This is a genomic window from Haladaptatus rarus, from assembly GCF_054177585.1.
Genome location: NZ_JBPEHG010000008.1, coordinates 57,040 through 170,930 on the forward strand (window position 1 = coordinate 57,040; position 113,891 = coordinate 170,930).

The 113,891-nt window shown below is 54.6% G+C and carries 111 protein-coding genes and 10 pseudogenes; 54 read left to right on the forward strand and 67 right to left on the reverse strand.

Going from position 1 to position 113,891, the window contains the following annotated elements; translation table 11 throughout:
- The first annotated feature begins 241 nt into the window (after positions 1-241).
- Complete coding sequence (locus tag ACR3FE_RS17175; protein WP_458208608.1) at positions 242-1,300, forward strand: class I SAM-dependent methyltransferase; 1,059 nt, start codon at positions 242-244, stop codon at positions 1,298-1,300.
- A gap of 224 nt (positions 1,301-1,524) precedes the next feature.
- On the opposite strand, the gene ACR3FE_RS17180 is transcribed toward ACR3FE_RS17175, so the two are convergent.
- Complete coding sequence (locus tag ACR3FE_RS17180; RefSeq protein ID WP_458208610.1) at positions 1,525-2,652, reverse strand: phosphotransferase family protein; 1,128 nt, start codon at positions 2,650-2,652, stop codon at positions 1,525-1,527.
- A 288-nt stretch (positions 2,653-2,940) separates the two neighbouring features.
- Entirely contained in the window at positions 2,941-3,645 is a 705-nt protein-coding gene (locus tag ACR3FE_RS17185) for a tyrosine-type recombinase/integrase (RefSeq protein ID WP_458208611.1), read from the reverse strand.
- 190 nt (positions 3,646-3,835) lie between these two features.
- Here ACR3FE_RS17185 and ACR3FE_RS17190 point away from each other — a divergent pair, with 190 nt between their 5' ends.
- A complete protein-coding gene (locus tag ACR3FE_RS17190) occupies positions 3,836-4,219 on the forward strand; it encodes a hypothetical protein (RefSeq protein WP_458208612.1) in 384 nt (127 codons plus the stop codon).
- A 112-nt stretch (positions 4,220-4,331) separates the two neighbouring features.
- Here ACR3FE_RS17190 and ACR3FE_RS17195 read toward each other — a convergent pair whose 3' ends face one another.
- Positions 4,332-5,192 (reverse strand): IS5 family transposase, encoded by an 861-nt coding sequence (locus ACR3FE_RS17195; RefSeq protein ID WP_458208613.1) that lies wholly within the window; start codon positions 5,190-5,192, stop codon positions 4,332-4,334.
- A 267-nt stretch (positions 5,193-5,459) separates the two neighbouring features.
- Here ACR3FE_RS17195 and ACR3FE_RS17200 point away from each other — a divergent pair, with 267 nt between their 5' ends.
- Positions 5,460-5,780: a hypothetical protein gene (locus tag ACR3FE_RS17200; RefSeq protein WP_458208614.1), complete on the forward strand. Its 321-nt coding sequence runs from the start codon at positions 5,460-5,462 to the stop codon at positions 5,778-5,780.
- 207 nt (positions 5,781-5,987) lie between these two features.
- Here ACR3FE_RS17200 and ACR3FE_RS17205 read toward each other — a convergent pair whose 3' ends face one another.
- Positions 5,988-6,179, reverse strand: coding sequence for a hypothetical protein (locus ACR3FE_RS17205; RefSeq protein WP_458208615.1), 192 nt, complete (start codon positions 6,177-6,179; stop codon positions 5,988-5,990).
- A gap of 250 nt (positions 6,180-6,429) precedes the next feature.
- A complete protein-coding gene (locus ACR3FE_RS17210; protein WP_458208616.1) occupies positions 6,430-6,891 on the reverse strand; it encodes an SHOCT domain-containing protein in 462 nt (153 codons plus the stop codon).
- A gap of 237 nt (positions 6,892-7,128) precedes the next feature.
- Here ACR3FE_RS17210 and ACR3FE_RS17215 point away from each other — a divergent pair, with 237 nt between their 5' ends.
- The 4 genes from ACR3FE_RS17215 to ACR3FE_RS17230 all read left to right on the forward strand — a co-directional run bounded on the left by ACR3FE_RS17215 (position 7,129) and on the right by ACR3FE_RS17230 (position 9,489).
- Positions 7,129-7,437, forward strand: coding sequence for a thioredoxin family protein (locus ACR3FE_RS17215; RefSeq protein WP_458208618.1), 309 nt, complete (start codon positions 7,129-7,131; stop codon positions 7,435-7,437).
- A gap of 22 nt (positions 7,438-7,459) precedes the next feature.
- Positions 7,460-8,203, forward strand: a complete 744-nt coding sequence (locus ACR3FE_RS17220) for a plastocyanin/azurin family copper-binding protein (protein WP_458208620.1) — start codon at positions 7,460-7,462, stop codon at positions 8,201-8,203.
- A 234-nt stretch (positions 8,204-8,437) separates the two neighbouring features.
- Entirely contained in the window at positions 8,438-8,917 is a 480-nt protein-coding gene (locus ACR3FE_RS17225; RefSeq protein ID WP_458208621.1) for a DsrE family protein, read from the forward strand.
- A 50-nt stretch (positions 8,918-8,967) separates the two neighbouring features.
- Positions 8,968-9,489, forward strand: a complete 522-nt coding sequence (locus ACR3FE_RS17230; protein ID WP_458208622.1) for a DUF411 domain-containing protein — start codon at positions 8,968-8,970, stop codon at positions 9,487-9,489.
- Positions 9,490-9,760: 271 nt separating this feature from the next.
- Here the strand turns inward: ACR3FE_RS17230 and ACR3FE_RS17235 are convergent, their stop codons facing one another.
- Both ACR3FE_RS17235 and ACR3FE_RS17240 read right to left on the reverse strand, forming a co-directional pair.
- On the reverse strand, positions 9,761-10,159 hold the full coding sequence (locus ACR3FE_RS17235; protein ID WP_458208624.1) for a DUF302 domain-containing protein: 399 nt from the start codon (positions 10,157-10,159) through the stop codon (positions 9,761-9,763).
- Between the two features lie 1,040 nt (positions 10,160-11,199).
- The gene (locus tag ACR3FE_RS17240) at positions 11,200-11,553 is read right to left on the reverse strand and encodes an SHOCT domain-containing protein (protein WP_458208625.1); all 354 of its coding nucleotides are present in this window, start codon (positions 11,551-11,553) and stop codon (positions 11,200-11,202) included.
- Between the two features lie 236 nt (positions 11,554-11,789).
- On the opposite strand from ACR3FE_RS17240, the gene ACR3FE_RS17245 reads away from it, so the two are divergent.
- Entirely contained in the window at positions 11,790-12,350 is a 561-nt protein-coding gene (locus ACR3FE_RS17245) for a DoxX family protein (protein WP_458208626.1), read from the forward strand.
- 89 nt (positions 12,351-12,439) lie between these two features.
- Here ACR3FE_RS17245 and ACR3FE_RS17250 read toward each other — a convergent pair whose 3' ends face one another.
- Together ACR3FE_RS17250 and ACR3FE_RS17255 are read right to left on the reverse strand one after the other, a co-directional pair.
- Entirely contained in the window at positions 12,440-13,327 is an 888-nt protein-coding gene (locus ACR3FE_RS17250; RefSeq protein WP_458208627.1) for a complex I NDUFA9 subunit family protein, read from the reverse strand.
- 142 nt (positions 13,328-13,469) lie between these two features.
- The gene (locus ACR3FE_RS17255; protein WP_458208628.1) at positions 13,470-14,834 is read right to left on the reverse strand and encodes a vitamin K epoxide reductase family protein; all 1,365 of its coding nucleotides are present in this window, start codon (positions 14,832-14,834) and stop codon (positions 13,470-13,472) included.
- 252 nt (positions 14,835-15,086) lie between these two features.
- On the opposite strand from ACR3FE_RS17255, the gene ACR3FE_RS17260 reads away from it, so the two are divergent.
- Complete coding sequence (locus ACR3FE_RS17260; protein WP_458208630.1) at positions 15,087-15,581, forward strand: CBS domain-containing protein; 495 nt, start codon at positions 15,087-15,089, stop codon at positions 15,579-15,581.
- Positions 15,582-15,639: 58 nt separating this feature from the next.
- On the opposite strand, the gene ACR3FE_RS17265 is transcribed toward ACR3FE_RS17260, so the two are convergent.
- Positions 15,640-15,846 (reverse strand): heavy-metal-associated domain-containing protein, encoded by a 207-nt coding sequence (locus ACR3FE_RS17265; protein WP_458208631.1) that lies wholly within the window; start codon positions 15,844-15,846, stop codon positions 15,640-15,642.
- A 131-nt stretch (positions 15,847-15,977) separates the two neighbouring features.
- Here ACR3FE_RS17265 and ACR3FE_RS17270 point away from each other — a divergent pair, with 131 nt between their 5' ends.
- Entirely contained in the window at positions 15,978-16,577 is a 600-nt protein-coding gene (locus ACR3FE_RS17270) for an AsnC family transcriptional regulator (RefSeq protein ID WP_458208632.1), read from the forward strand.
- 107 nt (positions 16,578-16,684) lie between these two features.
- Entirely contained in the window at positions 16,685-19,279 is a 2,595-nt protein-coding gene (locus ACR3FE_RS17275; RefSeq protein WP_458208786.1) for a heavy metal translocating P-type ATPase, read from the forward strand.
- An 86-nt stretch (positions 19,280-19,365) separates the two neighbouring features.
- Here the strand turns inward: ACR3FE_RS17275 and ACR3FE_RS17280 are convergent, their stop codons facing one another.
- The 4 genes from ACR3FE_RS17280 to ACR3FE_RS17295 all read right to left on the reverse strand — a co-directional run bounded on the left by ACR3FE_RS17280 (position 19,366) and on the right by ACR3FE_RS17295 (position 21,133).
- Positions 19,366-20,133 (reverse strand): hypothetical protein, encoded by a 768-nt coding sequence (locus tag ACR3FE_RS17280; RefSeq protein ID WP_458208634.1) that lies wholly within the window; start codon positions 20,131-20,133, stop codon positions 19,366-19,368.
- Between the two features lie 165 nt (positions 20,134-20,298).
- Complete coding sequence (locus tag ACR3FE_RS17285) at positions 20,299-20,628, reverse strand: hypothetical protein (RefSeq protein ID WP_458208635.1); 330 nt, start codon at positions 20,626-20,628, stop codon at positions 20,299-20,301.
- Positions 20,577-20,861, reverse strand: coding sequence for a hypothetical protein (locus tag ACR3FE_RS17290; RefSeq protein ID WP_458208636.1), 285 nt, complete (start codon positions 20,859-20,861; stop codon positions 20,577-20,579). Before ACR3FE_RS17290 ends, ACR3FE_RS17285 begins: the two co-directional genes overlap by 52 nt.
- Positions 20,834-21,133, reverse strand: a complete 300-nt coding sequence (locus ACR3FE_RS17295) for a hypothetical protein (protein ID WP_458208637.1) — start codon at positions 21,131-21,133, stop codon at positions 20,834-20,836. Before ACR3FE_RS17295 ends, ACR3FE_RS17290 begins: the two co-directional genes overlap by 28 nt.
- A 329-nt stretch (positions 21,134-21,462) precedes the next feature.
- On the opposite strand from ACR3FE_RS17295, the gene ACR3FE_RS17300 reads away from it, so the two are divergent.
- From ACR3FE_RS17300 to ACR3FE_RS17315, 4 genes are all read left to right on the forward strand, one after another.
- Positions 21,463-22,866, forward strand: a complete 1,404-nt coding sequence (locus tag ACR3FE_RS17300) for a permease (RefSeq protein ID WP_458208638.1) — start codon at positions 21,463-21,465, stop codon at positions 22,864-22,866.
- A gap of 131 nt (positions 22,867-22,997) precedes the next feature.
- Positions 22,998-23,600: a helix-turn-helix transcriptional regulator gene (locus tag ACR3FE_RS17305; RefSeq protein WP_458208639.1), complete on the forward strand. Its 603-nt coding sequence runs from the start codon at positions 22,998-23,000 to the stop codon at positions 23,598-23,600.
- 48 nt (positions 23,601-23,648) lie between these two features.
- Positions 23,649-23,807 carry a hypothetical protein gene (locus ACR3FE_RS17310; RefSeq protein ID WP_458208640.1) on the forward strand — a complete coding sequence of 53 codons (159 nt, stop codon included), beginning with the start codon at positions 23,649-23,651 and terminating at the stop codon, positions 23,805-23,807.
- 123 nt (positions 23,808-23,930) lie between these two features.
- On the forward strand, positions 23,931-24,587 hold the full coding sequence (locus ACR3FE_RS17315; RefSeq protein ID WP_458208641.1) for a hypothetical protein: 657 nt from the start codon (positions 23,931-23,933) through the stop codon (positions 24,585-24,587).
- 75 nt (positions 24,588-24,662) lie between these two features.
- On the opposite strand, the pseudogene ACR3FE_RS17320 reads toward ACR3FE_RS17315, so the two are convergent.
- The 3 genes and pseudogenes from ACR3FE_RS17320 to ACR3FE_RS17330 form a co-directional block, all read right to left on the reverse strand.
- Positions 24,663-25,679 (reverse strand): annotated as a pseudogene (locus ACR3FE_RS17320) (permease); the annotation flags it as partial.
- 8 nt (positions 25,680-25,687) lie between these two features.
- Complete coding sequence (locus ACR3FE_RS17325; RefSeq protein WP_458208642.1) at positions 25,688-26,425, reverse strand: DUF4396 domain-containing protein; 738 nt, start codon at positions 26,423-26,425, stop codon at positions 25,688-25,690.
- Positions 26,426-26,632: 207 nt separating this feature from the next.
- Positions 26,633-27,112 (reverse strand): annotated as a pseudogene (locus tag ACR3FE_RS17330) (RNA-guided endonuclease InsQ/TnpB family protein); the annotation flags it as partial.
- A 150-nt stretch (positions 27,113-27,262) separates the two neighbouring features.
- Here ACR3FE_RS17330 and ACR3FE_RS17335 point away from each other — a divergent pair.
- From ACR3FE_RS17335 to ACR3FE_RS17345, 3 genes are all read left to right on the forward strand, one after another.
- Complete coding sequence (locus ACR3FE_RS17335) at positions 27,263-27,562, forward strand: hypothetical protein (protein ID WP_458208643.1); 300 nt, start codon at positions 27,263-27,265, stop codon at positions 27,560-27,562.
- Between the two features lie 62 nt (positions 27,563-27,624).
- Positions 27,625-27,975, forward strand: coding sequence for an SHOCT domain-containing protein (locus tag ACR3FE_RS17340; RefSeq protein WP_458208644.1), 351 nt, complete (start codon positions 27,625-27,627; stop codon positions 27,973-27,975).
- Positions 27,976-28,163: 188 nt separating this feature from the next.
- Positions 28,164-29,054: a DUF7282 domain-containing protein gene (locus tag ACR3FE_RS17345; RefSeq protein WP_458208645.1), complete on the forward strand. Its 891-nt coding sequence runs from the start codon at positions 28,164-28,166 to the stop codon at positions 29,052-29,054.
- A gap of 124 nt (positions 29,055-29,178) precedes the next feature.
- Here the strand turns inward: ACR3FE_RS17345 and ACR3FE_RS17350 are convergent, their stop codons facing one another.
- A complete protein-coding gene (locus tag ACR3FE_RS17350; protein WP_458208647.1) occupies positions 29,179-30,603 on the reverse strand; it encodes an ABC1 kinase family protein in 1,425 nt (474 codons plus the stop codon).
- A 312-nt stretch (positions 30,604-30,915) separates the two neighbouring features.
- On the opposite strand from ACR3FE_RS17350, the gene ACR3FE_RS17355 reads away from it, so the two are divergent.
- The 3 genes from ACR3FE_RS17355 to ACR3FE_RS17365 all read left to right on the forward strand — a co-directional run bounded on the left by ACR3FE_RS17355 (position 30,916) and on the right by ACR3FE_RS17365 (position 34,652).
- Positions 30,916-31,068 carry a YHS domain-containing protein gene (locus ACR3FE_RS17355; protein WP_458186557.1) on the forward strand — a complete coding sequence of 51 codons (153 nt, stop codon included), beginning with the start codon at positions 30,916-30,918 and terminating at the stop codon, positions 31,066-31,068.
- Positions 31,069-31,393: 325 nt separating this feature from the next.
- Complete coding sequence (locus tag ACR3FE_RS17360; protein WP_458208648.1) at positions 31,394-32,791, forward strand: SRPBCC family protein; 1,398 nt, start codon at positions 31,394-31,396, stop codon at positions 32,789-32,791.
- Complete coding sequence (locus ACR3FE_RS17365) at positions 32,781-34,652, forward strand: ABC1 kinase family protein (RefSeq protein ID WP_458208649.1); 1,872 nt, start codon at positions 32,781-32,783, stop codon at positions 34,650-34,652. Before ACR3FE_RS17360 ends, ACR3FE_RS17365 begins: the two co-directional genes overlap by 11 nt.
- Before the next feature lie 108 nt (positions 34,653-34,760).
- Here the strand turns inward: ACR3FE_RS17365 and ACR3FE_RS17370 are convergent, their stop codons facing one another.
- Together ACR3FE_RS17370 and ACR3FE_RS17375 are read right to left on the reverse strand one after the other, a co-directional pair.
- Positions 34,761-35,060: a hypothetical protein gene (locus ACR3FE_RS17370; protein WP_458208650.1), complete on the reverse strand. Its 300-nt coding sequence runs from the start codon at positions 35,058-35,060 to the stop codon at positions 34,761-34,763.
- A gap of 1 nt (position 35,061) precedes the next feature.
- Positions 35,062-35,541, reverse strand: a complete 480-nt coding sequence (locus ACR3FE_RS17375) for a hypothetical protein (RefSeq protein ID WP_458208652.1) — start codon at positions 35,539-35,541, stop codon at positions 35,062-35,064.
- A 160-nt stretch (positions 35,542-35,701) separates the two neighbouring features.
- On the opposite strand from ACR3FE_RS17375, the gene ACR3FE_RS17380 reads away from it, so the two are divergent.
- The 3 genes from ACR3FE_RS17380 to ACR3FE_RS17390 all read left to right on the forward strand — a co-directional run bounded on the left by ACR3FE_RS17380 (position 35,702) and on the right by ACR3FE_RS17390 (position 38,790).
- Complete coding sequence (locus ACR3FE_RS17380; protein WP_458208653.1) at positions 35,702-36,901, forward strand: NAD(P)/FAD-dependent oxidoreductase; 1,200 nt, start codon at positions 35,702-35,704, stop codon at positions 36,899-36,901.
- A 390-nt stretch (positions 36,902-37,291) separates the two neighbouring features.
- On the forward strand, positions 37,292-37,651 hold the full coding sequence (locus ACR3FE_RS17385; RefSeq protein ID WP_458208655.1) for an SHOCT domain-containing protein: 360 nt from the start codon (positions 37,292-37,294) through the stop codon (positions 37,649-37,651).
- Between the two features lie 137 nt (positions 37,652-37,788).
- Positions 37,789-38,790: a sulfite exporter TauE/SafE family protein gene (locus ACR3FE_RS17390; protein ID WP_458208657.1), complete on the forward strand. Its 1,002-nt coding sequence runs from the start codon at positions 37,789-37,791 to the stop codon at positions 38,788-38,790.
- A gap of 120 nt (positions 38,791-38,910) precedes the next feature.
- Here ACR3FE_RS17390 and ACR3FE_RS17395 read toward each other — a convergent pair whose 3' ends face one another.
- The 5 genes from ACR3FE_RS17395 to ACR3FE_RS17415 all read right to left on the reverse strand — a co-directional run bounded on the left by ACR3FE_RS17395 (position 38,911) and on the right by ACR3FE_RS17415 (position 43,161).
- On the reverse strand, positions 38,911-39,183 hold the full coding sequence (locus tag ACR3FE_RS17395) for a DUF7521 family protein (protein WP_458208659.1): 273 nt from the start codon (positions 39,181-39,183) through the stop codon (positions 38,911-38,913).
- Positions 39,183-39,545 (reverse strand): helix-turn-helix domain-containing protein, encoded by a 363-nt coding sequence (locus ACR3FE_RS17400; RefSeq protein ID WP_458208660.1) that lies wholly within the window; start codon positions 39,543-39,545, stop codon positions 39,183-39,185. Before ACR3FE_RS17400 ends, ACR3FE_RS17395 begins: the two co-directional genes overlap by 1 nt.
- 185 nt (positions 39,546-39,730) lie before the next feature.
- Entirely contained in the window at positions 39,731-40,396 is a 666-nt protein-coding gene (locus ACR3FE_RS17405; RefSeq protein ID WP_458208661.1) for a hypothetical protein, read from the reverse strand.
- Positions 40,397-40,666: 270 nt separating this feature from the next.
- Positions 40,667-42,145 carry a multicopper oxidase family protein gene (locus ACR3FE_RS17410; RefSeq protein WP_458208662.1) on the reverse strand — a complete coding sequence of 493 codons (1,479 nt, stop codon included), beginning with the start codon at positions 42,143-42,145 and terminating at the stop codon, positions 40,667-40,669.
- A 227-nt stretch (positions 42,146-42,372) separates the two neighbouring features.
- The gene (locus ACR3FE_RS17415; protein ID WP_458208787.1) at positions 42,373-43,161 is read right to left on the reverse strand and encodes an AAA family ATPase; all 789 of its coding nucleotides are present in this window, start codon (positions 43,159-43,161) and stop codon (positions 42,373-42,375) included.
- Positions 43,162-43,661: 500 nt separating this feature from the next.
- Between ACR3FE_RS17415 and ACR3FE_RS17420 the strand changes: the two genes are divergently transcribed.
- Positions 43,662-45,047, forward strand: coding sequence for an ATP-binding protein (locus ACR3FE_RS17420; RefSeq protein WP_458208664.1), 1,386 nt, complete (start codon positions 43,662-43,664; stop codon positions 45,045-45,047).
- A gap of 59 nt (positions 45,048-45,106) precedes the next feature.
- Here the strand turns inward: ACR3FE_RS17420 and ACR3FE_RS17425 are convergent, their stop codons facing one another.
- Complete coding sequence (locus ACR3FE_RS17425; protein WP_458208665.1) at positions 45,107-46,345, reverse strand: orc1/cdc6 family replication initiation protein; 1,239 nt, start codon at positions 46,343-46,345, stop codon at positions 45,107-45,109.
- A gap of 939 nt (positions 46,346-47,284) precedes the next feature.
- On the reverse strand, positions 47,285-47,704 hold the full coding sequence (locus ACR3FE_RS17430) for a hypothetical protein (protein ID WP_458208666.1): 420 nt from the start codon (positions 47,702-47,704) through the stop codon (positions 47,285-47,287).
- A gap of 324 nt (positions 47,705-48,028) precedes the next feature.
- Here ACR3FE_RS17430 and ACR3FE_RS17435 point away from each other — a divergent pair, with 324 nt between their 5' ends.
- Positions 48,029-48,265, forward strand: coding sequence for a hypothetical protein (locus ACR3FE_RS17435; RefSeq protein ID WP_458208667.1), 237 nt, complete (start codon positions 48,029-48,031; stop codon positions 48,263-48,265).
- Between the two features lie 65 nt (positions 48,266-48,330).
- On the opposite strand, the gene ACR3FE_RS17440 is transcribed toward ACR3FE_RS17435, so the two are convergent.
- On the reverse strand, positions 48,331-48,726 hold the full coding sequence (locus ACR3FE_RS17440) for a HalOD1 output domain-containing protein (protein WP_458208668.1): 396 nt from the start codon (positions 48,724-48,726) through the stop codon (positions 48,331-48,333).
- Positions 48,727-49,532: 806 nt separating this feature from the next.
- On the opposite strand from ACR3FE_RS17440, the gene ACR3FE_RS17445 reads away from it, so the two are divergent.
- The 4 genes and pseudogenes from ACR3FE_RS17445 to ACR3FE_RS17455 all read left to right on the forward strand — a co-directional run bounded on the left by ACR3FE_RS17445 (position 49,533) and on the right by ACR3FE_RS17455 (position 58,334).
- Entirely contained in the window at positions 49,533-50,207 is a 675-nt protein-coding gene (locus tag ACR3FE_RS17445) for a hypothetical protein (protein WP_458208669.1), read from the forward strand.
- Positions 50,194-50,355, forward strand: a pseudogene (locus tag ACR3FE_RS27785) (DUF8156 family protein); the annotation flags it as partial. The gene ACR3FE_RS17445 and the pseudogene ACR3FE_RS27785, both read left to right, overlap by 14 nt.
- Positions 50,356-50,824: 469 nt before the next feature.
- Positions 50,825-52,378, forward strand: a complete 1,554-nt coding sequence (locus tag ACR3FE_RS17450; RefSeq protein ID WP_458208670.1) for a hypothetical protein — start codon at positions 50,825-50,827, stop codon at positions 52,376-52,378.
- A gap of 157 nt (positions 52,379-52,535) precedes the next feature.
- Positions 52,536-58,334: an RHS repeat domain-containing protein gene (locus ACR3FE_RS17455; RefSeq protein ID WP_458208671.1), complete on the forward strand. Its 5,799-nt coding sequence runs from the start codon at positions 52,536-52,538 to the stop codon at positions 58,332-58,334.
- Between the two features lie 55 nt (positions 58,335-58,389).
- Here the strand turns inward: ACR3FE_RS17455 and ACR3FE_RS17460 are convergent.
- Positions 58,390-59,262 (reverse strand): annotated as a pseudogene (locus tag ACR3FE_RS17460) (ArsR/SmtB family transcription factor).
- A 99-nt stretch (positions 59,263-59,361) separates the two neighbouring features.
- On the opposite strand from ACR3FE_RS17460, the gene ACR3FE_RS17465 reads away from it, so the two are divergent.
- The 3 genes from ACR3FE_RS17465 to ACR3FE_RS17475 all read left to right on the forward strand — a co-directional run bounded on the left by ACR3FE_RS17465 (position 59,362) and on the right by ACR3FE_RS17475 (position 61,516).
- Positions 59,362-60,069, forward strand: a complete 708-nt coding sequence (locus tag ACR3FE_RS17465) for a hypothetical protein (RefSeq protein ID WP_458208673.1) — start codon at positions 59,362-59,364, stop codon at positions 60,067-60,069.
- Positions 60,015-60,617 (forward strand): glycoside hydrolase family 2 TIM barrel-domain containing protein, encoded by a 603-nt coding sequence (locus ACR3FE_RS17470; RefSeq protein ID WP_458208674.1) that lies wholly within the window; start codon positions 60,015-60,017, stop codon positions 60,615-60,617. Before ACR3FE_RS17465 ends, ACR3FE_RS17470 begins: the two co-directional genes overlap by 55 nt.
- Before the next feature lie 332 nt (positions 60,618-60,949).
- Complete coding sequence (locus tag ACR3FE_RS17475) at positions 60,950-61,516, forward strand: twin-arginine translocation signal domain-containing protein (protein WP_458208675.1); 567 nt, start codon at positions 60,950-60,952, stop codon at positions 61,514-61,516.
- A 107-nt stretch (positions 61,517-61,623) separates the two neighbouring features.
- Here ACR3FE_RS17475 and ACR3FE_RS17480 read toward each other — a convergent pair.
- The 5 genes and pseudogenes from ACR3FE_RS17480 to ACR3FE_RS17500 form a co-directional block, all read right to left on the reverse strand.
- Positions 61,624-61,881: pseudogene (locus tag ACR3FE_RS17480) on the reverse strand (RNA-guided endonuclease TnpB family protein); the annotation flags it as partial.
- Between the two features lie 220 nt (positions 61,882-62,101).
- Positions 62,102-63,091 (reverse strand): aldo/keto reductase, encoded by a 990-nt coding sequence (locus ACR3FE_RS17485; protein WP_458208676.1) that lies wholly within the window; start codon positions 63,089-63,091, stop codon positions 62,102-62,104.
- A gap of 936 nt (positions 63,092-64,027) precedes the next feature.
- Positions 64,028-64,480, reverse strand: coding sequence for an alpha/beta fold hydrolase (locus ACR3FE_RS17490; protein WP_458208677.1), 453 nt, complete (start codon positions 64,478-64,480; stop codon positions 64,028-64,030).
- Positions 64,481-64,972: 492 nt separating this feature from the next.
- The gene (locus ACR3FE_RS17495; RefSeq protein ID WP_458208679.1) at positions 64,973-65,425 is read right to left on the reverse strand and encodes a type II toxin-antitoxin system VapC family toxin; all 453 of its coding nucleotides are present in this window, start codon (positions 65,423-65,425) and stop codon (positions 64,973-64,975) included.
- 6 nt (positions 65,426-65,431) lie between these two features.
- Positions 65,432-65,635, reverse strand: coding sequence for a hypothetical protein (locus ACR3FE_RS17500; RefSeq protein WP_458208680.1), 204 nt, complete (start codon positions 65,633-65,635; stop codon positions 65,432-65,434).
- Between the two features lie 281 nt (positions 65,636-65,916).
- Here ACR3FE_RS17500 and ACR3FE_RS17505 point away from each other — a divergent pair, with 281 nt between their 5' ends.
- The 3 genes from ACR3FE_RS17505 (at position 65,917) to ACR3FE_RS17515 (ending at position 69,016) form a co-directional block, all read left to right on the forward strand.
- Positions 65,917-66,144 carry a hypothetical protein gene (locus ACR3FE_RS17505; protein WP_069452470.1) on the forward strand — a complete coding sequence of 76 codons (228 nt, stop codon included), beginning with the start codon at positions 65,917-65,919 and terminating at the stop codon, positions 66,142-66,144.
- 519 nt (positions 66,145-66,663) lie between these two features.
- Positions 66,664-66,912, forward strand: a complete 249-nt coding sequence (locus ACR3FE_RS17510; RefSeq protein WP_458208681.1) for a DUF8156 family protein — start codon at positions 66,664-66,666, stop codon at positions 66,910-66,912.
- Between the two features lie 4 nt (positions 66,913-66,916).
- Positions 66,917-69,016, forward strand: coding sequence for a type B DNA-directed DNA polymerase (locus ACR3FE_RS17515; RefSeq protein WP_458208682.1), 2,100 nt, complete (start codon positions 66,917-66,919; stop codon positions 69,014-69,016).
- A gap of 109 nt (positions 69,017-69,125) precedes the next feature.
- Here ACR3FE_RS17515 and ACR3FE_RS17520 read toward each other — a convergent pair whose 3' ends face one another.
- Together ACR3FE_RS17520 and ACR3FE_RS17525 are read right to left on the reverse strand one after the other, a co-directional pair.
- Positions 69,126-69,509, reverse strand: coding sequence for a hypothetical protein (locus ACR3FE_RS17520; protein ID WP_458208683.1), 384 nt, complete (start codon positions 69,507-69,509; stop codon positions 69,126-69,128).
- Positions 69,510-69,626: 117 nt separating this feature from the next.
- Complete coding sequence (locus tag ACR3FE_RS17525; RefSeq protein WP_458208685.1) at positions 69,627-70,244, reverse strand: DUF998 domain-containing protein; 618 nt, start codon at positions 70,242-70,244, stop codon at positions 69,627-69,629.
- 208 nt (positions 70,245-70,452) lie between these two features.
- Between ACR3FE_RS17525 and ACR3FE_RS17530 the strand changes: the two genes are divergently transcribed.
- On the forward strand, positions 70,453-70,665 hold the full coding sequence (locus ACR3FE_RS17530; protein ID WP_458207318.1) for a hypothetical protein: 213 nt from the start codon (positions 70,453-70,455) through the stop codon (positions 70,663-70,665).
- Positions 70,666-70,956: 291 nt separating this feature from the next.
- Positions 70,957-71,358, forward strand: coding sequence for a hypothetical protein (locus ACR3FE_RS17535; protein WP_458208687.1), 402 nt, complete (start codon positions 70,957-70,959; stop codon positions 71,356-71,358).
- Positions 71,359-71,434: 76 nt separating this feature from the next.
- On the opposite strand, the gene ACR3FE_RS17540 is transcribed toward ACR3FE_RS17535, so the two are convergent.
- Together ACR3FE_RS17540 and ACR3FE_RS17545 are read right to left on the reverse strand one after the other, a co-directional pair.
- Positions 71,435-72,475, reverse strand: a complete 1,041-nt coding sequence (locus tag ACR3FE_RS17540; protein ID WP_458208688.1) for a hypothetical protein — start codon at positions 72,473-72,475, stop codon at positions 71,435-71,437.
- A 366-nt stretch (positions 72,476-72,841) separates the two neighbouring features.
- Positions 72,842-73,399: a hypothetical protein gene (locus ACR3FE_RS17545; RefSeq protein ID WP_458208689.1), complete on the reverse strand. Its 558-nt coding sequence runs from the start codon at positions 73,397-73,399 to the stop codon at positions 72,842-72,844.
- Between the two features lie 823 nt (positions 73,400-74,222).
- Here ACR3FE_RS17545 and ACR3FE_RS17550 point away from each other — a divergent pair.
- The 3 genes from ACR3FE_RS17550 to ACR3FE_RS17560 all read left to right on the forward strand — a co-directional run bounded on the left by ACR3FE_RS17550 (position 74,223) and on the right by ACR3FE_RS17560 (position 77,848).
- Positions 74,223-75,632: an ATP-binding protein gene (locus ACR3FE_RS17550; RefSeq protein WP_458208690.1), complete on the forward strand. Its 1,410-nt coding sequence runs from the start codon at positions 74,223-74,225 to the stop codon at positions 75,630-75,632.
- A 33-nt stretch (positions 75,633-75,665) separates the two neighbouring features.
- Positions 75,666-76,307: a DNA polymerase domain-containing protein gene (locus tag ACR3FE_RS17555; RefSeq protein WP_458208691.1), complete on the forward strand. Its 642-nt coding sequence runs from the start codon at positions 75,666-75,668 to the stop codon at positions 76,305-76,307.
- Between the two features lie 341 nt (positions 76,308-76,648).
- Positions 76,649-77,848, forward strand: coding sequence for a hypothetical protein (locus ACR3FE_RS17560; protein WP_458208693.1), 1,200 nt, complete (start codon positions 76,649-76,651; stop codon positions 77,846-77,848).
- A gap of 403 nt (positions 77,849-78,251) precedes the next feature.
- On the opposite strand, the gene ACR3FE_RS17565 is transcribed toward ACR3FE_RS17560, so the two are convergent.
- A complete protein-coding gene (locus ACR3FE_RS17565) occupies positions 78,252-78,503 on the reverse strand; it encodes a hypothetical protein (protein ID WP_458208694.1) in 252 nt (83 codons plus the stop codon).
- A gap of 170 nt (positions 78,504-78,673) precedes the next feature.
- Here ACR3FE_RS17565 and ACR3FE_RS17570 point away from each other — a divergent pair, with 170 nt between their 5' ends.
- From ACR3FE_RS17570 to ACR3FE_RS17595, 6 genes are all read left to right on the forward strand, one after another.
- The gene (locus ACR3FE_RS17570; protein WP_245800213.1) at positions 78,674-78,961 is read left to right on the forward strand and encodes an AbrB/MazE/SpoVT family DNA-binding domain-containing protein; all 288 of its coding nucleotides are present in this window, start codon (positions 78,674-78,676) and stop codon (positions 78,959-78,961) included.
- Between the two features lie 3 nt (positions 78,962-78,964).
- Positions 78,965-79,369, forward strand: coding sequence for a PIN domain-containing protein (locus ACR3FE_RS17575; protein ID WP_083252497.1), 405 nt, complete (start codon positions 78,965-78,967; stop codon positions 79,367-79,369).
- A gap of 60 nt (positions 79,370-79,429) precedes the next feature.
- Entirely contained in the window at positions 79,430-80,179 is a 750-nt protein-coding gene (locus ACR3FE_RS17580) for a hypothetical protein (protein WP_458208695.1), read from the forward strand.
- Positions 80,180-80,567: 388 nt separating this feature from the next.
- Positions 80,568-81,731, forward strand: a complete 1,164-nt coding sequence (locus ACR3FE_RS17585; RefSeq protein ID WP_458208696.1) for an HAD family hydrolase — start codon at positions 80,568-80,570, stop codon at positions 81,729-81,731.
- Entirely contained in the window at positions 81,724-82,872 is a 1,149-nt protein-coding gene (locus ACR3FE_RS17590) for a DUF1214 domain-containing protein (protein ID WP_458208698.1), read from the forward strand. Before ACR3FE_RS17585 ends, ACR3FE_RS17590 begins: the two co-directional genes overlap by 8 nt.
- 406 nt (positions 82,873-83,278) lie before the next feature.
- Positions 83,279-84,421 carry a DUF1214 domain-containing protein gene (locus tag ACR3FE_RS17595; RefSeq protein ID WP_458208700.1) on the forward strand — a complete coding sequence of 381 codons (1,143 nt, stop codon included), beginning with the start codon at positions 83,279-83,281 and terminating at the stop codon, positions 84,419-84,421.
- 428 nt (positions 84,422-84,849) lie between these two features.
- Here the strand turns inward: ACR3FE_RS17595 and ACR3FE_RS17600 are convergent, their stop codons facing one another.
- The 6 genes from ACR3FE_RS17600 to ACR3FE_RS17625 form a co-directional block, all read right to left on the reverse strand.
- The gene (locus ACR3FE_RS17600; protein WP_458208701.1) at positions 84,850-85,650 is read right to left on the reverse strand and encodes a hypothetical protein; all 801 of its coding nucleotides are present in this window, start codon (positions 85,648-85,650) and stop codon (positions 84,850-84,852) included.
- Positions 85,643-86,035 carry a hypothetical protein gene (locus tag ACR3FE_RS17605; RefSeq protein ID WP_458208703.1) on the reverse strand — a complete coding sequence of 131 codons (393 nt, stop codon included), beginning with the start codon at positions 86,033-86,035 and terminating at the stop codon, positions 85,643-85,645. The genes ACR3FE_RS17600 and ACR3FE_RS17605 overlap by 8 nt, the downstream gene beginning before the upstream one ends.
- Positions 86,032-86,364 carry a hypothetical protein gene (locus ACR3FE_RS17610; protein ID WP_458208704.1) on the reverse strand — a complete coding sequence of 111 codons (333 nt, stop codon included), beginning with the start codon at positions 86,362-86,364 and terminating at the stop codon, positions 86,032-86,034. The genes ACR3FE_RS17605 and ACR3FE_RS17610 overlap by 4 nt, the downstream gene beginning before the upstream one ends.
- 164 nt (positions 86,365-86,528) lie before the next feature.
- Entirely contained in the window at positions 86,529-86,795 is a 267-nt protein-coding gene (locus tag ACR3FE_RS17615; RefSeq protein WP_458208706.1) for a hypothetical protein, read from the reverse strand.
- A 1,008-nt stretch (positions 86,796-87,803) separates the two neighbouring features.
- The gene (locus ACR3FE_RS17620) at positions 87,804-88,391 is read right to left on the reverse strand and encodes a hypothetical protein (RefSeq protein WP_458208707.1); all 588 of its coding nucleotides are present in this window, start codon (positions 88,389-88,391) and stop codon (positions 87,804-87,806) included.
- 146 nt (positions 88,392-88,537) lie between these two features.
- Positions 88,538-89,284, reverse strand: a complete 747-nt coding sequence (locus tag ACR3FE_RS17625; protein WP_458208709.1) for a hypothetical protein — start codon at positions 89,282-89,284, stop codon at positions 88,538-88,540.
- Between the two features lie 404 nt (positions 89,285-89,688).
- Between ACR3FE_RS17625 and ACR3FE_RS17630 the strand changes: the two genes are divergently transcribed.
- Positions 89,689-89,856 (forward strand): DUF1931 domain-containing protein, encoded by a 168-nt coding sequence (locus ACR3FE_RS17630; RefSeq protein ID WP_458208710.1) that lies wholly within the window; start codon positions 89,689-89,691, stop codon positions 89,854-89,856.
- Between the two features lie 541 nt (positions 89,857-90,397).
- On the opposite strand, the gene ACR3FE_RS17635 is transcribed toward ACR3FE_RS17630, so the two are convergent.
- Entirely contained in the window at positions 90,398-91,957 is a 1,560-nt protein-coding gene (locus ACR3FE_RS17635; RefSeq protein WP_458208711.1) for an outer membrane protein assembly factor BamB family protein, read from the reverse strand.
- Positions 91,958-92,739: 782 nt separating this feature from the next.
- Here ACR3FE_RS17635 and ACR3FE_RS17640 point away from each other — a divergent pair.
- On the forward strand, positions 92,740-92,976 hold the full coding sequence (locus tag ACR3FE_RS17640) for a hypothetical protein (protein WP_458208712.1): 237 nt from the start codon (positions 92,740-92,742) through the stop codon (positions 92,974-92,976).
- Positions 92,977-93,033: 57 nt separating this feature from the next.
- On the opposite strand, the pseudogene ACR3FE_RS17645 reads toward ACR3FE_RS17640, so the two are convergent.
- Positions 93,034-93,968 (reverse strand): annotated as a pseudogene (locus ACR3FE_RS17645) (ArdC-like ssDNA-binding domain-containing protein).
- Between the two features lie 267 nt (positions 93,969-94,235).
- Between ACR3FE_RS17645 and ACR3FE_RS17650 the strand changes: the two are divergent.
- Positions 94,236-94,883: a hypothetical protein gene (locus tag ACR3FE_RS17650; RefSeq protein WP_458208714.1), complete on the forward strand. Its 648-nt coding sequence runs from the start codon at positions 94,236-94,238 to the stop codon at positions 94,881-94,883.
- A gap of 364 nt (positions 94,884-95,247) precedes the next feature.
- Here the strand turns inward: ACR3FE_RS17650 and ACR3FE_RS17655 are convergent, their stop codons facing one another.
- Positions 95,248-95,739, reverse strand: coding sequence for a DUF7995 family protein (locus ACR3FE_RS17655; RefSeq protein ID WP_458208716.1), 492 nt, complete (start codon positions 95,737-95,739; stop codon positions 95,248-95,250).
- Between the two features lie 129 nt (positions 95,740-95,868).
- A complete protein-coding gene (locus tag ACR3FE_RS17660; protein ID WP_458208718.1) occupies positions 95,869-96,369 on the reverse strand; it encodes an SWIM zinc finger family protein in 501 nt (166 codons plus the stop codon).
- 84 nt (positions 96,370-96,453) lie between these two features.
- On the opposite strand from ACR3FE_RS17660, the gene ACR3FE_RS17665 reads away from it, so the two are divergent.
- Together ACR3FE_RS17665 and ACR3FE_RS17670 are read left to right on the forward strand one after the other, a co-directional pair.
- On the forward strand, positions 96,454-97,146 hold the full coding sequence (locus tag ACR3FE_RS17665; protein WP_458208719.1) for a nucleotidyltransferase domain-containing protein: 693 nt from the start codon (positions 96,454-96,456) through the stop codon (positions 97,144-97,146).
- Positions 97,136-97,624 (forward strand): DUF8154 family protein, encoded by a 489-nt coding sequence (locus ACR3FE_RS17670; RefSeq protein WP_458208721.1) that lies wholly within the window; start codon positions 97,136-97,138, stop codon positions 97,622-97,624. Before ACR3FE_RS17665 ends, ACR3FE_RS17670 begins: the two co-directional genes overlap by 11 nt.
- Positions 97,625-97,861: 237 nt before the next feature.
- Here ACR3FE_RS17670 and ACR3FE_RS17675 read toward each other — a convergent pair whose 3' ends face one another.
- The 13 genes and pseudogenes from ACR3FE_RS17675 to ACR3FE_RS17735 all read right to left on the reverse strand — a co-directional run.
- Positions 97,862-98,023, reverse strand: a complete 162-nt coding sequence (locus ACR3FE_RS17675; RefSeq protein ID WP_458208722.1) for a hypothetical protein — start codon at positions 98,021-98,023, stop codon at positions 97,862-97,864.
- Between the two features lie 33 nt (positions 98,024-98,056).
- Positions 98,057-98,353, reverse strand: a pseudogene (locus tag ACR3FE_RS17680) (CPBP family intramembrane glutamic endopeptidase); the annotation flags it as partial.
- A gap of 69 nt (positions 98,354-98,422) precedes the next feature.
- Positions 98,423-98,572 (reverse strand): hypothetical protein, encoded by a 150-nt coding sequence (locus tag ACR3FE_RS17685; RefSeq protein ID WP_458208723.1) that lies wholly within the window; start codon positions 98,570-98,572, stop codon positions 98,423-98,425.
- Positions 98,573-98,892: 320 nt separating this feature from the next.
- On the reverse strand, positions 98,893-99,582 hold the full coding sequence (locus ACR3FE_RS17690) for a YqjF family protein (RefSeq protein ID WP_458208725.1): 690 nt from the start codon (positions 99,580-99,582) through the stop codon (positions 98,893-98,895).
- Between the two features lie 52 nt (positions 99,583-99,634).
- Entirely contained in the window at positions 99,635-100,507 is an 873-nt protein-coding gene (locus tag ACR3FE_RS17695) for a DUF8173 domain-containing protein (RefSeq protein WP_458208726.1), read from the reverse strand.
- Complete coding sequence (locus ACR3FE_RS17700) at positions 100,504-101,811, reverse strand: MFS transporter (RefSeq protein WP_458208727.1); 1,308 nt, start codon at positions 101,809-101,811, stop codon at positions 100,504-100,506. Before ACR3FE_RS17700 ends, ACR3FE_RS17695 begins: the two co-directional genes overlap by 4 nt.
- A gap of 418 nt (positions 101,812-102,229) precedes the next feature.
- On the reverse strand, positions 102,230-103,096 hold the full coding sequence (locus ACR3FE_RS17705; protein ID WP_458208728.1) for a hypothetical protein: 867 nt from the start codon (positions 103,094-103,096) through the stop codon (positions 102,230-102,232).
- A pseudogene (locus ACR3FE_RS17710) lies at positions 103,093-103,674 on the reverse strand (flavodoxin domain-containing protein). Before ACR3FE_RS17710 ends, ACR3FE_RS17705 begins: the two are co-directional and overlap by 4 nt.
- Before the next feature lie 791 nt (positions 103,675-104,465).
- Positions 104,466-104,759 (reverse strand): annotated as a pseudogene (locus tag ACR3FE_RS17715) (DUF7995 family protein); the annotation flags it as partial.
- Positions 104,760-104,999: 240 nt separating this feature from the next.
- Positions 105,000-105,452, reverse strand: a complete 453-nt coding sequence (locus tag ACR3FE_RS17720) for a toxin-antitoxin system TumE family protein (protein ID WP_458208730.1) — start codon at positions 105,450-105,452, stop codon at positions 105,000-105,002.
- Positions 105,445-106,011, reverse strand: coding sequence for a DUF7342 family protein (locus ACR3FE_RS17725; RefSeq protein ID WP_458208731.1), 567 nt, complete (start codon positions 106,009-106,011; stop codon positions 105,445-105,447). The genes ACR3FE_RS17720 and ACR3FE_RS17725 overlap by 8 nt, the downstream gene beginning before the upstream one ends.
- A gap of 293 nt (positions 106,012-106,304) precedes the next feature.
- On the reverse strand, positions 106,305-106,742 hold the full coding sequence (locus ACR3FE_RS17730; RefSeq protein ID WP_458208732.1) for an SWIM zinc finger family protein: 438 nt from the start codon (positions 106,740-106,742) through the stop codon (positions 106,305-106,307).
- A 267-nt stretch (positions 106,743-107,009) separates the two neighbouring features.
- Positions 107,010-107,179: pseudogene (locus ACR3FE_RS17735) on the reverse strand (transcription initiation factor IIB family protein); the annotation flags it as partial.
- Between the two features lie 278 nt (positions 107,180-107,457).
- Here ACR3FE_RS17735 and ACR3FE_RS17740 point away from each other — a divergent pair.
- Positions 107,458-108,738 (forward strand): PD-(D/E)XK nuclease family protein, encoded by a 1,281-nt coding sequence (locus ACR3FE_RS17740; protein ID WP_458208733.1) that lies wholly within the window; start codon positions 107,458-107,460, stop codon positions 108,736-108,738.
- Between the two features lie 444 nt (positions 108,739-109,182).
- On the opposite strand, the gene ACR3FE_RS17745 is transcribed toward ACR3FE_RS17740, so the two are convergent.
- The 4 genes from ACR3FE_RS17745 to ACR3FE_RS17760 form a co-directional block, all read right to left on the reverse strand.
- Positions 109,183-109,614, reverse strand: coding sequence for a Zn-ribbon domain-containing OB-fold protein (locus ACR3FE_RS17745; protein ID WP_458208734.1), 432 nt, complete (start codon positions 109,612-109,614; stop codon positions 109,183-109,185).
- The gene (locus ACR3FE_RS17750; protein WP_458208736.1) at positions 109,611-110,780 is read right to left on the reverse strand and encodes a thiolase C-terminal domain-containing protein; all 1,170 of its coding nucleotides are present in this window, start codon (positions 110,778-110,780) and stop codon (positions 109,611-109,613) included. The genes ACR3FE_RS17745 and ACR3FE_RS17750 overlap by 4 nt, the downstream gene beginning before the upstream one ends.
- A 262-nt stretch (positions 110,781-111,042) precedes the next feature.
- On the reverse strand, positions 111,043-111,501 hold the full coding sequence (locus ACR3FE_RS17755) for an SRPBCC family protein (protein ID WP_458208737.1): 459 nt from the start codon (positions 111,499-111,501) through the stop codon (positions 111,043-111,045).
- Between the two features lie 323 nt (positions 111,502-111,824).
- Positions 111,825-112,391, reverse strand: a complete 567-nt coding sequence (locus ACR3FE_RS17760; protein ID WP_458208738.1) for a DUF8048 family protein — start codon at positions 112,389-112,391, stop codon at positions 111,825-111,827.
- A gap of 299 nt (positions 112,392-112,690) precedes the next feature.
- Between ACR3FE_RS17760 and ACR3FE_RS17765 the strand changes: the two genes are divergently transcribed.
- Positions 112,691-113,236: a ferritin gene (locus ACR3FE_RS17765; RefSeq protein WP_458208740.1), complete on the forward strand. Its 546-nt coding sequence runs from the start codon at positions 112,691-112,693 to the stop codon at positions 113,234-113,236.
- Between the two features lie 273 nt (positions 113,237-113,509).
- Here ACR3FE_RS17765 and ACR3FE_RS17770 read toward each other — a convergent pair whose 3' ends face one another.
- Positions 113,510-113,761: a hypothetical protein gene (locus ACR3FE_RS17770; protein WP_458208741.1), complete on the reverse strand. Its 252-nt coding sequence runs from the start codon at positions 113,759-113,761 to the stop codon at positions 113,510-113,512.
- Positions 113,762-113,891: the final 130 nt, after the last annotated feature.

The following is a 113,891-nucleotide window of genomic DNA, read 5'->3' on the forward strand; positions in this document are numbered from 1 at the left end:
ACAGAATCGTCTACCAACCAAGTGACTGCCGTCTACGCTGGTACGCCCGGCCGACGAACCCACCGAGTGGCGCGAGTGTCACACCGGTGAGCAGACTCCAGTAGACGACACTACCCAGTGCAAACTGGGTAAAGCAGCGGTAGATACAGTTATCACCGATTGAATCGTACTAGGACTGATACTTACGCCTCCTTCAAGGGACGTGGGCTGATGCCAGTGAGTGTCTCAAAGGAGAGATCAAATGTCCATAGACGAAGCGAAACTACACGAACTGCTCGGGACGGCCGTAACTGATTTCGGCGCGACATTCCACGCCGCACTGGTCGTCATCGGCGACCGACTCGGCCTGTACAGAGCGCTCGCGGACGGGGGACCGCTCACATCAACCGAACTAGCCGAGCGAACAGAAACGGCCGAGCGGTACGTACGCGAGTGGCTACGTTCACAAGCCGCAGGGGGATACGTCACCTACGACCCCGAGACGGACCGATACGATCTTACCCCCGAACAGGCCGCAGCGCTGGCCGACGAGAGCAGCCCCGCGTTCGTCGCAGGTGGATTCGAGTCGGCCGTTGCGACCCTTCGATCGACGGAGGCAATCGAGGAGGCGTTCCGGACGGGAGACGGCGTCGGCTGGCACGAACACGACACCGGCCTGTTCAAAGGCACGGAGCGGTTTTTCAAGCCCAGCTACGCGACGCATCTAATCGACGAGTGGATTCCAGCGCTCGACGGCGTCGACGAGAAACTCGAAGCAGGTGCTCGCGTGGCCGACGTTGGCTGCGGTCACGGTGCATCGACGATTCTGATGGCCCAGGCGTATCCCGAGTCGACCTTCGTTGGTGTCGATTATCACGATGGGTCGATCGAGACCGCGCGCGAACGAGCGAAGGAGGCTAACCTTTCCGATCGAGTACGCTTCGAGGTCGCAGAAGCGAAGACGTACAACGGTACTACGTACGACTTCGTGGCTATGTTCGACTGTCTCCACGACATGGGCGACCCAGTTGGCGTCGCAGCCCACGTTGCGGAAACACTCGATGAGGACGGAACCTGGATGATCGTCGAACCATACGCGAGCGATGACGTCGAGGAGAATCTGAATCCACTCGGACGGGCGTTTTACTCGGCCTCCACGATGCTCTGTACGCCGAACGCGATTAGCCAGGAAGGTGAACATACACTTGGTGCTCAGGCTGGTGAAGCACGTATCCGGGAGGTGGTCACTGCAGGAGGACTCTCCCGGTTCCGTCGAGCGACAGAGACACCGTTCAATCTGGTCTTCGAAGCGCGGCCCTGACGGACAACGTGAGGGTGCTGGATACACCCTCTATATTCAGCACGATGCTTGTGACAGCGACTGGGGAGGTCATCGCACTCGTGCTGAATACAAAGCGCAAATTCAGCACGAGTTCCAGCTGACCACGCATCCGACCATCGGGATGATACCGACTGTGCGAATTCTGGTCGATCCCGCGAATCCAGCGGATGAATAATACTCGCGTTATTTACGCTACCCCGCAGTCACAGCGCTAACTCACCATCGACCACCTGCCAGAACCGGTTCCCCATCGCGGGCACGAGCACTTCTGCCCCCGCGTTCCATCGCGGGTTCGCCTCATCGGAGAGATGTGCCCGATAGAACGATTCGACGATAGCGGCAACCCGATGGACGGCCTGCGCGTAGTAGAATCGTTCGTTCGAGAACCGGCGTCCAGTCGCCGACTCGTATCGGTCCACCAGCTCCCGGCGGGTCGCGCAGTCGGGGTGTCGTGCATACGCGACGGGCCCGGTCTGCTCACCGTAAAATTCCTGTGCGTTTTGCAGGTGCTCGTGATCGCGGTACCGGGCGACGAGTTCGTCGTCAAAAGGGGTCGGGTCGTCCGCTTCGGGCCACCAGCTACAGAGGAAGCCGAGATCCGTGAGTGGATTCGAGATAGCACTCTGCTCCCAGTCGAAGACGCCCTGAATCTCCGGTGGTTCGCTAGCCTTAAACACCATATTGCGAGGGGAGTAGTCACCGTGGACAAGCGTCCGCGTCTCAGTCTCCGGCGCGTTCGACTCCAGCCACTCACCGGCTGCTCGCAGTCGAGGAAGGTCCCGGACCTCCCCCGTCCGTTCCAGTGCCCATTCAAGCAACTCTACCGATCGCTGGACGTCGGAGGCGTTTGTGAGCGTCGGCAGGTCGACCGTCTGTAGACGATCCGTATCGACTCCGTGAATCCCGACGAGAACGTCCACAACTTCGAGTCCTACCTGCCGCCGGTACTCGGGAGTCTGGAACCGTTTCGGGAGCTTTTCCACACAGAGGTCTCCATCCAACCGTTCTTGCAGGTAGAACGGGCTCCCTATGACCGTCTCATCCTCGCAGGCGAACATCACCCGCGGCGCAGGTACATTGGTATCCGCGAGTGCGTCGAGTAGGTCGTATTCACGGCGGAGATTTCCCAGAACGCCAGGTGCAATGTCGTACGTGGAGGTCCGGCGGAGGATGTACTCCCGGTCGTTCCACGTAACCCCAAAGGTTTCGTTGACTGCACCCCCCTCCATACGTTCCACGTTCTGGAGAGTGCCCGCTCCCAGGTTGATCGCGAGACATCGCTCGAGAGCTGCCTCGTCGATGGATTCCGTGCTATCGGGTTCACCACTCATGATTCCACCCCCCGTCTGGAGTCACCGATGATAACGTAGTCGTATGGGTCCAGCTCCAGACCGGGGTCGGTCTTGAGGCCGATAATTCGAAGTCGGGATTGAACAAGACCGAACTCATCATGCTGATTACACACTCACAGGAGATATACGTATGTCGCTTGAATGACCTTCAGACCTCTGCGAGGTGTTCCAGAGACCTATCCAGACTCAATCACGGTATGGGATACCGTTTTGTTGAGTAAATACTCTGTATCGGTCACGCCGTTACTGAGGGGCGATTGAAGAGTCCTACCGGTGATGGACTCGACGCAATGCATCCGCAGTCGCTGTTCCTGAGATACGGATGTATTTTTGTGCAGTCGCCAAATCGCTCCATCCCATCAGGGCTTGAAGTGGCACCGGGGCAACGCCTTTGTACGCGTGGTAGCTGGCGGCGGTCGCTCGCAGACAGTGCGGATAGACATGACCCGAGAGACCGCCCTCACTGGCGGCAGCCTGCACTCGTCTGTTGACCGTTGACCGCGACCGGGGAAACTCATCGTATCGGTTTGCAAAACGTTCGACACACAGCTCCAACCGAAGCGAGAGATCAAACGGAATGAGCCGAGCAGAAGCCACAGTCTTCGGGTGCCAACGGGTCGCGACAGCATCCTCGACAGAGAGGTGGTCGTTGTGGGTGGCTTCCTGTCGGGCCTGTCGTTTGCAGTATCCGCACTGGCACGGTTCGTGTTGTGGGATACGAATGGTGCGTCGGTTCCAGTTCACCCACGCGGTCTGAAAGTGCGCAATCTCGCCAGCTCGAAGGCCGAGTCGGCCTGCTATGAGACAAATGAATCGTGCTTCAAAGTCGTATGGTGCCGAAAGGCTTGAACACGCTTCCAGCAGGAGTTCGAACTCGCGGTCAGTGAGGACATCCTCGTGGGTGTGCCGAGTCGTGAGCGCCCGCCGATGACGATCAGCCCATTCTGTTCCGGATTGGTTGTGATGAGACACCCGTAGCCATCTTCATCCTGGCCGATTGGGAGTATCGTCGAGTTGTGCTGCATAGAGGGCGCAAATCGGTCACGAGGGTAGCACTCGTATAATGGAGAGAATTGGCGGTATCGATTAGTACAGACAAAGTACTCACCCGCTGGTTCAATGGAACCGTAGTTTCATCTTAGAGGGAATATAACATATCCGCATGCTTCGCAAGGTGCTCACTACGATCTGTACCGTTGAGGTGCTTGCTCCAGCGGCCTTGATTGAGTCTGCCGAACGAGTTGCCCTCAAAAATTCCGAGGAGTGTGACTGGCGGTCGTGGGTGGTACCGGGCGCTCGACTTGAGGGAGTGGCCATTCTCTGGCTGGTGTGGCGAAGTGACGAATCGTATTCTGCATTCAAGAAATTCCTTGGTCTCATCGGCTTGCTTGCCCTCTTCTTCCCACGAGCCTACGTAGACTATGGATCCGACGTAGCGTACACTGAGACATCCTCGCCAGAGTGGAAGCCGTGGGTATACATGGGGACACGCCTTGTTGGCCTACTCTATGTCATTATCGCTCTCAACGAGTTCCGGGATGATTGAGAACCGGAAACTTTCGTATACCTACTCAGCGGCTGTTTCGTCACCGAAGGTGTGACACAAATGCCGACTGTTTGCTGAATACACGCTCTCGGCCTTGTTTAGACGCTTGAATTCATCGGCTTGAGTCCTCAATGGCGCGTTCGATGTTTCGGACCGCGGATTTCATGACAAGTTCGCGGAATTGACCGAACCACGTCCTCGACCACAGCGTCTCGCCGTATCGACGGCGCAATCCGAAAAACACCGATTCAGCGTTCGAACGAAGGTGATACGCCCGATCGTAGATGAGCAAATTTCTCGCCCATCCCCGCATCCCGGGATCTCGCTGCGGGATCAACGGTGTGATACCTTCCGCACGCAACTTCGTGCGAAGATTCTCCCAGTCGTAGTATTTATCCGCAGTGACAGTCGTCAATTCGTCGAGATTCCGCACTAATACCTGCCAGCCCACCTGCGTATCGTGCGGTTGTTTCATCGAACAGTGTATATCGAGAATCGCACTCGTTTCGCAATCGACGAGCAGCGTCGTCTTCACCGCCTCGAACGTGTAATCGGTGCGTTTGGCGTAGTGCTGGCTAGCTTGAACGCGATCCACACCGGTTGCGTCGATTGCTTGGACATCTCCGAGGTCGTACAATTCAACTGAAGCGTCAAGGATTACTCGCCACCGTTTCATCGGAATCTCTTGTTTCCTGGTACACACGGTCGAGAAGTGTGGCAATGTTGCAGCGGTCAAACCTAGCGATTTCGCCACTCTCGGCATCTCTCGAAGAACATCCATCAGCTTCCTGTAGTCGTGATTGAGATACTCTTTGAGCCCCTGAATGGCGAGAATTACCCAGTCAGCATACCCGTCTTTTCCAGGCCGGTATGCCGGAGCTGGCTCGCCAGCGACGGCTTTTTGAGCGAGCGAAACAACCGTCTCCGTGAAGCGGGCGGTCTTGGTTTGCACACCCAACTCGTCCCGCTTCACTTCCTAGTAAATTCGACAAGTAACAGCTTTTGCTAGGCCACTAGACTTTACTAGTGACAACCTCACCCGGGTAATCGTGAGCGTCTAAACAAGGCCTACGCTCTCTATTCAGCACGCCGTTTGTGACAGACGCTCGGTAGTTCGTTGAATCACCGCAATGATACAGCGCGCGTATCGGTCACAGGCTGAAATAGAATTGTTTGATTGAGGGCAAGGGCTTATCAGCAGTCTCGTTCGATTCTGTGACTAATGACTGACTGAAAGCGAGTGAGAAGGGAACTCCGGGAAGCGGGCTATTCTGGATTCGAGTTTGAGAGTGGGAAGACCGCTGTGCCGGGGTTGTCCGGGGAGTGGTTGGCTGATGATATTGCACGCGAAGGAAGGCTACAACGTGAGAACCAACCACTATTGATACGTATCCTTGATGCCTTACCGGGTGAAGGTGGTGCCGGAACAACTGACCCGGAATGTGCCCCGGAAAGCATACAGAAAATCGCTCATCAACACGGGCTAGAAGTCGTGATAATTAGTGTTAGCAAGGATGAGGCGCGTATTGCGCTTTGTGATTCCTCGGAACTGGCCGACTGATAAACACATCCTCTCTATTCCGCACGCGATTCCTATCACTTGTTGAGAATTTCAACAGAACCGCAACCGCTATCGCTCCGCTCCCCCATTCCGTGTCCTGTCGATCACATCACTAATCTCGCCCGCCTCGATGTGCGAATAGCTCTTATTCGCAATCGCAATCGACGAGTGACGCAGCGCAGCCTGTGCATCGGTCGGATTCGCCCGTTACAGCTCATCCCCAAGCCCGCGACGAACACCGTGTGGTTTGAGATACTCACCGTCGACGTCCAAATCAGCCTCCTTACACAGCCGCTTCATCACTGACCGTGCCCCTTCCGTCGAAATCGCAGGCAAGACGACCTCGTACTCTCGAATCACACTGTCGATATCCACGTCCTCGACATCTACATTCGGCACTTGCGACCGAACCGCCCGGTACTTCGAGGGCGCGTGTTCCGTGGGAAATACTGGAAACGCCGGGGTTGCTGGATCAAGTTCTGCCTGCCATCGGCGGAGTGGCTTCTGTGCGACCTCGGGGAGCGGTGCGTACTCGTACTCTTGGCTTTTGCCGAGGACGCGAAGGAACCTATGTGCTGAAGGCTGGCAACCTGTTTGCTGCTGAAAATTGGAACGGTAGACGGGGCAATTGTCCCGGCTGAAAGCCTACTCAGTGTCGTCCGTGCTGGTGCTTCCCACGACGATGACACTTTTGACCGTGGTGGGGGATCTGTTTCGAGGTTCCCTGCTCAACCCGTTGGGTCTCGTTCGTCGCTTCAGAATCGAGGTCGAGTCGGGTTTCGACGTCGGCGATCGACTCGTTTTCCAGTAACGTCTCTAATCGACGCTCGAACTCCGTGTCGTCGATTTCGCCGACGGCGTACTGCTGTTTGAGCGTGTCCAGGGCCGCTTCCCGATCAACTGTCGTATCCGGACGCAATTTGTAACTCCCAGTCCGACTTTCTAATTCGTGGCTGATGAGGGCCCACGACAGCCCACCCACGATGAGGAGTGCCAGGGGAAGCCAGTACCAGGCGATGTTCGGGGATGTGAGGAGGAGGCCACCACCGAAAACAACCAACCCAACGATCCAGGGTCGACCTATTCCAGCACTCGATATTGTATTATTCATACAATACAGTTGTGGCCCCACCACCAAAAGAGACACGGTGCGCGTAGGCGCTCGTTGCGATCGAACCTGTCGTTTCGAAACCGGGGCAGACGTTCTCCCCGAGCCCGGAGTAACCGACTCGAACACCCACTCCGGGGAAACTTCCCCTCGGCTCCCTTCGAATCCAAAATCTGCGGCCCCTTCAGCTTTGGGATGTTAATAGAAATGTGGAAAAAGAGCAAGACCATACTAGCCACTATGACCGAGGTAATCCTCTTCACCCAGGAGACGTGCGGGGCGTGTGCAACACAGCGAGAGAAAAACGAGGGCATCGAGGACGCGTATCCGGACGTCGAATTTCGGGAAGTCGACATCCAGAACGATCTGGAGACGGCCGAGGAGTACGGCGTCCGAAAGACGCCCACGACACTCGTGTACACAAACGGGGAACGGACTGACGAGTTTATCGGGATCGTCGATCGAGACGAGCTGGAGACGGCTATCGAACGCGCAGACCACCAACCAACCGGACTCGCGCAACGGCTTGCCAGCATCGTACGCGGATAACGGAAACCAACAAATTCAAACCATGAACTACAGTAGACGCCAGTTTCTGGGAGCGCTCGGAGCCGGCACAGTCGCGACTGCGGGACTCACCCAGCCAGTCGTCGCACAGGAGAACCCCGTCGTCAGAATGGGGAACAACTATTTCGACCCGATCGGGCTCTACGTCGAACCCGGCACGACCGTTCGCTTCGAGATAGCGGCCGGAGCACACTCGGCGACCACCTACGAGAACCGGATTCCATCCGATGCCAGCGCATTCGATAGTGGGGTTATCTCGTCGGGCGGGTTTGAGCACACGTTCGAGGAACCGGGGACGTACGACTACTACTGCATCCCACACAAATCGGTCGGGATGGTCGGTCGAATCGTCGTCGGCAGCCCCGGCGGCCCGGCTGAAGAGAGCCCCATTCCGGACGGTGATGTGCCCGACAGCGAAGCCATCATCGAGCAAGGCGCTGTAGCGTACGGGTCAAGCACGGGCGGTGGCGGGGACTCCGGTGGTGGAATGATGGGGCCCGGAATGGGGTCTGGCCCTGGAATGATGAACGGCGGCTGGTTCGGCGGGTTGCCGTTCGTTGGCGGGGCACTCGGAATGCTCGGGCTAGTCGGCGGATTCCTCTACTGGGCACTAGGTCGTGGTGACACACCCCCCGCGAGTGACGATTCCGCGATGGAAACCCTCCAACGCCGATACGCACGAGGCGAAATTGACGAAGAGGAGTTTCAGCGACGCCGTGAGCGATTGGTGAACAACCAAGAGAACTGAAGCCTATCAAATGCGGTGTGTGCGGAGATTCCCACGCTCGTCCCTCGATGCATCTCTCTGCAAGAACTTCGGGCGAACATATCGTTGAGATTCTAGTCAAAAAGAATCCTGCCTTTCGACAGAATGAGGTTTCTCATCCGCTACTTAAATGGAATACAAATACGTTTTGTCGCTTCTCAGTTCTCGCAGTTAGTATGGTGGATTTATCCCAATTTCGTACAACGATATTAATGGATGCAACGACGTAACTTCGTCTCAGTAACTGGCACGCTCGGTGCGTTACTCCTCGGGAGCGAATCGGTAAGTGCGAAGAACACAGAACGTCCCACACAGCGCGACACGTGTGCACGACCCGCACCGAAGACCAAAACTGTTCTTCATCTTTCGAGCGGTGACTCAATGGCCCACAAACATGCCTTGATGAACGCAAAGAACCTTCTGGATGATGAGAGTGTTCCTGTCAAGAATCTCGTCGTGTTAGCGAACGGTAAAGGGGTCCGACTGTACACACCACCGACCGATGACAACGAGTTCGAAAGCCAGATTGTGTCGCTCCAGGATCGTGGTGTTACATTCCGTGCCTGCGGGAATGCGATGGAGATGCTGGGTCTCACGAAGGACGATCTCCTCCCTGGAGTCGAACGAGTTCCGTCTGGTGTCGGCGAACTCGCCCGCTTGCAAGCACTCGATTTCGGATACATTAAGGTTTCCTAGCACAATACCACGATGCCGAATCAATAGTCAAATACATGGATGGGATACCTATGACAAACCTCAATCGCCGTGCCTTCCTTGGTACGCTAACCACAGCAGGACTCGGAGCAATTGCTGGCTGTACGAGTGGCGATCAGACCAACAAGAACTTTGAGACGGGTGGGAACGAAAAGCAACTCCGTCAAGCAGCGACGACGTATTTGACGAAAGCCACCCTCTACAAAGCACCCAACTGCATGTGTTGTGAAGGTCACAAGAAGTACCTCGAATCAACAACAGATGTGAATATAACAGTGAAGAACGTGGATGACCTAATGAAAGTGAAATCACGATTCGACGTTCCAAAAAACCTTGCGAGTTGTCACACGCTGGACACCAGTGAATACATCGTGGAAGGTCATGTCCCTCAAGAAGCAATCGGGAAACTTGCACTTGAAAAACCGGACATTCTCGGCATTGCACTCCCAAAAATGCCGGCAGGGTCACCCGGAATGGGAGGCGAAAAAACCGAGGAATTCGTTATTTACGCAGTGAAAAAGGACGGCTCCTATCGAAAATTCATGACGATCTGACACCATAGCTCCGATGCTCGAGGAGTTTGTCCACTACACGTGAACGGATTAGTATCCTCTCGATGAGTAGAATACCTAAACACGAACGAGGCGACGTCGAGGCCGCCACTGCAGACAACGAGGCTGACCGATCAGGGTCGAGGGAACTGCCGATGTCGACACCATCCCACAAACTATTGAGGACGTAGGCTACACCGTCTTGGTTCTCTCCTGTTTGGAGTACCACTGCCTAGTCTTTATAATCCAGTCACTCACTGGCAAGAATAACTCATCAGTACTCGGCGGCGACATCGTCTAACACGCGGTCGAATCGTTCGCGAACGTCCTCGGCGATATCGTCGAGGGCAGGGTTCTCGACGACGCTCAGCAGGGTATTGGGGTCAACGGCGCTCACGACCACGTCGCTGTCATCCTTATAGACGACGACGTTACAGGGAAGTAGCGCACCGAGATCGCGTTCAGCGTCCAATCCCTGTTCGGCTAGCGGTGGGTTGCACGCGCCGAGGATGCGGTACTCCGGATATCCCTCGAGGTCGAGTTTCTCTTCGAGTTTCGCTTGTAGGTTGATGTCGCTCAGGACGCCGAACTCCTCGGCTTCTAGCGCGTCGGCGGTCGAGTCGACGACATCTTGAAACGGGCCATCGACGCGGCGGGTCATCGTGTAACTCATAGCTACCTCACGGGTCGTCCGCCACCAGTATAGTGTTTAAGGCACAATCGTAATGGCAGCTGATACATCTAAATCATCAAAAGATGTAGCGAAGTCCTCGTCAGATACAGTCAGAACCCCCGCTTCACGGATGACTTCAAGATCTGGCGGTGGCGTAGACCGTTGTGCAGGCTCGATAAATGCCGTATGAAGGGTATTCAGGTAGCTCTGGATACTTGCACGGGCATTGGTGAGAATCACATCACCAGGTTGATGTTGTTCGGGAACACCAAATCGCAGTACCGTCAAGGCCTCATCGTGGACTGAAATACCGATGACAGACGCCTGTTCGGGTGTCTGCTATATATCCGGTGGAACCACGAGATCGTACCCTGGTTAAGCGTGTCAATGAGAGCGCCCTCGGCAGTGGCGAAAATCAGTGGCAACCCACTTCAGAGCAGGAGGATCCACGTTGTCGGGCCAGCAAGGAACACGAAGGGGGCTGTGAGGCTCAGTACCATTGAATTTTGATTACTAATTCTTTGTAGGGACTGTCATGCCCACGCTATCAATCGAGAGGTGAGTGGCCCGGCACCGCCTTCGACCCAGACTGTCGTTCATAGTAGATCGACGACGACAGCAGTAAGCAGAACCACACCAAGGAGGAAGTATACGAGATTCATACTGTTCCTTCCTCTGGGATGTGGAGTGACTGACGGGTAAAATGAACTTGTTCGGCCGCTAAGCGGCACCACGGCCGCCTTCATTCTTCGTCTCAAAATTTGTCATTTAAATGGTAGTAATGCTCGATGGTGGATAGTCACTTTCACATCACTCGACGTTAGTGTTCGTGACAGGAGAAGGGAGTGGGTGCAACAACTGCGTTTCCCTTCTGACAACCTCCCGTCGATATGATAAACAATAGCATAGGTCTTAACGGTTACTGCCGCTAATACAGTTCGATAGCGCACATCTCCGTCTTTAGGCGGAGTCGAGCGAGAGGCATCGTGTGAGAATCCATAAAGAAAAACGAAGGTCAAGACAGTCCCAAATCTCCTGACTCACTCTGATCGGCGAAGCGTGTCCCGACGTTGCGCGTACTCGTCATCCGTCAATTCGCCGCGAGCATATGCGACACGGAGTTCTTCAAGCGCCCGATCCTGTTGACTGAGGGACCCATCTGCGATCGATCGAAAGAACAGATATCCCAAGCCGACCAAGACAAGGAGAAACAGGAGCATCATCCCGATTCCCCATAGTGGTGAGATACCGACCTGCGGCCCGACGTCACCCCACCAACCCACCATTCCCATCATCGGACCTGCAAACACCATCATCAGCATCGGGAAGAGGAGGAGGACAGCAATGACGATAAGCACGGTTCGAAGTACTGAATCGGTTTCTGTTGTGGCCATGATGTGATTTCCTCATTCGATATGGGTTGCTAACCAATAAAGTGTAGTGGGTGTACAGGAGATCCTCTGGTAGTAATCTCCTCGCACGCCTGAAGACGCGGAAATACACTGAAATCTTCTATCAATTTGTACTCATCCTTGGCGTATACCGTCGCTCGTTAACCACATCGGTGAACGGCAACACAGACGTCACCTATACACGCCTGGCGGCCTACTCTAAATTAGTGGTGATGTCAATGGCTGACACGCAATCCCACTACAACGAGTTCCGATCCACAATTGGGGGAGTTACTGTCGATGGTCGTGCCCATTCGCTGAGTGCCTGGTTCGTGCTTGCACTCCGCCTCGTCATCGGGTTTGCATTCTTCTATACTGGCGTCGAGAAGCTCTTAGGTGGCTTCGATGCACAGGGGTATCTTTCAAACGTGGCCGCAACGAATGGGAATCCCCTGGAAGGGATGTTCCTCTGGATGAGCCAAACGTCGTGGTTCATCGACTTCCTCAATGTCGCTGTCCCGTGGGGTGAAGCGGCGATTGGCCTCGGTCTCATGGTCGGGTTCCTGACCCGCCTTGCCGCGTTCTTCGGTGCGTTCTTGATGCTGATGTTCTATTTCGGTAACTGGGACATGGTTCACGGCTTCATCAACGCCGACTTCATGTACATGCTCGTGTTCCTCTCGGTCGCTGCATTTGGAGCGGGACGCATTCTTGGCCTCGACGCGTATGTTGAGCAATACGAAATCGATGGCCAGCCTCTCCTTGAAAAATATCCCTTGCTCGAATACATCCTAGGGTAGACATAGCACACTTGGCCCGCGTCGTATCCCTGTTTGGATGTTAGTGTCCCGAGTTGTGGGTAATTCGGTGCAGCAATCACCAATCCATCTTACCGTCCGCTCAGGTACATCGCAACTCGCATCAGATCAGTTTCTTCGAGACCAAAGGCTGTGATATCATTATGATCTGTGATGTTCGTCATCTCGAGGGCTCTTGCCTGATCGATGCCGAGAGGAATGATCTGCAACGGTTCGGCGGCGGACAGAGCAATCTCCACTAACTGCATCGGGACAGGAATGATACGAACCGACTTACCTTCGGCAAGATAGAGCATGCGCGTGACCTCTCCGAACGTGAGCACCTCTGGACCACCGAGATCATATACCTCCCCCACATGACGGTCATCCTCGATCGCGTCTGCGACGATTCGCGCGACATCCTCCACCCAAATCGGTTGGAAGCTTGGTTGCTTCCCACCGGCCGGGAGAACTGTCACATACGGTGTCGTGTACTGTTTGATGAACTCGAATGTTTCGCTCCCCTCGCCAAAAATGAACGAGGGGCGGAGGATCACCCAGTCTAAATTCGAATATTGAGCTACCAAGTCACCAAGTCCTTGTGTCCGCCAATAGGCGATTGTGCTGTCCGGATTCGCACCGAGCGAACTCATCTCGATATATCGAGAAACCCCGTGTTCCTGAGCAGCGTGTACCGCATTCATTACGCCGCCAATGCAAACGGTGTCGTGAAACGTTCCAGGCCGGGGTTGATGAAGCGGCGGAAGCGCTGTGAGATTTACTGCGGCGTCCTTCGCTTCGAACGCCTCCTTGATGGAGTCGTAGTTCGTGATGTCGCCCGACACCAACTCAACGGCATCTGGAAGAACTTCGGCTTCAGGTGAACGAGAGAGTGACGTGACTGCGTGACCCCGGTCGACGAGCTCAGCACAGACGTTTCGGCCGACAAACCCGTCACCCCCCGCAACGAGAATATTCATATTCAATATCACATTAGGGACGACCGTAAAGTTTCAGTCCCGTATTTGGTTTCTTGACAAGTCAATAATTCGACCTCACGGGTCGGGGGATCTCGCCCTGTTCACCCTACAGAGCGGGGACAGTGGTCTTTCCGAATCAGCGTTATCGTATATACTGGTTCCAGATGCCGTAATGGTCGCGAATACTCCCACGAGGGATACTGACAAGAACGATGAGAATACCGACGGCGGCGCTATTCCACGTAGTAATCGTCGGAGCGCCTATGAGAATCCAAGGAGCAACGATGACCCAGATGCCGAGGGGGACGTTCAGGAAGCGGACGGCGCGCGCTGGTTCTCCCATGGCGATGACGGAGAACGTGACGATGAGTGCGCCGACGAGGTGGCTACTGTCTGCGGCCGAACCTGTCGTACTGAAGAGTGCGGGCGACAGCATCAACCAGAGCCCCAACCCAGTTGCACCGAGGAGATGCCACGGCATGGACACTCCCCAGAACATCGACCAAAACGAGTCTGCGTTCGAGCGTGTCTCGCCGTCTACACCAGCGTCCATAACGGGGAACGTTCCCCCCATCCAAAAGGCGTACCAGAGTGATTCGCCCTCTCGCGTCCGCCGGTACAGAAACTGCCCCATCGCGGCGACCTCGTCGACCGTTAGCGCGATCATGAACAGCATCGCTAGCGCGGAGAGAAGACAGAGCGTACACCATGACCCCACAGCCAGCGGTTGGAGGGTAATGAGAACGATGCTGACGAACCCAAGCGGGATGACTACAATGCCGAAGAACGTCACCATCCAGGGCATCGTTCGCCACCGACGCTTGTCGCCCATGAATCCCATGAGAACTTCAATCGCATACGCAATGGCACCGAGACCGGCGTCTGAAATTGGAAACATTTTCGAGACATCAGAGGTGAGCACGTTCACCGTTCCACGGCCGAAAAACGGTTCGGAGACGAAGTCGGTGTAGCCGAGCTGGAACGTGGCCATATGGGTCGAGAAGAAGAATCCGATGAGCCCAGCGATGATAATCGGTGCTCGTTGTGCCGCCGTTGACGGGTTGTACGTCCAGCCATGTGGGACATCTGGCCCCGGCATCTCCAACCGCATTACAACGAGCACAGCAAACGTGATGACGAAGACTCCGACGAGTGTGTCGTTCAGGTAGGCGGCACTCGTCGGTGCCCAAAAGAACAACGGTGCGAGGAGCAGCCAGACGCCCACAAAACCATTTGCGTAACTCGCGAAGCCACTCTGGAAGAAAACCACGGCTCCTGCGAGCCCAATCAGGAGTGCACCGCTGACGATGTCGCTGACGGTCATCGCAATGCTCTCGTACCCGAAGGTGAACGGACTCGCGATGAGCCAGAGTCCAAGGATGACAATGGGATACTGCGGCCAGATCTCCATCGTCGGGTGCTCAAGCATCATGGTGCCCGGCTCTTGCGACTCCTCATGTTGGTGGTCGGCTATCTCATCGGACGAAAGGCCGTGGTGCCCGCTCATTGTTTCCTCAACCGATAGTTTGCTTCGGTGGCATCGACCAAAGGGGCACCGGTGGACAACGACTCATAGTGACGTTAATCTGATTACTGCAACGAACCAATCCTCCCCGTGGTGACCCCCCGTGAATCAACAACACAATCAGATAGTGGTAATCCTCTTCTTCTGCGTTGTCAACACCATATATAAGAAACATATCTCAAAATTGGTTCATCGGGCACTACACTTTTCGCTCACTTCACCGTATGGGAGTCGATGGCAACCGAACGTTCCGATACCAACCTTCGAGTGGGGAGAGTCGCACAAAAAGACGCGGTGAGCGTCTCCCGCGACGCGACAATCGATGAAGTCGCACAAACGATGGCTGACGAAAACGTGGGAGATGTTTTGGTCACCAAGGACGGAAATCTCGTCGGGATTATCACCGATCGTGATCTCGTACTCCACCTCCTGACGGACGAGCACGGGACAAACCTCCTGAACGATGAGTCGGGAGCCGACCTCACCGCGGCAGACATCATGACCGAGGATCCACTCACGATCGACTCTCAGGCTCGTATTCCACGGTTACTCCACCATATGAACCAGGTGAACGCGCGACGAGTCCCTGTCGAGGAAGATGGAGATGTTGTAGGGATTATTACGTTCGACGATCTCGTCGTCCATCTGGCGGGTGAGAGTGAGCATGTGGCCGCGCAGCTCGAAAGCCTCGCCGATATCGTCCACGTGGAATCACCACAGCGTGGTTGATTCGCAACCAACTGTCCGAAAAAGAGGCTAATCGGAGGGTCGGGCGACGTAGTCGCTCTCAGTTCTTCTTAGGCGTCGCCGTGTACCCTGCACCTTCGACGGCCTGGACGAGCTCCGTGATATCGGCATCACCTTCGATGCTCGCCTGTTCGGCCTCATGGTTAGCAGTGGCATCGGTAGTACCGCTTACACCACGGAGGGCTTCCTCGACGGTCTGCTCACAATGCTCGCACGACATTCCTTCAACAGTGATGGTCGTTGTCATACACCTCGAGATACGTCTGCCTATCTTTTGTGGATTCTCCTTTTGATTCGTAGACTGATCTGCACCTACTACATTAGAAACGAAGGCAAATTCCCCGTGTGACTTTTGGCTCTCGGTGCCGTAGTGCTACTATGCGCGACCTGGACGAAACCGACCTCGAAATCCTGCAGCTCCTGATGTCGAACGCCCGTCGCCCCTACAGCGACGTTGCAGACGCCGTTGGCCTCTCTCCACCAGCTGTGTCAGATCGGGTTGCACGACTGCAAGAACGGGGAGTCATCCGTGGATTCACGCTCGATATCGACCGCTCCCAGCTTCGTAAAGGAATACCGGTTCTCGTGACAGTTGAAGTCGCAACCGAGGAGCTAGCTGTCTCGACAATCAAGGAGAGACTCCTCGATACCGGTGCCGTCGAGTACGTGTTCACTACCGCAGAGGCTGACCTTGTGGTTTATGCACGAGCTCCGGACAACGACATTGCCGACTGGCTCGCAGACACTATTGACGAGGAATCGATCGACGACTTCAAGGTGACACTCCTATCGGGTGCAGATTGGTCTCCAGACTTAGGCGGAATGGAGTTCGCATTGTCCTGCGCAGAGTGTGGAAACACAGTCGACAGCGAAGGCACGTCGGCTCGCATCGACGGGGATCTCTATCAGTTCTGTTGTCCCTCGTGTGAAACTCGCTTCGAGGAGAAGTACGAACAGCTCCAACAGGGCGCAGATTAAGCCAGACCGACGCCGACGGTGCCTTTGATTCGAAGCTTTTGGAGTTCAGCTTCTGAACAATCGAAAGGACAAATCGATTGAATGGGGGAGACGTATACAGTAGTATGATGAACCCCCGTCGAATCCACATCGATATCCAAGGGATGAGCTGCGCGAATTGCTCGCAGACCATCGCCGACTCCGTCGACTCCCTCGACGGGGTATCTGAAGTATCCATCAACTTCGCCACCGACGAAGGTACTATCGAGTACGATCCGGATGCAGTGTCACTGACAGAGATCTACGACGCCATCGAGAACGCCGGGTATACACCGGTCACGGAGGCAACGACGATTGGCATCACGGACATGTCGTGTGCGAACTGCTCGGAGACTGTGCAGGACGCCCTCGAGCGAACGCCGGGCGTCATCGAGGCCGACGTCAACTTTGCCACCGACGAGGCACAAGTGAGGTACAATCCCGCTGAAGCGACCATTGCGAATCTCTACGACGCGATCGAAGACGCTGGCTATGCACCCGTCCGAGAGGATGACGATGCCGGTGACTCCGCCGAGGATCGTCGCGATGCCGCTCGGCAGGCCGAAATCCGCAAGCAGCTTCGGCTCACGCTGTTCGGCGCCGTCCTGTCCGCACCCCTTATCTTCTTCCTCGGTGAGAAATTCATTCTGGGTGGCGGAATCCTTCCAGAGACCATTTTCGGAATCGAGTTCGGCTGGGTCGAGTTCCTGCTTGCGACGCCTGTCCAGGCCATCCTCGGTTGGGAGTTTTACAAGAACTCCTACAAGGCGCTCGTGAAGAATAAGCGCGCCAACATGGACGTGCTCATCGCGCTGGGGTCGTCCACAGCATACTTCTACAGCGTCGTTGTGCTGCTCGGACTGATCGCGGGTGGGCTCTACTTCGACACGGCCGCACTCATCCTCGTGTTCATCACACTCGGCAACTACCTCGAAGCGCGCTCGAAAGGCCAAGCGAGCGATGCGCTCCGCAAGCTGTTGGAGATGGAGGCTGACACTGCAACCGTTGTCGACGAAAACGGCACCGAGCGTGAAGTGGCCATCGAAGACGTGACAGTCGGCGATCGGATGAAGATTCGGCCTGGCGAGAAAGTCCCTACTGATGGTGTCGTCGTGGACGGCCAGAGTGCAGTCGACGAATCGATGGTCACCGGCGAATCAGTTCCTGTGGAAAAAGGAGAGGGTGACGAAGTCGTCGGATCGACCATCAACGAGAATGGCGTGCTCATCGTTGAGGCGACAAAGGTCGGCGAGGACACTGCGCTCCAGCAAATCGTCCAGACAGTCAAGGAGGCACAATCGCGTCAACCCGACATCCAGAACCTCGCCGATCGAATCTCTGCGTACTTCGTTCCCGCAGTTATCGTGAACGCCCTGTTCTGGGGGACGGTTTGGTACCTCTTCCCCGGAGCACTCGCTGGCTTCGTGGACGTGCTCCCACTGTGGGGATTGGTTGGCGGCGGCCCAGCAGCCCTGTCGACGTTTGAGTTCGCAATCATCGTGTTTGCGAGTGCAGTTCTCATCGCGTGCCCCTGCGCGCTCGGGCTGGCAACGCCAGCGGCAACGATGGTAGGAACTACCCTTGGTGCGCAGAATGGCGTCCTCTTCAAGGGCGGTGACGTCCTCGAACGAGCAAAAGACGTCGACACCGTCGTGTTCGATAAGACCGGCACCCTGACGAAGGGGGAGATGGAGCTGACGGATGTCGTTGCATTTGATGCCGATGGCCAGCCGCTCACCGATGGTGGGGACACGGCAGCCGACGGTGGCCACCTGACCGCTCGCGAACGCCTCAGCGAGGACGACGTACTCAGCTTGGCTGCCAGTGCGGAGAGTGGAAGCGAGCACCCGCTTGCACAGGCCATTGTCGAGGGAGCCAAAGAGCGCGGCCTCAACGTCATGGAACCCGACGCGTTCGAGAACGTTCCAGGGCATGGCATCCAAGCGACGCTCGGTGAGACTGAAATCCTCGTCGGGAATCGCAAGCTCCTGCGCGATAACGACATTGATCCAGCACCTGCTGAAGAGACGATGGAGCGCCTCGAAAATGAGGGGAAGACGGCGATGCTGGTTGCCTACGAGAGCGACCTCGTCGGCGTGGTCGCCGACGCAGACACGATCAAAGAGAGTGCGAAAGATGCCGTAAGTCAACTACAGGAGCGCGGCGTCGACGTGATGATGATTACCGGCGACAACGAGCGCACCGCCCGCGCCGTCGCCGAGCAGGTTGGTATCGCCCCCGAGAACGTCCGCGCCGAGGTGCTCCCCGAGGACAAGTCCGACGCCGTGGAGTCCATTCAAGACGAAGGGCGGAAAGCGATGATGGTCGGCGATGGTGTTAACGACGCGCCAGCGCTCGCCGTCGCGTACGTCGGCACTGCCATCGGGTCGGGCACGGACGTTGCCATCGAGGCCGCAGACGTGACGCTGATGCGCAACGACCCGCTCGACGTGGTGAAGGCCATCCGCATCTCGGACGCGACACTCGCGAAGATTAAACAGAACCTCGTGTGGGCGCTGGGCTACAACACCGCAATGATCCCGTTGGCATCGCTGGGGCTCCTGCAGCCAGTGCTGGCCGCGGGCGCGATGGCGTTCTCCAGCGTGTCGGTGCTCACCAACAGTCTGCTGTTCCGCAAGTACACGCCCGACCACGATTACGAACTCTTTGGCCGACTACGCTAACTGTCTGCCTCACACCACTCGTGGTGAATATATTAGCATCATCGTTGAATGGATGGCTGATAGATCAGACGGTCTCTTCCGAAGAGTTAGTTCTCGATTCGAATATCATGGGAGGTGGTGATGAGGGTTCCTTCCGGCTTCGATTGGAGGAACAGGCGATATCTTCCAGGCGTCGGAAACTGCACGCTGAACTTGACACGCCCGCTTTCAGGACTCGTCTCTTCGGGATGAATGTGCAGATACGCGAGATCCCCTTCACGGAGGGCGACAAGATGGCCGAGTGCACCTAAATACGGTTCTAGCTGTGAAACAGGGGCGCTATCACGCCGTATTTCGAATGCTATCTCGGTAGGCTCGCCGGCCATAATCTCGCCAGTCAAGAGTTCTGCATCGTATTCATCAGTCGTCGAATGTTGAGCTGTATCAGGACGCGGGGCAACTTCCAGTGACCCAGCGGCGAAAATATCGAACCCAAGCGTCAATGGTCGACCGTTGACCACCAAGTCGATGAATGCTCGGTAGTCACCGGGGTCAGGAAGCGCAAACGCCTCGACACGCCACGTCCCATCGTTGTCGAGTGTCGGATGTAGATGCTGGAAGCGAGTTAAGTCCCGTCGGACGACAATCAAATGGCCTCGCTGTCCATGTGCTTCGTCAAAGGCAGTCACTACCTCCTCATCCAAACTAACGATGTGGAACTCCCAGGTCGAAGGTTCGCCTGGAGTGAAGCGCGTGTTCGTCGGCACGAAGCGGAGGCCGCCTGCGTCCACTGATAGCCCGCCCACCGTAGCGTGGTCTCCCAATCCGTATCCTTGTGGAGGATCACGATTCCCGTGATCGGTGTGGTTGCCCATGGCATGCACTTCGTCTGCAATCGATATACCGGTTTCTTCGAGGAGAGAATCCCGCTGTTTACGGGGGGAGGGTGTCACCGTGAATCGTAACAGCAAGAAGATTCATCACTTCTTCACCGTCGAATTCCGGTAGTCATTGAGAGGGTGTGCGATCCTTCTTGATATTCACGAAGTCGGTGGGGCTTCCCTAGATTCCAGTCGCTCTTTGAAGAAATCGAGTTCTTTGTTGGTGTGGTCGTAGAGCTTCGCCTTCCCGTCAAGAACGGACGTGAACAGCCACTTTAGCGCCCATCCTCGGCGATTGGTCGGAAAATCCATCCAGACGGCATGCGACATCCTGGTTCCATCGTCTGTCTCTTCGAGGCGAATCGTCCCACCTTCGGGAATTCGAACTGTGACGAGGCCGCGAAGAAATGGATAATACGCCGTTCCAGTCCAGACCGCTACATTCGGATAGTCGATGAAGGGGAACCGACCATACAGGTCGGCGTACATTCCGGCGACCTCCTCGCGCTGGTGGAATGTGGCACCCTCACGCGGCCGTTGTCGGGCATGTCGTATTCGAGTCCGTAGTGTTCGTCAGGATTTGACGCCGTCCAGTGAACCGGGTCAGTCACGTACTCCCAGATCTCTTCCGGAGTCGCGTCGATGACGATCTCCGCTTTGTCGGTGACGTACACGGGATTGTCCGTTATTTGTCCTACCGAGCGACCGCGTTGTACACCCATGCAAAGGCGTACGCGAGGATGAACCCGATGACAGCTGCTTCGATCATGCCCGCCACCGTCCCGACGATGGTTGGTTCGAAGAACAGGTGCCACTGCTCCATCATCTCGACTGCGCCCTCGTAGACGCCGACCGCCCCGAATACTCCGAGGAGAAGCATGACGACGGCAGAGACGACTGCCGCGGCGGCACCGAGTGCCGGCGCATCAAGCGCCATCGATTCGTGGGACATCTCCATGTCATACTCTTCGCGATTGGTGGTTGTGGTGCTCATATGTTATAGTACGTCAGGAACATTCAATCTGATTTCTCCTTAGAATCGAAGCACTCATCGAGTGGTTATTCGGCGTGGAACCACGTCGAAGCAAAACGAGGAGCCAACTCGCGAATCAAGAAACATTTCAAAGTTTGTATTTTCTTTATGAATAGGATTGAGAAGGCCATCGAAACGGTTCCGGTCACTCCTGGAGGACAGTTGCGAAACTTTCTCGCGGTTTTCGATGGTCTCACCGAGGATTACCTTTCAAACTATGGATTTGGGTGGTCTCGTTCTTCATTTTCGTAAGAGCAACTGGCAAGACTGATGCCAATGAATATTCATGTATGGAGACCACTCTCGTCGGCGGGATTCTCGAATCGCTACGGATTGGAATCGGTTTCCTCTGGACGGCAGCATGGGCGATCACCATGGGCCTGATGATCACGAGCCTCGTGCAGGTCTACGTTTCGAAAGAACGGATGGCACGGCTTCTCGGCGACGACGATCTCTCCGGACTCGCGAAGGCGACTGTGTTCGGTGCCGCCAGTAGCGGCTGTAGCTTCGGCGCCGTCGCGATCGCGAAGGGACTTTTCAAGAAGGGGGCACACGCGGTCAATGTCCTCGCATTCATGTTCGCCTCGACGAATCTCATCGTCGAACTCGGCCTGATGATCTTGATCCTCTTAGGCTGGGAGTTTCTCGTTGCAGAACTCCTCGGCGGCATCATTCTTATCGCAGTGATGGCGCTCATCGTCCACGTGACGCTCCCAGAGAACCTCTTCGATCAGGTACGGGACGAACTCAACCAGCGAGACCACGACCACGGTATCACCGAAGACCCAACGTGTGGGATGGAGGGCAGAGATGAGCACGCACTCGTGACCGACGGGGGTGAGACGCTGAAGTTCTGCTCGGCAGGCTGCCTAGAGACTTACCGACAAGAGATTGCCAGTAGTGGCGACTGGCGCGACGAGCTGCTGACGTGGGGCGGCTGGTACAAGCTGGGGAATCAGTACCGCAAAGAGTGGTCGATGATCTGGAAAGATGTCGTCGCTGGATTTCTCATCTCCGGCTTCGTGATTGTCTTCGTCCCACAGTGGGTCTGGAACAGCCTCTTCCTTCAGGGAGACAGCCTACTTGTCAGTGCCGAGAACGCGGTCATGGGTGTGACGATCGCCGTCATTAGCTTCGTCGGCAGCATTGGGAATGTCCCGTTCGCCGTCGCTCTCTGGAGCGGTGGCATCAGCTTCGCAGGTGTCATCGCATTCGTGTACGCCGACCTCATCACGATTCCGGTGCTGAATGTCTACCGCAAATACTACGGCTGGAAGGTGATGCTGTATATCCTTGGCGTGTTCTTCGTCACGATGGCCTTCACCGGTTTTCTCATGGAAGAGTTGTTCACCGCCCTCGGCATCGTCCCGAACCTCGCTGGCGGGGAGACGGCAACTGAACAGACGTATTTCGAATTCAATTACACGTTCTACCTCAATATCATCGCGTTCGCCCTCTCAGGGTTCCTCTTCTACGTCTACCGACGAGGACTCGGTGCGCCCGGGCAGTACCGCGACCCTGTCTGTGGGATGCGGACTGACGACAGCGGCCCAAGCGTTACCCACGACGGCGAGACGTATTACTTCTGTTCGGATCGGTGCAAGCGCTCGTTCGAGGAGGAACCCGCCGAGTTCGCCCACCACCACCCAGAGGTTGCCGGGGCGGGATCATCACAGAGCCATGAGCATCACTGAGCACCGCATCTCGGTATCGAGTCTCGTGTACCGGATTCTGGCTTCTTGCGGAGCCCAATCACAACTGATACAGCGCTGTCTGGCCAATTCACCTGCATGAACGAGTATCACAGCAAATCGAGGTGGGGTGAATGAACCGATCGCGAGCCGATACCGTCGTCGGGCTCCTAATCGCGGCTGTCGTCGTCATCGGTGGCACGCTCACTTGGCAAGCGTACCAGCGGCAGCAGGCATTCGATCAGATGGGGTCGATGATGGGAACCTCGATGGGAGCAGTTCACGGCACGAATCCGCTCTGGTACGTCCTCGGGACCATCCTCGTCGCGGGCGTCATCGGCGGAGGGTATCTGCTGATTCGCGACGACTTCACCACCACAGAGGCAATCAATCAGCAACGGAGTAATACATCCGACCAAATCGACCGGGGAAGCCCTGAACCCGAATCCGAACCGTCGACCGACACCGCCCAATCGAACGGTGCCATCAATCCAGAAACCCAGCCTCGGGCCCGCGTGCTAGACCTCTTACCCGACGACGAACGGCGTATCCTTGAACCGGTTCTCTCCTCGCCAGGCATCACGCAGATCGACCTCAGAGACCGGTCGGACTTTTCGAAGAGCAAGGTGAGCCAGACGGTCAGTGCTCTCGAGAAGCGCGGCCTGTTGTACCGTGAGCGGCAGGGACGGACGTACCGGATCTATCCAAGTGACGACCTGAAACAGACGCAAAGCTAAGCTAGCACCTGTCGAACAGTTTTGTAGCTGGACGTCGTATTTACTCTCATGTGCAATCGCCACGTCGCTCACATGATTGCGGACTACGAAGCGGCGAGGCTCGAAGCAGACGAGAAGGAAGGGGAATCAGAGTCCAGCGATGGGGAACAGACAGCGAGAGAGCAGCTCGGAGTGCTGGCGGCTCTCAGAAGCCGCCTCGTTCGATAACCCCGACTAGGCTAATCTCATTCACGGTCTTGAATGCTGGATTAGGGAAGCTACCCGTTCGAAGCCGACGACTTCTGATTTGAAAGAGCAACTGTAATCAATCATTCCAGCGTAACTTATGATATGGGAGCGGATGCCCTCCATCCCGATTCAGTCGACGACAGTGGCGGTGATGATTCACGCGACCAGCCGTTACCCACCTCGATCGCATCCATGACGACGATAGGTGCGTACGCACTCATCGCCGGCGTCCTCCTTATGGCACTGTCCTTTCTCACGAATCCAGTTCCAGACCCATCCTTCCCGTGGGCGACGCTCCCCGAGTCGCTCAGAGTCGCCTTCGCCCAGCCGCGGATCGAACACTGGCCGGTCACCTACAGCGTCGGCCTGTGGCTCGTCGTCTTCACGCTCCCACTCGTGCTGTTGCACGCGTACCACCGGTACGGGGCACCACTCTCGGTTCGGCCGAGTACGTGGCTCACTGCATTGCCCGTGACTATGATGCTCGCCTTTACCACCTACTGCCGGTTCTTCTGGCCCAAACTCCAGCCACCGACGTGGAACGCCCCGTCCTATACGCTCGTCTGCTGGGGGTACTGCTCGACGTACGACCCGCTCTGGAGCAACCTTGCATACGCGGTGGCAGTCGTCGGCGTGGGTGCGACGTACCTCGCCTATCGAGAGTCGTCGTACGCGAAACACGCACTAGTGACGTTCGGAGTACTCGCGTTCCCACTTGGTGTACCCGCCCTCGTGGATGCCTATCGTCGGCACATCTGACTGACGTGTCTCAGAGAATTCGAACACCCAATTCCGAGGTCGGTGAGCCACTGGACAAGAAAGGTACTGAGGGTATCAGTCAGCGGTGTGTGCGTGCTCGCCGTGCTCTTCATCTCCAATCGAGTCCGAACGGTGCAGCCAGTAGAGGAACAGGAAGAACACCGTTGCGAGGACGTTCAGTACCATCTTGTAGTTCATCTCGATCTTTACCTCGGCGATCTGAACACTAGACGGGTCCGGGATGACCCCTGCCGCGAGGAAGACGAAGTGAATGACAACGCCAGTGAGCACGGCCGAGGCGAAGATCATTCCCGAGAGGATGGCAGCAAACTTCGCTCCGTAGTACTCACGATACGCGTCCATGATCGGCGGGACGATCAGGTCCGCGAAGATGTACGAGAGCACGGATCCGAACGGCAGGCCGTTGGAGTAGAGAACAGCACCGAATGGGACGTTTCCGACCGAACAGACGAACGTCGCGACGCCGATGACTGCACCGAGGACTGCCGTCCAGAAGATGTACACTGGCAGCCCGAACGTCGGCCCCGAGAAGACACTCGTCCAGACGTTCTCGGGGATGAATCCCGCGATGAGGCCGGCGAAGATGAAGCCGATGGCGATCTCGTCCCAGAGCATCCCCCACTCCGACCACTGCTTGTCCGCGAGTGCCTTCCAGCCCGAGAGGGAGGTCGCCTGCTCGCGGATGGTGGTGTTCGCCTCCTCGGGGTCGAAGCTGTCCTGGCAGGACTGTGAACAGAAGTAGTACGTCTGTCCGTCGTGTTCGGTCGAGTAGTCGGCTTCCTCGGGGTTGACTTCCATCCCACAGACCGGATTCTGTACGGTTGGAGCACCCTCATCGAGGACGTTCTGGCGGGCCTGTTCGATGACGTTGTCGGGCGTGAGATAGACGAAGCCGAACGCCATCAGCCCGATGAGCAGGAACCCGCCGAGGAGGTCGGCGACGAGGAACTGCCAGCCCAACAGGATGTAGATCACGATGCCGATCTCGATGACGAGGTTCGTCGAGGCGAACATGAACGCCCCGATGGTCGCGGCGGCGGAGCCGCCCTTCTTGAAGAGGTTCATTCTTGTGAAATGCGCTAGTCGGCGGCCTGCGCCTGTCGGCCGCTCTGTCCCATCTCGGCCGGATTCTTCATACCTTCCTTGACACCGAAGTGGACCAAAACGGCGTTGACCGGGAACGCGAAACCGAACCCAACGGATAGCGAGAACGCGAGCGCGCCCCAGAACAGCAGATCGGAGATGTGTGCTTGGCTGGCGATCAACAGATCAGTCCCGATCGCAGCGATCTCCATGATTGTGATGCTCGGCGTCTCGCTGTAGAGGGCGTCGAGCATCGCCTCGCCGACGCCGACGCCTTCCTGCATCAGCGGGCCGACCGTCAGGGCGTACCCGAACAGATACGCGAGCGCGAACGTCCCAGCGGTGACGACGAGCGTACTCTGGAGTGCGAGCAGGCCCGCGAGGAGCGCGAACCCGAGGACCTCGCCAGCACCACACCCAGAGTAGCAGTGGGCGGTCGATCGGAACCCGCGCCGCCACACGGAGTCGTTGCTGATCTGAGTCCGACCGGAGTACCAGTAGACTGCGAGGCCGAATGGACCAGAGTAGAGGACGACGAGTGTCCAGACGCCTTTCATCAACGACGGCAGCGTCTGATTCCGCTCACGGATGTCCCACCAGAGAGTGCCGACGGACGCGACAACGAACAGCGCCCAGACACCCATCACAAGCGGGTCCGAGAGGATCGGTTTCATCACGTGTCGAACCGGTGCGAGTGCGTGCTCGATCTGTGTGAGGAGTTCTTGTAGTGGCATAGTCAACGTAATATCTGAAGCAATTCGAAGCTGTGCGCTACCATCTGCCGCTCGATGAGTCGTTACACAGTCTAGTAAGAGAGGGGAACTTTCTGCAGTTGTGGTTAACATTCCAAAGCGAGTCCTGTGACCATCGCTGGTATTCTAACCGTTCCATGGTCAACTGCCTCGGGGTCAAGCCCCGAGGCTTGTCAGTAGACTCCCGCTCTAACTGCGTAATGCAGTAGGTCGAAACCGACCATTCGCGTTCAACGTCCCTGACTTCAGAGCCAGTTGACTGGTGGCTCGTTCAGCACCAGACGTGAGCCAGTGCTGAACAAGACGCCACCCGACGTTCCGAGCGGCGTTGTAATCGCTATGCAACTCCTTCCCGCACTTCAGACACTCAAACTCATCACCATCGCGATTGTCCTCGTGCGTGAAGCCGCACTCCCCGTGACTACACCGTTGACTCGTGTACGCTGGATTCACGTCATCCACATCGATACCGTACTCCTCGGCTTTGTATTTGACGTGGCGTTGGAGTTCGCGGAACGCCCACTGCTGGAACTTACTGGCGTTCGAGATACGCTTGCGGATGTGCTTCAGGTTCTCGACCGCAATCGCCGTACAGTCGTTCTCGACGGCCTCACGGACGAGGGATTTCGACACACGGTGCAGGTAGTCGGCGCTCCACCGGGCGAACCTGACCCTCGGCGAATTCGGCAGCGATGAACGATTCTATTCCTGAAAAACGTTTAGATCGGTCTATACACGTTCTCGAACGGTCTCCTACGTGGGTTCACACCCATGGGGATAACTCCCGAGCGGTCCTACGAGTAACTGAGGCGAAGGACAATGACTAACTTCACAATCGGACGCTGGCTGCTCGTGGCGCTCGCACTCGTCGGACTCGCGCTCGCCGCTCCTGCCGTCAGCGCCCACGACAACGAAACGACTGCAGACGACGCACCCCCGTACGATGGGAACGCAGCTGGCTGGGCGGCCTGGATGGAAGCACAGATGACCGACCACATGGGCCCCGGTAGCGTCGAGTGGATGGAAACCCACATGGGTATGACCATCGACGAGATGGCTCAGGACATGGCTGACGGCGGCCACAACAACGGCGGGATGTACGGGCAGGGCCACTGCTGACGACCCCTGACCGTACCGAACGCATTGAACGAACACGGAAACTCACCCCACAACTCACGATCATGACGCAATTCACCACTCACTTCGGACGCACAGCTCGTCAACTCACGTTACTCGCTGTCCCGCTGCTCGTCGCGTCGACCGGTACGGCTGCCGCCATGGGCGGCAGCTACGGCGGCGGTATGATGGGCGGTGGATGGGGACTCTTTGGTGGCGCGATGGGCCTCTGGGGACTCCTTTGGATGGGTCTCCTGCTCGGTATTCCGCTCTACCTCGTCTTCGCGCTCGCGAGGCGTGGCGGAGACGGAACCGACGAACGGCCACTGTCAATTCTCCGCGAGCGCTACGCGCGTGGCGAACTCTCGGACGACGAGTTCGAACGGCGGCGTGAACAACTGGAACGTGCCGGATGATCCGTCCGGTGTCAGTTCCATCACCAGTGACTCATTTCAGAGCGACCACTTCGAAACCCCACTATTAAGGCCTCGAATAAAGCGAGTGTACAGCCTTCGAAAGGAAGCGACTCTGACTAACATCATTAAGTGAATGACCCTCGTTGTTCTCCGATGCTCCGTAGCGGGGTGATCGAATGAGAAAATTAATGGCACCTAAATCCCGGCAATTTGCCGCGGTAGCAACGGCGTGTCTACTCGTTGTTAGCACAGGCGTTGCTATCGCCGGAACGATCACGAGCGCCACAGGAATAGAACAAGGCCAAAACGCACAACCACAGGTCGTGTTCGAGGATCAGACCGTGAATGGAACGACCGTGACCGTCGCGTCCGCGACACTGCCGAATGGCGGGTTCATCCTCATCCATAATGAGAGCGGTGCGGTCATTGGACAATCGAACTATCTCGAAGCAGGAACGCACGAGAATGTCGAGATCGAACTGGCTCCACGTGCAGTGTCGCGATATTCACAGATGCAGGAGATGATGCAGTTGCTGAACCACACTCAATCGCAGGGGATGATGATGACGATGCGGGCCCAGCAGATGCCACACCAGGATATGCAACGTATCATGAACGAATCCGGTGACCAGCACATGGGTGGTATGATGAATCAGACGCAGATGAACCAGATGATGGCGCTCATGATGCACCAGATGCAGGATCGCCAACGCATGCAAATGTTGATGCAGGCGATGATGGCCGATGGCCAACACCGAGCCCAGATGCAAGAAATGGCGCAATTGATGAACCAAACGAGCATGCGTGAACGACGGATGCTGATGCACGCAGCCGACGAGTCGATGGATCGGGGCCAGATGCGCCAGATGATGCGCCAGCAGACGAAAGACTACGCACGCATGCGCCAGTTGATGCAGCAGATGCAAGGCCAAGCACAACAGCAACGATCACCACAGCCGTTGACTGCGATGGTGCACACTGACACCAACAACAATCGCCAGCTCGAGTTCCCCGGTGCTGATGAGCCATACACGCAGAATGGACAGCCCGTGGCTGCCACTGCGCGAGTAAGGACCTAACGGTCAATCAACAATGATCTTTTACCTGGCGTAAGGGCTTTACCACGGTGAGAATCGTAGCGTATGGATCAAACAACACTCCAGCGGTGCTAGAATTCACGCGTAGTCGTCCATAGAGAGAGTGTTACGTCGATTTTGCACGCATCGATCGATAGAACAGGATGAGCAGAAGTCCTGCGACGATGAACGCTCCAGTACTATACCACAAATCAACCAAGGAAAGGATCGATGCACCAAGTATCGTAAAACCAGCTAAAAGGGCGTACGCGAGTGGTTTGGCGACCGCTTGCAATTGCACTTGATCTGGGGTGGGTCGGTGGGATTGGCCCTCGTTTTGGATGATGGTGTCGAGGGCGCGTTCTAGTTTCGGTGGAATGTGAACCAGTGCCTTTGCTGATGCTTCGACATCGGTTCGCATTTCATCGAACATCATGCGTGCCCCTCGCTCCATAAATCCGTGCTGTCGAAGAAATTCTCGAGCAGCCTGAACGAAATTGAACTCCGGATCGAGCTCTCGGAGAACCCCTTCACTGACCGTCCCAACGCGGATGACGAGCATGATATCTGGCGGAAGACGGAACGGGAACTGCCGGAGTTCGGTGAGGACGTCGGTCAGGATATCACGCCAGTCGACATCCCCCTTCCCCTCGAATTCGTCGATCATGAGACGCAGCATCGCAGCCATTTTGACCCGATCGACGGTTGGCTCCAGGGCGTCGATTTCGATGAGGATATCCGTAATAGTATCAACATCACGGTTAACGACGGCAAGATAGAGTTGAATGACGTTCTCCTGCATCGCTGGTGTAAACCGGCCAGACATGCCGAAATCGTAGAACACGATCCGACCGTCGTCGTCGACAGCGAGATTCCCTGGGTGCGGGTCGCCATGAAAGACACCGTGGACGAGTCCCATCGTAAAGTACGCATTCGCCACCTTGTGTGCGATCGTCTTCGGATCGAAGCCAGCCACTTCCAACTGGTCAACGTCAGTGATCTTGATCCCGGCAATGTATTCCATCGTGAGGACGCGTTTGGACGAGACGTCTGGGTACACCTGGGGAATGCGGGTCGTTGAATCGTCACCGAAGTTGTCTCGAATTTCGTCCATCATCCGTGCTTCACGCTCGAAATCAAGCTCTTCCTGAATGATCCGCTCGAAGTCATCGGCCATATTGCTGAGCGAGAAGCGGTACCGTTCTGGAGCAACGAAGGTAACGACGGGAAGTAGCCGCCGAATGACGCGGAGATCGATGTCAATGCGGTCTTTGATCCCAGGTCGCCGAACCTTAACAGCGACACGGGTTCCGTCGTACACGGCTTCGTACACCTGTGCAAGCGACCCGCCTGCGATCGGATCAGGATCGAACTCGTCGTACGAGTGGTATCCCACATCTGTGGCGAGTGACGGAATCATTTCACTATATGGGCTCGGTGGAACAGCATCTTGGAGCGTGGCGAATTCCTCGGCATACACCTCCGGCACGACGTCGGGCCGAGTGGAGAGAACCTGCCCGATTTTAATGAATGTCGGGCCGAGTGTGAGCATGACATCACGCAGTTGACGTGCTCGTTCGCGATGTTGTTCCTGGGAAACCGTGCGTGACTTACCAAAGAACAGAAATCGTCGTCGGTCGCGGAGAAACGTCACGACAAATGGGAAAAACTGACCAACAATACGAATCAACCTGACAGAAAACCACGTCATCTCAGTCCTGTATATACTCACAGCATCTATTCGGATAAAGATATTCAATAGAAAGAGGCAACTGAGAGGTTCCAACATATCGAGGAGAAAACGCACCCGCCGAGAGTTCTGTGACCGGAAAGCCGTTTATACTTTAGACTGAATACATGAATAATGGGCGAAAACGATGTCGTTGATCCGGTTTGTGGGATGAGCATCGAAAAAAGCACGGCAGCAACAAAGACAGAGTATGAAGGGCAAACATACTACTTCTGCAGCGAGGATTGTAAGCAAAAATTCGATTCGAAACCAGAATCATATAATTAAGTTTCGAGAGTGTAGTTCGTTCTGCTCTACTTCTGAGAGCGCATTTCTTGCGTGAACTACCCTCTCATACTTGCTCGTCAAACTCCTTCTCCACACAACATTATGGAAGTCCAAGATGAAGTATGAACCATGTCTCCGACAACTCGTCATCGTCGATTCAGCAGGTCTCCGGTACACATGATGAATCGCCAGCAGAAATTATTCGCGATGATATCAGGTGCAGCGTGTTCGAAGTCTCTCGAGAGGGTAGCTTCCAGTGGCCAGAACTGCGCTGGTACGCAGCCCAAATCCACCGTCGGTATCCTGAACTCAATGGAGAAACATCATGACACACCGTAAACTCACCATTGACCATTCCATCGGTGATAACCAGATGACGACCGAATTCGACGTGATTGGCGAGAGTCCAGTCGATTCTTCGTTCCTCCGGATTAAACACGCTCAAGCGACCGTCACAACCCAGGCAGAAGCAGAAGCATTCTTCGACACATTCACCCGGTTCGCACAATACGACCGATGGGCACCCAATATTCAGGGGTCGGCCCATTGGCTAACCGTTCGCGAGGGAGGTCCGGGGTCGCAGTTTATCGCCTACGACAAACCTGGAACCACCCATCTCGCCCATTACGGCAAAGTCATCGACCTCGAACGACCGAAACTCTTCGAGTGGCGGGCCCCGTTCAGCGAGTGGCAGAGAGCGTCCGTCGGCACGACACTCGAGTGTGAACAGACGGACCAGGGATCGACGACCGTCGCGGAGACGCTTTATTTCGACGTCAAAGACGAACATCTCCCGGTGCTGGCCGGATTTACGGAAACGGCGAGTCTCCAGCAGAAACGCATCGAAACGTTTCTCGAAACCCGACTACAGGGACTCGATTCACTCCTACAGGAAGATGCAATCCCCGATGATAAACGGTCGTTTCTCTTCATCGAAGACCGTGACGTGGCTGCTGATTGGGCTGGACGAATCTCGGAAGATGAGTGGGTTCGCGTCCTCTATGCTGACGGTGAACTCGACTTCGATGCACCGACAGATGAGGTGTTCAACGCATTCACGCGCTTCGCTCGCTATGCGGACTGGACGCGTGACATCCACGTCGGGTGTGAGTGGCTCGACGTCAAGGAGGGTGGCGTCGGCTCACGATTCCTCATCTGGGAGAAACCGGGGGATCGACACGTCATGCACTACGGCGTTGTGACCGACTGTGAACGGAATCGACGGTTCACGTGGCGGGCTCCGTTCGCAGAGTGGGGTAAAGTCTTCATCGGAACGTCACTTCAGCTCACGCAACGCACAGATGGCGGCACAACTGCATACCACGTCCTCTACGTCGATTTGCCCGCTGAGTACCTTCCTGTGTTCGGTGGATTCGGAACCCTTCCCGGCTTCGACATCGAGTTCGAGACGTTCCATATCTATGAAGAAGCCGATGGGTTCCAGCGGCTCATGGATAGCGGCGAGTTTACCGAGGAGGACATCTCCTACCTGTTCGATGCGAACCGGCGTATCGCGCACGACTGGCCTTTACAGGAAGGACGGCCGTGGCCCGAGCAAGCGTTGACACTCGAACCAGACCGAGTCATCTCGTACGAGGAACTTCTCGTCGAACTGTCTGAGACGTTCGCCGAGACTCTTCCCTCCCCACAGTTCAACCGCGAATTCCGCGATCTCAAACGGCTCTGGAACCATGCGAAGGGGGCAGATGACAATGGGAAATAAGTTTGGAGAAGCGCTGCGGACACTCGATCGATTCATCGAGATACTGGGGCTGACGGTTCACGAGACGATTCGGTACTACCTCGATCGAGAACCGCTGCCGGAACACGTTCACAGACTCGTCGTTCGACTCGGCCCGACGTTCATCAAGCTCGGACAGATTGCGTCGACGCGACCGGATCTCGTGTCGCCAGAGATCTCCGAGCGGTTGGAAGACCTCCAAGAGAACGTCCCTTCATTCTCGTCAACGGAGGCCCGGGCTGTGATCGTAGATGAACTCGGGGCGCCTCCCGAGGACGTGTTCGCAGAGTTTCCTTCCGAGCCGATCGCCTCTGCATCACTCAGTCAGGTCTATTTCGCAATGCTTGATGATGGAAGTGAGGTTGCAGTCAAAGTACAGCGGCCGGGTATCCAGAATCGCGTCGAACGAGATCTCCGAATTCTCCGCTCGGTCGCCTGGATCGTGAGTACCCTTCGTCTCACACCCCGTCCCCTCCCACTCACCCGTATCGTCGACGAATTCGCCTCTTGGACGCTCAAAGAGTTGGAATTCGATGTCGAGGGACACAACCTCGAGGAGTTTCGTCGGAACTTCGAGGACTGGGACGACGTGACGTTCCCCGCCGTGTACTGGGAGTTGACGACGGAACGCGTACTGACGATGGGGAAGGTATCCGGGATGCGACTCCACGATGTTGCAGACGTTGTGTCCGAGCAGCGCCGTCACATACTCGCCCAGCGCCTCTCGGAACTGCTCATCAAGATGTTCGTCGCTGACGGATTTTTCCACGCAGATCTCCACCCGGGCAACATTTTCTTCCAGCAGAATGGGAGGATCGCACTACTCGATGTTGGAATGGTCGGCCGAATGCGACCCGATCAGCGAGATCGCTTCCTCGCGTACTGGATTGCGATAACGCGTCGCCAGCGCGACCGGGCGTTTCACCACCTCATCGAGATGGCCGAATCAACTGAACGAGCAGACACAGACTCCTATCGGGACGCGTACGACGTTCTCCTCGACCGCTTCTATGACAAGGATCTCTCAGAGCGGAGTCTCGCACAGACATACCTTGAAATCGTCTATGCTGGAGCGGAACACGGTGTCGTGTTCCCCTCTGAAATGGTTCTTCAGGCAAAAGCCGTCGTCACAGCAGAGTCACTCACGCTCGTACTCGCGCCTGAGTACCGCTTTAGTGAGGAAATCCGACCGATCGTCGCCGAGGAGCTCGCAAAACAGGCGACACCGCGGGCCACACTGAATCGGGCGTGGGGTGAACTGGTCGACTGGATACTTCTCGGACAGGGCGGTATTGGCGGTGAGGCCCCCTCCTCGTCGGCCCCTGAAGAAGCAGCGTTCCGGCGGGAGGTGATTCGTACTCTGGTCAATGTTTGGACTGACGATATCGACCAATTGCTTCAGGATATTCAAGCAGACGTTCCCGAGTACACATCAGCGGCGTATTGGCAGGAACATCCGGAGCACCACGTTCTCCTTGAGACGGCCCTTGGATTACTTCGGATGTTCGCCACGGAACTCCAACGCCTCGAAGAACGTAGTGCTGACGAGACAGAGCCTGAGTCCACACCATTGTTTGCTGTTGATGGGACAGCTAACGTGAAGGATGAGGTATTGACTAACGAACTCTCTCAGATAACCGACATCCTGCAAGATGACACCAGTCGATACACGTCTACAGAATTCTGGGATCAAAATCACGAGTCTCGGGCTGCGCTCGTGTCAGGGGTGACGGCACTCCGACTGCTTCTCTCTCGACTCAACCAGAGCGTCAACATGAAGTACACTTCGTCGCCACGCAGTGAGACCACGAGCGGCGCTGAGACTGAGGAGACAGAGAATTAAGACCACCCACATCATTTCAGGACAGGGTATGATGGTATCATATTCGTTCGTTGGCAATGCATTCGAGTTACGGCCGAAAACCGATTATCATAGTGTTGTCTTAGCTAATCACGTCGTGAAGTAGTGAAAGACGAAATAACCAAGAATGACGAGCCCGCCAACAATGACACTTCCAAGTACGTAGTTCGCCCACCGCCGTTCGTCGAAGTTCCGTTCAGGGGTGACGAGAACGACGAGACCGAAGACGATTAGCGTCAAAACGCTCTTGCCAAGCCAGTGGTGGAGAAACACTCCCTCAATCAAATCTTTGAGAGCAGGAATAAGTTCCGTCGCAAGCGTGATCCCAGTGACAAACCAGATAGAACCGACCGCCGCGACATAGTACCGATACAAAGAGGCATTCGCCATGTTAGATACTCCCTCCGAAAAGCGTCGTCGGGCCCGTTGCCGCACGGAAGCCACTCGATATCAGGTACCCCATCCCGGCTACTGCAAAAGCAGTGAGGATAAGAAGAGCTGTAATAACGAGTAGTGCGTACCGTGCGTCGCCAGTAAATTCGTCGCGTGTCCGCAATGCCCCTGCCTGAAGAAGCGCTAAGGCAGGAAGAAAGAGGAAAATATGTTCCTTTGCTTCCATGAAAATTTCGTGACTCCATGGTTGGGGGCCACTGACGATGACGTCTTTTATCTGCTGATAGCCGGTTAAGTAGTAGTTGCCACCAACGATCCATGCCACCGCCAACGAACCCAGTGCCACCAGCGAAATCCGCCGTACACGCACCACGTTTGCCCGGTCGACGCCTCGATAGAGTTCGACAAGCGTCCAGAGAAATAACACCGCCGATAACTCCCCGAAAATAGCGTGTACCCCAATCCCCGGATGTGGCATGAAAAGAGTGTTCAACGGTCTCTAAGATAAACTTCAGCCGTTTGATTCACCAGAACTGAATGCCAACGATTGCCGTCTGCTGTAGCCTGCTTTCCACAGTTCTTGGCCGGGATCTGGAGAGGCGGGAAAACATAGCACGACGAGGAACGTAAATAGTGAAATGGCACGACGTGATGACGTGCAGGCATCGGTGAATCATCCAACGGTTGCAGTGCTCGGAGGGGCTGGCGCAGGACTCGCAGCCGCCGAGCGTTTTCGGGAGTTCGCGGACGTAACCCTATTCGAGCGCCAGTCATACGACGATAAGCGAGTCAACTGTGGTGAAGCAATCAACGAGGCTTCGCTTGTTCCCCTCGAAAAAATCTCAAAAAACGGATTCGTGAACCGCGTCAAGCAGTTCGATATCGAGATCTATGGCTCTACGAATCACGAAAACAAACCACCACTTGCCAGATCAAGTATTGACCCAAAATGCGGTTACATCACGGATAGAAATCTCGTGGAGCGCCGTTGGGCCACTCGACTTGCCACCGGTGAGGATGGCCCGGCGGTGGATGTCCGTGAGGACACAAGCGTCTCACTTGGCCAGTATTGGGAACTCGTCGAAGGTTACGACTACGTGATTGACGCGACGAGCCACCCATCACTCACGACCAAAGCAGCAGGTGAAACGAATCAGTATACCGGCGATATGATTGCGCTTAACGCTGACGTCGAAGGTGAGTTTGCTGAGTATCTTCATCTGCCACGAATCGTCTTTGAGGGATACGTCGGATACTGGTGGTGCTTTCCGAAAACTAAGACCCGAGCAAACATTGGAATCGGGTGGGCCGGGACCGATCGCCCCACCAACTACATAGAAGCGCTTTGGAGCGCCTGTGATCGGATGGACATTCCACAACCTAATCGTGAGGATGTTAACGCTGCCACGATTCCCCAAGGGCCGAGCCTCAATCCAGAACGTCTTCATCCCGAACAGGGTGTGTTTCTCGTTGGTGATGCGGCTGGGATCGCCAACCGCTATCAGGGTGAAGGGATCTGTCAGGCAATTCGTTCATCGAATCTTCTCGCACGACTGGTTCGAAAGAATAACGAATCCGACTATCCACGACACCTCTATAAGCAGATGAAGTCGGAATATCGGCTTGCAACACTGATGCGGGGCGTGTTGGAAGATACCAATGACGTGCAGCTCGTTGCCCAGATTGCAACGGCTATTGATGGCCTGACCGTTAACGATGTGACCCGATGTCCGTGGCGGGTGTATACACGTATTGTTCAACGACCGAGATTGCTTGCTCGTCTTGCTCGAACTTCGGCGATTCGCCGGCGACTGGTTAGAGCATATACCGATCGCTAGGAGTACAACAGTGCCACATCGCACTGAGAGCGAACCTTTATATTTGAGATGCCTTAGCAACTGAAATGGTGTCTATGAGGATCTGAATAGGAATATCTGGTTTTCTTTCCACACATGATAGAAATCAAATTGGAATAGCTTAACTAACTATCGAATTGATGCCCAGAATCCCGATTAAACCATTGTCCATTACATCTATAGCTTTGTAATGCGAGCGGGAATGTATTTAAAGGTGAGTGGGGATGAGAAGTGAGGAGATAGTCAAGTTTTGTCTGTAACTACCTCTTTAGCAAACACTATATAAATCCATGTATTGATCGGTGGCAGAATTAACAACGTATCCTCAACACTCACAAAACGGGTATCAATTTTGAGGTACTACACAATACTATGTCAGCGACAGATTCGAACGATACGCTTGCCCGGAGCACCATTGCACTACTTGCCGTGTTAGTTCTCCTTCCGGTATTAACGATGGTCGTCATGGTTCCGATGATGGGCTGGGGAGGTGGGGGGATGATGGGTGGCAGATATGCTGGAAATTTCTCGCCATGGTGGGGATTGGGGATGACGCTGATATGGCTCATCATTCTACTCGGGATTGGGTACGCGCTCTACCGAACCCTTGTGCGCACTTCGCCGAGCAAAACGGACAGTGCACTTGAGGAGTTACGACTTGCGTATGCTCGGGGCGAACTCTCGGATGACGAATTCGAAACTCGTCGTGAGTTACTCAGTCAAAACCGGTGATGCATTGTTTCGTGCAGTTAGATGCTCCTTTGTGATATAAATCCGTTTTCTGGATTTGTATAAGATCTCTATTGCAGCGGACTATCCAACACGGAAAAGAATCAAGCACGATGGTGACGTCCACAAAGACGAGTATTATGGGAGGTGCAAGCGTCTGGGTGGTTGAGTCAGGAGTGTTGTTCTTCGTCGTGTTTGGCTTGCTCATCGGAATCCTCTTCGGATTCTTCGGTCTCGGCGGGAGCTTTTTCGTCACGCCAGCACTCCTTGTCCTCGGCCATCCAGCGAAGGCAGCAGTTGGATCTGGTCTAGTGTTCGTCTTTGGGACGTCACTCGCTGCCGTCGTTACACATCGTGGGTTAGGTCATATTGACTACAAGCTCGGGGTCTTACTCGTTTTGGGTATGACGATGGGGATCGAAGTGGGGAAACGAATCCTGTTCGCGCTGGCTACCGTCGGCGTCGCAAATTTCGTAATCAGCGTTGTGTACGTGGGATTATTGGCAGCTGTCGGACTCTACACAATGCACGATGTTCAGACGGGTCGCTCTAAAGCTACGTCAGATATCGATTCGTCATTGATTCGCCGAATTAGTACCTTCCAAGCACCACCAATGATGTCGTTCAAAGGCGGTGTTTCTGCTTCAGCGACGGTGATAGTAGTGCTCGCCTTCTTAACGGGTATCCTCGCTGGTGTGCTTGGCGTTGGGGGAGGATTTCTTATCCTGCCTGGATTGATGTACGGATTAGCGCTGCCAGAAGCAGTCGCGGTCGGTACTGATATCTTCCAAATCGCGATTGCAAGCGGATACGGGGCATTGCTATACGCCCGAGCCGATGCCGTTCACCTGTCGGTCGTGATTCCATTACTAAGCGGAAGCATTTTCGGGGCGTATGTTGGCGCACAATTAACGGAGTTCGTCGACACCACGAAGTTCAAGCAATACTTTGCGGCGATGCTACTCGTCGACAGTGTTGCGGTGCTGAGCAAAATCATCAGTCATACCTACGGTATCGGTGCGCTACATGTATTGAGTCTCCTTCTTCTCTTCGGGACAGCACTCGTCATGAGCCTCGTTGTCGTCTTCTTTGGGACTCGAAATTTCCTCCGACACGAACACATACCGTTGAAAGGCAACTGAAGTGAACCGCCTCGGCCTGCTCCGCCTGAAGATTGGGTTGAAAGCTCAAAGATCTATTACTAAAGTGTCACAGTTGTCGACAATGGTAATCCACTTGAAGACACGGGGAAGGGCAACTCTCTATGGTGCTTGATAATATATCGAATACAGAACCAAACATATTCCTATCGCAACAATTATCGACTGAACCATCCCCGCATAGAAGATCGAGAATTTCACGATATCATAGAGCACTCCTTCGATGACCGCACCGATGCTAATGGTGAAAAAGCCAACGGCGAGAAGGAACATCGGGCGACTATCATAGCGTTTGTACGCTCGATAGCTTTGGAAGGCGATGAGAAACCCAAGTATTACGACAACGATTTTCGCGATGACAAGGCCAATGTGCATTACGAATCATCTCCCCGAATATCGTCCCACATTCGTTTGAAACGATCAGACGCATCATCCTGCATTGTGCTCCCGACATTGACCTGGAACTCCCCCTGATCAAGTCGAACATCGATGTGCTCAACTGTCGCTTCGTATTTCTTGAAATGGTTTCCATCAGCGGCGATTTCGTCCTGCGCAGATACGAGATCGTGTTCGACGAGCTGTTCGAGTCGGCGGTAAATCGTTGCCGGTGAAACGTTACACATATCGCTTAGCTCACTTGCGGACATTGGTTGTTCACTTGTGACTGAGAGGATGGTTTGGACGTGGTCGTCGCCCAGGAGAGTAAGGATTTCACGCGGGGGATTATCCTCACACACACGTGTCGATGACTCACGTCCAGAATAAAGCATTGCAGGATTTGTTCTGACGAGAGAACTGGAGCCATGGCGATGGTGAAGTTCCATTGCCCAAAGACCAACAACCGGTAACGCGACTACTAACTTCACTGTCTGCGGTGGCGGTTGTGGAAGTCGGCGATGGGACATTAGTTGCTGGGATGAGACTACTGGTCAGTGCTTGATTTCCGATTGAGAAAGAGAGATCCGAGAAGGATAATCAGAAGCACCTGAACGACCTTATCTAGAAGGCCGAAACTGCCGAGATGCGGCATTCCATCGTTGATCCAGAGTAGTATTTGAGCCGCCGTATAGACGATTCCAAGTAAGTAGAGGTACTGGCGGTGAACACCAACGAAGAATAACCCAATTCCACCGAGGAATCCCAAGCCAGCGAATAACATGATAAGCGAGCCGTGCTCTAAGAAGAGATAAAGATGCACAGCAGCAGTAAAGAGAGCAAGTAGCGCGACACCTAGATGGCTCGCTGAAACAGTGAAATTCTGCCGACGCTTATTCGTATACTGATATACCGGTACCGTAGCTACCGTTCCGAGGATGAACAGTCCACCGATCATTGACAACCATCCACCCGCGAATCCTTCTTGATCCTCACTGTGTCCCTCTCCCTCGTGGCTGTGTCCCTCGTCAGTCTGAGCCGTTGTTCCGTGGTGCTGGCCGTCTTCATTGTGATGGCCCTCTTCTTGATGTGATGTTGTCGCCGAAGTTGTTGTCTCATCACCGTTCACGATTGCAATGCCCGGTGAGACGAACAGGAGGACGATACTGAGGAGGAAGAGGACACGGCCGATTCGTCGCCATTTGCGTTTCATGGGTGGCGATAATTGGGGTGGATATATAGTCCCCCTTGGGTGGTTTCACACAATGAAAACACCCTAGCTGGCAGAAAATATAAATATATGATGTTTGTATAAATGCACTGAGTATTTTGGCTAAGAATTGAGGTCGGGGGAAAACATGGTTCTCGAGGCACACTTTGAACAGACCATCCTCTCGGAAAGTCACTGTTTTATTCATATGTAGTTACTTCCATAGAATATAGTCAAAAGTGTCATCTAGCTCCGTCCTTCAACGGCCCGTCTTCACACGTATTGGACGACGCGAGCCATGCCTGATTCCAAGTGATAGAGATTGTGACAGTGGAAGAGCCAATTACCCGGATTGTCCGCTAGAAAATCGAACGTCACAGTTCCCATGTGCCCCGGCACGATAACCGTGTCCTTCATCGCGTCCCCAACCCGGAAGAAGTGCCCGTGTAAATGCATCGGGTGGAGCACCGGACTACGGTTTGTCATCTTGACACGCACGTGCTCACCTTCCTGAATCTGTAACGAATCAGCATCCGGATATGCTTGCCCATCGATGAGCCAGCCATATGACCTGCCCCTCTTGGGCGATAGGGTCAAGTCAAACGTTCGATCTGGATTTCCGCGGAGTTTCTGCGGAACCTGTTTCGCTCGCAGGTTCCTGTACTGGAGTGTCTGTCCCCATGAGATGAGACGTGTCGGTGACCCCGATTCGTTGCTATACCGGAGTACTGCTTTCGCTGGTTGTTCATCTCCGTCCACCGCTTCCCCCCGAATTTCCCAGGCGCCTGGGTTCGTTGCTTCGACGATAGCATCGTACCGCTCACCGGAACCAAAGACGAACGAATCGACCGTCACGGGATCAACGGGTTGCCCGTCGGCATGCGAGATCGTTAGTTTGTGTCCAGCAATACCGACTCGGAATGCTGTTGCACTGCTCGCATTGATGAAACGCAGACGAACATGCTCGCCCTGTTTCATGTCAAAGGTGGCGGGATCTGCTGGCAGGTGACCGTTCACGAGTAATCCTTCGTACGGCGGGCGTCGATCACTCATCATTCCGCCACCCATACCGCCACCATCCATACCGCCGCCACCTCGTCCACCACCGTCCATGCCGCCACCCATCCCACCCATGTCGCCTCCGCCACTCGATGACTCGCTTAGTGGTTTCGGTGGTTGAGTTAGATAGTCGTCGAACAGGAGCGTGTACTCGCGGTCATATTCGACGTGCGGCGATTTTTCTTCGATCACCAGTGGTGCGTATAGTCCGCGATCGAGTTGGAGACCGACGTGGCTATGGTAGAAGTACGTTCCCGCCGGATCGGCCCGGAACTTGTACGTGAACGTCCCGTCGGGTTGAATCGGTTGTTGGGTTACGTTCGGCACGCCGTCCATCGGGTTCGGTACGGGGACGCCGTGCCAGTGGATCGTCGTCCCTGCCGAAAGGCGGTTTCTGAGATCGACACGGACGATATCTCCCTCAGTGACGCGGAGTTCTTTACCGGGAAACGCGCCATCGTATAGCCAGTTGTCTGTAGATGTAGCTGCTGGCGACACCTGACTGGGAGCGGCTGTCAACGTCTGTTGCGTGTTGGCCTGTTCTGTGACGGTTGATCGGGGTGCAACAGTTTCTTCGTTGTCGTCAAGTGACGGGATGGAATTGGAAGCACAACCAGCGAGACTTCCGAGTCCGACCGTCGTGAATCCGCGAAGGAGGTTTCGTCGCGAGAGTGGGGAATCTCGATCGTGCATTGGAGGAGGTATGCACTGAACACTGATAAAGTTCAGTATTGTGAATACAATGAAATATCATTTGAATCGTGATTTCCGCTTCGGCCAGTAAAATGATGGGAGATAGTAGCATCCCGGCGAAGAAAACCGATTCACGACCTCATAATCGAAAATGTGGGCGGCAACAGTATTGATATTTTTACGCATAACTAAAACCATACTATGGAAGCTCACGTCCAATCAGCGAATCAAGTTGCTTCTTCGCTGAACTCCTCATATCGGTCACGTAACAACGATTCACACGATGGACAGCAGAGGAAGTACTGTTGGTCTCCGAGCGTCACAGATACCGCTTCACCTTCAATCGGTTGGTCACACTCATCACATTCGGTAATCAGGTCACCTTCCCCGAGGGCTGGACGCCAACTCGAGTCAGCTACCTTCCGGACGTCGACATCCATGTGTTTACGCAGCGGGGCAATCTGACGCTCGATGGTGCGTTCCAGTCCAGACATGGCTTCGTTGCCGGGTGCAAGTGGAAGAACGAGATTGGATGTCGCGACGAGTGCGTTGTCAGTCAATCGCGAGCGATAGGCAGGCGAGTCAGTGACGATATAGTCGTAATCCTCACCAAGTAATGGATCGACGACTTCGCGCTGTAACAGTGCAGACGGTTGGAAGACATCGCCCACGACGATTTCTCGCTCAACCTGCTCGAGATTCTCGCTCGAAGGAAGGATATCGAATTCGTGGTCGGTATCGTAGATGACTGACGCAGGTTCCGCATCGTCGAAGAAGACCTCGCCGATGCTCTCATCCGTGTCGTGGTAGTGGTCATCGAACCCAAGACCGACCGAGGCGTGTCCATTCGGGTCAAGATCGATGAGGAGGACATCGTGATCGTGAGCAGCTAGCTGACACGCGAGGTTCACCGCGATAGTTGACTTCCCGACGCCACCCTTCAGCATACAGACTGAGACGGCTCGTGATGTCCCGCTCGTATCGACAGATTCGTACGGGCTATTTGGGCTATTTATTCTATCTGTGCTATTCCCACTATTCGATTCAGCCATGCTATTCTGAAATAGAATCCTCTCGTGACTTATATCTACGGGACGTGAATAGGCAAACTCGTATGAATAGCCTACTTTCTGTTGAATTCATAAATAGCAAAAATATCCCAGATAGTGTGAATAGTATGAATAGCCCCAAACACAGGAGTTACCATCCATCGTGGAAATAGAGTGAATAGTCGCCATATTGTGAGGTACATAAATAACATGAAGAAGAAAAATAGCACGAATAGAAAGAATAGCACTAACCATCAGAGTATTTCAAGTGGTGAGAGCAGGAGGAAGAGAGCATAAAAATAGACGGATTAGTTAAATAGAATACGATTCTAGAATAGAACCCTATTCAGAGATAGCCTTGCGTCCGAATTCAGTTTCGAAGTTAGCAGATTCACAGATGGTGTGACTTCCAAGCCGGTGATGAGAGAAACACCTAAGTCATTATCGCGATAATCATTATCGTAAGAATGTTCTACAACCGCGCCGACGAACTCGAGGCACTCCAGACGGAACACGAACGGAATGACTTCAGTCTCGTCATCATCTATGGCCGTCGTCGAGTCGGCAAAACGGAGCTGATCAAGGCGTTCTGTGAGAACCGCACCCATCTCTATCATCTCGCATCGCAAGACTCGGCGAAAGTCCAACAAGAAAAATTGGTCGAGGAGTTAGCGGCATATCGAGACGAACGAGTTCCACGTATCGAGGACTGGCACGATGCAGTCGATTACCTGGGAGAGACTCTCACAGGAGGCAAGCAAATAGTGGCTATCGACGAGTTCCCGTATCTCGTCGAATCGAGCGATACAGTGCTCTCTGCGTTCCAGAATCTCGTAGATACAGTGAAAGCGACATCGACCTCGACGCTCATTCTGTGTGGATCGAGTATTAGCGTGATGGAATCGGAGGTAATGGGACACGAGAGTCCACTGTACGGGCGGCGAACGGCACAAATCGACCTTCAGCCATTCACGTTTGCCGAGGCAAATGAGATCATCGACTATCCGTTCGAAGAACGCATCCGCTCGTTCGCAGTGTCTGGCGGCATGCCGATGTATCTCACGCTCTTTGACTACGACGAGTCACTCGAAGCGAATCTCCTCCAGAATCACCTCTCGAAGACCTCGATTCTCTATGACGAACCGGAGTTCTTACTCCGGACGGAATTGCGCAATCCATCGCGATACATGAGTATCCTCGAGGCCATTGCGAATGGATACACCACACCGAACGAGATCGCTGGACAGACAGACATCGGTTCTGGACCACTTTCGGGGTATCTCCAACGGCTCCGTCGGTTACGACTCGTGAAACGCGAGGTCCCCGTTACGGCGATCGAAAAGAAGTCAAAACGGTCGATCTACGGAATCAGCGATGAATTTCTTCGGTTCTGGTTTCGCTTTGTCGAGCCGAATCGATCGGGCATCGAACAGGCACCCGAACTCGTCCTCGAAGACCGAATTATGCCAGAATTGGATCGGTTCGTTGCACCAACCTTCGAAGACATCTGCCAAGAGGCACTCTGGCACCTCACCAAAGCTGGCGAATTAAACGGCTCGTATGGAGCGATTGGTCGGTGGTGGTACGGTGAACACGAAATCGATCTCGTTGGGCTCGATGATCGGACACCAGCGGCACTCTTTGGCGAGTGTAAGTGGACGAACGCCCCCGTCGGCATGGCTCTGGTAGAGGATTTGCGCGAGAAAGCGCATGAAGTCCGGTGGAAGACGAGTGAACGTGAGGAAGAATACGTACTCTTCTCGAAGTCTGGCTTCGAAGATGGGCTTCGAGACAGACTCAATGATCGGTGGCGGTTGGTAAATCTTCAACAGCTCGAAAACGTATTCGAGTGAAGAGGCCGTTAAGTCAAGCTCAAACGTGGTCTTGAGAATTTACTGTTAGAGAGGTCTACTCACATTGCTGTGAACTCCTCACCAGAGTCAGGAAGATATTCGATGATGCTCTGGTGCGCACCGAACTCACTGATGATAGTCTGGAGAGCGTCTACGACGGTTGCGATATCACGGTTAATCTCGTGCTCACGATATGTGCCACCGTCTTGACCACGGTGTTCCATGTGGGAGAGAGTGAGATTGAGAATCTCGAAATCGGAGAGGAAACTCCGCATCCGACGAGCCGTACGAGGGTCTCGACCTTGGAACTCACACAGTTTCTTGTAGCGCTGGTAAACGACACGCGAACGAGCGGGAGTTGCGTTCTCAGCGGCAAGCGTCGTCAGGGCGTAGAGCGTGAGTTGCTCGTGTTCCGTGAGGTCACGCATGATGTCCATGCTTTGCTGGGCTTCGAGTTTCTCTTGGGCACGCTCGACGTGGTCGGTCGTGACGGTCTCGGCGTTCTCCGTTCGAGCGAGATCACCGGCTTTTCGGAGGAGTGTAATCGCCCTTCGAGCGTCACCACCATCCTGCCGACCGAGTGCGGCGCAGAGCGGAATCACGCCGTCTTCGAGTGCATTTTCGTGGAACGCGATTTCGGCACGCTGTTCGAGAACCTTCTGGAGTTCTTCCGTGCCGTATGGTGGAAACGAAATTTCGGTTTCACAGAGTGACGACTGAACCTTCGCGTCGAGTTGCTCCCTGAACGTCGAGTCGTTGCTGATACCGATAAGACCGAGCTGGATATTGTCGATGTAGCCGTTGTTATCGGCGCGCGTGATTTGGTAGAGGAACGTATCGTCCGTGATGTGGTCGATCTCGTCGAGGACGATGATGACAGTGCCGGAGAATTTGTTGAGTTCGTTCCAGAGAAGGCGGTAGACCTTCGACTGCGGATGGCCGGTTTCGGCGATGTGGTGCTCGGGTTCTCGGAGGTTGTTGATGAGACTGATTGCAGCCTGATAGCTCGTGCTGAGGCCGTCACAGTTGACGGTGACGAGTGAGATATCGACCTCAAAGTGTTCCGCAGAGTCTTGGAGTTCGTTAAGCAGAAAGTTCGTCACCGCAGTCTTCCCGACGCCAGTTTTACCGTAGATGAAGATGTTGTCGGGATATTCCCCGTTGATAATTGGCTGTAGAGCGGCCTCGTACTCCTCGATTTCGTTGTCCCGACCGACGATGTTGTCCGGTACGTACTCTACTTTGAGCGTATTCCGTCCTTTGTAAAGCGTGTCGTCCGGCTGAAACCGTGGCCCCATGATATGATTGAATGAGTGATTATGCCAGATAATAGTTTCGACCAGTGTTTCCAGTATTTCCAGTATAACCACCCGAGGGTATAGATTCCGATACCCAATGCCGACCCCACCGTTTCCAGTAAAGAGAGTTGTCGATTTCGACATCGAGAAGGCGTAGTGAACGGAGTACCCAACTCGTGTCGATAGCCGTACCCCATCGCTTCCAAAATTGGTTCGAACCCGTGAGGGCGAAGAACCACCCCAAAAGACACCCCACCATTTCCAGTATATCGGCAGTCTCTCGGGTTGTAGTCGAACGTGTGGAATGAACCACTGGGTTCCAGTATTTCCAGTAAACGCGAGTTTATAAGCACGACGCACCCCGTCGTTTCCAGTAAATCACTCACACGAGAAAACCAACAGAAGGCGGTGGGTGGGCATTTCTCGACACCCTCCCCCCACTGTTTCCAGTAAAGATGTAGAAAAGCATGGTGTCATTCTAGAATCGGCCGTATTTGATGCAAACATTTATTGCTGTTCTCCATTTAATGGTCCATAGCATCGAGAAACAGTAGATTATTAGAAGAGATGTTCTAGTGAGAACTCTCTTGGGAATAGCCCCTGACACGTTCTTTCATCGTATTACTGGAAACGATGGGGGGAGAGTGTGGTGCCGTCGCTGGTATCGTGTTTCTTGTCACCTAATTAGTGGAAATAGTGGGGTCTGACACTCGTCCGACGAAGCGAGCGTAGCACTGCAACCAATTTAACCAACTCAACGCTTTGTAGGTTCATCTGTTGGTTAATCTCTCTTTGCTTTCCGTGTTCGATTGGACAGATGTTCACCCTGTTCCGCCGTCTCCAAGAACGAAACGTGGAATGGCGTACCGACGGACGATGACATATGTCTACAATAGAAGTGGTAGTTAGCATATTATACTAACTGATGTCTGTTCGCTCTCAGACCTGCTCTTTTCGAATTGTTTCCATATCCGCGGCCAATCGTTCGGATCCCTCTGCCGCAATCACGAGCAGATTTGGTGCTGGAGTGCAGGGCGCTCGATCACCAACGTGAAATCCTGCATCTGCAGCACCGGGGAGTTGCACTTGATAGCCATTGCCTGCAATTTGCAGTGAGGCGTTTATAACACGGTGGATCGAGACGGTGTCGAGCGCGGCTGAGGTCGCGAGTTCGACGATATTCTCGTCGGTGATGCGGTCGAGGTCGACGACAAGAAGGAGGCCGTCGAAAGCAAATACGCGGATGTCTGCGAGACGAGTGGGTTCGTCATCAGTCTCTTCAACGAGTCCAGCGGCTCGAGCAGGCTTTGTGACTTGGAGTGCGAGTCCATCGCCGGACCGTTTGATTGTGTTGGGCATTGGCAGTTAGTATGAGGTACTAACCCAAGAAGATTCACCCTAGCGGATGTTCCTACGACTCGCGTTATTGGTGAGAAGCGTTGGTGCCGCAAATCCCCTCCGGTGTTTTCAGTTTCACTTCCGCTGTGGTTGGCTGAAGACTTTATTCGTTGGGTACCAAGCGTCGAGTGCAGTTAGCGTAACCCAGCAGACGATGTGGATTCTCGTACTCATCCCAACCCATACACCCACATTGACTGCTTATTCCCCTTCTACACTACGTAGTGGCACGAATAGGCCCTGGCCGAGGGTTTACCTATGAGGTAGATGAATTGGAGAGTACGAATGGTTCCAAATGGGAAATCACCACTCTCCCCACTTGCGCAAGATGCCCTTGACGCGCTCGCGAGAAGTCTCCCAGAAGAGCGAGAACTCACTTACGAGCAAGCCTATTCGATTTTGGACGATGAAGAGGATCTTGGACGACTAGCTGCCGAGGATATCATCGAACGGCTGCACGATAAGGGCCATATTTACGAAGTCGAGGGGAAGATTCGACTCACGGATTACAGCTCTGCATAGCGAAGTCGGTCTCGAGAGAAGAAAGCGCCGTTACTACATCGCGAAGTATGGAACGATTTTCTTGATTAGCTAGCTGGACATGGATTTCCATCCGTATCGCGTTGTGATCCGATCGGTTCGTAAATGAGGACGGTGTTGTCGCTCCGAACAATGACGAGATAGTCCTCGACTGTGAATCGGACTTCAACGTCGCTCTTTTTTGATGCACTTGCTGTAATGATGTCTTCGAGGGCATCTGGGTTCACGTATTCGTACAGCGAGAGTGTGGTCTGGCCACCTGCTGGCTCCATCACGTCAATGAGTACCTCAACGACACTCGTAATGAGTTCCGAACTTGATGATTCGAAATCAATCGTCTCGGAGGCGACCAATGCGTATTGCGGTGGTGGACTCGGGCCAGAGTGCTCTGTGGTGGAACCGAACCAACTAGTCGTTTTCGTTCTCATTGTGTCGCTGTTCATACTTTCTGCTAGCTCTCCAGAACCTTGAGTAACGGCCGCTTACCGCAGTATTCACTGGATTGAAAGAAAGAGACGCTAGAAATTGAGTTCGATACACATAGCTCGGTTATTTGTACGAATCATCTAATAAAATCAATCAATGTCTGACGAACTTATTTTATCCTTCGGATCATTAGTGGAGATACGCTCTCACACTAACTAGTACGACGCCATCGTCTGGCGTCATCACCCGACAATGGCTCGTGCTTGGGTGTGGGGGTTACCTCTCCCTTTCCCCCGCTGTCCGTTCCGGTACGTGAGTGTCTCTATTGTTCAGTGATTTCTGTATCGAGCAGTCGGGTTTCGGAAACCCGAATCGGAAACGGATGGAACGTCTCGAGTTCTACTGGCGCTGTCATGCATCTCGGATCGTAACTGATTGGGGTCAATTCGTGCACAACGTTGTCAGTATCGGAGGTTTTTCGTCCTCAACAACCCCTTGGAACTGCCCGTATGGGTCGAATGAAATTCACGACAAACTCATCGGCCAATTCATTCGACATCATCTCGCCCTCATCGGGATTTTGCGGAAAAGTTGTGGGACTCAGACTGGCCAACTAGTCCGAAATATTCCGAGTTTCCGCTGGGCTTCTACTGGGAGAAGTGAACCAGTTTACACCAACAACTGTGTAGGGTGTGTTCTCGCGTTGCTGTGACGTCCTGCATGGTGGTAACTCGCACTGGTTGACGTCGGTCGTTCCGCTATTGGAATATTCGGAAGCGACCCTGGCGTGCCTATCTGATACCCCGGTGAAATATTATCCGTGATGATGCACCAGACCTCACCAGAACTTCCATCACTTGAGCCCGGCATTACACTGCTCGAAACCGACGAGCGCATGACTGGCTCATTACAGTCACTCGTTCTTGACCAGCTGCTCTTGGACGATGGATCGGCCGTCTGGATCGACGCTCACGGGAACGGAACGACACACCCGCTGACACGGATTACGCCGTCGATGCGTGTTCTCGATCGGATTCACATTGCTCGGGCGTTCACCCCATGGCAACACCAGAGTCTTGTGCAGGATCTTGCTGGAGAGCTTACGGACGAAACGACGATTGCGGTCCTTCCCGCAGTGGACTGGTTCTATCGATCGGAGGATCTTCCACGTGATGACGATAAGCGCATGCTCTCCATGGTGGCCGAGCGGATCGAAGCGCTTGCCCAGCGATTTGAGATTCCGGTGCTGCTGACGTTGCAGACGGACGATACGCTGACAGCACCGATTCACGAAATTGCTGACCGGACGATTCAGTGTGAACAGACCAAGTTCGGCCCACGGTTCGCAGGCGAGGAGTACGAGACATTGGTCTACCCGCTGGAGAATGGGCCCGTACAAACGACACTCGCGTATTGGAAACGTATTCTCGCCAATCGGCATCCGGCGATGGCTGATGCTGACGTTTCACCGGAGGTGAGCGTGAATGGGGCGTACTAATACGACGTATCGTGATTTGCTCCGGGCGATGGAGTCGCGGTGGCAGGAGTATCGGCGGGCACTCCGACACGCTGACCAGGCTATATTCGATCGGCTCTTCGAATATGCTCGGGCCCATGCTGATGCGAGTGGGGTTCAGAACCACCAGCTCGTCGAGACATACTCGGCTCTGACGTCTCCGTGGGTGAGTTCGACAAGTGCGGACTCAACGCATTCCGTCTGGAAATGAACAGTATAGAAAGAGTAACCTAGAATCTACAATGATTAATATATACATTTATATAGTGCCAAGTTGTAACTTCTTTCGGGTCTTCGAGAAGACGCTCGCATCGGTACCCTACTGAAGTACCAAACATGCTGTCTCTTAAGACGAAACCCATCGAGAGAACCCTAATGACCTCAAAAAATCGTTGATTAGGCCGAAGTGGTCGTAACACAATCAGAGAAACCATTAATCAAGAAATGAATCAGTTCATCAATATTAACCAGAGGGAGCATTGACCTCACAATCACTGTCGTTGCCCCAAGACATCACGTGGCAACGGTTCGGATTTTCCCGAGACATAATCGACACCAACTTCGGCGATGTAAATATCCCGCCGAAATGGCGCTCCTCGATGGCAGTGTACGCCTACGTCGTGCCAGAGGAGCAGACAAAAGAATCCTACCCTGACGGTCGAATCGTCTATCTGAAACTGACATGCAGTATCACTGGGTGGAACCCTTCCGAGGAACTCATCGATCCGAAGAGAATCGCCGACGAAGAAGATGAACTTGACGACCTACAGCAGTCTGCCTGGGAGGGGATTCTGGCAGATGATTGGTCACACGTTTACTGGCCCTGCAAAGGAGCCATCGCGCAGGTCGCTATCTACCCCCACTCGGACGACGATGTCGGCCCAGACGAATTCCCACATATTCTTGATTTTCAGCCTAAAAAACGTGAACTGTACGAAACACGCTCCGAAACCGGCGAATATCTCTCGGGCACATCCGAAAAAGTCAACGTACAATCGGGGAGAACTACCACAGAATCAAGTGAGGAGAGCGACATTAAAACGGGCTACAGCGGCAAGGTAGGATTCACTCTTCCGGGCAATATGGGGGGTGGTGAATTGAGCGGCAGTTATACCGGTGAGTGGGGGACTCGCAGTAGCACAGGGGAGGAAACGGTAGACATGCGCACTACAGATACGTCGCGTGAACGCCGTGAGACGACGAGTTTTAGCACTTCGTTCAGCCAGATGTACCAACTGTTCAATGGCTATCATCTGGGAACGAATCGAGCTCTGTTCCTCATAAGTCCCAGACCCCACACGGTCACGAGCGCGAGTCAAGTAGACTTCAATCTAATCAGGGGCAAACGGATGCTTGAGGGACTCCAGGACATGTTCCTGGTCGTGTTCGTTCCTTCGAGTGTGAGCGGGCTCTGTCTCCAGGCGAATCTCGATACAGGTCACCCGGTCATGGTCGAAAACGGCATGATGTACGCGGCAGCCCTCGATAATGACTCACCAATCGATGGCGGCGGAAGTGGAGGGGATGACCGCCCCCCGTTCCCCCCGGCGCCGGAGTTTGCCGACACGGATCAGAGAGTCTCAAATCAGTTCTCCAGGCGGCTAGTTGTCACACGGCGTGTCATCCGGAACTGTGGCCGGTTTACAGATTCGGGCCGGCTGCAGCCGACAGGCCCCGGTGAGTTCCCTGACGAAGAAAAAACACCTATCGTGTTTGAAGACATTATTCAGGAAGGCATCTCCGAACACGCTGTCGTTTCGGCCGCGAAGACATCGGAGGAGGCTATAGAGGTACAGAGATTTGTCGCGAGCCAGCGGAATCGGTTCCAAAACGACATTACTCAGTCGATGCTGAGCGGATTCACGGCTGACCGATATCGGCAACGAACGTTCTCCGAGACCGAGGCGTTTAGGGAGTTGACACGGTTCAGTCTCGGACGAATCGAGGTGGACGCAGACGTGCTCGTTGAGACGGGCGTCCTGACCGAAGAAGAACTGCAACTGCTCAGGAGATTCGGCGTTAAGGAAATCAGAGAGGTGTTCGACGAACGGCTCAGTGAGAACCCCAACGTTGACGAGGAGACGCTTCGAGATATACGTGAACGAATTACAAGCCACGCGCTTGAGCCAATACGGAGCGGTCAGGAGGACTAGGGTAGATGTCTCGAAGAGTGTGCATAACTGAGGCAACAAAGCGGGGACTCTGGTTACGAGTAATCGAGACCGATTGGCGCCTCATCTCAGAGGCGAGTTCGAACGGTTTGAGGGACTATCGCGGTTTCACAGTCCTGGCAAACGGGACTTTGATGCAATGAGTCCAGGCAATGAAGCTGACGACATCGAGTGGGCCGACAGAATCGACCGAGAAGCGGAGTTGGTCCAGAAGATTCGTCAAGGGCCCGATAACAGAGACGTCGAGGAGTATGCACAGCTATTGCTCGACAATCGGGAAATTACTATTCTGGAGGGTGAAATAGAAGAGGCAGCGATCCAAGCCGCGGTGTTACTCGCAGAACGGACCGAGAATATCGATGATATTGACAATTTCCAAAGAATCATCGAGCCGTACTTCCAGGCACAAGTATCCGGGATGAGAGGGCACACACCAGGGCCAGTTACGCAGAACGTACACACTGCTGCCGATCCGGTGACGATGTTTAACGGCGAGTTCGTCCACGAGGCTGAGGATCTTCGTATCGATGGTGCCGGAATCGATTTCGTGTTTCGACGGACGTACCGCAACCAAGTCACCTTCGACGGTGCACTCGGAGCGAATTGGGACCACCAGTATAACGTATTCCTCCACGAGACGGAAACAGAACTCGTTCTGACGACGGGCGAGTTGCGCGAACAGCGGTACACGAGACACCCAGCACACGAGTACTTCGTCCCACCGGACGGGGTTGACGCGATCATCAAGGGCCACGGGGAGTCGTTCGTGCGCCGCGCCCCAGACGGCACAAGACACATCTTCGAACGGATCCCGGCGACACCCACTCACCGCCTCGATCGCATCGAGGACCGCTTCGGAAACTTCCTCCAGTTCGTCTACCGGGATGGTGAGGCACGGCGTATCGATACCGTGCAGGTAAACCGGACCGATCGTTTTGTCCAGTTCTCCTACGACGTTCAAGACCGTGTCACTGGGATCACCGATCACATCGGCCGCACATGGACATACATATACGATGATCTGAATGATCTCGTGTCGGTCACGACACCCGCAACTGACCAGCACTCAGACGGGCTGACCACCTGCTATGAGTACAGCACAGCTGGGACAACCGGTCAACTCAGGCACAACCTCACGCGAATCATCGACGCGGAGGGACAACTGTATCTCGAGAACGAGTACGGCTCGTCACCGGGCCAATTCGATTTTAATCGAGTGACCCGACAACGGCAGGGTAACGGAGAAAGCACCTTCGAGTACGAGGATGTCACCCCTGTGTTCGAACTGGATTATACCACTGCTCAACGTCCCACACACCAAACCACAGTGGTCCACCGAAACGGCCATCTTGTACATTACGTCTACAATACCTTCGGGGGACTCTTGTTCAAAGAAGAACGCGTAATCCAAGAGGGTCGGGTGCAGACGCTCATGACACGATATCGGTACAATCGGGACGGACAGCTGGTAGCTTCAATGAGCCCCGAGGGAGTGGTAACCCAACACCTCTACGGACGAGAGGCGTTCTTACGACGCGAAGCGATTACAGATACGGCCGAGAATGAGATCGGTAGCCATGAGAACCTGACGGCGGAGGAGCGTCTCGGGTTTGGTCGATTGTTAGTGACCGTGCGACGGGGACGGTACTTTGATTTCCCAGAGCTGAACACCACCCAGGGAATGTGGGGCGATCTGTTCCCCGATATTCTAACGGAGCCAAGTCCGTCGGATATCATCTCGAAGTTCACTTATGAGCCAACCTTTGGACAGATTGAAACGATATCGGATGCACGTTTCACAAGCAGTCCCAGTCCATTCGTCCAGACGGAAGCTGAGGGTGAGCATCCCCGCTACCAAGAGACACTATCGCGATACACCTACGGCCCCCATCCGGACATCCCTGATAGCCATCCGAACTTCCTATTAACCGAAATACAGCAGCCCGCATCGACGCGTCCCGACGGAACAGTCGGGGAACCGAGAATCGAACGGTTCGAACAGTACGATGAGCGCGGTCGACTCAAGCGCTTCGTCAACTCGGTAGGTGTGGTGACGAGCCATACGTACGCAGATGATAGCGATGTCCGCGAAGGGTACCTGCAGCGGACCGTGGTCGATCCAGGTGGCCTAGCGATTACTACTGAGTTCCAGGTCGACGAAGTCGGCCGGACAGTGGCGACCCAACTCCCCCGGTCTGCGGACTCCCCCGACGGACAGTTTGTGATCCGGAACACGTACGACGAGCTCGACCGAATCACAAGATCGACCGGAGTAGGCCCATTCCACTTCGAAACACGCCGGTCCTACGATAGGAATGGGAAACTCATACGCGAAGAGCAGGATGCAAAGGATGAGGCGGGTGCTGACCTGCCCAGTGCGCCAGACGTCTATACCTTCGAATATGACGAGGAGTTTAATCTGATTCAAGAAACCAGTGGAGGCGTCGATCAGTCCGAACATCTTGTGACTCGTCATAAACACGATAGCTCCGGCCAGAGGATACGGACCGTTCTCCCGGCAGGCAATACGATTCGCTTCGCCTATGATGAGCGGCAATTCGAGGTAGCCGAGACGAGAGGAGCCTGGACGGACGATGTCTCCACGACCCGTACCGTACGCGACGCCGACGGTCGCGTACAGCGTCTTGTAGATGCACGTGGTAATGTGACCACATTTTCTCTCGATCCATTCGGACGGGTGATAGCAGAAGAGGATGCGCTCGGCACAATCATTAGGCGCACGTATGATAAAGCCGGGAATATGAGGGTCGAGCGTATTTTTGAACGCAGGGAAGACGATCGATATACGCTTCTGGCCCGGCGGGAGATTGAGTACAACGAGTTGCAACAGCCAACTGTCATCGCTATCAATCGGTTCGACGAGGTCGCCCAACTCGCTGATAAAAATGAGCTACCAGAAGTATTTCTCGACCAGCCTGGACCTGGTTCGCTGGTAGAGACTAAGACGTTCTACGATGCTCAGGGACGAGCCGAGCGCACCGTCGATGCGCTGGGCCGGGAGACGACTTTCGAGTACGACTCACTGGATCGTATTACCGTGACAGTCGATCCGTCAAACAATCGGATCGAGAATCGGTACGATGCTCACGACAATCTGGTGCGTCAGGAACGTCGGGACGAGGTTAGAGACTCAGAGACTGGCGATGTAGTCGACCAACAGGTCTATACAACCAGTTTCGTGTACGATACGCTCGATCGTCTAGTCCGCCGCACAGACCCACTGGGCAATACCACGCAATACGCATATGATAGCCGTGGGAATCGGGTCCGCCGAACTGATCCACTAGGCAATATCGTCAGAACGGAGTTTGATGTCCACAATCGCCGTGTGGCCGAGATTCAAGAACGGACTGACACAGGGCTGGGCGACGGGAGTCCCCTCACCGGAGCCGAGACACGATTCAAGTACGATGCCAACAGCAACGTAATTGCTGTCATCGATTCGTCAGGGCGACAGACCGAATTCACCTTCGACGCTCTTGACCGTCGCCGAGCAATCATTTATCCAGACGAGAGCGAGTTCCGGTTGGATTACGATCCTGACGATAACCTAATTCGTACTAGGGACAACAACGGCCTGCAGCGACATTACACCATAGATGCACTTGGACGTACGACTCGTGTTGATGTGGATGGATCAGATCTCATGGGCACCGTGGTAGAAGGGGCAACGTTCGAGCAGTATACGTACGACGGACTGAATCGGCGCATTCGCGAGGTGAACGATTTCGCTCGCTGTGTCAGACAGTATAACTCTGTAGATTGGGAACTGGGAGAGACGATTACCTTCACTCCTGCTGGAGTACCACTCGATACCCCGTTCCACGTCGGGCGTGAATTTAACGACGCCGGTGCCCTCACCGATCTCACGTATCCCAATGGCCGGCAGCTGCATATTACTCGGGACGAGCTGGATAGAGAAACACGCATCCAAAACGTTCTCAAAGGGGCAGAATATCCCGGACGTTCAGCGACCACGGACGCTCACGACATCGTAACGCAAGTAGATTATGCCGGTCGACAGCGGCTCCGTATCCGTTTCGGCAATCACACAGTCACCACCTATGCCCACGATGGGGCGGCTCGTCTCGTTGAGATAGACCACGCCTCTCCGGCGGAATCCAAGTTACGGATTCAGTCATTGTTTGACGCCGTAGGCAATATGCGAGTGCGTAATGATATAACATCAAACGGCAACCGTGGCGAAGCAATCGCCTACGATTCCCTCTATCGCGTGGTGAACGTGGCACAACAGGACATCCAACCGTTTGATCCCACATCAGTAGCGCCTTCCTCGGTGTCACCCGGGGATACAATTCCGAACCGTCAACAGTCGATTAATGCGCTAATTGGTTCCCTGACATTACCTTCGCATCCGCATATGTTTGCTTACGATATAGTTGGTAACCGCGACTCAGAACGGACCGAAAACGGCGAAACTATCGAGTATTCAAGGAATGAGTTAGATCAGTATAGTCAGATAGAAGAAATCAGTACCGGTGGAAAAACCTCGTTCACGTTCGACGCGAATGGAAATCTGAAGGGCGATGAGCGACATCGCCTCTTCTTTGATTCAAACAACCGGCTCGTGCGTGTTGAAGACGTAGACACCGAGACCACGCTTGTCGAGTTCTTCCACGATGCTCGGGGTCGGCGCATCTTGGAGAGAGAAAGTGGGAACTCCACCCAACTGATCTACGATAGAGAGAACCTGATCGCGGAGTACCGAAACGGACAAATCTCCGCTCAGTACGTGCACCGAGACGGAGTTGACCAACCTCTACAGATTGCTACGGAAGGGACCGAACGTTGGTACCATGCTGATCTAGTTGGTTCTATTCGAATCCTTACCGATGAGAGTGGTGATGTGGTCGCGAGCTATAGCTACACGCCGTTTGGCGAGATGGCAGCAAGTTCAACAGGAGGTAATTACAATCCACTTCGATTCACAGCCAGACGCCTGGACGAGACTTTGGGCACGTACGATTTCCGTGCGCGACAATACACCCCGCTGCTGGGTCGGTTTATTCAGCGCGACCCGAATGGTATGGTAGATGGTACAAACCTGTACAACTACTCGGATAATAACCCCTTGACGTACGCAGATCCTACCGGTACCGGACGCAAAGAGCGGGGGAACACGGATGAAACAGAATCACCCACCAATGGGACACCGTACGGACAGCGGTTCTTCCGCCAGCCCCCCGAACGGTGTTCTGAACAGTTACCATCTCTATGGGATTTGAAACCAACTTTGGATGGTCCCCGCACCGATGCTATCGTTGAATCAATTCACAACCCACAGCAGACAATTTCTAACCTAGACCCTAATGGGTTCATTTTCTGGCCCACTGCGTCTCAAGAATTGGGAAGGGCTATGAAGGAGGGTTACTATCACGGGGATCTAAATGATCTTTTCCCGATAGCCACTCTTATCGGTCATATAGAAGAAAAAACAGCAATGTGGAAATATGGTCAAGAACAAGTAAGGTCTCGACAGGAATGGAAGAGATATGAGTTAGATCGAGAAGCGTATAACAAAGAACTAGAAGAAGTTCAACAGCATAATCTCAAGATGTTGGGGAATGCTGTTAATGATTTAACTTATGCACTTAACGAATTCGCTTGGAGGAGTATAGGCTTCGAACGCGCGCCGAGCGTTAGAGCAGATCCGAAAAGTATTGAGGCGGACATTCCCCAGACGACGAATGAATCTCTCGGCATACGAACATTTTCAAAAAGATGGGAGACCCGCAAACCACTGTGGGAACGGATGCGACGACCATCGCTGGAAAAGCCAAAAGCGCCGCGAAGGCCTCAAATAAGTAGACCGAATCAAAAGATGAATCGGACCCGAACGCACAGAAGACAACGGCTACCCTCGAGAAACCAACGCTCTCGACGAACGCCAAGGTAGCGAACCAATGAGAACCTCGTGATACGTTGGTAAAAAGTTAGAAGAATCGGCACTTCTACACTCGAGACGTCCGTTGGGAACCGCTGGTGTCGAGATACGTGCAGAGGTCGTCGACGACGTCGCCGACGCCGTACTTGGTGGCTTGGGTTCGGAGTTCGTCGCGGTCGATGTCGACGTGACTGAGCAAGAGCAGGCAGTATGACTGCGTTCGTGGGCCGGAATCAATCACGAGCATGTGGCAGCACAACATCTCCGGCGAGAGCTCGCTCGTCGCCTCCGAATAGAGGTAGTACCGACGGTCACGTGCCAACAGCGGGAGGCCGTATCGCTGGAATTGGTCTGGGCCTGTCGGAATGAAATGTTCGTCAGCGATTTCAGTCGGTGTCTGGACAAGAAACTCGTCGAGAGATTCCCACAGAATCGTGTAGGAATCGGTCTGTTCTTCGACAGTCTGGCGGTGGACGTGATGGGCAAGCTCACGAGCGAATGCACTCAGCTTTTCGAAGCCGTCATTCAGTGTATACGCACCGTCGTCGGTTTGGTAGACGATTCCGCGATGTTGAAGCGGGGGGTAGCGCACGGTGGACGGTACTTCGGTGGACATCGGCGCGGCGTGCGAGTTCGGTCGCAGTCCGTGGGGTATCGAGGAAGTAGCACACACGGAGGGCTGCCCCTGACAACAGCTCCGGCCAGTCGATGTGTGAATACTGCTGGGTGAGGTCCGTGAGTAACTCGAGTGCCTTTGCGTCCGACAGTCGAATCTGCTTTGTTTTCCCCTGTCGACGTGTCTCAACGAGGCCAGCTGTTTGAGCCGCTCGACGAGTTTTGAGGTGTAGCTGAGACTCCGATCGAGATTCGTCGCAAGGTCAGAGACCGTCTACTCACCGTGGAGGGCAGTAAGGGCGCGAACCACGCCTTCTGTGAGCATACTGTTGCATACTAGCGAATCGATATATAGATCACTTCGGTATTTTGCAACGCGGAGCTGACTCTGTCGAGGACGATTTGAACGATTGGGGATGAGGTCATGCTGTATAAAATCGACTACTTCGACGGCGACGTGTTCAGGTGGTCGGTGACTGAAACGGGAGTGACCTGCGAGGTTGACGAATCGTATACACCGACAATCTACGTGTCCGTCCATGGTGATGGCGACTTTTCGACGGCACGTGCTGCACTTCGTGACCATCCTGCCGTTGTTCGGGTTACTGTCGTCGATGAACGTGTGAGCTTCCGCCACGATCCGGAGCAAGTACTTCGGGTGGATGTGGTCGACCTCAAGGCGGTGAATTCAGTGGCACGAATGGTGAGTAAGTGGGGCTCTCCTGGTGAGTATCGCTGTTACAACGTCGATTTCTCGCGGGAGTTCCGCTATTGTCTCGAAGAGGGGATTAACCCGCTGCCAACCCACGAACTCTCACAGATGCAGATCTCTGTCTCGGAGACGGAACTCACGAGTGAGAGAGTTACCGAACTCACGATTGACGATGAGAGGGTGACTGGGAGTGGTGCGCACGTGTTAGCAACGCTGTCGGCTCGCGTTGAGTCAGTTGATCCGGATGTACTCTTCCTGAATACCAGCGACCTCATTCCCATTCTCTTCCAACAGGCTGATCGTCTCGATGTGGAGTTCCAGCTTGGGCGACAGCCAGGGGGGCAGCAGTTGATTACGGCGACAACGTGGGAACGTACGAGCTTCGCACCCACCTCTTCGACCCCGACTATAAGCGCGTGAAGACGACGTCAATCATCGTCGACGTACCGGCGGACGATAGCGCTGGCGTCTTCTTCTCGATCGACGTTGTATCGTCGATGAAATGGACCGCAGAACACCCGAACCTGTACCATGTCGGATTCGAACTCCGCCGGTCCGGGTCGCAGTCGGCCACCGAAGCCCAGCTCGCGAAGTTCGGATTCCGCGAGTACGAGATTCTTGACGGCAAGATCCACGTCAACGGCGAACCGGTCGACTTCAAGGGCGTCAATCACCACGAACACCATCCGGAACTCGGTCGCACGATAACCGAGAACTTACGACGCGAGGAGTTCGAGCATCTAAAGCAATTCAACGTCGACGCACTCCGGAATTCGCATTATCCGCGCGGACCCGAATTCTACGAGTTCGCGGACGAACTTGGCTTCTACGTGTGCGACGAAGTCAACGTCGAGACCCATCAGAACCCTAGACTCGTCAATGAGTATCCGGCGTTCCACACTCAGTTTATGGATCGCTTCAGGCGAATGGGGGGCATCGCTGCTAAATCGCGGGTTCCACTCAGCTAGCAACTCGTGGTCAACGGTGAACTTAACCGTGACTTGACTCGTGATTTCGGCACATGTAATCTCCAAAGCCTTGGTGTGATTGAAGAGGGTAGTGGAGAGATGAGGATGGTCTCAACAAGTGTATCGGAGTTAGTTAAGACGAGTGAGCGCAGCGCCAAGCGTGTCCTCAAATCCGAATTCGTTCATATAAAAAATACACATGGGTAATTCGACCGTTGTACTACCAAAAACAACTCATGTTCCTCTACTATTAAAATTATATGTATCAACAACCAACTTTTTTTATAATCGATAATTATATCACCTTCCATGATTATCTGTTTACGAGTTCAATGGAATCAAATCAGTATCCTCAGACCCGCCGAACTATACTCAAAAAGGGAATTCTCGCGACGGCGACTGCATCAATTGGTGTCCCGATATCCATGGGACTGGCCAGTGCCACGGACTGCTGTAAGACCTGCTGGGTGGATGTCAAACCTGACAGTTGTCCGAACTCTATAAACCTAAAAAACAACGGTGTCGTCTCAGTGGCTGTCGGGTGGCCCAACCTGAAGTTCGAGAGCATTCGCCTCGTTCCATCAGGTAGGAATTCCGATATTCAATTCAATGGTTGCCAAGATTACATGAATCCTGATTGGAAGGATGTTTCTTGCGAAGACATCGATCGACTTCTCTCGGAAACCGATGGTCGAGAGGCCGCCACACCGATCCGAATGACACGGGAAGACCTCAACGGGGATGGTGACAACGAGACGGTTTTGAAGTTCCACACCCGTGAGATCGACCTCATGTCCGACGACGAGTATCTCGTCCTCGAAGCGATGACAGGAAGCGGCTGCCGTCTGCTCGGTATTGATAGCGTCAGAGTCCTTGGAAAATCGAATAACCGTAACTGATTTTTTGTCGAAGCAGGATTTGTTTTGACGTTGATCAGACCGCTGCTTTGTTGATCGATTGTTCACTCGTCTCTCTTGTACGCACAGCCGTAGTGGGTCGCGGTATCGTTGTCGTACTCGTAGTAGTTCTCCATCGCACCGAGTGCTTTGGCGACGGCGCGCTGAGTCGTGTTCTTCACGAGGTCGGCGTCGTCGGCTACGCGGTCTGGAATCACGTCCCAGTCCACCTCTTGCTTGCCGAGCCGGATGGTTTCGTTGTACGCTGACCGCGCTTCGAGGCGGGCGTCGTGTAGCAGGCTCTCGTTGTCACTCTGGATGGCGAGTTGAAAATCCATCATTTTCGCGAGAGCCTGTTCGTCGCCCATGATACACCAATTAAAGACAGGAATACAGGCCTCTTGAAAATGAGCTACCCGGGGAGAAAGTAAAAGAGAACGTACAGGTTTCACCCTCTCGGGAGCAAGCCCCGAGGCACTCGGCCTGCTCCGCCTGTAGACCAGAGAGCATACCGACCTGCTTCATCACGTTCACTCCATGCCTTGCCAGTAATTGATGCGGCTTGCCGTTGGTTACAGCCGGCAGTGTCTATTCGTGACCATCGATTGCTACCGGGCTATAGGGGGCTTCCAGATACTCAATGTCATTTTCTGAGAGGTCAATGTCGAGTGCTTCGACTGCTTCTTCGAGGTGCTCAACACTCGTTGTCCCGATGATCGGTGCATCTACTGCTGGTTGATGAAGGAGCCATGAAAGTGCGATCTGGCTCATTTTGACCCCTTTATCGTCGGCGAGTTCTTCGACACGTTCATTAATTTCCTCGCCTCCGCTTGACCGATAGGTGGCTATTCGTTCGGCAAATTGGCTGTTTTCCATATACTCACCTCGAACTGTTTCGAGGAATGCCTCATGTGGGCGGGTAAGATAGCCGCGTGCGAGTGGACTCCAGGGGATGACACCGATATCCTCACGTTCACACAGGGGCATCATCTCTCGTTCTTCCTCGCGATAGACAAGATTGTAGTGGTTTTGCATCGTGATGAACCGGTCGTAACCGAGCTTGTCACTCGTATGAAGTGCATCAGCAAATTGGTAGGCCCACTGCGAAGAAGTACCAATATACCGGACTTGGTTCCGTCGGACAGCGTCGTCGAGTGCACGAAGCGTTTCCGCTATGGGGGTCTTGTAGTCCCATCGATGTGTTTGGTAGAGGTCGATGGTCTCCATTCCGAGACGCTCAAGGCTGTTTGTGAGTTCTTGTTCAATGGCCTTTCGCGAGAGACCGCTGGTGTTTGGATTCGTTTCGTCCATTTCTCCATAAACTTTTGTCGCCACCACGAAATTGTCGCGCTCGTAGTCGGCGAGAACATTCCCAAGGACCCGCTCGGAGTCGCCATTCGAATACACATTTGCGGTATCGAAGAAGTTGATGCCGAGGTCGATCGCCCGCTCGATGATCGGACGACTTTCTTCTTCACTGAGAACCCAATCGCGCCAGTCGTTCGAGCCGAAACTCATGCAGCCGAGACAGATTCGACTCACCGTCATTCCTGTGTTACCGAGTGTCGTGTATTCCATCTCCTAGTGACTCGGTGAACCATGCAATAAGAATTGATTTCGCGTACAGAATCTCCGGAAGTGGGATCCAGTCAATTTTGTTTCTCCTGCAGTTCAGTATGACTACGTGATACCTACGAGGAGTTTTTCGGTCGTGTGGCTATTGTCGGCTACAGACGAGTGATATCACAATCAGTCGGGTTCTCGTCGTTCGAGTTTCTCCCACATCCGTCTCGGCGTAGGGACGAAGCCGACGAATAGAGACGGTGATTCATCAATAACACGGGATGTACAGCTTCACATCGTTTCTCTAGCGATTCCAAGTATAGAGGATGATTCTGATGCGTACCTGCGCCTCCATAGAACCAAAAGTCACGGCCTTTTGGAACTCTCAATCAGTGATGGGTTTCAGCGGTCGTGCTGACTCGATGGAAATTCTGCTATATCCAGAGAGCGTGAGCAAAGTATGAGGCACAAGAGACCGAGCTGTATTCGGCGGCGAAGACCGCGCGATTGTTGATGGTCCACGTGCGAAGGAAGCCGAGACCTGGGCGTGACAGCCCGGGTGGCGCTCGCTGCGCCACCCGGGAAAGCCCGAATACGTGAATCTCTTCCTCACGCACTGGTGCCTCAGCGGTGCGATCTGCAGACCACGAAAACGGTCGACTTCCTGCATGATTGCGGGGAGATGTTCGATCACCCTGGCCTGATCACCGAAACGACCGAAAGGGAGTGAAGGGAATCAGCCGCCGGAAGCAGGAGCCACAGCTACCGCATTCACGTGTCCCCAGCCTACCGGTTGAGGCGAGAGCTATTGTCTTGACCTCTGATGATTTTCTCATCCGCTGGTAACGCGAGTGTTCGGTAAAAAGAGTAATGCAGTCGGCCGACCGTTACTTCAATCGCAGAATTTCCATACGTGTATACAGGGCGCGCATTCAGCAATGGCCCATCAGATTACGCTCGATTAGGGTTTTGGCCTAAAAGTCGATTGACCTTCGACCTTGGCCATGAGGTGGTTTCTGGCTCAAGCTCTGCGGGCAGTTCGGAGCCAGTAATCCACGCCTCGACCATCCGTTGATCGAGGTCTCGTTTCCGGTTCATCCAAGCGTGACTGTGCCCGGGGATGTATCGGGCTTCAGCCTCAGGCATCAGGTCGGCGAGTGCCGCGTTGGAGGGTCTAACCATCGGGAGATCTCGCTCCCCAGCGACTAGCAGTGTTCGGCAGGTCGCGTTGAGCTCCGCTTCCGTAATCTCGGGGTTGTTTGCGTCGTTGAGCGCACGACGGAACGAGTCGGGCGAGGCCATCTGGAGATCCCAGTAGTTGACCGACCACCCGCCATGGTCGAAGCCACCGTCACGGTCCTCGTCCGGACCTCCTGGTGCCTGCATCACTCCATCGAGTGTCAAGAATGTTCCCACGACAAGTTTCCCCGTCGCCTCGTTCGAGTTTGTCTCGTTCGTGATAAGCACTTAAATCGTTGAGTCTAATAAAGACCGTTCTGGCTCATCAAGTCGATGTCTGTCCGGTGAATCAATTCTCCCTATCTGGCACACCCGTCCTAACAGATGACGGGGGACGGTATCCAGATGCTGACTCGTCGGCTCGGAACTGTCAGTCGCACTGTCACGACACTCATGACGCTGGCTCTTCCCGGTGAGTAGCCGGTGGGGGACTCGAACTGCTACTTGTTTGGAAACCGTCTGGGTGGTCGATACACTCGGCCGAGCGGCTGTATTCGGTAGATTGCATGGCGAACCGATGCAACCTCATTCTCAGCGAGAGATGCGATGAGATCGCGTCGTTTTGGTGTCAGGATTTCAGCCGCGCTTTCGTGGCTCAGGACATGGACGCCTTCCATTCCACCGCGAGCAAGCGCTCGTGCTATCTGTTTTCGGCGGTCACTGGGCATCATCTGTCGTAGGATTGATCGCTGGAAGCTCCTTTGATTGTGCAACATCAACGAGCTTCTTGTCCGCACAAACGAACGTGAGACCTTCTACGTTGGTCGCTAGCGCACGTGCAGCTGAGAGTTGAAGACTGTCGAGTGTTCGAAGATTGTCTTCCAGAATGAGTTCAAACGCATAGTCGAACAGCTGTTCGTCCAGGGGAACGATCTGGAAATCTGCGAGGGCTTCGTCGAAAAACGCTGCAAGGAGTGAATCGACCTCCTTGCGAGAGATTGAGTCTCTATTCTGCTTTCGACGAAACGCAGAGACCGTTTCGATGACTGCGAGTGAGGTGATGAGAATGTTATTCTCGGCAGGTTCGACTATCGTGTCGACCACGTCTGTCCCCTGTTCGTCGTAGTAACGCTTCACGAGGGCAGAGGTATCGAAAAAGTAAGACGGCATTTGTGGTTAGAATCGTTCGTCGCGGTCTTCAGAAACAAGGTCAGAGACGGGTTTTCCTGCTGCTACTCGCTCTCGCGCTTCCTTTAGATCATCAGGTGCCTGATGCTCGGCGAGGAATGCTTTCATCCGGGCTTCGAGCGGCGTGTGCTGCGACTGCTTGAGCAGTTTTCGGCCCATATTTTCTAGATTCTTTTTCGCAGCGTCACTCATACCCACTAGTCGTTTCTCAATCGGTATACCGTTTACGTCTATTGCTCGGGAAGAGTACGGAAGCTCTCTCCGGGTTACTCCTATGTACGTTTTCTCTGGTGTGTTCTCGAGGACCGTTATGTGGATTAATCGGTGGTGTGGTTAGTATAATATACTAACCCATGCATGTTCGCCTTGGAAGATGCGCTCGGTTCGGAGTTGACCGTGAGAAGTGGGGTATCCATCCTACCAGGTGGTATCCCGTGTACTTACCTGTACAGCTCTCAAATCCAGAGATAGCAATGGGTCCGAATGGGACGTCGCCACTCACCCCACTCGCGCAGGATGCGCTCGACGCGCTCGCAACCGCACTTCCGGATGCGGGAGAGCTCACGTACGAGCAAGCGTATGCGATTCTCAACGACAAGGAGGATCTTGAGCGCCCTGCTGCCGAGGATATCATCGAACGGCTCTACATGAAGGGCCACCTCTATGAGGTCGAAGGGAAGCTTCGACTCACCGATTATTGACTACAAAATTGAGCAAGTATCGGAGCAGGCTGACTGATATGTCGGTTTCGTCTGTGGGTATCTACAATCAGCATTTGTGTTACCGGTACGCGTTTTATGCCTCCGTCCGATGCTCTAACTGCGCTCTCACAACTGGTCAAGGCAATTTCCCGACGCAATCATGCGACGCTCAAGGTTTGGCTAATTGTGAGAGCCCTGCGGTCGGCTTTCCTTGCCTTTCTCCAAGTGAGCGTTGGTGGCAACTGTGTTTTCGGAAAATCCAATCGGAAAGGATTCGATCAGGCTGCTGACGACCGGTACTCCGGGATCTGTTCGAGACTCATTTCGGAGAGAACGTTCTGGAGAGAGACGTACTGATTCGCTCCAAACTGACGGTAGCAGAACGTTGAGTCTTACTTCATAGTTGGTGGCCAGCACGACCAGTACTCACACTGATTTCCATCGACATTTCATCTATTGGAATATTCGGAAGCGACCCTGGCTTGCCTAAGAGGATCCTGGTGGTCGTGTTTACTTGCAATGATCCAAGCCAACCAAATCGAGGCAGGATGGGACAAGTATCGACGAGCACTTCGACCGACCGACCAAGCGGTCTTTGATCGACTTTTCGAGTATGCCCAGCTGCATACCGATCCCAGCACGGTTCACAAGCCATTGTTCGTCGAGACGCCGATTCTAATCTCGATGTTGCTCGAACAGCAGATCCAGATCGACGATTTGGAAGAACGGCTTGATCACTTAGAGGAAGATTTGAACGGTCAGGGATGAGGTCATGGTGTACAAAATCGACTACGTCGACGGCGACGTGTTCAGATGGTCGGTGACCGAGACGGGGGTAGAGTGTGAAGTTGATGAGTCGTATACGCCGACGATCTACGTGTCAGTGCATGGTGACGGCGATTTTTCAACGGCACGTGCTGCTCTTCGCGATCACTCTGCCGTTGTTCGGGTTGCTATCGTCGAAGAACGCGTGAGTTTTCGCCACGAACCCGAGCAAGTGCTCCAGGTGGATGTGGTTGACCTCAAGGCGGTGAATTCAGTAGCCCGAATGGTGAGTAAGTGGGGCTCGCCCGGTGAGTATCGCTGTTACAACGTCGACTTCTCGCGAGAGTTTCGCTACTGTCTCGAAGAGGAGATCGACCCACTGCCGACCCACGAACTCTCGAAGATGCGGATTGCTGTACCGGAGACGGAACTAGTGAGTGAGAGAGTTACCGAACTCACGATAGACGATGAGACGGTGACTGGGAGTGGCGAAGACGTATTAGCAACATTGTCGGCTCGTGTTGAGTCGGTTGATCCGGATGCACTCTTCCTGAATACGAGCGACCTCATTCCAGTTCTGTTCCAGCAGGCCGATCGGCTCGACGTAGAGTTCCAGCTTGGGCGACGACCTGGGTGGCAGCAGTTGGCGGGTGAATCAACCTACGAAAGCTACGGGCAGGTCGGGCACTCTCCGGCACGCTACAATCTGCCCGGTCGGGTGATCATCGATGGCTCGAATACGTTCATGTGGAACCAGACGAACCTCGATGGCTGTCTGTATCTCGTCGAACAATCGGGGAAACCACTGCAGGAGTTGGCGTGGTCGTCGATCGGAAATATTCTGACCGGGATTCAGATCCAAGAAGCCCGTGAACGAGATGTTTTGGTTCCGTGGCGCTCGTGGCGACACGAGAAGTTCAAAACGATGCGCCAATTGCACGACGCTGATCGAGGTGGGTTCACCTTTGCGCCGGACGTCGGGTTGCACGAGGACGTTCACGAACTCGATTTCTCCTCACTGTATCCGAATATCATCGTCACTCGGAACGTGAGTCCGGAGAAGATCCGGTGTGAGTGCCATGCCGGTCGGGAGGATGTGCCGGGCATCGGGTATTCGATTTGTGACGAGCGAGGCTATCTGCCAGATGTGCTTGAGCCGTTGATTGAGGATCGGGATGCGATCAAAGCCGAGATTCGAGCAACCGAGGACGAAGAGCATCGCGACGAGTTGGAAGGCCAATCGAGTGCGATCAAGTGGATTTTGGTCTCGTGTTTCGGCTATCAGGGCTTTTCGAATGCGAAGTTCGGGCGGATCGAGTGCCACGAGGCGATCAATGCGTATGCTCGGGAAATTCTGTTGGAAACGAAAGCTGTGCTTGAGGAGCATGGGTGGCGTATTGTGCATGGTATCGTCGATAGCGTGTGGGTGACGCCGATCGAAGACGAGGACCAAACGTCTCTCTCTAAGCTTGTCTCGGAGATTTCTGAACAGGTAGAAATTCGGCTCGAACACGAAGCCCACTACGACTGGATAGCGTTCGTCCCGTTGCGTGATTCGGATGCTGGTGCCTTGACGAAGTACTTCGGGAAGGTCGCTGGTGAAGACGAGTACAAGTATCGGGGCATCGAGTGTCGCCAACGGAGTACGCCGTCGTATATCGACGACGCGCAGAAAGCGTTGATTCGAGCGGTGGATGCGTGTCGTGATCCAGAGGCGGTTTGTGAGGAACTGCGGTCGTGGGTCGATCGCCTTGAGCGTGGGGCGGTCGATCCGAGTGAGTTGGTGATCACGAATCGGGTTTCGAAGAAAAGGGAGGACTACACGCAGTCGACGCGGAGTGTGGCGGCACTAGAGCGGGCGGCTGATCTGGGGTTGGCTCGTGCGCCCGGTCAAAGTGTGTCGTATGTGGTGGTGGACGATTCGAAGCAGTCTCGTGAACGGGTGCTGTTGGCGAGTGAGGAGGTAGACGAGTATGATGTCGGATTCTATCGGGAGTTGTTGGTTCGTGCGGCAGCGAGTGTGCTGTCACCGCTGGGGTGGCGTGAATCGGATATTGAGAAGGAGTTAGGTCAGTATACCGAGTCGAGTTTGACGTCGTTTGGGTGAGAAACACTGAGCAACGGCCTTGTTGAAACCCACAATCGGTGATAGGTTTCAGTAACGCTGCTGAATAGAGAGCGCGTAATCATCACAACCCAATCGCCGAATCTGACCGCTAGTCCTTTCTCAGTTCGTTGATTGCGATGATAACGTAGAACAACCCGGTGAGGCGAGTCCCTTGATACACCCACGGTTTCCATTCACAAACGGTGGCGTCGGTGTACGCTAGCTTGGCTACGTAGTCGATGTAGGCGCGTGGAGACACCAGCGAGAGAATCCCGATAAGACCAAGAAATTTCTTCACCGTCGAATATAACGCGTCTGTTCGCTGCATGAGGAGCACGATGAGTAGTCCTTCGACCCGAGCAGCGGGCACTGCCCACGACCGTAATTCACACTCCTCCGGATTTTCAAGTCCGAGTTGCTCGGCTTCAGTGATGAGCGTCTCTGGGATGAGAAGTTCGATGATGCCGAACGCAGTAAATATCTTGCGTAACATGGCCACCCAGAAGTTCGGCAATAACATCGATAAATGTACGCTCTCTATTCAGCACGGCACTCCTGACAGTGATCGGGGAGATTATCGCACCCGTGCTGAATACACTGCGCGAATCGGTCATGACTCTGACCTCGCGTGGTGGTCTGAGTGACTTGCAAGCAGGTAGTCCTCTCGCAAGTACCAAACGTACGCCACGAGGAACATGAGCCGCTGGAAGACACCAGCGAACTGGCCTAACAGCGTCATCGCCGCCGGTAGCACGACTGTCGCGCCAAGAGCGACCACGTCGAACCACCGGAAGTCGAACTGTTCCTTCCATCGTCGGAGGAGGAGTGTCAGGACGCCGAATGCGAAACAGAATCCCAGGAGGGTAGCGGTGGCTGAGTGGAAGGCGTCCTCGACTGGATTGTACGTCACCACCGCGTCCCACGACCGCGTCGAGAACACTGCTGTGGCGACCATGAAGACGCCGAACCCAGTGTGGAACACAGCTACCCACCGCTTCCAGGCACCACGTCGCTCTACCGTCAACCAGATAACGCCCAGACCGAACAAGAGAAACCCGAGGCGTGCAATCCACGCTGCTTCGACACCCTGCGCAGCCGACTCACTGGTCGTATGGGTGACCCAGGAGTATCCCTCGGGCATGAACAGTGGTGCAACTGCGAGTGCGAGCGCAGACGCCAGGAGGGCGACAGCTATCCCAACGCCCGCATAAACCCGATCGACCCACATAGAGAATCCCACACTGAACAACTACTAAGAACTGCCTCTATTTCGACCGGCATAGGTTCCGACACTGGAGAAGCCCACTGCTGACTACACCCTCTATATTCAGCACGATGCTTGTGACAGCGACTGGGGAGGTCATCGCACTCGTGCTGAATACAAAGCGCGAGTGGGTCAGACAAACACTGATATACTGTCTACTATTACATGAGTTATGAGCACCGCAAGACGGCTCTACCATCGTCTTGATGAGTGGGTACGAAGTCTCTCTCGTATCCAATATGCGTTTCTCGCGGGCATCACATCTGCTATGGCGCTGTTCGTTTTCGGCACACTGGTCGCTGAACATCTGACTTTCGAGGCCGTTGCATTGGGAATTTCGATAGCTATTGCCTATTACGCGTTCAACCCAGATAACAAGGACTGAACGACGGATTCCGATGCTGGACACATCCTCTATATTCAGCACGACGCTTGTGACAGCAGCTCGTCAACTCGCTGAGCGGCAGCAAGATACACGCCCGCTTGCTCGTTTTCGATAGTCAATCGATGCTGACTACATGCTCTATATTCAGCACGCCATTTATGACAAAAGCTCGGTAGTTCGTTGAATCGCTGCAAGATACAGGGCGCGTATCGGTCATGCAACTTGCCTATTTTCTGGTTACGCACAGACCACAAATGCCTCATAGTCCCAACACGAAATGTAGTTATGGTGATGGCCGAGCGAGGTGTGGTCTCTTGGGTATCAGCGACCGTTGATTTCCTTCTGGCAGTGTTTGGGTTCATTGTTGTGTTGTATCCGATGATCTCGCTTGGAAACGCCGTTCTCGGGTCTCCGGCGTCGGCCTCAACAGTCAACGTGATTATCGGTGTGCTGGCGGTCGGTGGAGCGTACCCCGTGGTTGCGGGGGATTGGTCACTCGGACAGCTCGGCGAATACGTGTTCGTCCTTACTGCCTCCGCATTCGGGTGGGGACTCCTCGGGATGCTGGTGATACTTGTATCAGGACGTACGATTGCCGGGAGTAATCCAGTTCCACAAGCAATCGTCTGGGCCGCGGCCTCTCTGACTGCGTATCTCATCGTGTACCGAACCCAGTTAACAATTTTTAGCTAACTCCGGTTTCATAACTCGGTCTCACAACCGTCACCGCAGGTGATTCCAGTCGCCTTCAGAAAGACTTGCGGTAGGACTAGTGGCTGGTGTGGCCATCATCGCTTGGGCTGCCAGCTGACAGATAATCGAATTCTTTCGTTGCAATGGTGCCGTCGACCCAGGCCAGCCGGCCCTCAGTTTGGACATCGAGTCCGTCGTACGCACCGAAATATTTGGATTTTGACTCGATGAAGGCCGTCAGTTCTTCGCTCTCCGCCGTCTCAGCGTCGGGGTAGGTGTTTGCAAATGTCAGATGAGTCGTCTCAGTCCCAAATCGCCACGATTTGAGCCTTCCCGTGATGATGTCCTTCCGGAAGCGGCTCGATGTTGCTCCGTCCATCGCCTCCGGATAACACCAGAGCGCGTCGGGGTCGTCAACGATCCCCATCATCGCTGCAAAATACTCATTGCTGTCACCGTAATGGTTCGAGTCACCAGCCGATGCATCGATCACGGCTTTCACGTACTCACTCGGATCTCCTCTCATCGGAACCGCCTTAATCAGGACGTCTTCCGAGATGGCGTGGACGGTGTCTAATCCGGTAATGTCGCGCCCGTAGAGGTCGAAGCCTTTGTAGGTTTCTGGCTCAGACAACGAAGACTCTGCCGTTGTAGTGGCCGTCTGCGTCGACGTTGTCCCAGACGATTGCCCGTACTCTCTGAGTGTTCGATCCAGAGCCTCTGGATCGAACGATCCGAAGGCCACACGAGAATGACCGATCTCCATTGCAGCATCGACGGCGCCGACATCGACCCACAAGGGGCGAGCGAGCGGTTGCATCTCCATTTTGAGAATAGAGTAGGCGTTCTCGTGGATGGAATCTTTGCGGGCACGGATGTCTGCGATGTCGAAATACCGGATTCCGTAGCCATCTTGCAGCGGGGTCGTCGTTGGATCCGGGAGCCACTGTGTGAAATCCGGCGGTGAAGTCTCGTCTGACTGGGTCGATGTGGTTGATTTAGTTGGACTATTGCCACTGGCCGATGAGTCACTTAGGCACCCAGCAATCGACGCGAGCATCCCGCTGCTGAGTGTGAGACCTGTCGTCTTGAGAAACGTTCGTCGTGAGGAGTGCATTCACGTGTATTTATAGGATTGATAGCATAAGTTTTCTCCTCTCTTTGTATCAATAGACGTTTGAGAGGTAAGATCGAGTGAAATTCCCACCGTGCTCAGACCGAGTGAGGTTCATCACTTCAAGAGGTCCTCAGTTATATCGTCATGGGCTGTCACGGGTGAAGGTAGTCGATTACACCGTTGTAATAGAGGAGGATCGCGAACGCGACCCCCTCCATTTCGCAGAAATAGACGCAGAAATAGACGTACTCCACCGTACCCAACCAACTAGTACCACCATGTGTCACCGGCAGTGCGGTGTGAATCTCGTGTGGTGGTGCCGCCGAAATGGGGGTTCGTCGAACCCCCGTGATTACAACGCTATAATTAGCGCCCTCCGTTTCCTCCCGCGTTAGCTTCGTGGGCTCGCATCCACCCGGCGAGGTCGGGGTGGGCGAACGTGATTTCGATGTGATGCCCGCCGACACCCATGGCGTCGTCCACACACAGCGTTCGAGATTCCTTGTAGGTCACGCCGGGGACACGTTCGGCCATTTCTTCCATCACGCGATAGCCATCGTTCTTGTACGCACAGCCATAATGCGTTGCAACTTCGCGATAGCCCAATCGTGCAACCATCACATCATTCGTCTTGGCGACGTTCTTCGCGTGCTCGAGCACATCGAGATACTTGTCCTCGACTTGCTGACTCTCTGCGCGCTTCTCGCGGAAGTTCATGAGCTCGGTATTCTGTTCCGAGCGCTGGACGGTCTCGAAGAGTTGGCGGCCTGCATTGGTTGCTTCCGCAGCGAGGTTCGGCGAGTCGTCGTCAACACTCTCTTCAGTCTCGTAATCCCGCACGAGGTTGATTATACGCGAGACTGACGCCCGAACCCGACTATTCTTCTCTTCAACGTCGGTGAGGTCGTCAATATCGGCTTGCATGGTTTCGGTCGCGTCATCGAGCCCACCGAGCTTTTGTCGATCTTGGGCACGTGCTTTTGCCGCCTCCCCACGATACTCTTCGAGCTCATCAACTCACTCGTCGCAGGTCTGTGTTTCGCGAGCGATCGCCGCTCGCCTCGTTCTCGTGTTCGCCCACATCTCTGACACTCACAAACACATCGTCATCTGCGTTTCACGCCTATTCTCTAATACTGACAATTTTTAATTTTTGTGGGTTTTTGTCTTCCGTGACAAGCTACTCTGTTACCCGTATCTCTCTGCACCTCGTACCTACCCTTTACTTTGGACGATTTTCGAGGTACAGATAGCAATATAACGACGTTAGATTTGCATATAATAACGGAGGGCTATTCTCTGGAGGTTATTTGTTATATGCAAATGCTTTCGGACTCTCCGAGAGATATATGCACCGAGTTAACCCCTCTTACTGCCGAATATCGCATTTACTGCTAACCGACCGAATCTTGTTACTCATGCTATATGAAAATGGTTGGATGTGCTATATGAAAATAGACGGCGAAAATCGGCTTAGACGTCTGAATTCGTTGCACAGAATAACTCTCCCGTATTTACAAACCGGCTAATACAGCTAGGCCGAAACACAGGCGATAATGTAGGTGCTCAATGTGATAGGATGAGATAGACCGGTTTTCCAATGCAAGCTACTATAATAGATATGACTGTTTACATGGGTCCAACAACCGAATTCGATAACGTAGCTTGAACTAATGTAGCTTGAACTAACGTAGTTCTATCTACACAATCGTGCCCTTTATGTTGCCATCGAATCTACAGGCGAACAATGCCACCATTCGTTAACAGAACAAAAGAGCTTGATCGACTCATGAAGCTCTACAATAGCAACTCTCCGAATTTGAGTGTGATATACGGTCGTCGGCGAATGGGAAAAACAGCGCTTGTCGTCAAGTCTATCGAAAACCGCGAGGATGCCGTCTATCACCAAGCAGCACATGGGACTCCCGAGCAACAGCTCGATTCGTTCATTGCTGATGCGACAACAGCCTTTCCTGGGATCAATCGGATTCGAAAGGATTGGGAAAATGTTCTCACATACCTTGCTGAACAAGATGCGATCGTCATTCTCGATGAGTTTCCCTATCTTGTCGACGAAAATGAGGCACTTCCATCAATTATTCAGCGTATCTGGGATCACGAAGTCGAAGAGACAGCGGCAACCTTCGTCTTGACTGGCTCTGCGATTGGGATGATCCACAACATTGCCCTTGATGGTAGTTCACCGTTGTACGGCCGCATCTCGAAGCGACCGAATGGGAAGCTCAACATTGGCCCGCTCCCATTTGGAGCGGCGATGACCTTCTTTCCCGACTATGATCCAGCAGAGCAGGTTATGGCGTACGGTGTTTTTGGCGGGACACCGGATTATCTTCGCGCTGTTGATGACAGTCAATCACTCAAGGAGAACATCACAGAAACGTTGCTCCTTCGAGATGGTGGTCTCCATGAAGAACCTGAAAATGTTCTGTACCGGGAATTGGACCAGGTGGATCGATACTTTGCCGTGCTGAAGGCGATGGCCGAAGGGAACCGCCAGCGAAACGAGATTGTTCAGGCTGCAAGCATCAACGCCAATAGTGCCGGCTATTACCTCTCCCGTCTGCGAGAACTCCAGATAATCGAGCAAGAGTATCCGGTCACGGTTGACCCGTCGCGAAGTCGGAACAGTCGCTACCGAATCTTGGATCAACTATTCGCGTTCTGGTTCCGGTTCGTCCATGGACGATCATCTCGATACGAAGTCTTCGGGCCAGATGCGTACGATGAACTCGTCGAACCCTATCTGTCGGATTTTGTCAGTGGCACATTCGAACAGCTGTGTCAACGGGCGATTCTCTTCGAATACGGTTCTGAGTATACGTTCACGGAAGAGCCAGACACGTGGTGGGATACCGATGGACGGGAAATCGATATCGTTGCGCCAACGAACAGTGACACGTTGGTCGTGGGTGAGGTGAAATTCACTCAACAGCCAATGGGATACGACGTACTTGCTCAGCTCCAGCAAGAGGCACCTCATATTGATTGGGTACCGAATGGTGGAGAAGAGCCAGACTATGAGTATGCGCTCTTCAGCCGGAGTGGATTTGCGTCGTCGCTGGAGGAAGTCCATGATGAACGTGATAATCTTCGTCTTTACACTGTTGAGGACGTGGTTAAAACGATCACGGAGTAGGGGTTTTGGGATTGCTTTGAAGGGTGCATGATCGTGAAGGTTCCACCAATATTTTCAACCGCTGCATGCCGGTTCAATCACGAAGCCCACTACGACTGGATATCGTTTGTGCCGTTACGGGATTCGGATGCCGGTGCATTGACGAAGTACTTCGGGAAGGTCGCTGGTGAAGACGAGTACAAGTATCGCGGGATCGAGTGTCGGCAGCGAAGTACGCCGTCGTATATCGACGATGCGCAGAAAGCGTTGATTCGAGCGATCGATGCGTATCGTGATCCAAAGGCGGTGTGTGAGGAACTGCGGTCGTGGGTTGATCGACTTGAGCGTGGAGCTGTTGATTCGAGCGAGTTGGTAATCACGAATCGGATTTCGAAGAAGAAGGAGGACTACACACAGTCGACGCGGAGTGTGGCGGCGCTAGAGCGGGCGGCTGATTTGGGGCTGGTGCGGTCGCCTGGTCAGAGTGTGTCGTACGTGGTGGTGGACGATGACAAGCGGTCGCGAGAGCGGGTGCTGTTGGCGAGTGAGGAGCTAGACGCGTATGATGTTGGGTTCTATCGGGAGCTATTGGTTCGTGCAGCAGCGAGTGTGTTGTCACCGCTGGGGTGGCGTGAGTCGGATATTGAGGAGGAATTGGGCCAGTATATCGAGTCAAGTTTGACGTCGTTTGGGTGAGAAACACTGAGCAACGACCTTGTTGATATCCCCAATCGGTGATGGGTTTCAGTAACGCTACTGAATTGAAAGCGCTTCTCGGTTGAGATGGGAGCGTGACAGTCCTATCCGAACCAACCAATTGACGATGGAATTGTTAAGGTTACACTATCATCAGATAGATAGTAAATAACAAATAATCTATAACTGGACAGACATCGGAGTTGCGAGCAAGAGACATGTTCCAAATATACTGTTTGAGGAGAGAGACGTTCGACACGTCGATCTCAAACTCGCTCAGGGCCTGCGCACACTCGTGGACTATCACACTGCGGCGCTCGATCTGAGCAGAGGAGTAAGTCATGCTCGTAATTACGATTATCGTGATCGTGACGCTGCTCGCACTGAGCCTGGTGCTTTACTCGAGTCGCATCCAGAAGTCGGAGCGCTACCAGGCCACGGTTGTCCCGCTCGCCAACATCATGGATATCGGGTTCGTCGCGATGACGCCGATCATCGTCCACATTACCGGCGTCTTTTCGCCCCTGACAATGCTCGGCCTCTGTGTGCTCGGCTTGGTGATGGGCGGAGTCATGCGCTACAACATCCGAAATTTCGAACCGGTGATGGGCGAGAAGGGCCTCCTGCGCGGCATCTCGAACGTCGCCAAGTGGGCGTTGATCGTCGCCTCGCTCGTGAACGTCGCCTACTACCTGCAGCTGATGGCTTCGGCCATCATCTTTCCCTTCAACGTCGGGGACGGCCAGACGCTCGTGACGATAATCGCCGTGGGGTCGCTTGTAGCCCTCGGCGCCGTCGGCTACTTTTACGGGCTAGACCGGCTCAACGAGCGGGGCAATCGGATAACGGCCTTCAACCTCGCGGCCGTCACGGCGATCATCGTCGGGTTCCTAGCATACAACGTCGTCATAGCCGTACAGGGGGATTGGTCGCTCCGCCCCTACAACCCGCCACGGACCACGCAGAGTCTCCGCCAGATTCTCGGTTTCTTCGCGCTCGTCCAGGGTTTCGAGGCGTCCCGGTACCTCACCGAGGAGTACAGCGCCGCACGCCGTATCCGCACGATGCGGAGCGCACAGATCATCTCCACGGTCGCCTTCGTGCTCTTCCCGGCGTCGGCACTCCTCCTCTTCTCGCAGGTGTTTCCCCAGCCGACGCCGGAAGCGGTCCTCGAGATCGCCCAGGTGGCGAGCCCCGTGCTCCCCTGGCTCGCGCTGCTCCTGGCCATTGGGAGCCAGTCGTCCGCCTCGATCAACGCGATCGCCTCACGCTCCGACGTCCTGGTGGAAGTCTCGAACAAGCGGATTCCGCGTCGGTACACCTTCCCGCTGCTCTCCGTGGGCGCCATCGTGATCGTGCTGGTCACCGACGTGCTCACGGCTGTCGCGATGGCTTCGCGGGTGTTCGCAGTGTTCTTCGCGATACAGTGTCTGATGGCACTGATTCTGGCCGCCCGCGACAAGCAGTGGCCACAAGCCGTGGGCATCACCCTGGTCGGCCTGGCAATGGCGGCCATCGCGATCTTCGGCATCTCTTCCTGAGTCAGGGCTGTTCCCGCAGACCTCATGGCCCGGGATCTGAACAGACGCTCTGTGTTGGCTACCTCGTATGATCGATTCATCCTCTATAACTAGCACATCAATTCTAACTGATGACTGGTAGGTAATGTTCAACTGCTGTCTCGCCAGCTCGGAACACTTTGGAACGTTCTCAACCAAGCCGCCCTCGACTGTTACTAGAGAGTAGTCGATTACAACGTTGTAATAGAGGGGGATCGCGAACGCGACCCCCTCTGTTTCGCAGAAATAGATGCAGAAATAGACGTACTCCACCGTAACCAACCAACTAGTACCACCATGTGTCACCGGCAGTGCGGTGTGAATCTCGTGTGGTGGTTTGGTTCGAGAGGGGGTTCGTCGAACCCCAGTGATTACAACGCTATAATCAGCGCCCTCCGTTCCCTCCCGCGTTGGCTTCGTGTGCTCGCATCCACCCCGCGAGATCGGGATGGGCGAACGTGATCTCGATATGATGCCCACCGACACCCATCGCGTCGTCAACCGACAATGTTCGAGACTCCTTGTAGGTCACGCCGGGCACACGTTCGGCCATCTCCTCCATCACCCGATAGCCGTCATTCTTGTACGCACAGCCGTAATGCGTCGCCACCTCTCGATATCCGAGTCGTGCAACCATCACATCGTTCGTCTTGGCAACGTTCTTCGCGTGCTCGAGAACATCGAGATACTTGTCCTCGACTTGCAGACCCCCTGTGCGCTTCTCGCGTCGACCTTGACTAGATATGTATATAGGTACTTGCCACGGCTGTGGGAACAGAGTTATACATACCCACCTCCAATCTAATAATGGGTATGTCCGAAATAGCTACTGATGAACGGGGTCGTATCACGATCCCGCAAAAAACACGCGAACGATTTGGCGAGCATTATCGCCTCGTCGAACTAGAGAACGGGATCAAACTCATTCCGATTGACGATGACCCACTTGAAGGCCTTCGAGACGCTGTCGGGGATGCGTTTGCTGACAAAGACGCCGCCGAGCTGAAAGAAGCGGCTCGAACGTCTGCGACTCAACAGATCAACGAGCGGCATCGCGATCGTAGCAAGACAGAACACGAACAGAGTGAGGAATAGCTTGTGTACGTTGAGACCGATTTTCTCACCGCCTTGGTGAAAGACGACGACTGGCTGCAAGACTCGGCACTGGATGCCCTCAAAGAGTACGATGACATCCACACCTCCATTCTTTCGTACGCCGAGGTTCTGGTCCTCTTCTATGACCACATTGAGGCAGAGTATGAGATCGATGCGCCGCGAGCTATTACGAACTTGCTCGAACTCGTTCCTATCGTCCCAGAAATTCACGAAGATGCGATTCTCGCAGCTGCAACGTATATCGACGAGTATCATATGACGCCATTCGATGCTCTCCACGCTGGTCTTGTCGCGACGAAGGGCGAGCAGATACTTTCAACCGAACTAGATTATGATACTGTTGGTCTTGATCGGGTACCGCTTGCTCCATCAGAAGTGGATGACTGATTCTACGGTTGGTTCTCGATTGACCGGTTGTTAGTATTAGATACTAACGCAGACGATCTATTGGAGACGAAAGCAGTGCTCGAAGAGCATGGCTGGCGGATTGTGCATGGTATCGTCGACAGTGTGTGGGTGACGCCAATCGAAGGGGAGGAGCAGACGTCACTGTCTAAGCTTGTCTCGGAGATTTCTGAAGAGGTAGAGATCCGACTTGAGCATGAAGCTCACTACGACTGGATTGCGTTCGTCCCGTTACGTGATTCGGATGCGGGTGCGTTGACGAAGTACTTCGGGAAGGTCGCTGGGGAGGATGAGTACAAGTATCGGGGCATCGAGTGTCGCCAGCGAAGTACGCCGTCGTATATCGATAAGGCGCAAAAGGAGTTGATTCGAGCGGTGGATGAGTATCGTGATCCAGCGGCGGTTTGTGAGGAGTTGCGAACGTGGGTCGATCGCCTTGAGCGTGGGGCGATTGATCCGAATGAGTTGGTGATCACGAATCGTGTCTCGAAGAAGAAGGAGGACTACACGCAGTCGACGCGGAGTGTGGCGGCGCTAGAGCGGGCGGCGGATCTGGGGTTGGCTCGTGCGCCCGGTCAGAGTGTGTCGTATGTGGTGGTTGATGATTCGAAGGACTCGCGGGAGCGGGTGAGATTGGCAGGTGAGGAGTTAGACGAGTATGATACCGGGTTTTATTGGGAGTTGTTGGTTCGTGCTGCGGCGAGTGTGTTGTCGCCGTTGGGGTGGCGTGAGAAACGTATTGAGCAATTCCTCTCGAGTCATGACGAAATCAGTCTCAAATCGTTTTTCTAACGATTGCAAGCTGAACCGCATCGGGGGAGTTACCCCGAGGCACCCGGCCTGTAGAGGCTGTATCTATCGTATACCTTCTCTTCTAACGGATCACAAATCACGGCCTCGCTGGAAACCCTCCATCGATAACCGATTTCGGCGGTCGTGCTGATCGCAGAACACGAATCAAGCCAGCCACGAGCGTACACAGGAGATGGTGAGGTTGTTCAGTGCACATACAACAGATCTCAGATCAGAACTGAACAGGTGGCCAACCAGTTCTTACCACCATTATGTCTGAAATTTATGTTATTTTAGAGACAGTACTTTGTAGAAGTCTGTCGTATGGAGTGCGAGCCGGATGAAGCAGTGCTGTTGGGCACCGCACGAGAGAACAAGAGACACAACTATGACCAACGAGACACCCGACACGCCGACTGACGCAGAATCGAATTCTGGACTGATGCGGACAACCCGTCGTACCGCGCTGCGCGGGGCAGGACTCGCTGGCTTACTTGCGATGGGCGTTGACAGCGCCACGGCCCAGCAAACCGTTCCGAGTGCGAACGCCCACCAGAGTTGGAACAAGGCCTCTGACCCGCTTCCATCCTGGAACGACGGGAGGGCCAAGCAGGCTATACTTGCGTTCGTCGAGAAGGTGACGACGCCAGATTCCCCCGATTTCGTACCACCCGATGAGCGCATCGCAACGTTCGACAACGACGGTACGCTGTGGATTGAGCGTCCGACATACGTCCAGCTCGCCTTCACAGTGGACCGAATACAAGCGATGGCCCCCCAGCACCCGGAATGGAAGAACAAACAGCCCTACAAGGCGGCGCTGGACAACGACCTCGAGACGCTGGCGGCGCTGGGCCAGGAAGAGTGGGTCGAACTACTCGCTGCCACACACGCCGGAATCACCACGACCAAGTTCGACGCCATCGTGACCAACTGGCTGAAGACGGCACGTGATCCGTGCTTCAATCGGCGCTATACCGAACTGGCCTATCAGCCGATGCTGGAGCTGCTCTCGTTTCTGCGGGCGAACGAGTTCAAGACCTTCATCGTCTCCGGTGGTGGCGTCGAGTTCATTCGCCAGATGTCCGAAACGACGTACGGGATTCCCCCAGAGCAGGTGATCGGCTCGAGCGGAAAGCTCCGCTATGAGGTCCGAGACGGCAAGCCGGTGCTGATAAAGGAGCCAAAGATCGATTTTGTCGCCGACGGTGGCGGTAAACCGGTTGCTATCCAAGAATTCATCGGCAGGCGACCCATCATGGCGGTCGGCAACTCCGCCGGAGACCGCCAGATGCTTGAGTGGACCGGGGCAGGGGACGGCCCGCGGCTGCTCATGCTGGTTAACCACGACGACGCCGCGCGTGAGTATGCCTATCCTTGGGACCAAGAGCTCGGTGTCACGTCCGACAAGCCTTCCCAAACATTGACAAACGTGGCAGCGGAGAACGGCTGGATCGTCGTCAGTATGAAAGACGACTGGAAGCGCGTCTTCCCCTTCAAGCAAGCAGCTTGCAAAGGCGAGCAGAGAAACACAGGTACCAACCATGAGTAACGAGACACCCGACACGCTGAATGACGCAGAATCGAACTCCAAACCATTGCGGGCAACCCGCCGCAGTGCGCTTCAAGGAGCAGGACTTGCCGGCTTGCTCGCGATGGGCATCGGTAGTGCCAGTGCCAACCAAAGCACATCGACCCAGACTACCAACCAAGCCGAGCAACAGACGACGGACAATACCGATGCTGTCCCAGTGACATGGGCGAACTTCCCACGTGCCTACTGTCATGCTGTATTCCAGCCAATCGTTAGCAAGGGCGGGTTCGGACAGTTCTATCATGTCCGAAATCTTTCTCCCATCGGTGCAAAGAGTGAGTTGGGCATCGGGGAGCAACGTGACTCACTCTACTCACTCGGGGTGTTCGATATGACCGAGCCCGTCACTATCACGAAACCAGACACCGGTGACCGATATCAGTCGATGAACGTCCAGAATGAAGATCAATATGTGAAGCTGAGCGTCACCGAACCTGGCACGTACACATTGACGCAGGACCAGATCGGCACGCAGTATGCTGGTATCGTGTTCCGCACGTTCGTCAACGCTGACGACCCGGCCGATGTGAAACAAGTCCGTCAACTCCAGGATCAGATCAGCGTGGTGCAATCGTCGGCTGGACCGTTCGAGATTCCCAATTGGGATCCGCAATCACTCGAACAGATAGACGACGCGCTGAGAACACTCTATTACACGATAGACAACTGGTCGGACGCATTCGGTGACGTTGGCCAGGTCGACCCTGTGAAATTTTTCATCTCCAGTGCGTCGGGGTGGACTGGCGTCCCGGAACCGTCAGAAGCAGTAATCCTCCAACGAACTCCCGACCAGAATGACGGCACAACGCCATACACACTCACAGTCAAGGACGCCCCTGTCGACGGCTTCTGGTCGATCAGCGTCTACAACCGTCGCCTATCCTTTGTAAAGAACAAGTACGATGCTTATACTGTGAGCAACGTAACCGCAGACCGGAACGCTGACGGGAGTGTCACAGTGCATTTCGGTGGCGACCCTGACCAGAAGAACTTCCTCTACACTCCGGAGGGATGGCGCTATCTGTTCCGGTTCTACGACCCACGCGAGCCGATTATCAACGGGAGCTATCAGTTCCCCGAGGCCCAGCCGGTCGAGTGAGGCAAGCAGGCGGATATCAGCCGTTCTATCCGCTTGCGATTACTTTACTGTAATGATGACCCTGGACTCATCTCCTGTCACGTACTGACGGTTGTGCTGAATTTATCTTCTATATTCAGCAACCCGGTTGTGACAGCAGCGTGGTGACTCGTCAAGCTGGTGCAAGATATAAGGCGCTAATGCAACGTGCCCACGATATCGAAACGGAGTGGACTGGGTTGTTCGGTGGTGAGAGAACCGATTTCAGATTTCGGCTGAATTGGTCGTTCAGCAGTTCACACTTCTATTATATTAGTATATTATACAATTCTGGCATCATCTCTTTATCCGGGGTTGTCGTAGGAGAGTGGGAGTTGGGTGGAGCAGTACTGTTGGGCGCCGAGTGAGAGAACGAGAGTCACGATACATGACAAACAATAAACGCGATACAACCGCTGACGCAGAATCGGATTCGAACCCGCTGCAAGCAACCCGCCGAAGTGCGCTGCAAGGAGCAGGGCTTGCCGGCTTACTCGCACTGGGCGTTGGTAGTGCCAGCGCTCACCAAGACATGCCGAGCCAGACCACTGAACAGGCCCAGCAACAGACGACGGACAATACCAATGCAGTCCCAGTGACGTGGAAAAACTACCCCCGCGCCAACTGTCACATCACATGGCAGGGAACCGTCGACAATGGCGGGTTCGGACAGTTCTATCATCGCGAGAGTATCACTCCTATCGAGAACCAGGTAGCTATCGGGGAAGACCGCGACGTGCTCGGCTCATTCGGGGTGTTCGACCTGACCGAACCGGTCACCATCACGCTCCCGGACAGCGGTGACCGATATCGTTCGATGAACGTCCAGAACGAGTGCCAATATGTGAAACTGAGCGTCACCGAACCTGGCGTGTACACGATTACACGAGATATGGTCGAGACGCGGTACGTTGGCGTCCTGATTCGTGCGTTCGTCGACTCGAACGATCCGGCCGATGTGAAGCAAGTCCAGCAACTCCAGGACGAGACCGACGTAGAGCAGGCATCGGCTGGCTCATTCGAGATTCCTGACTGGGACCAGGAATCATACAAAGAACTCAACGACGCGCTCATCACTGTCGGACTCACGCTGGACGACTACTCGGACGCGTTTGGAGACGTCGGCGAGGTCGATCCCGTGAAATTTTTTATCGCCAGTACGGCAGGGTGGACCGGCGTTCCGGAACCGTCGGAAGCATTGATCCTCCACCGGACGCCCGCTCAAAACGACGGCGAGATGCCCTACACACTCACCGTCGAAGACGTTCCCGTCGACGGGTTCTGGTCGGTCAGCGTCTACAACGGGGACTTCTACTTCGAGAAGAACGAGTACGACGCGTACACGATCAACAACGCGACCGCACAGCGAGCCGACGACGGCAGCGTCACGATTCATTTCGGTGGCGACCCCGACCAGCCCAACTTCCTCTACACGCCAAAAGGATGGCACTATATCGTCCGACTCTACCAACCGCGCACGCCAATCATCAACGGGAGTTATCAATTCCCAGAGGCTCAGCCGGTCAAGTGAGGCGAGCGCGGATTAGCCGTATTGGCCGCTACTGACTGCGTCGGCGCCCTACCGACAGTCGGTTCGGTTGCTGTCTTGTCCTGACGGTCGTGCTGAACTTGTCCTCTGAATTCAGCACTCGATTCGTGCATTTGTTGACGATTTCAACAGAACGACTTTCCCGGGTCGTCGTTCAGGTCACTGTTTTCTCTGGAAGGGGTCGTTGGGTTAGCTACGCCGATCGGATCCGATCGATTATAACGTTGTAATAGAGGAGGATCGCGAGAGCGACCCCCTCCGTTTCGCAGAAATAGACGCAGAAAAAGACGCACTCCACCGTAACCAACACACTAGTACCACCATGTGTCACCGGCAGTGCGGTGTGAATCTCGGGTAGTGGTGTGGTTCAAGCGGGGGTTCTGCGAACCCCCGTGATTACAACGCTATAATTAGCGCCCTCCGTTCCCTCCCGCGTTTGCTTCGTGTGCTCGCATCCATCCGGCGAGGTCGGGATGGGCGAACGTGATCTCGATGTGATGACCACCGACACCCATCGCGTCGTCTACACACAGCGTTCGAGATTCTTTGTAGGTCACGCCGGGCACCCGTTCGGCCATCTCCTCCATCACACGATACCCATCGTTCTTGTACGCACAGCCATAGTGCGTTGCAACCTCTCGATAGCCTAACCGTGCGACCATCACGTCGTTTGTCTTGGCGACGTTCTTCGCGTGCTGGAGGACATCGAGGTACTTGTCCTCGACTTGCTGGTTCTCGGCACGCTTCTCGCGGAAGTTCACGAGCTCCGTATTCTGCTCTGCGCGTTGGATTGTCTCGAAGAGTCGGCGGCCTGCATTGGTTGCTTCCGCGGCGAGGTTTGGCGAGTCGTCGTCAACACTCTCTTCGGTCTCGTAATCGCGCACGAGGTTAATTATACGCGAGACTGACGCACGCACCCGACTGTTCTTCTCCTCTACGTCGGTGAGGTCGTCGACGTCCGCTTCTAGTGACTCGGTCATCTCTTCGAGACTACTGAGCTGCTGCCGGTCCTGAGCACGCTCTTTCGCTGTCTCTTCGCGATAGTCTTCGAGTTCGTCGACTCGCTGTTCGAGGTTGTCGATCCGTTCGTCTTTCTCGGCGACTTCTACTTCGAGGTCGTCAACACGATCACTGAGCGATTGGACGTGCTTGGCGAGGTCGCTAATCGAGACATTTTCGAGAGTGGTAGCTCCGGACGTGGTGTCAGTCATCGGCACGCACCTCCACTGTGGTCGCAGTGTCCTCTGCTGGCGTCGAGAGGCGCGGCAGGTGAGCGATGGTAGTGAGCGAACCGATACTACGGCTAGTCGTGTCAGTGGCGGTGTGAGTGTACTCGAGAACAGTCATAGAGGAATCGGGTTGACTGGTGCAGTGGTAGGTGGCTTGCTGAACGTCGTCCTGTGCAGTCGTGGTGATCGGTGGAGTCGTCAGAACGAGATGCGGTCCACAGCATGTCGGTGGGGTCGTTGCTTTGACCGTGCAAATCGTTCGGGGCAACTCTGTGGTCGTAATGCGAACGCAGTCACTCGGTTTGAGGTGTGTAACGAGCGAGTCGGCATCGCGAGGATTCAACGGCGTGGGCGCATACCCACTCACGTCTGCTCACCTCCCGTCGGGTTGACGATGCACTCGACAGTCGCATACGTTCGCAACCAGGCGTACTTCCCGGAGGGGGTGCGGCCGTACCGATCGAGGTCGGCCTCGGTGTGTTCGATTGTGTCGTAGTAGCGGTACTGCAGTCGGTAGAGGTCGTTCGACGGCGTGGCGACATACAGGACGTGCTCGCCGGGCTCGGGGCCACGACAGGAAAGCGTGGGTTCGTGGTGCTCACACTGATAGATGACACCCGTGAGTGTGCGTTTCTGGGTGTGGATCTGGATCGGATCTGTGCACTCTAGCGCGAGGACCGACTGCTGGTCGGTCATCGTCTTCGAGCCGCTGATGTACTGGCCGCCGTTTCATCTCAACCGTATCTGCGACCCACCGAGCGGTCATGGCCCGAAACTCGGACTCACGAATCACTCGAAGTATATCCTCATCACTTGTTTGCTCCGCAAATCGTCCCTGTTCACCGCTTTCACTCTAACCGCTAGCTTACTAACCGAATAGCCCTTGCGAGGACAATCAGCAGGGTTGCAAGAACGAGCGTCCAGACCGTATATCTCCCAACAGTGAACTCTGCTGGATCTTTGCTGAAAACCTCATAGATTGCTCCAACCGCCATTCCACATCCACCCACTGCTTGAAGTACTAGTGGAATACTTTGCTCACCAGTGATTACAGATATCAATGCAGGAATACCTAGAGCTGCGCCACCGATGAGCGTAGAGACGTAAAAGAGATAGAATCGGTTCATACCGCACCACTATTGTTTGTCAAATTAAAACTCTTCTAGTCAGCGTTGAGAAGATGTCAGTATCGTCTTCTTGCTCGGAGGCACGCCATGGCACGCGTTCGAGCAGGAAGGAGGGGTGGCGAGGGAAAGGGCGTGTGGATCGGGAGTGATGGCGCCAGACCCACGCGAGACCATTCAGGGTGTCAGAGGCAACCGCGCCACACCTGGTCCTTTGGGGGGTTCGGTATATGTTTTGTGCTACTGTTCGAAAATTAGACAGTCGCCTCTTATTTCAGAACAAGCCACTACAGTCAGCAAGTACGGTGTTGATGCTGGTATACCAGCAGTGCGCTTTTCAAGGATATAGAATGTAATTGAGAGCGAGTTGTGTGGCTACTAGCTATTGCAGTAGCTCATATTCGAGTACTGTCAAAGAGTTATTTCACTCTTCACGAAGCTTATGCTGTGATCAAAACATAACGAATTATGAACCGTCGAACTGTCCTTACTGGACTTTCTGTTGGTCTTGCGGGCTGTCTTGGACGAGGAGCAGATGGAACACAACCAGAGACAACAACTCACTCCAACGTGACACCGTCTACCGTTTCGCCGCCATCAAACGAAGAAGTGGATGGGCTCACCGCGAAGTTGGTTGTGGTTGATGGCCAAATGCCAGCCCCAGATGAGTCGGTCTCGGCTACCACGAACTGTAAGACGAAGACAACAGAATTGACCGGCTGGTTTCGTCCACCGACCGGCTGTCACGAGATGGTTCTCAAATCATTCGAGTTTAACCAAACCGAGGACAGAGCTACGATTGTCCTATCGAGCAAGTGGGGATCATCACGATCACCAGATGAGGTAGACTGTGGGGGAGTTACATTCAAATATAAACTAACACTCACATCAGAGACTGCCATTCCCGAGACGATACAAGTCGTTTACCAGACTCCAGACGGAGAACAAGCGATTGCATTCGAGCTACAGACAGAGACGTGTTGAGAAGATCGACTGGACGCACAGTATCTCTTAGTGCGATCGGGAACGGAACGCAGTAAGATATGACACAGTTGAGTCTCTGATCCCTGCTCCACTGTCTGAGCCACCAGCCTTGCGTACTCGTCGTTGCTGTCGAAATTGCTGCAATGCGGCTCCAGCGAAACAGACCAAGATGAACTGGAGATACAACTCGCCTAACGGTCCCACACCCTCAATCAACTGAGATGTAACCTGCGAATCCCGCTCAAAGGTAGAGTAGAGGGCAAGAGCTGCGATGACACGACCAATGAGGAGTCCACTGCCCCCTGTAACCAATAGCGCTTTGAAGAACTCTGGATACTCCTCCGTGAGGTCGAAGCCTTGGCCCAGCCAATATCCAAAGACAAAGATAAGAACAGGTGAGAGGACAAACGAGAGTATTCCTAACAGAATAAAGTGGTATGTGACTTGTTCACCGAGTGAATTCCCGATTGTGACGAACCAGACGGGAAATGATTCCCACGAGCCTCTGACAACCCGATCAATAGCAAACGCACTTCCTACCTCGAAGAACCAGAAGACACCGAGGAGGGTTGTGAAGAGAAGTATTGCTGTGGTGGAGCGGAAGTCACGTCTCATACATCGATACTTATTAGCATTGGATATAGCTCTTGTCTCACTAACAAGAATCGATATTGATCGCTCTGTTCCTCACTACTGCCTTGCCATTAGTTTGAGGCTATTTGAGAGCGCTGAAAGTATTTTTACGAGGACTGTAACGGTCGTCAGGTCGTCACTGCTGCCCAGAGAAAAATCATCCCAAATAGTCCGAGGAAAACACCGAAATAGACGTCGACACCGGACGGAATCTGATCAATCAGAAACACAACTCCTCCGATGCTCAGAAAGAGAAATCCAAATAGTCCAAGAGCAATCGAGACAGCACGAGGAGATCCATGATGTTCATCCGCAACTGGTTGGGAAACTCCCGCTTCAAACGTTTCTCTCGTTCGTCGCTCGATGTCGGTAGGGAGAACCACTAATCGGGGAGTAAGGGTGGTTGCAGTACCAGAGACATACGAAAGCCATAGAATCGAAAGTGCACCGACACGCAGTCGTCGTACACGAGTGAGCGTATCAAGATCCACCGTTCGATTATAGTAGGTGAGTGTGTTTTCTTCTGTGTCGATTTTTCCATCACTCTGCACCGCGGACGCAACTGGAAGGAGGACAAAGATACCAACGCCAAAGACGACAAGCGGGCCAAGAGGCGATACTTGGATTGAACCAAATAGAAGCAGTGCCCCACAGAGCGACAAAATTGGGAGCATACGAAGGGAAACTCCGAATGGAATGAATTGGGTTGGAGATGGCCGCTGATCTGCGTCCCTGAGCACTGGCAGAAGATAAAGCAGGGAAACTGGTCCACCAATTAATGCGAGCAAGAGGGCAAGGACAACAGGAGAGAAGTTGCCTTGCCAGATTTCAACGATAAGAAAGAATATACTGCCACAGACAGCAAGGAGGAACATACCTCCGAGCACGCTAATCGCAGTATATACGCAGAATCGGAGGAGCCGGGAATTTTGGACGCGGATGGACCATGAAATCGTGGAGGGCATCATATGCTGTAGATACGTGGACAGATATGAAAAAGCCATAGCGCGCCCACTATTCCTTCTGAACCCACCAGATAACCACCCGCGGACTCAATTTCCCACGTTCCAGTTCACCCCGCTCATGCAACTCCTCGAGCCGCTGATGTACTGGCCGCCGCTCCATCTCAACTGTATCTGCGACCCACCGAGCGGTCACTGCCGGAAACTCGGACGCACGAATCACTCGAAGAATATCCTCATCAGTGATCCGAATTACTGTCCCCTCTCGACTATTTTGCCGGTGTCTTTTTGTAGTATTATACCGTTTGGACGCTTGTATGGCCGATTTGATTGTCAAATCCGCAGTGAAAGAACAGCTCGAAGGACAAAATGTAGCGAGTGACTTCTACGATGCACTTGATGAAGAAGTCGCAGCAGTCCTCGACAACGCTGCTCGACGAGCCGAAGAAAACGACCGCAAAACTGTCCAAGCGCGCGATTTGTAGCAGCTCATCGCCTCGATGTAACATCAGCCTGTTTTTTCATCACTATACAGAACTCATTTTGCTAGCAGCTGACCGCTATTCCGGCCAAATCCACATCACGTGACGAGCCTCGGGCTTCTTCTTTCGAATTTCGCCGTTCTCATGGAGACGGTTAAGAACATTATAGGCCGACCGTCGCGACCAATCCAGTTCGTCCGCGATCTCGCTCGTCATGGAGGGTTTGGGTGGTTCCATCACCGCAAGTACATCCCATGGCCTTGGCTTTTCGACGACCCCGCCTTCCTCTTTTCACAAAGCGTGTATCTCCTCGATGTCGTTCGTCTATTTCTATAGATTCAGTGATAGTGACGAAATTAGTATTGTATACTAATCAACTGGCAACAGGAAAAAAGAGATAGGAGCGTTCTCGTCTTCAGGGCCAATAAAGTAGAGCAGGGGGTGCTCGAGTTCGACCTCGTCTAAATTCATCGGGAAGTTCTCACGTCGCATCGCAAATTGTGCTGTGATGGCGCTACCCTCATCAGCTAGTTTCCATTAGCTATCATTTATTACCTGGTAATTGACGAAGCGCATAGATAGTACCGCCAATTAGACTTCCAATCGCTCCAAGAATACCGAACCCGGGTTGCCCATCACTAGTTGTTGTCTGAGGTGACGTCTTCTCGGAGACCGAACTAGTTATCGACGTACTTGTTTGCCGCTGTTGTCCGGTCGTTGTTGGGTTCAGGGTTGAAGCCCGATCGGTCGTAGCTGAGTCCGCCGTCGTTGTTTCTTTGTTGGTCGTTGTCGGTGACGTCGTGGTTGTTCGGTCTTGTTCAGTCGTTTCCGGCGATGAAGTCGTGGTCGTTGTCTGTTGCTCCTCAGGTGGCTGGGGGATTGTCCGTGTCCTTCCATCGTCTGCAAACTGCGTGTTACACTCCGGCGCACACCCACAGCTGCTGAACGAATATATCTTTCCGTCTCCCCACCCTGCGCCCTCATCACGAGCTGCAAGCAACACGCGATCATCCGCAACAGCGGGAGAGAAAACAGTGGCTAAGCCATTGATTGTATGAGTCCACTGCTTCACACCAGTTTGTTTATCAATCGTATAGAGTCCCGGCGCGACCCATTGTGAAGGTGACTCAGGGCAGGCATGATAGCGAGCAGTGGCATACAATGAATTTGCATCAACTGCTGGATCTCCAACAAATGCAGCAGGCGTCTCAAGACGCCATTGTTCGGCACCCGTTTCTCGATCAAGTGCGACTGCAGTACCAACACCCTCGATTGGTGCATCGATATTTTGCATAACCATGAACGAGTTCGTTGTTCCTGTGGTGAGCAGATAGACACTGGTATCATCGACCGCCGGTGCACTCACATCGATCGTTCCGTCACGGACTGAAAGGGTGGTCTCCCACTCGACGTGCCCGTCGCTGGTCGAAAGCGCACATACGCGTGGTTCGATCCCCTCTTCGTCTACCTCCTCGGGCGAGACTAGATAGATAAAATCTTCATCAACTGCTTTCGGCAGTCCCTCAGTCCCATATGGTGAAAGCGCACGCCAACGCCTGGTGCCACCTTGGGCATCACGTGCGATGACCATGACAACATCCTCATCCGGTCGAGAAACAATTGCATATGTGTAGAGTGTCTCATCGACGATCCCGATTACCTCTTCATCTGCGGATGTGTCCCAGACTATCTCCCCTGTTTTTGCGTCAAGTGTAAGTCCAGACAGATACACGAGCCCATTTGAAATTTCGAGCTCAGAATAGTCGACTAGATCGGTGCGCGCCCAAAGTTCTTCTCCTGTCTTGGCATCGAGTGCGTACACGCCGTCTGCAACATAATGCTGTGCATCTCCCGATGAGGAGCCGCACCCATATAATACGCCATCCTCGATTACGGGAGAATGGGTGAGGTATCCGTATGGTGCGCTGGACTCATTGATGAGTGGATCAGATCCTTCTGCTATTCTTTCTTTTTCTTCTTCAGTTAGTTTGTGCTCATGGACACTCCAAAGAAGACTCCCTGTTTCGAGATCGTATGCACGGATATATCCTGAATATGAGACATACCCCCTGACTATACTAGTGTAGAGGACGCCATCACTCACCGTCGGCGTCCCCGTCAAATGACCACTACCGCCTTTCCAGTCAGTCTGCCCGTACGAATCAGTGGACTCATGGGACTGATTATAACGTGTTCGTCCTGTGGTTCCCCATGGGCGCGACCAGTTCGTCTCAGAGGTTGCCGTGGTTGCGGCAGCGTCATGTGTAAAGTGGGTGCCTACAAGCGTAGCGGTAGCTCCCAGTCCAATCGTTTGAAGAACGGTTCTACGGTTCATTATATACTGAACCGAAAAATGCCGTAATAAGCTTTGTGAGGGGCTAAACTAACTATTCATCCTCAGCTCGCCGATTACGCAAGTACCTGTAGCTATCATCTGCTTCAGTGCGCATCACTAACTGTACAACATCCACGATATCACCTATTGCTTAGTTACTCCCGACCTCCCTACCCTCATGCTTGGCTTCGAGCTGCTCGATGAGTCGTTGATTGAACTCATCTTTATCAGCTCCATTGTGGGCTCGTCGATGGCAGTTCGGACAAAGCGCAATCTCGTCTTCATCGGCTGCCGAGGAGGATACCCCGAGCCTCGAGGTCGGGGTTGTTGACGAGCCAGCGTTTCGTTTCACTTCCGCACCGGTTGGCTGACTTCTTTACCAATCGCCTTCGAAGAGGAATCTGCAGTCAGCGTAACCCAGTCAACGGCGTGGACCTCAATCCAACCCATCCTTCCACGCCGTTTGTTCCCCTTGTATTCAATCACCAACGAGGCGAGTGTCATTTTGTCCCAAGGCTTTACATCGGTAGTTCCTGTCTTTGATTATATCGATGATTTCGAATCGGCGATCACCACTCACACCACTTGCGCAAGAATCGCTCGAGACACTCGCAAACGCACTGCCGAGTGAGGGAGAACTCACGTACGAGCAAGCGTATGCAACCCTTAAAGATCGTGAGGAGCTCGAGCAGCCAGCGGCCGAAGATGTCATCGAACGACTCTACATGCGGGGCCACATCTACGAAGTCGAAGGAAAGATCCGGCTAACTGATCACCGACCTGAATAGCGAGGATGTCCTCGGTCGCAAAGTCATATTCAGCACTCGAATTCGACGGTGCCAAACTCACTCCCTTCTCTGTTCGACTACCTCAATAATCGTCGCTGCCGTGGTTCGAATTCGTCCAAGTCGATCTTGAATCGCGTCCGAATCATCGTCCTGCCATGCTGCGAGGTAGAATGCTGAGCCACTCGTGTCCAACCCAACGTACCGACCGACGATGTACGCGACGGCTTCCGCCTCGACTTCGCGTTTTGACCGTTCACATTCATCGTCGACATCGAAATGCAACAATGCGTGAGCGTATTCGTGGATCAGCGTCACAGCGAGATCCGCCTGATTTGCCCGTGCTTTCACTTCGACGATGGGCTGGAGATCGTACAGACTCCGCTGTTTGCAGACGCCCTTCGCCTTGCCGTGTTCCCAGTCGTCAGCGTCGACGATACGAACCGTCACCCCGAGCTCATCAGCTGCATCTTGGAGGGGGACACGAGATTTTCGGCATTTCCGGTTGCTTCGGTCTCGAGCTTGGGAAGTGGTTCACCCTCGGTCTGAGACACATCGAACACAGCCGTGGGTTTGAATCCGACGAGTCCTTTCGACCACGCTTCAGGTGGTGTCTCGTCATATTCACACTCACTTTGCTCGTGGTAGCTCAGTGAGTTCTCACATTCGGGACACTGTTTCGTGATGATGGGTGCCCAGATCCAGATTCCGTTCTCACCTTCCTTCACGTGGCGGTCGAACTCAGATCGCCACGCGTTGTACCCAGCGACCTTCGTCGCATTTGGACATTGAAGAGTGATCAAGAGCGTGTTCCGATGGGAGTAGTCATGAAACTTCGACTGGACATCTAGCCACTCCTGGAACTGTTGACTCGTTCTCGCCTCGTCAGTCAAGGCAGTGAGGTCGTCGATCCAGTGTTCGATCGTGCTGTGCATCTCGTCACGTCGGGTGTCGAAGTCGTCGAACGACACCGCAGTAGTGGTACTCTGAGCCATTGATTTTCGAACACGGACGCTTCTATCGAGCGCCCCGCACCCCTTGGGGGCCGAAAAAATCGCGTCTGTGCTCCACAACTAACGAACAATTGGCGATCTGCTGTTGGACTACAGACAGAGCAGGCCGGGTATCTCGAAGTGTGACCGCACGGCGCTTCACGGTCGAATCATGCAGTAGCCACTGCAAACCACGGAACTATGAATGAGAACACGCTGATTCTCCCAACAATGGGTTTAAATATAAACCGTTGAATGATGTAGAGTAGTGTGACAAAGACGGTCAGCTCCGACGAATCCTCATCCACCGCGACGACCGAGAGTGACGCTCCTGACCAGGACGAGAAAGAACTCTCCGATGTCGAAGCGTTACGGATCGCTCGTGAGGAATCGCGTGCAGTGCTTGATCATCGGGTAACGGATATCAACGCCATGGATGATGCAGCGCTGCGGATTGGCCGCGTTGCCGTGGTTGTACTCGGGATCATTCTCTCTGGTGCTGGACTCATTGGGACTTCCCGGATTACATCGATGCCGACCGGTGTGCTCATACTGTTTGGATCGGGTATTTTTATTCTTCTGCTCACGCTCCTCGTCTCGATTTTGACCTATACTGACTCTGAGCTTGATGTCGGTATTGATTCGACGTGGCGCGAAGAAGTTCGAGAGGAAGGCTATAGTGAGGAAGAGTGGCTTTCTACTTTACTCGAAGGATACGACGAGTGGATTGGAGTCCTCCAGCAGGAACAATCGGCAAATCGGTACCAACTTCTTGTCACGCAGTTGTTACTCGTTACGGCACTCCTGCTCCTTTTTCACGGCCTTGCCTTCCTTACGTGGGGGACGAATGGATTTCTTGGACTACTGATCCTCGTCTCGGGAGCCCTAGCTTTATCTGGCTTGAAGCGGAATATTTGAGTAGAACAATAGAACCATGGTTCAATCCCCGAAAACTGGCCGGAAATTGGGCTCGGAACGCATCGATAAAGCACCGAGCTTCCTCCGAAAATTGCTCGGTAGTCACGCCAAGTCCGCGACTGATGGTTCGGACCAAGACTAACGTATCTTCTCCGACGCTTACCTGCAGTACAGAAACTGCGTCTCGCTCCCCATGAGGTAAACCCCGCCGAATAGTCACGACCATGCGAGGGGTGTAGGGAACGTTCCTGCAGATGCTCTGCTCTCCCAAGGAGCGACAAACTACTCCAATGCTTCTCAACTAGCCCAAAAAGGATTGCTCTGTTAGATACTTCCGGGACGAGAGTTCGTTGCAATTGTTTGTTCAGTAGTCGACGTCCGCCGGGATGATCCACAGCTGCTCGTCAGCATTGAGCACATGATCGAGATGGTCACGATTACGAATCGCGTCGCCGAATTCGGTGTATAGGTAGAGCGACGGGCCACGATACGCGCCGAGATTGTAGCAGGCATGGCGGGCAAGATCTTTGTCGTGCATGAGTTCCTCATCACTGAACTCGGTGACCGCCGTTCTTACCTGTTCGAGATTCCGCTTGAATTCCAACTTGGTTGCCTCCCAGCCTCGCTCTAGGAGTTTTTCGCCGTCTTTTGACTCGACTAGTGCGACAACCGGAAGGTCGCCCCACCGAGCCTTGCCTGCGACGGACGACCGCTCGTCATCAAACATCACATAGTAATCAAAGATGGCAGCATTGTCGGGAGCAGCGCCAACCAATCGGTCGAACGCCGCTTTTCCGCATGCGAGTGCAGTCTCTTCAGTCGATGCTTCTACGAGTGCGTAAATTACCTGGTGCATATCGGTCACCTCGCCGACAAATTGATTCGACACAGCTCCATCACACAACACTTCATCTGTGCGCCGGCACCCATCGCCGGCGCCAATAAAATCCTCCTACAAGAAGCGCAGATTCACACGTGATTCACACTACTCTTCCGGGAGATCGCGACGCCCGGATCGCACACAGGGCCAACATGGAAAACCACTCAGTTCATCACAGTCACAGTCCGCTGGCTGGTCACTGTCTCTGTTGTCTGTATGGGTTTCAGGTTCGGTCTCAATTTGTGTCCCACCGTCTGCAACGAGGGAATGGTCTGTCGCTGCCTGCAGGAGTGGCATTGCAATTCGAACGCCAACCCGATGTTTGCATGCTCCTTCGTACCGAGTATCTGCAGGACACTCACAGGCGATGGGGATTCCATCGCGAATTGTGACGAGATATTCGTGATCGGCTGGATTTGCGTGACTCGTATTTCGAACGAGGACACCCCTCGTTGTGAGTGAAAATTCGAGGGCTTCATACTGGGCGCGCTTTGCGACTCGCTTGGTGAACGTCAGGTGGGAGAGGACGTTGTTACTGGACATACTCGCTCCACGAAGCACAGCTGCTGTGCCCCGCACCCCTTGGGGGCACGAAAAGAATCCCATTGAGAGTGATCTCTTCTCCTCAGTGCCCTTGGATCGCCGCTAATTACCCAATGCTTATTATACCCTGTTGCATAGAATCGAACGATGATTGATGAGGAGCAACGAGGTATAAGGGCATGTATCCAAATTCATCCAGGCGACGATTCACGGATTTTCCGACTCGGCGCCGCTGACGACATTCTCCGCGTATTGATTGATGCTCATGATACGGAGTTCACGCTGAAAGAACTTGGTCGAGAAACCGACTATTCCCGATCAACTGTCTGGCGAGCACTTGAGTTGCTCGATGAGTTGGGTATCATTCAGATCCGAGAGACCACACAGCGAAAGTACGTCTCTATCGACACACAGCACATAGAGAAATCAGAGCCCATCCTCGCCATCGAACAACCAGAGTATCACCAACCGATACGGGAGTATGTTCAGCGGATCCAAGATGCCCTCGGTGACACTGATGAGATCCAGGACATCACTGGTGTCCTTGTGTTTGGAAGCGTTGCACGGGGAGAAGCAGATCGGAAGAGCGACATCGATCTCTTTGTCCTCGTTGAGGGGGATCGGACTGTCGCTCGACGAATCGTAACAGAGGTTGCTACTGAGCTGGGAGACGAACAATTCGACGGTGATCGCTACGAGTTTGAATCGTATGTCGAATCCGTTGAGAGCGCACGGCGTGCTGGCACGAAACTCCGAGAGATGTTCCGTGAGGGAATTACCATTCACGGCGGGAATGAGTTCCAGCAAGTCAAAAAGGAGATACTCGCAGATGAGCGGTAATCGAATCGAGTCGCTCGTCGATAACGTACAAGCAGCCTTCGATCGCAGACCATCCGATATTGAAGACGGACTCGATACGGAGAGTGCAGATATTCTCCAGCTTCGAAAGTCCTGTCGACTTCTTGCTGGCGCAGAGATACTGCTGGACAGCGGATTTTACACCATCGTCATCGAAGCATCGTTCGTCGCGATTGAGCGCATTATCGAGTTCAAACTTCTCGAAAGCGGTATCGAACCCGGGGATCTCCCGGGAACGCATCCGGGTGTGTATCGGGAAGCAGCGACCCGAGGAATTCTAGCAGAGTCTGTCGCTGCAGATCTCAAAGACTTGTGGCGCAACCATCGCGCAAAAACGTACTACCAGGATGGGTTGGCCGCCCGAGAACGTGCTGAGAAAATGTACGAACTCGCTTCTGAGACGCATCTCTTCGTCGTTAACCTCTCCGCGAAGAAGCACGAGTGCCTCTGCGATTCGTGAAACTCTGTGTTTCTATTGGTATAGCTCTTTTTATACTCGGTATACGAATGGCTCGCTAGGAAACTCTTGTGTGAAAATCGGACCCGGATTGTATATCTCCAATCCTCGATCTGTCGCTCTGTGCAACCCATATATGAGAGTACACTCAACAGACGATGATATGCATGTTCTATCTCTGTAACTAGCGTTGTCGAGAACGTCATCACACCGATCGCACCCCTGGGGGCACAAGAGTCCCTAGGGAAGGAAGAGGTAGCTGAGGACCCACGCCGTCGTAAACACGCTCGCGACGACGACCCATAGGGAGACAAACCGGACGAGGACATCGTCGTGGTTGACGTACCGCCCGATTCGCTTCGACACCAGACCGACCAGCCCGGTCGCGTTCGACGCCGCCATACGGACAAGTATCGTGCTCTGCTGACAAATACATTAACGAGCCGGACGGGCAACGCCAAGCGACGGCCCAGCACTGATGACAAGGGCGACGACGGCAATTGTGAGCATCATAACGAGAAGTCCGAGCCCGAGGGGTGTCGTCGCACCCGCGGCTCCCCCGACCGGATAGTAATTCAGGAGTGCGTTGGCGCCCGCGTGCAAGAGAATCGCTGGTAGGACGCTTCCGTCGACCCGGTTCGTGAGCCACGTCAATAGAATCGAGAGTTCGACAAGCTGGAGCAGGTAGAGGCCGAGTGGGAGCGTGTGCTGGATGGTACCTGGAATAAATACTAGCGGAAGGTGCCACCCGGCCCAGACGACGCCAACGAGGAGTCCAGCCGTGAGCGGACTGTACGCCTCCTAGAGTGCCGGTAGGAGGTACCCGCGCCAGCCAGGTACCTCGAGCCCGCCGCAGAACAGGACGACGAACCCGAGGAAAAGCGGATACTCGATGACGCCCGGAAGCAGGTCCGGCGTCACGACGCCATCGAAGAGGACTACGTGGATCACAGCGGCACCGAGCAACAGGGCAACCGGAAGCGCAAGGCGAGCGCGTAGTACCGCAGCGCGATGCGAACCTCGAAGATGCTACGAAGCCACGCCCCCTAGGATCGGTCTGCTGTCCGAACGAGGACGGCACTCGCGCTAAACGGTCCGAGCCCGCCGAGTACGAACAAGACCGTTCCTGTGGGTGTCGACCTGGTCTCGCTGATCGCCATACGCTCCACAGCGACCACGAGATGGCGTACGTGAGGGCGGTGTACCCGAGGAGTATCGCTCGGGGCGACCAGTCGGCGACAGCGACGGCGTGCGAACGTGACGGCATTCAGTTACACCCGGTGGTTTGCTGACGCGATCGTCGTCACGCCGGGACTGTAGTAGTGTACGGGCTCGGTCTCAGGGTGGGCGAACCCATTAGCCTCGAACAACGTGTTGATCTCGATGGCCGGGTCAGCCTCGTACAGCGGCCACGGCCCGTGGTCGATGGCCGCGTACCGGAGCGAGCCGTCTTGTGCCTCTGTGTAGTATCGGTAGCGCTCGGTGAGGAACTCTTCGAGCGAGCCCGACTGTACGTCGAGTTCCGGGGTGGATGGACCGTAGGTCCCCTCGAAGTGAACTGGGCGAGCACCGGGATGCAATCGCCTGCTCCGAAACCGGACATCGCCGTTAGCTTCGGTGAGCGAGCACCGCGCGTAATAGTACGGGAGGTGGTGGAAGAGGCGTGCGCCGACGACGCCCAAGATGCCCTGGGCGTCGAGGCTGAAGAAGTACACTCCGTCGTGGCCGTCGTGAGTAACGTATGTCCGGAGGTTGAGTTCGGGGAGCGGGAATCCCCAGCCGTCGGGAACCCACCTCGGGCGAACGTCGACGTTCGTGAAGGGGACGACGGAGAGCCACGCGTCGCCGTCGTAGGTATCGACCGAGAGTGTCGACGGAAGATGGGCGTCGAGGAGGTTAGGGTCGACGGGCCAATTCGCGAACAGGACATGCCGCCAGCCCATGTGGAGTGATGTCACCATCGCCTAGACACCTCGATTTGGGTACTCGGGTGGGGAAACGCTGTGGACATTGCTAGGTTCCTCCGGGGATGGTGACGGGCTCGAATCGCTGGAGGCCGAAGTACGTGTTCAGGACGGCGCCGAACCCGATGACTGCGACGGCGAGTTGCGCTATCCCGCCGAGGTACGGCACGAGCCCAAAGAGCTCGAGGGCGAGCAAGAACGCGGCGATCCCAGCGAGCGTGGCGACACCGTCGCGCTTGATCGGGAGGCGTGTCCCGATGAGGTATCCGAATACAGTCTGGCCATAGAGGATGACTACGAACTCGGCGAACAGCCCAACGATGGCGACCGGGAGTAGGATGAGGGTGAACGCCATGTAGACGAAGAGCACGAGGAGGGTCGTTGCGCCGAGGCTGCCGACGACGGCATTGACGAGCGCGTGCTCGGTGATAGCCGCGCCGACGTTCTCGATGACTAGTTGGTGCCGCTCGACGAGCCACCACCCGAACGCACTGAGGACGAGGAACTGCAGGAGGAAGGCTCCGATCTGCTGTGCGGGCGAGCTTGACGGGGTGGGCGCCTCGAACTGCGAGACGCGACCGACCGACGCGTCCGAGCTGATTGCAGCCGATCCCGAATACGTCTGGATAGCCCCGGTCACGGTCGCGCCGTCATTGACCGAGAGATTCCCGTTGAGGAGCGTCACGTCGCCGTCGACAGTGCCGTCGATGTCTGCGGACCCACCGATCACGTAGATGTCGCCCTCGACGATCGCGTCGCCGGGGACGGTGGTGGTCCCGCCGGCGACGACGTGGACGTCCGCGAGTGAATCGACGTCGTTGTCGCCCTGGAACGTCACGGACATCTCCTGGACATCGCCGCCCCCGATGGAGATCATGAGGAGGACGACGATGAGAAGCGGGATGGCTTCCGTCGGACTCATGCACTCACACCTCCGTGCTCGCGAGCGAGTTCGACCATCCGTCTGGCGTATAGGCCGACCGCGAGTCCGAACAAGAGGAGCAGGGAGAGCGCCTGCACCACGTTCAGATGTGAGAGGAGCGTGAGGTCAGCCGCCTGGAAGTACAGCGCGAGCGCAGTGCTCGAGAACGTGGCGAGCCACCCGGCGACGCCGACCCCGATCGCAGAGTGGGTGCCGATCGTCTCTGGCGTAGAGAGGTCCGGCCAGAGCGCGAAGTTCAGCGTCGTGTAGAAGCTCACGGCGATCGCGTACAGGGCAGGATTCAGGGGTGAGGTGCCGCCGCCCGCGATCGTGGGGAACACCTCGGCGATTCGCAGGTCGGACGTGTACATGACGTGCGTGAGGGCGAACAGGGCGAACGTCCAGAGGAAGACGCGCGAGAGCGAGTAGTTCGCGTAGATGACGCCAGCCATCACCGCACCGACGACGTGTGCGACGGCGATGAATAGGCGCGTCGAGCCGTCGGGTGACTGCCAGGAACTCAGCAGGAGCGATGGCGTGTCGATGATGCGGAGAAACCCGAGGCTATCGATGAAGAAGACGCCGAACATCAAGACAACCGGGACGACGAAGGCCAGACTCCGCACCCGAATCGGGTTTTCGTGGCAGAATCGTCCAGTGCCGTACATCTCGTGTTGTGCTCCGAGAGCGTCGAGGATCGCATCGAGACGATTGACGCGGACGAACGACAGGACGGCCAGCACGACGATACCTGGTGCCATCGCGACGACCATTAACTGACTGAAGACGTCGATCGACCAGGAGAGCGGAATCGCATTCGCGAAAAAGTACGCGATCGCCGTGATCGCCGCGGCGACGTACCCTCGGTCCGGCACCGGCACGAGATCGATCGCGAGCGAGAACGAGACGGGAAATCCGACTCCAAGCCCGATTGACGCGAGGGCAATCCACGCGCCGAACGTGGGAACAGTCCGGACCATCGGGGCAACGAGCGTGAGCGCGAACTGGACGCAGACGACACCGAATAGGAGTCGGAGCTTCGTTCGGAGGTCCGTGCTCCAGCCGCGTCGGTCCATCGTCACGCCGGTCACGGCCGCGACGGCGAGCGTCACGAGCGCGAGCGCCGCCATCCACATCGAGACGGCAGTCTCCGACATTCCGACGAGGCGTGTCCCAAGATCGATGAGTCCCAGTTGGACGAACGTGATGTTGTAGTAGTACCCGGCGACCATCAGAGCGACGAACAGCCCGTACCCGGCCACTGGCATCCACCGGCGTTCCCGAACGTGCGTGCTGAACTCCATTTGATCCACCTTGATCTGTCGTGAACCCGGATGGCCTTCAAATGAGACGTGAACCGTCTCGGGGGTCGAGCCCAGAGGCGCTCGCCTTGATTATTCTGTAGAAGCCTCGTTGTCGGTGTTTTCACCAGATTTGGCACTGTATTTCCGAACCTCTCGACGATGTACACCAGGGCGCCTATCACTCTGACCCCGCGTCTTCACACCGCTGTCGATGAGACGCCATTCAAGAGTTTACTTCGCTTGTTCCCAGTGGCTTACCGCGATGGACCGTCGTATCGCCCTATCCCGGCATGGAGATAGCCACCGAGGTGCGTCCATCCCTGGCGGCCGTCCACGTAGGTTGCGGGTGGATTGTCGCTTCGCACGTGTTAAAGCTGTTCGAGAGCCAGAATCCCACTCGTTCCAGGCTTCGAACTGTTCAGTCAGTTTGTGTTTCAGCACCGGCGTGTGGTTGAGTTGTAGAGGCACTGGGGGGAATGGCTCGGATGAAACGAGTCACGAGGGCGAGGCCAGTGAGACTCAGGAGGCCAAACAGCATGATCTGGGGGAGGGGGACGGCTTGACCGTTCTGGAGCATGAATACAATCATGGCGAGAACCGCGAGACCGAGTGTGGTGCCTTTCACGAGAAGGACGCTAGTAAAGACGTAGCCCCACGCTCGTTGCTTCCAGAGGAGAGCCGCCGAGAGAGCGAACGACGGGACAACGACGCCGAGATCCAGTGACTGGATGACGGGCACAGGAAGCGTCGTCTCGGCGATGCTCGGGGGTCTGGTTCCGGCGAGACTCGCAGGGCCGACCTCGGCGAGCCACATCAGCGCCACGAGTCCGGCGACGAGTGCCTGGAAGGCGACGTATCCACAGACTGGATGACCGTCGAGTGCTTCCTTCAGGTCTATCGGATCGATTCGAGCGATCCCGCCGATGAGCGTGAACAACGTCAGTCCGAACAGCGCGACGTAGACAAGATAGAGCTCGTTGAATGCTGTGAGCAATGCATACGAAGCGTACGTATAGAGAAGGTAGCCGGTGACACCGAGCCAAACGACGTAACCACGGAGTGAGCCCTGATATGTGTAATAGAGGGCGCCGGCTAGTATGGGAACGGCGACGACGAGCGTCAGTAGATCCTGCCCGTACAACTGTGGGAGGAGGACTTCAGCGTCTCGGTAGAACTGGGGAACCAACAGTCCGACACCGGCTGCCACGATCGTAAGCAGGAGGGTAAGGGTCGACGAAACAAGGTAGTGCCGAGTGAGGCGTCGAGGCGGTTGCGATGCCGTCATGCCGACGGATCCTCGGTGGTGTCCGGGGCAACGCCGAGGCGGCCTTCGACAAACGCCACGACATCCGCTGTGAAGGCGTCGACCGCGTCCCAGTCGGTGAACTCGATGTCACCGTTCGGTTTCTGCTCTCCGGTGAGAAGGTCTTTTGCGATTTGCTTCATCATGAGGCGTTTGAGAAATCCGTACTCGGAGAACCGAAGCGCACCGCCGAACTGCCCGATTCGATCCGGATGCCACTCGGTTTCCGTAAGGAAGGACTCGACGTACCCTGCAGCCTCTTCGCGTTTCTCCTCGTTCGCCGAGGAGAGTGACACCTAGAAGAACGCGGTCGGCATTCCAGACAGGACGTCTCGATTGTCGGTGACGAAGTCGCGAACCTCGTCCTGGTGTTTGCCGACGTGGATCGACGCACCCACGACGACGGCATCGTACTCTTCCAGGGTGAACAATTCCGGCCGGTCACGCACGTCGATCGCTCTCGCCTTGTGGCCACGTTCGCTGATTGTGGCCACGATCCGTTCTGCGATCTTCGCCGTTTGGCCTTCGCCCGTCCCGTAGACTACCAGAAAAGAACTCACGTGTTCTCACACCTCAGTAGGTGCGTTCGCCGTGCCAGCAGATAAATTCTGGTCGACCCTGTAATTCCATCCGAGCCACGGCGCGACGGAGGCATTGATTCGCGCCCGAGCAACTCTGTACTTGCAATGGATGTCCATCGTTCACAAAGCAGCTTGGCGACGTGAAAGCCGAGATCGAGTCGGCAGTAAGCGCGTCCACGGAGGGTTATACTCCGAACTAGGGGTCGTTCTGTGTAAAATATCGAAGAATATATGCTAGCAGCTCATACGCGGAACAAAAAGCCTATTGGACGCATCTTCATCAGCCAGTAATGGTCCTCGATCAACGCGCTCCCCCCACGCTCTCCCTCTCCCATCTTCCCTCACTGCTTTCCGGAGGGTTGCGCAAGCGGGGGCAGTGTGAGCGAGCGTCGAGTGTGGATGTCAGTGGCACGCGCTCCGATCGCTCCTTTGTGACGCTCGCTGTTTTCAGCAAGACATGCCGCGCATTTTATTATACACTTGCTTAAGGAGAGTAATCGATGCTTACAAGCAGAAGACAATCGATAATAGCAAATAAAAGTCAATTCTGTGGTGATCGTCGTGTCAGACGTCTGTTCGACGCATTTCGAGTGGAACCCGTGATAGTTTACTTGTCGTCCTCCCACATCGCGAGGAGATCACCGGTATCAAATAGATTGTAGTTATACCTGAGGACGTCCAGCGCACTCTCGGCGGCAATAAACTATCCAAGCCGGTAGCCTTCGACGAACTCCTCGGTGGAGCCGGTCTTCAAGTCCTCATCTGGCGGATATGCCCATTCGGAGGAGTTCGAGATTTCGTTCGAATTCCTGTCTGGTTGCCTCCCAGCCAGAATCCAGGAGTTCTGCTCCGTCTTCGGAGTCTACCAGTGCGACGACCGGAAGTTCGCCCCACCGAGCCTTCCCCGCAATAGATGATCTCTCGTCATCGAACGTCACGTAGTAGTCAAAGATAGCAGCATTGTCGGGGCCAACGCCGACTAATCGGTCAAACGCTGCTTTTCCACATGCAAATGCCGCCTCTTCTGTCGATGCTTCTACGAGTGCGTAAATTACCTGGTGCATATCGGTCACCTTGCCGACGCACTGATTCGACACAACTCCATCACACAACACTTCATCTGTGCGCCGGCACCCATCGCCGGCGCCGATTCAATCCTCCTGCAAGAAGCGCAGACTCACACTGGAGTCGCGTGACTCGCATTCCGAACGCAAACACCCCTTATTGTGAGTGAAAATTCGAGGGCTTCCTACTGGGCGCGCTTTGCTACTCGGTTGGTGAACGTTAGTTGGGACAGGACGTTTTTACTTCTCCCAGAATGCTTTGATTCGGTCGTCTAAGTCCCCGAGTATACCTGAGAGTACATCCCGCCAATCTCGTGCATATTCTGCATCGTTACCGGGTGTCGTTGCATCCGGTGGTGGGTGGAAATGCGAGCGGGCGTTGTGGCCGTTCGGATGGCGATCCCACCGGCACTCCCATCGGTCACCGTCGTTGTATTGTTCGGAGAAGTGGACGTTGAAATCGTCCGTCTCGTACCATCGAACCTGAAGATACGCACGATCGATGGCTGCCGGAAAGTATCCCATATCGTACTTTGCCACGACTGAACTCGGCGCATAGCCTGGCTGGAACACGATCTCCGAGAATCGGTGGCTTTGTTTGAGGTGTTGTCCGATTTGTTCGAGAACTTCGGTATCGATCCCACCGACATCCTCCGCGACGGTATCGTCGTCAACCGACCGGTCTTCAGGCATCGACTTTTGCACCACCACTCGACGGATGGCCGTTCTGACGCGCCGTATCTAACAACTCTGCACGTCGCTCAAGCGTCTTCCACTCACTCACTGTTTCCCATAGCTCTTCGACCGACGACTCTCTACTCTTATCCACGAGCGACACATCATCCGGACTGTCGGTGTCGAATCGCGCTCGATATTCTTCGAGTTGCGCCATCGTCTCTTTGAGTTCCTCGACAATTTCGCTCTCCGAATACTGCTCTCGAATCTGTTCGATTCTGCGCCACCGCAGATACGACTCGTTTCGCTCGTATCGCACAGGCCGGCCTGGAATCTCGCGCGTCATCCCCATCGAGGTGAACCATTCCAGGTAGTCTCGTGCGGTTTCGGTATCACAGTTTGCTTGTGCTGCGATGTCGGCTACTTTTGTCGGAGTACGTAGTTGCAAGATGACTCCGAGGAGTCGCTCTCGCGTTGGGCCACCTTTCAGAACCGCTTCGGGTGCATCCCAATCAGTGAAGTCGGGCGGTTCTTCGTTCGGTTTTCGGACATCGTCGGGAGTGTCAGTCAAGTCCATCACTATCCTCCTTGTGTTTTCTAAGCCAAGGGGATTATCGGTCATATATCTATCGTACACTGAATTATTTCTGTTTCGTTTTCTTCACCAAATGTCACATAAGAATTGAATACTCTTTTGTCGGTGGTCACTAAGTCGTCTTACTATGATGTCGGAGGTTTTGAATATTTGATCTTACCTTTATCTGCCAAAGTACGCGACTACATGTTGCGTCACCGGGTGATGCGGCGGCACCCATCGCCGGCGCCAATAAAATCACTCTGCGAGAGGAGCAGATTCACACGAGATTTGCACTACTCTTCCGGGAGCTCGCGACGCCCGGATCGCACACAAGGCCAACACGGAAACCCACCCAGTCCATCACAGTCACAGTCCGCTGGCTGGTCACTGTCGCTGTCTCCCGCATGGGTTTCAGCTTCCTTCTCGATTTGTGTCCCGCCGTCTGCAACGAGGGAGTGGTCTGTCGCCGCTTGCAGGAGTGGTGTTCGGATCGCAACGCCAACCCGATGTTTGCATGCCCCATCGTAGCGGTCGTCCGCAGGACACTCACAGGTAATCGGTATTCCGTCGCGAACGGTGACGAGATATTCGTGATCGGCCGGATTCGCATGACTAGTATTGCGAACGAGGACACCCCTCGTTGTGAGTGAAAATTCGAGGGCTTCGTACTGGGCGCGCTTTGCAACTTGGTTCGTGAACGTCAGGTGGGAGAGGACGTTGTTACTGGACATACTCGCTCCACGAGGCACATCTGATTCGCCCCGCACCCCTCGGGGGCAACAAAAACACGCTCGCGCCGCGTGCAGAATGGACTCTCTTGTAGTAAGGGTCGAAAGGAAATTAGGTCGGTCAATCGAATCGGTAAATCGCGATCCCGTTGTGGTCGCATTCTGGACACTCGCTAGTTTCGACCTCGACCGTGGTTCCACACTGCCGGCACTCGGCGATGACGGTGCTGTGTGACCGGCCAGTGAACTGCATTAGGAGGTCTTTCATGCGAATTCCGGCCTGTGATTGGTTCGTTGGCCATCAATGACGAGGCCACAGTCCTCGCAGACCGTTTCAATTACGTTGGAGTAACCAGACCACCGCATCTGGGACACTGGTTGGTTAGTTCGCTCGGTACGTCTTCGTCGAAGCCGGTTGCGTAGCTGTCGCTGCGTATCATCGAAATCATTCCTCATCGAGACGCTCGTTCTGGAACGCCCCGCACCCCTTGAGGGGCGAAAAAACAACCTGCAATACTGTTGAGCGTGAGTATCGAAAGAATCTAAATTCGTTTAGTCTGTCTGTATTGTCGGACAGAGAATCCTCCTGAGAGACGATGATCCATATTGCCCTCGTTCTGCAGCTTCACAGGATAATACGTCCAGAGAGTGTTTCGATTGATATTCTCATGCGCATTTTAGACGAGAGTTTATTATGATTCATGATTACCGTTGGATGATGGCGACAAGTGAGCAGCTAGAAGATCAATTTCGAGAGCTCCGACTCTCGCTCGAAGCCTTGCCAGAGGTTCCTGAACCACCAAAATCGACCTTCAGGATTCTCGGCTCAACGCGCTCAGAGCAGAACTGGAATACGTTCTTGGCGTATTTCCTTGACCCATCCCAGCCCCATGGATTCGGCCAAGATCTGTTGAAAACATTTCTCGATACGATGCAGCAAGAGACAGCAGCCGGTCTCGAGTATTATCATCGAGATCTACAGGGGATAAAGGTCGATACCGAACTTACCTCTCCCCAGAACAACCGGCTCGATATCTTGATTCGAGCCCCTGGGCAGTGGTTCGTCTGGATCGAATCGAAAGTCGACGCTTCAGAAGGGAGGCATCAGACAGAACGCTACGTCGAAGACGCACACGTTGGGAACGAAGAGAAGTGCGAGTATCCCGAGGGTGGACAGCACTATCTGTTCCTCTCGAAGCAGTATGCTGCAGACGCTCGCGCTGAGGAGTTTCGAGATCTCTCCTGGCGGCATGTAGTCAGTGCGTTTCAGGATCGACTCAGGCGGTCTCACGGGAGGTATCCCGAGCGGAGCGTTGCCCAACTAGAGGATTTCCTAACGACGATTAGCACGGTGATAAGTATGGACGAAGACGACTACACAGTCATACAGAAAGAGAAGGTACGATTGCTCAGTGAGTATAGGGTCGACATTGACGAGTTACTTGATGCTGCTGAGACTCTCCGCCAGCGAGCCCTCGAGGAGTGGCCCACGCTGTTCCGGAGTCAATTGAACGACGATATGTGGACCGAGGGGTGGCAGTTGCGCGACAATCCTGGTAAGTACGGGTGTATATTCCGTCACGGCTGGTACCGAGATAACGAAAACCTCGCTCCGACGACTGACAATGAAGCGACATGGGGCGATAGGGGCTTTAGACTTCACTTCGGACACACTATCCGAAAGAAGCGCTCGTTCTCACGAGGAGAACTCACTTACTACCTGGTTTGTCCAACTAGTGTTCGTCTTCGAGACGAGTTCCATCGGGCCTACAATAGCGACCGATGGCAGAGCAAACTTCAACCGTTGCTGGAGGAACGCAATATCACTAATAAGGGGAATAAGCAAGAAGTGATGACGAAGACCTACGATGTTGATCAATCCGGACTACCGGAAAGTTATTTCTCGACGCTTGCGAGTGCGTTTGAGGAGCATTGCCCTGTTGCTGAGGTCATAGACGACGTTTTGAGTGAGGCTATTAGAAATCTTGAGAAAGAGTGAACAATCCCATTGTTCCGATCATATTCCGGTCTCTTGCAAGATGCGGACTCTATATGCAGGACACGAATGGAGAATGGTGTCTGATAGAGTAACAGCTCTACTGTTCGAAAGTTCACCTGTGCCAATTATCAAGGGTAGCGATTTTATTACCAGTAGAGTGAATCGTAATCACTAGTCGAACCGATTCGAGCTATCGTAGATTCCCGACGATAAACGCGGTGGCCGGTACCACCTCTCCCCCTCCCGCTGGCTACTAGCCGATAGATACCGATACAACTGCCGTACTCACGAGTAGCCGTACGACGTCAGTCCCGAACTGTGTCGTTACGGGGCGTCCACGTCGTGGAGGAGTGTACCGGGCTCGACCCACCCCTCGACTCGCTCGGCGGGTCGTTGAGTCACCTGGTTGGCCACCAATATCCTGCGTGGAGCCGGGCCCGATCCTCACCGCGGCTCGAAGACGTGGATCGGCCAGTCGGTCTCGTAGTCGAGCGCGACCTCCCGCTCTGCGGCCGTCGGCTCGCGCACCGTGAGTTCGACCGAGTCACCGATGGCGACGTCGGCATAGTCGGCGGCCACGCGCCCAAGGAGACGGCCTCCATCCGCGAGTTCCACGACGGCGACCGTGTAGGGCGCGTCTGCCGCGAACGCCGGCGGCGGCGTGTGGACCTCCGTGTACGAGAAGACCCGGCCCTCGCGTGACTGCGATTCGACATCGATGGCGCGACTCCCACAGGCGTAGCAGGCCGGCCGCGGCGGCAATAGCACCTGTCCACAGTCTGCACAGACCCCACCCATGAGTTCGCCGTCCGCGAGAGCGTCGAAGAAGCCTGGAAGTGTCCGCGAGTCGGTCGCATCGAGGTCACCGTCAGTCATGGTGCCACCGTCGTCGTGAGTACGTGGCCGACGGTGACGGCGTCCGCGACGCCCCCTTCGTTGAGCAACAAGGCTGTCTCGGCCCCTTCGACCGCGCGGTCGCCTGCGCCCCCCGTGAGCTGTTCGTAGGCTTCGAGCGCCTGCAAGAGCCCGGTCGCGCCGATGGGGTGGCCGCGGGCCTTCAGTCCGCCGCTCGGACTCAACTGCACGTCCGTCCAGCCGTCAGCCCGCTCCGCAGGCGCCTGGTAGCTCTGATAGCCCGTTCCCGCGGGGGCGAAGCCGACGGCCTCCGCGAGCAGGGCCTCGCAGACGGTAAAGGCGTCGTGGACCTCCGCGATATCGACGGCAGCGGCGTCGATGCCTGCTTCCTCGTAAGCCGTCTCAGCGGCGATGCGAGCGCCGGCGATGTCGGTCATGTCTCGCTCGGCGACCGCGATGTTGTTCGCGGAGGCCCCGCTGCCCGCGACGCGCACCTGCGGGCGGTCGAGTTCGGCCGCCAACTCGGCGGTCGTCACGAGGACAGCCGCGGCGCCGTCCCCGACCGGCGCACAGTCGTAGAGCTTCAGTGGCGGGGCGATGGGGTCTGACTCCATGACTGTCACCACGTCGATCTCCTTCGGAAACTGCGCCCGGGGGTTGCGAGCGGCGTTGGCGTGGTTCTTCACTGCGATCTCGGCAAGGTCGCGTTCCGTAGCGTCCGTCTCGTGGAGGTAGCGCTTGGCGAGCAGTGCGTACTGGCTGGGCGCGGTGATGCCGGAGCGCTGCTCGATGGCACGGTCGAACGCTGCCGACAGTGCGTCAGTCGCACCGCTGGTGCCCGCGGAAGTCATCTTCTCGACGCCGCATGCGAGCACGGCCTCGTGTTCTCCGTTGCGGACGTCCTTGACCGCGTGGCGCAACGCGAGCGCGCCTGCGGCGGCACACCCCTCGACTCGCTCGGCGGGGACGTGACGGAGTCCGGCCCACTCGGCCAAAAGCGTCCCGTACATGATCTGGTGTTCGTAGCTTTCCGACTGGCTGCCGACGTACACCGCCTCGACGAGGTCGGCAGGATCGGGCAGTTCGTCGAACGCCTCTGCGAGGGCAACCGAGAACAGGTCGCGGCCCGGGAGGTTCGTGTGGCCGAGCGGCGAGGCGCCGACCGACGCGATGACTGGCTCTGGCATGCGTACCTACCCGGTCTCACTGGGAATAGTTATCTATTCGCATTCTCACGCTGACTGAGCTATTGAGTTATAGAATTATTTAAATATCACTGTTCTGCGACTGTGAAGTATATTCTCTGTATTCAGCACGCCGTTCCGGACCGCAATCGATCAGCTGTCCACTCACTACTGGTACAGGACGTGTATCGATCAACGAAATCAAAATACATGTCTTGTTATACGACGCCCCTGGTACGACCCGACGCTGGCTTTCGCAAGCCTTTCAGACAGCACGCACGTCGTCGGTTTCAAGGATGGTCTTCAGATTCTCGCCTTCCTCTTTCATGTGCGTCCGGACAGCATCGAATTCTCGCCGGTTGAGCCACGCACCGATTGGGCCGGTTCGTACCTTGATCCGTTGAGTAAGATCACAGCCGTTCTCGTGGGGCTCGATCGTAAAACCGATCGATGGCAGAAGTATCCCGACCAGCCGTGAGGTGGGTTTGAACTCGATGTATCGGTCGGGAACGACCTCCGTGAACTCGACCGTCTTTTTCTGCCTCTTTCCCGCGATTCGTTCCTCGAAGGAGGCGGTCGCTCCTTGTTCTAACCCGTCTCCAGTACTCCATCGGAACAGGATATGATCGGGATGCCACCGTTGGTAGTTCACATCCATCGTTTCGAAGAAGTGGTAGACCTCCTCCGGAGATGCGTTCACTCGCGTGGTTTCCTCTAAGATCATCTCTGTCTCTATAATTGTCTACGCAGACGATAGCTGTTTGTTCAGGAAGTGGGTAGTTTCCCGTATCGCACGACGATGATGGATACGTCCTCTCTATCAAGCACATCATTCCTAACCGATGATCGGACGGTATCTTCCCACTGCTGACTGGTTATTCTGGAACACTTCAGCACGGTCTCACTCACCTCGTTCTTGACTATTGCTAGCAGTACTCCACTATTGATTGATTAATCTATATTCTATATACTAATAGAGAAATTCATAATTTGATAGAACCGACGTGAAAGATGTAGAGGGTGTATCCAGCAATCGAACAGATCAGATCACACATCAACGAGATCGAGAAGCAGGTTTGCGTTGGCGACTTTAGTATCGATCCGGTGACAGTGGACTTTGACTGTATTAGTCGCCATACCCAGACGGTTTCCGATTTCCGTCTGTGTGAGCCCAGCGTTTCGAAGAACTTGCACCTCGGCTTGGCGTGGGGAGAGACCCGCTCGAACCAGCTCCCCGACCACACTCGACGGCATCAAGAATGGGTCGCGAGAAGCGGGTATCTCAGTAGACGCTCCGATGTCCCGTGCGAACTCGGCATGGACGGCCTTCACGGCAGGGCGCATATCATCGGAGAGGTCGTTCTGATATCGATCCCACATCTGACTAGTGATGAATATCACTTCGGCAATCCCGTCGGCTGCAAGGTATGAAGGGGGGTTGTCCTCCGACTGGTAGTGCTGATGAATTGCGTCGGCACCCTCGAAGAGATTCCCGTATATCCGTTCGATGGCTTCAGAAAGTTCTGATTCACTAACGGAGTGCTCGGAAGCCACGATGGCGATATGGCTCTCCGAAATGGGCGTATCATTGGTCGTCTGCTTTGTTGTGCCCATGCCAGAGTAGAGGTCAGATTCGAGCTTATAGTTTACGAATATTGTAAACTATCACGCCGGAGAGATCGGTACCAACCGACCAACGCAACTGTTTCAATACCGCTGCATACGCGCTCTCTATTCAGCAGAGCTCCAATCATCTCTCCAAACGCTACCAGAACCGACGTGCTGAATACAGAGGATGTAGTCAGTATCTTCGGTTCTGCGCATACCAATCACCACCCAGTCATGGACTTCGAATAAGGTTGGGTTTCGATGACCCCAACAATGATGCCATGGCCGAGCGTTAACTAGAAGTAATGCTCAAAGATTCGCTCGAGGAGGCATTGAACGAACAGATCAACGCTGAACTCTACTCGGAGTACTTGTACCTCTCGATGGCGGCCTACTACGAGGATGAAGGTCTGCCCGGGTTCGCATCGTGGATGCGGGCCCAGGCCGACGAGGAGAATGCTCACGCGATGCGAATTTATGACTTCGTCATCGAGCGCGACGGGCGGGTTACTCTGGATACTATTGACAGTCCGCCAAGGGAGTGGTCCGGTCCGTCTGACGCCTTCGAGGCAGCCTACGAACACGAGGTCGAAATAACCGAGATGATCAACGACCTCGTCGCACTCGCCCGTGAAGAGAACGACAACGCGACCGAGAACATGCTCCAGTGGTTCGTTGCGGAGCAGGTCGAGGAGGAGGCGACAGCACAGGCCGTTCTGGATAAACTCAAGCACGTTGGTGACGACGGTCCCGGTCTCCTGATGGTTGATCAGGAACTCGGCCAGCGCGGTGGCGCCGGAAAAGACTCGGGCGGAAATGGAGCATCCCCATCTGAGCCCATGGGCGAGTAGTCAGAGACAATAGCGTCGAACTTCCTATCGTCATATGAATAAGCGCGCTGTATCTCGCAGACCGTAAGAGAACTATCTGCTATCGGACATCAGAGCGTAGAACTTTGAATCCATCAGTCCATGGTTGACGGACCACTAGTGGGCGTAGTCGATTATGATGTTGTAACAGTAGCCAACACACTACCACCATGGTTCACCGGCAGTGCGGTGTGAATCTCGTGTGGTGCCGCCCGAGTGGGGGTTCTGCGAACCCCCATGCCTACAACGCTATAATCAGCGTCCTCCGTTTTGTTCCGCGTTCGCTTCGTGGGCTCGCATCCACCCGGCAAAGTCAGGATGGGCGAACGTGATTTCGATGTGATGTCCGCCGACACCCATCGCGTCGTCCACTGACAACGTTCGGGATGTCTTGTAGGTCACACCGGGCACACGTTCGGCCATCTCTTCCATCACCCGATAGCCATCGTTCGTGTACGCACAGCCGTAGTGGGTTGCAACCTCTCGATAGCCCAACCGTGCAACCATCACGTCATTTGTCTTGGCGACGTTCTTCGCGTGCTAGAAAACATTCAGGTATTTGTCCTCGACTTGCTGACTCTCGGCACGCTTTTCGCGGAAGTTCACAGAGATTCGAGGCGGAAGCCCACGACGTCAG

Coding starts and splice junctions, on each gene's coding strand:
- ACR3FE_RS17175 (WP_458208608.1), top strand. CDS start 242: ATGTCCATAGACGAAGCGAAACTACACGAACTGCTCGGGACGGCCGTA.
- ACR3FE_RS17180 (WP_458208610.1), bottom strand. CDS start 2,652: ATGAGTGGTGAACCCGATAGCACGGAATCCATCGACGAGGCAGCTCTC.
- ACR3FE_RS17190 (WP_458208612.1), top strand. CDS start 3,836: ATGCTTCGCAAGGTGCTCACTACGATCTGTACCGTTGAGGTGCTTGCT.
- ACR3FE_RS17210 (WP_458208616.1), bottom strand. CDS start 6,891: ATGAATAATACAATATCGAGTGCTGGAATAGGTCGACCCTGGATCGTT.
- ACR3FE_RS17215 (WP_458208618.1), top strand. CDS start 7,129: ATGACCGAGGTAATCCTCTTCACCCAGGAGACGTGCGGGGCGTGTGCA.
- ACR3FE_RS17220 (WP_458208620.1), top strand. CDS start 7,460: ATGAACTACAGTAGACGCCAGTTTCTGGGAGCGCTCGGAGCCGGCACA.
- ACR3FE_RS17225 (WP_458208621.1), top strand. CDS start 8,438: ATGCAACGACGTAACTTCGTCTCAGTAACTGGCACGCTCGGTGCGTTA.
- ACR3FE_RS17230 (WP_458208622.1), top strand. CDS start 8,968: ATGACAAACCTCAATCGCCGTGCCTTCCTTGGTACGCTAACCACAGCA.
- ACR3FE_RS17235 (WP_458208624.1), bottom strand. CDS start 10,159: ATGAGTTACACGATGACCCGCCGCGTCGATGGCCCGTTTCAAGATGTC.
- ACR3FE_RS17240 (WP_458208625.1), bottom strand. CDS start 11,553: ATGGCCACAACAGAAACCGATTCAGTACTTCGAACCGTGCTTATCGTC.
- ACR3FE_RS17245 (WP_458208626.1), top strand. CDS start 11,790: ATGGCTGACACGCAATCCCACTACAACGAGTTCCGATCCACAATTGGG.
- ACR3FE_RS17250 (WP_458208627.1), bottom strand. CDS start 13,327: ATGAATATTCTCGTTGCGGGGGGTGACGGGTTTGTCGGCCGAAACGTC.
- ACR3FE_RS17255 (WP_458208628.1), bottom strand. CDS start 14,834: ATGAGCGGGCACCACGGCCTTTCGTCCGATGAGATAGCCGACCACCAA.
- ACR3FE_RS17260 (WP_458208630.1), top strand. CDS start 15,087: ATGGCAACCGAACGTTCCGATACCAACCTTCGAGTGGGGAGAGTCGCA.
- ACR3FE_RS17265 (WP_458208631.1), bottom strand. CDS start 15,846: ATGACAACGACCATCACTGTTGAAGGAATGTCGTGCGAGCATTGTGAG.
- ACR3FE_RS17270 (WP_458208632.1), top strand. CDS start 15,978: ATGCGCGACCTGGACGAAACCGACCTCGAAATCCTGCAGCTCCTGATG.
- ACR3FE_RS17275 (WP_458208786.1), top strand. CDS start 16,685: ATGAACCCCCGTCGAATCCACATCGATATCCAAGGGATGAGCTGCGCG.
- ACR3FE_RS17280 (WP_458208634.1), bottom strand. CDS start 20,133: ATGGGCAACCACACCGATCACGGGAATCGTGATCCTCCACAAGGATAC.
- ACR3FE_RS17285 (WP_458208635.1), bottom strand. CDS start 20,628: ATGTACGCCGACCTGTATGGTCGGTTCCCCTTCATCGACTATCCGAAT.
- ACR3FE_RS17290 (WP_458208636.1), bottom strand. CDS start 20,861: ATGGGTGTACAACGCGGTCGCTCGGTAGGACAAATAACGGACAATCCC.
- ACR3FE_RS17295 (WP_458208637.1), bottom strand. CDS start 21,133: ATGAGCACCACAACCACCAATCGCGAAGAGTATGACATGGAGATGTCC.
- ACR3FE_RS17300 (WP_458208638.1), top strand. CDS start 21,463: ATGGAGACCACTCTCGTCGGCGGGATTCTCGAATCGCTACGGATTGGA.
- ACR3FE_RS17305 (WP_458208639.1), top strand. CDS start 22,998: ATGAACCGATCGCGAGCCGATACCGTCGTCGGGCTCCTAATCGCGGCT.
- ACR3FE_RS17310 (WP_458208640.1), top strand. CDS start 23,649: ATGTGCAATCGCCACGTCGCTCACATGATTGCGGACTACGAAGCGGCG.
- ACR3FE_RS17315 (WP_458208641.1), top strand. CDS start 23,931: ATGGGAGCGGATGCCCTCCATCCCGATTCAGTCGACGACAGTGGCGGT.
- ACR3FE_RS17325 (WP_458208642.1), bottom strand. CDS start 26,425: ATGCCACTACAAGAACTCCTCACACAGATCGAGCACGCACTCGCACCG.
- ACR3FE_RS17335 (WP_458208643.1), top strand. CDS start 27,263: ATGACTAACTTCACAATCGGACGCTGGCTGCTCGTGGCGCTCGCACTC.
- ACR3FE_RS17340 (WP_458208644.1), top strand. CDS start 27,625: ATGACGCAATTCACCACTCACTTCGGACGCACAGCTCGTCAACTCACG.
- ACR3FE_RS17345 (WP_458208645.1), top strand. CDS start 28,164: ATGGCACCTAAATCCCGGCAATTTGCCGCGGTAGCAACGGCGTGTCTA.
- ACR3FE_RS17350 (WP_458208647.1), bottom strand. CDS start 30,603: ATGCTCACACTCGGCCCGACATTCATTAAAATCGGGCAGGTTCTCTCC.
- ACR3FE_RS17355 (WP_458186557.1), top strand. CDS start 30,916: ATGGGCGAAAACGATGTCGTTGATCCGGTTTGTGGGATGAGCATCGAA.
- ACR3FE_RS17360 (WP_458208648.1), top strand. CDS start 31,394: ATGACACACCGTAAACTCACCATTGACCATTCCATCGGTGATAACCAG.
- ACR3FE_RS17365 (WP_458208649.1), top strand. CDS start 32,781: ATGGGAAATAAGTTTGGAGAAGCGCTGCGGACACTCGATCGATTCATC.
- ACR3FE_RS17370 (WP_458208650.1), bottom strand. CDS start 35,060: ATGGCGAATGCCTCTTTGTATCGGTACTATGTCGCGGCGGTCGGTTCT.
- ACR3FE_RS17375 (WP_458208652.1), bottom strand. CDS start 35,541: ATGCCACATCCGGGGATTGGGGTACACGCTATTTTCGGGGAGTTATCG.
- ACR3FE_RS17380 (WP_458208653.1), top strand. CDS start 35,702: ATGGCACGACGTGATGACGTGCAGGCATCGGTGAATCATCCAACGGTT.
- ACR3FE_RS17385 (WP_458208655.1), top strand. CDS start 37,292: ATGTCAGCGACAGATTCGAACGATACGCTTGCCCGGAGCACCATTGCA.
- ACR3FE_RS17390 (WP_458208657.1), top strand. CDS start 37,789: ATGGGAGGTGCAAGCGTCTGGGTGGTTGAGTCAGGAGTGTTGTTCTTC.
- ACR3FE_RS17395 (WP_458208659.1), bottom strand. CDS start 39,183: ATGCACATTGGCCTTGTCATCGCGAAAATCGTTGTCGTAATACTTGGG.
- ACR3FE_RS17405 (WP_458208661.1), bottom strand. CDS start 40,396: ATGAAACGCAAATGGCGACGAATCGGCCGTGTCCTCTTCCTCCTCAGT.
- ACR3FE_RS17410 (WP_458208662.1), bottom strand. CDS start 42,145: ATGCACGATCGAGATTCCCCACTCTCGCGACGAAACCTCCTTCGCGGA.
- ACR3FE_RS17420 (WP_458208664.1), top strand. CDS start 43,662: ATGTTCTACAACCGCGCCGACGAACTCGAGGCACTCCAGACGGAACAC.
- ACR3FE_RS17425 (WP_458208665.1), bottom strand. CDS start 46,345: ATGGGGCCACGGTTTCAGCCGGACGACACGCTTTACAAAGGACGGAAT.
- ACR3FE_RS17430 (WP_458208666.1), bottom strand. CDS start 47,704: ATGCCCAACACAATCAAACGGTCCGGCGATGGACTCGCACTCCAAGTC.
- ACR3FE_RS17435 (WP_458208667.1), top strand. CDS start 48,029: ATGGTTCCAAATGGGAAATCACCACTCTCCCCACTTGCGCAAGATGCC.
- ACR3FE_RS17440 (WP_458208668.1), bottom strand. CDS start 48,726: ATGAACAGCGACACAATGAGAACGAAAACGACTAGTTGGTTCGGTTCC.
- ACR3FE_RS17445 (WP_458208669.1), top strand. CDS start 49,533: ATGATGCACCAGACCTCACCAGAACTTCCATCACTTGAGCCCGGCATT.
- ACR3FE_RS17450 (WP_458208670.1), top strand. CDS start 50,825: ATGGCAGTGTACGCCTACGTCGTGCCAGAGGAGCAGACAAAAGAATCC.
- ACR3FE_RS17455 (WP_458208671.1), top strand. CDS start 52,536: ATGAGTCCAGGCAATGAAGCTGACGACATCGAGTGGGCCGACAGAATC.
- ACR3FE_RS17465 (WP_458208673.1), top strand. CDS start 59,362: ATGCTGTATAAAATCGACTACTTCGACGGCGACGTGTTCAGGTGGTCG.
- ACR3FE_RS17475 (WP_458208675.1), top strand. CDS start 60,950: ATGGAATCAAATCAGTATCCTCAGACCCGCCGAACTATACTCAAAAAG.
- ACR3FE_RS17485 (WP_458208676.1), bottom strand. CDS start 63,091: ATGGAATACACGACACTCGGTAACACAGGAATGACGGTGAGTCGAATC.
- ACR3FE_RS17495 (WP_458208679.1), bottom strand. CDS start 65,425: ATGCCGTCTTACTTTTTCGATACCTCTGCCCTCGTGAAGCGTTACTAC.
- ACR3FE_RS17500 (WP_458208680.1), bottom strand. CDS start 65,635: ATGAGTGACGCTGCGAAAAAGAATCTAGAAAATATGGGCCGAAAACTG.
- ACR3FE_RS17505 (WP_069452470.1), top strand. CDS start 65,917: ATGGGTCCGAATGGGACGTCGCCACTCACCCCACTCGCGCAGGATGCG.
- ACR3FE_RS17510 (WP_458208681.1), top strand. CDS start 66,664: ATGATCCAAGCCAACCAAATCGAGGCAGGATGGGACAAGTATCGACGA.
- ACR3FE_RS17515 (WP_458208682.1), top strand. CDS start 66,917: ATGGTGTACAAAATCGACTACGTCGACGGCGACGTGTTCAGATGGTCG.
- ACR3FE_RS17520 (WP_458208683.1), bottom strand. CDS start 69,509: ATGTTACGCAAGATATTTACTGCGTTCGGCATCATCGAACTTCTCATC.
- ACR3FE_RS17525 (WP_458208685.1), bottom strand. CDS start 70,244: ATGTGGGTCGATCGGGTTTATGCGGGCGTTGGGATAGCTGTCGCCCTC.
- ACR3FE_RS17530 (WP_458207318.1), top strand. CDS start 70,453: ATGAGCACCGCAAGACGGCTCTACCATCGTCTTGATGAGTGGGTACGA.
- ACR3FE_RS17535 (WP_458208687.1), top strand. CDS start 70,957: ATGGCCGAGCGAGGTGTGGTCTCTTGGGTATCAGCGACCGTTGATTTC.
- ACR3FE_RS17540 (WP_458208688.1), bottom strand. CDS start 72,475: ATGCACTCCTCACGACGAACGTTTCTCAAGACGACAGGTCTCACACTC.
- ACR3FE_RS17545 (WP_458208689.1), bottom strand. CDS start 73,399: ATGCAAGCCGATATTGACGACCTCACCGACGTTGAAGAGAAGAATAGT.
- ACR3FE_RS17550 (WP_458208690.1), top strand. CDS start 74,223: ATGCCACCATTCGTTAACAGAACAAAAGAGCTTGATCGACTCATGAAG.
- ACR3FE_RS17560 (WP_458208693.1), top strand. CDS start 76,649: ATGCTCGTAATTACGATTATCGTGATCGTGACGCTGCTCGCACTGAGC.
- ACR3FE_RS17565 (WP_458208694.1), bottom strand. CDS start 78,503: ATGGTTGCACGACTCGGATATCGAGAGGTGGCGACGCATTACGGCTGT.
- ACR3FE_RS17570 (WP_245800213.1), top strand. CDS start 78,674: ATGGGTATGTCCGAAATAGCTACTGATGAACGGGGTCGTATCACGATC.
- ACR3FE_RS17585 (WP_458208696.1), top strand. CDS start 80,568: ATGACCAACGAGACACCCGACACGCCGACTGACGCAGAATCGAATTCT.
- ACR3FE_RS17590 (WP_458208698.1), top strand. CDS start 81,724: ATGAGTAACGAGACACCCGACACGCTGAATGACGCAGAATCGAACTCC.
- ACR3FE_RS17595 (WP_458208700.1), top strand. CDS start 83,279: ATGACAAACAATAAACGCGATACAACCGCTGACGCAGAATCGGATTCG.
- ACR3FE_RS17600 (WP_458208701.1), bottom strand. CDS start 85,650: ATGACTGACACCACGTCCGGAGCTACCACTCTCGAAAATGTCTCGATT.
- ACR3FE_RS17610 (WP_458208704.1), bottom strand. CDS start 86,364: ATGACCGACCAGCAGTCGGTCCTCGCGCTAGAGTGCACAGATCCGATC.
- ACR3FE_RS17615 (WP_458208706.1), bottom strand. CDS start 86,795: ATGAACCGATTCTATCTCTTTTACGTCTCTACGCTCATCGGTGGCGCA.
- ACR3FE_RS17620 (WP_458208707.1), bottom strand. CDS start 88,391: ATGAGACGTGACTTCCGCTCCACCACAGCAATACTTCTCTTCACAACC.
- ACR3FE_RS17625 (WP_458208709.1), bottom strand. CDS start 89,284: ATGTTCCTCCTTGCTGTCTGTGGCAGTATATTCTTTCTTATCGTTGAA.
- ACR3FE_RS17630 (WP_458208710.1), top strand. CDS start 89,689: ATGGCCGATTTGATTGTCAAATCCGCAGTGAAAGAACAGCTCGAAGGA.
- ACR3FE_RS17640 (WP_458208712.1), top strand. CDS start 92,740: ATGATTTCGAATCGGCGATCACCACTCACACCACTTGCGCAAGAATCG.
- ACR3FE_RS17655 (WP_458208716.1), bottom strand. CDS start 95,739: ATGCACCAGGTAATTTACGCACTCGTAGAAGCATCGACTGAAGAGACT.
- ACR3FE_RS17660 (WP_458208718.1), bottom strand. CDS start 96,369: ATGGGATTCTTTTCGTGCCCCCAAGGGGTGCGGGGCACAGCAGCTGTG.
- ACR3FE_RS17665 (WP_458208719.1), top strand. CDS start 96,454: ATGATTGATGAGGAGCAACGAGGTATAAGGGCATGTATCCAAATTCAT.
- ACR3FE_RS17670 (WP_458208721.1), top strand. CDS start 97,136: ATGAGCGGTAATCGAATCGAGTCGCTCGTCGATAACGTACAAGCAGCC.
- ACR3FE_RS17675 (WP_458208722.1), bottom strand. CDS start 98,023: ATGGCGGCGTCGAACGCGACCGGGCTGGTCGGTCTGGTGTCGAAGCGA.
- ACR3FE_RS17690 (WP_458208725.1), bottom strand. CDS start 99,582: ATGGTGACATCACTCCACATGGGCTGGCGGCATGTCCTGTTCGCGAAT.
- ACR3FE_RS17695 (WP_458208726.1), bottom strand. CDS start 100,507: ATGAGTCCGACGGAAGCCATCCCGCTTCTCATCGTCGTCCTCCTCATG.
- ACR3FE_RS17700 (WP_458208727.1), bottom strand. CDS start 101,811: ATGGAGTTCAGCACGCACGTTCGGGAACGCCGGTGGATGCCAGTGGCC.
- ACR3FE_RS17705 (WP_458208728.1), bottom strand. CDS start 103,096: ATGACGGCATCGCAACCGCCTCGACGCCTCACTCGGCACTACCTTGTT.
- ACR3FE_RS17720 (WP_458208730.1), bottom strand. CDS start 105,452: ATGCCTGAAGACCGGTCGGTTGACGACGATACCGTCGCGGAGGATGTC.
- ACR3FE_RS17725 (WP_458208731.1), bottom strand. CDS start 106,011: ATGGACTTGACTGACACTCCCGACGATGTCCGAAAACCGAACGAAGAA.
- ACR3FE_RS17730 (WP_458208732.1), bottom strand. CDS start 106,742: ATGTCCAGTAACAACGTCCTCTCCCACCTGACGTTCACGAACCAAGTT.
- ACR3FE_RS17740 (WP_458208733.1), top strand. CDS start 107,458: ATGGCGACAAGTGAGCAGCTAGAAGATCAATTTCGAGAGCTCCGACTC.
- ACR3FE_RS17745 (WP_458208734.1), bottom strand. CDS start 109,614: ATGACTGACGGTGACCTCGATGCGACCGACTCGCGGACACTTCCAGGC.
- ACR3FE_RS17750 (WP_458208736.1), bottom strand. CDS start 110,780: ATGCCAGAGCCAGTCATCGCGTCGGTCGGCGCCTCGCCGCTCGGCCAC.
- ACR3FE_RS17755 (WP_458208737.1), bottom strand. CDS start 111,501: ATGATCTTAGAGGAAACCACGCGAGTGAACGCATCTCCGGAGGAGGTC.
- ACR3FE_RS17760 (WP_458208738.1), bottom strand. CDS start 112,391: ATGGGCACAACAAAGCAGACGACCAATGATACGCCCATTTCGGAGAGC.
- ACR3FE_RS17765 (WP_458208740.1), top strand. CDS start 112,691: ATGCTCAAAGATTCGCTCGAGGAGGCATTGAACGAACAGATCAACGCT.
- ACR3FE_RS17770 (WP_458208741.1), bottom strand. CDS start 113,761: ATGGTTGCACGGTTGGGCTATCGAGAGGTTGCAACCCACTACGGCTGT.